General features: G+C 43.4%; 68 protein-coding genes and 2 tRNA genes (1 of these 70 running past the window's edge). 34 read left to right on the forward strand and 36 right to left on the reverse strand.

Annotation, left to right across the window (positions count from 1 at the left end):
* Window positions 1-132: 132 nt before the first annotated feature.
* Window positions 133-1,545 carry a tyrosine-type recombinase/integrase gene (locus AC1XUD_RS16840; RefSeq protein WP_483362201.1) on the reverse strand — a complete coding sequence of 471 codons (1,413 nt, stop codon included), beginning with the start codon at window positions 1,543-1,545 and terminating at the stop codon, window positions 133-135.
* A 136-nt stretch (window positions 1,546-1,681) separates the two neighbouring features.
* Between AC1XUD_RS16840 and AC1XUD_RS16845 the strand changes: the two genes are divergently transcribed.
* The 8 genes from AC1XUD_RS16845 to AC1XUD_RS16880 all read left to right on the forward strand — a co-directional run bounded on the left by AC1XUD_RS16845 (window position 1,682) and on the right by AC1XUD_RS16880 (window position 9,524).
* Window positions 1,682-1,758, forward strand: a tRNA-Met gene (locus AC1XUD_RS16845).
* A gap of 359 nt (window positions 1,759-2,117) precedes the next feature.
* A complete protein-coding gene (locus tag AC1XUD_RS16850; protein ID WP_483362202.1) occupies window positions 2,118-2,591 on the forward strand; it encodes a hypothetical protein in 474 nt (157 codons plus the stop codon).
* A gap of 54 nt (window positions 2,592-2,645) precedes the next feature.
* The gene (locus AC1XUD_RS16855; RefSeq protein ID WP_483362203.1) at window positions 2,646-3,137 is read left to right on the forward strand and encodes a type IV toxin-antitoxin system AbiEi family antitoxin; all 492 of its coding nucleotides are present in this window, start codon (window positions 2,646-2,648) and stop codon (window positions 3,135-3,137) included.
* Window positions 3,138-3,253: 116 nt separating this feature from the next.
* Complete coding sequence (locus tag AC1XUD_RS16860; protein WP_483362204.1) at window positions 3,254-3,685, forward strand: hypothetical protein; 432 nt, start codon at window positions 3,254-3,256, stop codon at window positions 3,683-3,685.
* Between the two features lie 722 nt (window positions 3,686-4,407).
* A complete protein-coding gene (locus tag AC1XUD_RS16865) occupies window positions 4,408-5,082 on the forward strand; it encodes a response regulator transcription factor (RefSeq protein ID WP_483362205.1) in 675 nt (224 codons plus the stop codon).
* On the forward strand, window positions 5,079-6,350 hold the full coding sequence (locus AC1XUD_RS16870) for a sensor histidine kinase (RefSeq protein ID WP_483362206.1): 1,272 nt from the start codon (window positions 5,079-5,081) through the stop codon (window positions 6,348-6,350). The genes AC1XUD_RS16865 and AC1XUD_RS16870 overlap by 4 nt, the downstream gene beginning before the upstream one ends.
* 60 nt (window positions 6,351-6,410) lie before the next feature.
* Window positions 6,411-8,819: a TonB-dependent receptor gene (locus tag AC1XUD_RS16875; RefSeq protein WP_483362207.1), complete on the forward strand. Its 2,409-nt coding sequence runs from the start codon at window positions 6,411-6,413 to the stop codon at window positions 8,817-8,819.
* A 312-nt stretch (window positions 8,820-9,131) separates the two neighbouring features.
* Window positions 9,132-9,524: a phosphatase PAP2 family protein gene (locus AC1XUD_RS16880; protein WP_483362208.1), complete on the forward strand. Its 393-nt coding sequence runs from the start codon at window positions 9,132-9,134 to the stop codon at window positions 9,522-9,524.
* Here AC1XUD_RS16880 and AC1XUD_RS16885 read toward each other — a convergent pair.
* The 3 genes from AC1XUD_RS16885 to AC1XUD_RS16895 all read right to left on the reverse strand — a co-directional run bounded on the left by AC1XUD_RS16885 (window position 9,518) and on the right by AC1XUD_RS16895 (window position 10,850).
* Window positions 9,518-9,952 (reverse strand): hypothetical protein, encoded by a 435-nt coding sequence (locus AC1XUD_RS16885; RefSeq protein ID WP_483362209.1) that lies wholly within the window; start codon window positions 9,950-9,952, stop codon window positions 9,518-9,520. The two genes, AC1XUD_RS16880 and AC1XUD_RS16885, sit on opposite strands and share 7 nt — an antisense overlap.
* Before the next feature lie 307 nt (window positions 9,953-10,259).
* Window positions 10,260-10,646 carry a helix-turn-helix domain-containing protein gene (locus AC1XUD_RS16890; RefSeq protein ID WP_483362210.1) on the reverse strand — a complete coding sequence of 129 codons (387 nt, stop codon included), beginning with the start codon at window positions 10,644-10,646 and terminating at the stop codon, window positions 10,260-10,262.
* 39 nt (window positions 10,647-10,685) lie between these two features.
* The gene (locus AC1XUD_RS16895) at window positions 10,686-10,850 is read right to left on the reverse strand and encodes a type II toxin-antitoxin system HigB family toxin (RefSeq protein WP_483362211.1); all 165 of its coding nucleotides are present in this window, start codon (window positions 10,848-10,850) and stop codon (window positions 10,686-10,688) included.
* Window positions 10,851-11,429: 579 nt separating this feature from the next.
* On the opposite strand from AC1XUD_RS16895, the gene AC1XUD_RS16900 reads away from it, so the two are divergent.
* Window positions 11,430-11,729, forward strand: a complete 300-nt coding sequence (locus AC1XUD_RS16900) for an ArsR/SmtB family transcription factor (protein ID WP_483362212.1) — start codon at window positions 11,430-11,432, stop codon at window positions 11,727-11,729.
* 17 nt (window positions 11,730-11,746) lie between these two features.
* A complete protein-coding gene (locus AC1XUD_RS16905; protein ID WP_483362213.1) occupies window positions 11,747-12,853 on the forward strand; it encodes an NADH:flavin oxidoreductase in 1,107 nt (368 codons plus the stop codon).
* 144 nt (window positions 12,854-12,997) lie between these two features.
* Here AC1XUD_RS16905 and AC1XUD_RS16910 read toward each other — a convergent pair whose 3' ends face one another.
* A complete protein-coding gene (locus AC1XUD_RS16910) occupies window positions 12,998-14,191 on the reverse strand; it encodes a glucuronyl esterase domain-containing protein (protein ID WP_483362214.1) in 1,194 nt (397 codons plus the stop codon).
* A 72-nt stretch (window positions 14,192-14,263) separates the two neighbouring features.
* Complete coding sequence (locus AC1XUD_RS16915; protein WP_483362215.1) at window positions 14,264-14,740, reverse strand: ankyrin repeat domain-containing protein; 477 nt, start codon at window positions 14,738-14,740, stop codon at window positions 14,264-14,266.
* Between the two features lie 195 nt (window positions 14,741-14,935).
* Here AC1XUD_RS16915 and AC1XUD_RS16920 point away from each other — a divergent pair, with 195 nt between their 5' ends.
* The 3 genes from AC1XUD_RS16920 to AC1XUD_RS16930 all read left to right on the forward strand — a co-directional run bounded on the left by AC1XUD_RS16920 (window position 14,936) and on the right by AC1XUD_RS16930 (window position 18,604).
* Window positions 14,936-16,504: a glycoside hydrolase family 43 protein gene (locus AC1XUD_RS16920; RefSeq protein WP_483362216.1), complete on the forward strand. Its 1,569-nt coding sequence runs from the start codon at window positions 14,936-14,938 to the stop codon at window positions 16,502-16,504.
* Window positions 16,505-17,129: 625 nt separating this feature from the next.
* Window positions 17,130-17,879, forward strand: a complete 750-nt coding sequence (gene cmoA / locus AC1XUD_RS16925) for a carboxy-S-adenosyl-L-methionine synthase CmoA (protein ID WP_483362217.1) — start codon at window positions 17,130-17,132, stop codon at window positions 17,877-17,879.
* A gap of 80 nt (window positions 17,880-17,959) precedes the next feature.
* Entirely contained in the window at window positions 17,960-18,604 is a 645-nt protein-coding gene (locus AC1XUD_RS16930) for a methyltransferase family protein (protein ID WP_483362218.1), read from the forward strand.
* Between the two features lie 68 nt (window positions 18,605-18,672).
* Here the strand turns inward: AC1XUD_RS16930 and AC1XUD_RS16935 are convergent, their stop codons facing one another.
* Entirely contained in the window at window positions 18,673-20,076 is a 1,404-nt protein-coding gene (locus tag AC1XUD_RS16935) for a sulfatase family protein (RefSeq protein WP_483362219.1), read from the reverse strand.
* A gap of 1,095 nt (window positions 20,077-21,171) precedes the next feature.
* Between AC1XUD_RS16935 and AC1XUD_RS16940 the strand changes: the two genes are divergently transcribed.
* The 5 genes from AC1XUD_RS16940 (at window position 21,172) to AC1XUD_RS16960 (ending at window position 49,108) form a co-directional block, all read left to right on the forward strand.
* The gene (locus AC1XUD_RS16940; RefSeq protein WP_483362220.1) at window positions 21,172-40,557 is read left to right on the forward strand and encodes a putative Ig domain-containing protein; all 19,386 of its coding nucleotides are present in this window, start codon (window positions 21,172-21,174) and stop codon (window positions 40,555-40,557) included.
* Between the two features lie 196 nt (window positions 40,558-40,753).
* Window positions 40,754-42,316 (forward strand): carboxylesterase/lipase family protein, encoded by a 1,563-nt coding sequence (locus AC1XUD_RS16945; RefSeq protein WP_483362221.1) that lies wholly within the window; start codon window positions 40,754-40,756, stop codon window positions 42,314-42,316.
* Window positions 42,317-43,101: 785 nt separating this feature from the next.
* A complete protein-coding gene (locus AC1XUD_RS16950) occupies window positions 43,102-43,425 on the forward strand; it encodes a DUF6660 family protein (RefSeq protein ID WP_483362222.1) in 324 nt (107 codons plus the stop codon).
* An 87-nt stretch (window positions 43,426-43,512) separates the two neighbouring features.
* Window positions 43,513-47,892: a CusA/CzcA family heavy metal efflux RND transporter gene (locus tag AC1XUD_RS16955; protein WP_483362223.1), complete on the forward strand. Its 4,380-nt coding sequence runs from the start codon at window positions 43,513-43,515 to the stop codon at window positions 47,890-47,892.
* 46 nt (window positions 47,893-47,938) lie between these two features.
* A complete protein-coding gene (locus AC1XUD_RS16960; RefSeq protein WP_483362224.1) occupies window positions 47,939-49,108 on the forward strand; it encodes an efflux RND transporter periplasmic adaptor subunit in 1,170 nt (389 codons plus the stop codon).
* A gap of 115 nt (window positions 49,109-49,223) precedes the next feature.
* On the opposite strand, the gene AC1XUD_RS16965 is transcribed toward AC1XUD_RS16960, so the two are convergent.
* Window positions 49,224-49,967, reverse strand: coding sequence for a PIG-L deacetylase family protein (locus AC1XUD_RS16965; RefSeq protein ID WP_483362225.1), 744 nt, complete (start codon window positions 49,965-49,967; stop codon window positions 49,224-49,226).
* Between the two features lie 638 nt (window positions 49,968-50,605).
* Between AC1XUD_RS16965 and AC1XUD_RS16970 the strand changes: the two genes are divergently transcribed.
* Complete coding sequence (locus AC1XUD_RS16970) at window positions 50,606-50,989, forward strand: hypothetical protein (protein ID WP_483362226.1); 384 nt, start codon at window positions 50,606-50,608, stop codon at window positions 50,987-50,989.
* A gap of 84 nt (window positions 50,990-51,073) precedes the next feature.
* Window positions 51,074-51,442, forward strand: coding sequence for a hypothetical protein (locus tag AC1XUD_RS16975; protein ID WP_483362227.1), 369 nt, complete (start codon window positions 51,074-51,076; stop codon window positions 51,440-51,442).
* A 142-nt stretch (window positions 51,443-51,584) separates the two neighbouring features.
* Here the strand turns inward: AC1XUD_RS16975 and AC1XUD_RS16980 are convergent, their stop codons facing one another.
* Window positions 51,585-52,160, reverse strand: a complete 576-nt coding sequence (locus AC1XUD_RS16980) for a Crp/Fnr family transcriptional regulator (RefSeq protein WP_483362228.1) — start codon at window positions 52,158-52,160, stop codon at window positions 51,585-51,587.
* Window positions 52,161-52,390: 230 nt separating this feature from the next.
* Complete coding sequence (locus tag AC1XUD_RS16985; protein WP_483362229.1) at window positions 52,391-52,762, reverse strand: hypothetical protein; 372 nt, start codon at window positions 52,760-52,762, stop codon at window positions 52,391-52,393.
* 575 nt (window positions 52,763-53,337) lie between these two features.
* Here AC1XUD_RS16985 and AC1XUD_RS16990 point away from each other — a divergent pair.
* Window positions 53,338-54,768, forward strand: coding sequence for an RNA polymerase sigma factor (locus AC1XUD_RS16990; protein WP_483362230.1), 1,431 nt, complete (start codon window positions 53,338-53,340; stop codon window positions 54,766-54,768).
* 58 nt (window positions 54,769-54,826) lie between these two features.
* Here the strand turns inward: AC1XUD_RS16990 and katG are convergent, their stop codons facing one another.
* From katG to AC1XUD_RS17005, 3 genes are all read right to left on the reverse strand, one after another.
* On the reverse strand, window positions 54,827-57,088 hold the full coding sequence (katG, locus tag AC1XUD_RS16995) for a catalase/peroxidase HPI (protein WP_483362231.1): 2,262 nt from the start codon (window positions 57,086-57,088) through the stop codon (window positions 54,827-54,829).
* Between the two features lie 1,766 nt (window positions 57,089-58,854).
* On the reverse strand, window positions 58,855-60,138 hold the full coding sequence (locus AC1XUD_RS17000) for an aminotransferase class V-fold PLP-dependent enzyme (RefSeq protein ID WP_483362232.1): 1,284 nt from the start codon (window positions 60,136-60,138) through the stop codon (window positions 58,855-58,857).
* 147 nt (window positions 60,139-60,285) lie between these two features.
* Window positions 60,286-61,035 (reverse strand): M23 family metallopeptidase, encoded by a 750-nt coding sequence (locus tag AC1XUD_RS17005; protein WP_483362233.1) that lies wholly within the window; start codon window positions 61,033-61,035, stop codon window positions 60,286-60,288.
* A gap of 161 nt (window positions 61,036-61,196) precedes the next feature.
* Here AC1XUD_RS17005 and AC1XUD_RS17010 point away from each other — a divergent pair, with 161 nt between their 5' ends.
* The 3 genes from AC1XUD_RS17010 to AC1XUD_RS17020 all read left to right on the forward strand — a co-directional run bounded on the left by AC1XUD_RS17010 (window position 61,197) and on the right by AC1XUD_RS17020 (window position 65,149).
* Window positions 61,197-62,168 (forward strand): aldo/keto reductase, encoded by a 972-nt coding sequence (locus tag AC1XUD_RS17010; protein WP_483362234.1) that lies wholly within the window; start codon window positions 61,197-61,199, stop codon window positions 62,166-62,168.
* A gap of 257 nt (window positions 62,169-62,425) precedes the next feature.
* Window positions 62,426-64,690, forward strand: a complete 2,265-nt coding sequence (locus AC1XUD_RS17015) for a TonB-dependent receptor (RefSeq protein WP_483362235.1) — start codon at window positions 62,426-62,428, stop codon at window positions 64,688-64,690.
* A 150-nt stretch (window positions 64,691-64,840) separates the two neighbouring features.
* Window positions 64,841-65,149, forward strand: coding sequence for an isoamylase early set domain-containing protein (locus AC1XUD_RS17020; protein WP_483362236.1), 309 nt, complete (start codon window positions 64,841-64,843; stop codon window positions 65,147-65,149).
* A gap of 125 nt (window positions 65,150-65,274) precedes the next feature.
* Here the strand turns inward: AC1XUD_RS17020 and AC1XUD_RS17025 are convergent, their stop codons facing one another.
* The 3 genes from AC1XUD_RS17025 to AC1XUD_RS17035 form a co-directional block, all read right to left on the reverse strand.
* Window positions 65,275-66,198, reverse strand: a complete 924-nt coding sequence (locus AC1XUD_RS17025; RefSeq protein ID WP_483362237.1) for a hydroxypyruvate isomerase family protein — start codon at window positions 66,196-66,198, stop codon at window positions 65,275-65,277.
* A 75-nt stretch (window positions 66,199-66,273) separates the two neighbouring features.
* Entirely contained in the window at window positions 66,274-68,979 is a 2,706-nt protein-coding gene (locus tag AC1XUD_RS17030) for a PVC-type heme-binding CxxCH protein (RefSeq protein ID WP_483362238.1), read from the reverse strand.
* A 333-nt stretch (window positions 68,980-69,312) separates the two neighbouring features.
* Window positions 69,313-72,387, reverse strand: a complete 3,075-nt coding sequence (locus AC1XUD_RS17035; protein WP_483362239.1) for a PVC-type heme-binding CxxCH protein — start codon at window positions 72,385-72,387, stop codon at window positions 69,313-69,315.
* A gap of 94 nt (window positions 72,388-72,481) precedes the next feature.
* Here AC1XUD_RS17035 and AC1XUD_RS17040 point away from each other — a divergent pair, with 94 nt between their 5' ends.
* From AC1XUD_RS17040 to AC1XUD_RS17050, 3 genes are all read left to right on the forward strand, one after another.
* Window positions 72,482-73,072, forward strand: a complete 591-nt coding sequence (locus AC1XUD_RS17040; RefSeq protein ID WP_483362240.1) for a hypothetical protein — start codon at window positions 72,482-72,484, stop codon at window positions 73,070-73,072.
* A gap of 585 nt (window positions 73,073-73,657) precedes the next feature.
* Window positions 73,658-74,584, forward strand: a complete 927-nt coding sequence (locus AC1XUD_RS17045) for an alpha/beta hydrolase (protein ID WP_483362241.1) — start codon at window positions 73,658-73,660, stop codon at window positions 74,582-74,584.
* Window positions 74,585-74,787: 203 nt separating this feature from the next.
* The gene (locus AC1XUD_RS17050) at window positions 74,788-75,924 is read left to right on the forward strand and encodes a glycosyltransferase family 87 protein (protein WP_483362242.1); all 1,137 of its coding nucleotides are present in this window, start codon (window positions 74,788-74,790) and stop codon (window positions 75,922-75,924) included.
* Window positions 75,925-75,970: 46 nt separating this feature from the next.
* Here the strand turns inward: AC1XUD_RS17050 and AC1XUD_RS17055 are convergent, their stop codons facing one another.
* The 6 genes from AC1XUD_RS17055 to AC1XUD_RS17080 all read right to left on the reverse strand — a co-directional run bounded on the left by AC1XUD_RS17055 (window position 75,971) and on the right by AC1XUD_RS17080 (window position 80,670).
* Window positions 75,971-76,393 carry a hypothetical protein gene (locus tag AC1XUD_RS17055; protein WP_483362243.1) on the reverse strand — a complete coding sequence of 141 codons (423 nt, stop codon included), beginning with the start codon at window positions 76,391-76,393 and terminating at the stop codon, window positions 75,971-75,973.
* A 103-nt stretch (window positions 76,394-76,496) separates the two neighbouring features.
* The gene (moaA, locus tag AC1XUD_RS17060; protein WP_483362244.1) at window positions 76,497-77,489 is read right to left on the reverse strand and encodes a GTP 3',8-cyclase MoaA; all 993 of its coding nucleotides are present in this window, start codon (window positions 77,487-77,489) and stop codon (window positions 76,497-76,499) included.
* Window positions 77,490-77,644: 155 nt separating this feature from the next.
* Window positions 77,645-78,550 carry a bifunctional molybdenum cofactor biosynthesis protein MoaC/MoaB gene (moaCB, locus tag AC1XUD_RS17065; RefSeq protein WP_483362245.1) on the reverse strand — a complete coding sequence of 302 codons (906 nt, stop codon included), beginning with the start codon at window positions 78,548-78,550 and terminating at the stop codon, window positions 77,645-77,647.
* A gap of 168 nt (window positions 78,551-78,718) precedes the next feature.
* Window positions 78,719-79,171, reverse strand: a complete 453-nt coding sequence (locus AC1XUD_RS17070) for a molybdenum cofactor biosynthesis protein MoaE (protein ID WP_483362246.1) — start codon at window positions 79,169-79,171, stop codon at window positions 78,719-78,721.
* Window positions 79,172-79,206: 35 nt separating this feature from the next.
* Window positions 79,207-79,446 carry a MoaD/ThiS family protein gene (locus AC1XUD_RS17075; protein WP_483362247.1) on the reverse strand — a complete coding sequence of 80 codons (240 nt, stop codon included), beginning with the start codon at window positions 79,444-79,446 and terminating at the stop codon, window positions 79,207-79,209.
* A 36-nt stretch (window positions 79,447-79,482) separates the two neighbouring features.
* Entirely contained in the window at window positions 79,483-80,670 is a 1,188-nt protein-coding gene (locus AC1XUD_RS17080) for a molybdopterin molybdotransferase MoeA (RefSeq protein ID WP_483362248.1), read from the reverse strand.
* Between the two features lie 464 nt (window positions 80,671-81,134).
* Between AC1XUD_RS17080 and AC1XUD_RS17085 the strand changes: the two genes are divergently transcribed.
* Both AC1XUD_RS17085 and AC1XUD_RS17090 read left to right on the forward strand, forming a co-directional pair.
* Entirely contained in the window at window positions 81,135-81,917 is a 783-nt protein-coding gene (locus AC1XUD_RS17085; protein ID WP_483362249.1) for a lytic transglycosylase domain-containing protein, read from the forward strand.
* Window positions 81,918-82,044: 127 nt separating this feature from the next.
* On the forward strand, window positions 82,045-82,491 hold the full coding sequence (locus AC1XUD_RS17090; protein WP_483362250.1) for a peptidylprolyl isomerase: 447 nt from the start codon (window positions 82,045-82,047) through the stop codon (window positions 82,489-82,491).
* Window positions 82,492-82,647: 156 nt separating this feature from the next.
* Here the strand turns inward: AC1XUD_RS17090 and AC1XUD_RS17095 are convergent, their stop codons facing one another.
* The 3 genes from AC1XUD_RS17095 to purH all read right to left on the reverse strand — a co-directional run bounded on the left by AC1XUD_RS17095 (window position 82,648) and on the right by purH (window position 86,977).
* Window positions 82,648-84,279 carry a sodium:solute symporter family transporter gene (locus AC1XUD_RS17095; protein WP_483362251.1) on the reverse strand — a complete coding sequence of 544 codons (1,632 nt, stop codon included), beginning with the start codon at window positions 84,277-84,279 and terminating at the stop codon, window positions 82,648-82,650.
* A 154-nt stretch (window positions 84,280-84,433) separates the two neighbouring features.
* Complete coding sequence (locus AC1XUD_RS17100) at window positions 84,434-85,309, reverse strand: hypothetical protein (RefSeq protein ID WP_483362252.1); 876 nt, start codon at window positions 85,307-85,309, stop codon at window positions 84,434-84,436.
* A gap of 141 nt (window positions 85,310-85,450) precedes the next feature.
* On the reverse strand, window positions 85,451-86,977 hold the full coding sequence (purH, locus tag AC1XUD_RS17105) for a bifunctional phosphoribosylaminoimidazolecarboxamide formyltransferase/IMP cyclohydrolase (RefSeq protein ID WP_483362253.1): 1,527 nt from the start codon (window positions 86,975-86,977) through the stop codon (window positions 85,451-85,453).
* A 282-nt stretch (window positions 86,978-87,259) separates the two neighbouring features.
* On the opposite strand from purH, the gene AC1XUD_RS17110 reads away from it, so the two are divergent.
* On the forward strand, window positions 87,260-88,048 hold the full coding sequence (locus AC1XUD_RS17110) for an SDR family oxidoreductase (protein WP_483362254.1): 789 nt from the start codon (window positions 87,260-87,262) through the stop codon (window positions 88,046-88,048).
* 87 nt (window positions 88,049-88,135) lie between these two features.
* On the opposite strand, the gene AC1XUD_RS17115 is transcribed toward AC1XUD_RS17110, so the two are convergent.
* The gene (locus tag AC1XUD_RS17115) at window positions 88,136-90,526 is read right to left on the reverse strand and encodes an ABC transporter permease (RefSeq protein WP_483362255.1); all 2,391 of its coding nucleotides are present in this window, start codon (window positions 90,524-90,526) and stop codon (window positions 88,136-88,138) included.
* Window positions 90,527-90,797: 271 nt separating this feature from the next.
* On the opposite strand from AC1XUD_RS17115, the gene AC1XUD_RS17120 reads away from it, so the two are divergent.
* Window positions 90,798-92,093, forward strand: coding sequence for a hypothetical protein (locus AC1XUD_RS17120; protein ID WP_483362256.1), 1,296 nt, complete (start codon window positions 90,798-90,800; stop codon window positions 92,091-92,093).
* Between the two features lie 8 nt (window positions 92,094-92,101).
* Here the strand turns inward: AC1XUD_RS17120 and AC1XUD_RS17125 are convergent, their stop codons facing one another.
* The 5 genes from AC1XUD_RS17125 to AC1XUD_RS17145 all read right to left on the reverse strand — a co-directional run bounded on the left by AC1XUD_RS17125 (window position 92,102) and on the right by AC1XUD_RS17145 (window position 104,046).
* Window positions 92,102-95,458, reverse strand: a complete 3,357-nt coding sequence (locus AC1XUD_RS17125) for a VCBS repeat-containing protein (RefSeq protein ID WP_483362257.1) — start codon at window positions 95,456-95,458, stop codon at window positions 92,102-92,104.
* 38 nt (window positions 95,459-95,496) lie between these two features.
* Window positions 95,497-98,829: a VCBS repeat-containing protein gene (locus tag AC1XUD_RS17130; protein WP_483362258.1), complete on the reverse strand. Its 3,333-nt coding sequence runs from the start codon at window positions 98,827-98,829 to the stop codon at window positions 95,497-95,499.
* A gap of 15 nt (window positions 98,830-98,844) precedes the next feature.
* The gene (locus AC1XUD_RS17135; protein ID WP_483362259.1) at window positions 98,845-99,429 is read right to left on the reverse strand and encodes a hypothetical protein; all 585 of its coding nucleotides are present in this window, start codon (window positions 99,427-99,429) and stop codon (window positions 98,845-98,847) included.
* 73 nt (window positions 99,430-99,502) lie between these two features.
* A complete protein-coding gene (locus AC1XUD_RS17140; RefSeq protein WP_483362260.1) occupies window positions 99,503-100,993 on the reverse strand; it encodes a RagB/SusD family nutrient uptake outer membrane protein in 1,491 nt (496 codons plus the stop codon).
* Window positions 100,994-101,010: 17 nt separating this feature from the next.
* Window positions 101,011-104,046, reverse strand: coding sequence for a SusC/RagA family TonB-linked outer membrane protein (locus AC1XUD_RS17145; protein WP_483362261.1), 3,036 nt, complete (start codon window positions 104,044-104,046; stop codon window positions 101,011-101,013).
* A 449-nt stretch (window positions 104,047-104,495) separates the two neighbouring features.
* On the opposite strand from AC1XUD_RS17145, the gene AC1XUD_RS17150 reads away from it, so the two are divergent.
* Window positions 104,496-107,477 carry an FAD-binding and (Fe-S)-binding domain-containing protein gene (locus AC1XUD_RS17150; RefSeq protein WP_483362262.1) on the forward strand — a complete coding sequence of 994 codons (2,982 nt, stop codon included), beginning with the start codon at window positions 104,496-104,498 and terminating at the stop codon, window positions 107,475-107,477.
* A 94-nt stretch (window positions 107,478-107,571) separates the two neighbouring features.
* Here the strand turns inward: AC1XUD_RS17150 and AC1XUD_RS17155 are convergent, their stop codons facing one another.
* The 5 genes from AC1XUD_RS17155 to AC1XUD_RS17175 all read right to left on the reverse strand — a co-directional run bounded on the left by AC1XUD_RS17155 (window position 107,572) and on the right by AC1XUD_RS17175 (window position 113,711).
* Window positions 107,572-108,819, reverse strand: a complete 1,248-nt coding sequence (locus AC1XUD_RS17155; protein WP_483362263.1) for an MFS transporter — start codon at window positions 108,817-108,819, stop codon at window positions 107,572-107,574.
* Window positions 108,820-108,889: 70 nt separating this feature from the next.
* Complete coding sequence (gene arfB / locus AC1XUD_RS17160) at window positions 108,890-109,297, reverse strand: alternative ribosome rescue aminoacyl-tRNA hydrolase ArfB (RefSeq protein WP_483362264.1); 408 nt, start codon at window positions 109,295-109,297, stop codon at window positions 108,890-108,892.
* A gap of 168 nt (window positions 109,298-109,465) precedes the next feature.
* Window positions 109,466-110,761, reverse strand: coding sequence for an adenylosuccinate synthase (locus tag AC1XUD_RS17165; protein ID WP_483362265.1), 1,296 nt, complete (start codon window positions 110,759-110,761; stop codon window positions 109,466-109,468).
* 52 nt (window positions 110,762-110,813) lie between these two features.
* Window positions 110,814-111,317 carry a Fur family transcriptional regulator gene (locus tag AC1XUD_RS17170; protein ID WP_483362266.1) on the reverse strand — a complete coding sequence of 168 codons (504 nt, stop codon included), beginning with the start codon at window positions 111,315-111,317 and terminating at the stop codon, window positions 110,814-110,816.
* Window positions 111,318-111,425: 108 nt separating this feature from the next.
* Window positions 111,426-113,711, reverse strand: coding sequence for a RelA/SpoT family protein (locus AC1XUD_RS17175; RefSeq protein WP_483362267.1), 2,286 nt, complete (start codon window positions 113,709-113,711; stop codon window positions 111,426-111,428).
* A gap of 166 nt (window positions 113,712-113,877) precedes the next feature.
* Between AC1XUD_RS17175 and AC1XUD_RS17180 the strand changes: the two genes are divergently transcribed.
* Window positions 113,878-113,959: transfer RNA gene (locus AC1XUD_RS17180), tRNA-Leu, on the forward strand.
* A gap of 163 nt (window positions 113,960-114,122) precedes the next feature.
* A protein-coding gene (gene tig, locus AC1XUD_RS17185; RefSeq protein ID WP_483362268.1) for a trigger factor crosses the window boundary here: on the forward strand, window positions 114,123-115,343 show its 5' portion. 129 nt of this gene lie beyond the right edge of the window; only the first 1,221 of its 1,350 coding nucleotides appear in the window; its start codon is at window positions 114,123-114,125; the stop codon falls past the right edge of the window.

The raw sequence follows: 115,343 nt of genomic DNA on the forward strand, positions 1-115,343 counted from the left end.
CTTATCTCATTAACCCGAAAGTTGAAGTTTTGTATAAAACTCAAATATTCTTTGAAGTGCTCCATACATTAACATTTGAAATCAGAACTGTTAATATATAAAATCACACAAGTAACTCAAAGTCAATTACCACTAAAACAGTGCGCTCAGATATTTTTTTGTTTTTTCATCGTCAAAGCTACCCAGATAGTTTTCGGTGGTTGCTATCGAAGTGTGTCCGAGCGATTGGCTTATAAAAGCAAGGGGAGCCTCGGACTGAAGTAGAATAGTTGCAAATGAATGCCTGGCGCTGTAAGTATTTACGTTGCCTGCAATCTCAATTTTTTTAGCAATTGCATTCATATACTGGTTGGTTATTTTAATGACTTGCGCGATAATTATTCTTTCCCTTAATGGCGTAATCCCATCTTCTAAAAAAGGAAATACGTAATTTTTGCCCTTGCGATCATCGCCCGCCCAGTGCTCAATAATTGCCAATGTCTCCGGAAATAGTGTTACTTTAATACGTATCTGGTTACTTTTCCTGCTCCTTGATGTCTTCTGACGAACAAACGTTAGTTTATCGGATTCGATGTCTTCCCATTTCAGGCGACAGATATCATTCATGTTCATACCATTGCATAAATACGAAAATACCCATAAGTCCCGGCTTCTCTGCTCCAACCCAGGGTCGCATTGATAGTCCATGATTTTCAAAACTTCATCCTTGCTCAGAGCTTTTTTGGTGTTAGTTCCGGCAGGTATGGTATATCGGTTTTTCGTAAATGGGTACAGTTCGCGCTTTACAATTCCGCTTTCAATGGCATCATTATATACTGACCGAATATGCCGTCCGTAGATTCCTACGGTTGTCAAAGAAGCGGGTGACGACTTGCCTTTTTTACTTTTAGGAGCTTTGCCATTTTTAAGCATCCACTTTTCATACATCATCAGTAATTCTGGCGTCAGATGTTCGAACTTAATCACCAGATCTTCTGCAGAAACAGCTCTGCCTTTCGGAGCGATGAAGTTCAGGTATTCATGTCGCTGTTTGCTTGTAAACGATTCCAAAAAGCGATGAAGTGATGCTGCTGCTGAAAGATAACTTGTGGCATTCCCAATCCGCCCCTGCCCTGTCATTTGTTCTGCTTTCAATTTGAGTGCTGCAATCACATTATTCTTATCCTTATGATCTGCCACCGGTTTGGCTTCCTGCCCAAACACACTTACTTCGTAAGCAAAGAGTTCAAAACTAAAATCGTCTCCGAGTGAATTAACGATAGACTTGGCCCGGGCAAGAAACCCTTCGACTTCCTTACCTGTATAATCTTCCTCGTAAAAGCTGCCGTAAAGCATGTTCCATAATCTTCTCCTGGAATCATTTTTTACGTGTCCGGGAATACCCGCCCTATGCTTTTTCAGGAACGCCCATTCTTCATTTAGAACTTTAATTCCGGTAGTGAAAAGTCTTTGTTTTCCATCAAAGGAAACCAGCCATTTTACAATCCCCTCTCCCTCTTTTGAGGCGCGTTTATCAAGGAATAAATTTACTGTTACAATGCCCATGATTGATCGTCATTTGGTAGTGGTTGCAATAAACTTGCAATACAAATTTAAAAAACTATCGAAAGAATCGCAAAATAAAAGCACAAAAAAATTTACTAACTATCTGATAAACAGATTATTGAGAAATTAACAAAAAGTAGAAAAGCTGTAAAAAATGCCATTTTTACGTGACTCATAATCAGTAGGTGCCTGGTTCGATTCCAGGTGGGCCCACTTGAAAATAAAAAGACTTAGCATGTTTTGCTAGGTCTTTTTTCTTTTAGGTGCAGTACAAATTTGCTGATTGGCATAGTGACAATGAAGTCTGTTCCCAACTTTCATTTCATGAGTTTTTTTATAGCTCATGAATACAAGCCACCCGGATGATTGATGGATCTATTATCCAGGCATCACCCCACCAATCTCTTCCAATTATCTGTTGATAATATTTATCTCCAGGATTTCACTGAGCTTCGGCATTATTCGATATTGAACTTTATTCTAAAATTTAAGACATGCAAATTTTTAAATTTGTCAATTGCTCATTATTTTTTATTGTTCACTGAACTCGAACAGATAAATAAAATGAACAAATGATTCTTACAGAAAATGAAATTGTCGAAAATGCGCTAAGAAACTTAGAAGCGAATAACGGTATCGCTGGTTATTGGTTGTCTCAGGATAATTCTTACGATGATGGGATTGATGGTAAGACAAAAATAACGATAGGAGAAACCACAGTTATTTTTAGCACCGAGGTAAAACGCGAGTTTCGTGAATACCATCTAGATAAATTACTTCGTCAAGCTGAATTAAACAAGCCGTTTATGCTTGTTGCCGATAAAATATATCCAGCGCAGAAGCAGCGTCTGCGCGAGAACGGAATTGCCTATCTAGATACTGCGGGAAATATCTATATCTCCAACGACAATCTACTACTTTGGCTGGATGGTCAAAAGCCGGTAAATCTTGACGTTGAAAAAAAAACGAACCGAGCCTTCACTAAGGCTGGTCTTAAAGTAGTTTATGCTTTCTTACAAAACCCTGAGGCCGTAAATTTTACATAGCGGGAGATTGCTAGTTATGCAAAGGTGGCGCTGGGAACAATAAATGAAGCCATATTGGCTCTAAAGGAAACCGGGCATATTTTAGAAGTCAATAAAAACCGCATGATCCTAAGTAACAAGAAAGAACTACTTGAGAACTGGATCATAGGGTATAGAAATATTTTAAAACCTTCCCTACTGTTAGGAACTTACCATTTCGGTGGAAGCAAACTGTGGGACCAGCTGGAATTACCTGCAACAGCTGTTTGGGGGGGGGAGCCGGCAGGCAACCTTGAAACCGGGCACCCGAATTCCGAACACTGGACCATTTATACTGCCCAAGCCAAACTTGAGTTAGTAAAAACGTTAAAGCTGGCTCCGCGGTCTGATGGAAACCTAAAAGTTTATAACAAGTTTTGGATGGACACCACAATATACATGAACAATCGTGCGACTCCTGAATTGATCACTTACGCTGACCTGATGATTACAGGCGATGCAAGATGTATTGAGACTGCAAATATTATTTATGACAAAAAGCTAACCCGGATATTCGATCAGCCATGAAGCATGCAGAATTAAAGAATGTCTTCGATACGGTGGAGAAAACTTTTTCTAAACTTTCCATTGACTACTACTTAATTGGTGCCTTAGCCAGGTAGATATGGTATGAAAGAGCTAGTATGAAATTCAGAACAACCCGTGATGTGGATTATGCCATCCTGGTAGGCAGTTATCAAGAATATGAAACTGTTAAGCAATATCTGATCAATAACGAAAACTATGTACCAGCCCGGGAAAACGCATTTGTATTAATCTCGCCAGACGGACTTCAGGTTGACCTACTTCCATTCGGAGAAATCGAATCTCAGGGCAGTGTAAAGATTGAAGGGACTGGTATGACCACAATTCAGATAAGCGGAATGAAAGAAGTTTACGAAAATGGCACAGAGGTTGTCAGCTTTGAAACGGGAAATTCCTTCAACGCAGCCACATTAATCGGAATCGTTCTTCTGAAACTTATAGCCTACGATGAAAGACCTGAAAGAAGGCAGAAAGACGCCACAGATATTGGTAATATCCTTGTAAACTTTTTTCCTCTGCATCAGATTTAATATACTCCAATCGTCTAGACATGTTTCGAGAACAAGAGCGTACACTTGAAAATATATCAGCAATCGTGCTGGGCAGGGAAATCAAAAAGGATTATCTCATCTAATGCAAACCTGATCGACCGATTGAACAGAATTTTGAATGACCATATAAATTCTGGGGAAAAAAATATTTTCACTCAATTGATTACCAAAGAAACCGGAAAAGAAATTGATTTAATAATCGAATACCTTCGGGATATTCTCTGGGGCTTTGAAAATCCATCACAACCTATTGACTAGCATCATGGCAGCACAATTCTCCGGAATATCAAGCCCGAATCAGGATGCTATTGAAAATAATGTTCTAAGATTGAATATCTATGATCATATTAACCAGGTGATGGAGGGATATCTTATCCGCTGACATGCTTTCCTGGAACCTGATCCATTAGCTAGTTATACTTACTATGCCAGCCACTTCCATGATAGAAAATTTTCCCGATAACGGTACATATCTGCAGTGTTAATTTAAAAAATTTCGGGTATATATTTCCTTTATAAATAAGCGTTATCGTCATCAAGCCAATTGCAATATCTAAAGCATTCCCATCCATCCCAAAACCTACGATTAATTTAGGCGAAAAATTTCATAGATGAATCTACTGCTCGATGATTTCAACTACTTGACTGTCGAGGAGAGTCACTTCTAAAAGAATTCCAAATCATTGCGGTAAATTACGTGTATGAAAATCCTAATCATCGAAGACGAATCCGAACTTGCCGCCGACATAGGTGCCTATTTATCCGCGCAGGATTACTTGTGCGAATATGCCAGCACCTGGCCACAGGCAAGGGAAAAAGTCGAATTGTACCGTTATGAATGCATATTGTTAGATTTAATGCTGCCTGGTGGGGACGGACTGGATATTCTCAACATCCTTAAAGACCAGGGACAGCAGGATGGAGTGATCATAATTTCTGCCAAAAACGACTACGAAAATAAAATCAGGGGTTTACATGCGGGAGCCGACGATTATCTGGCTAAGCCTTTTCATCTGCCCGAGCTCGCAGCCCGTATTTATTCGGTGATCCGGCGCAGAAGTTTCGGCAATCAGAACAATGTGGTGCAAAATGAGCTAAAAGTGGATCTGTCGTCCAGGGTTGTAACGGTCAACGGAGCGTTGGTTTCTTTAACACGTAAGGAGCTTGATCTGCTGCTATTTTTTATTGGAAACAAAAACCGTGTCATCGGAAAAAGTGCATTGGCCGAACATTTGTCGGGCGACATTGCCGATATGTTCGATAATCATGATTTTGTTTATGCGCATGTTAAAAACCTGAAAAAGAAGCTTAGCGAGGCAGGTTACGGAAATTATCTTAAAACGATCTACGCAACGGGTTACAAATGGGAAGGATGAAAAAACTTCTCGATCAAAGCCTTCGACCACTTGTGATCTACACGATGGTTGTGCTGGTAGTCAGCATCCCCGTCTTTTTTCTAATCATTAACTGGATATGGGAAAATGAATTGGACAAACACCATTATGCAATTCGCGAAAAACTTGAAAAAAGACTCACCAATCTGGATCTTGCCGACAGCGCCGTGAGTGATATGATCGGTGTGCTTGACAAAATACAACCCGGATTTTCTTTCAACGAGGCCGTAACGCCAAGTCCGGACAGTACTTATACGCTGATCCGTTTCGATACTTTCATGAACGACCGTGAGCAGTTTCGTTGTTTGACGACCGATATCCGCGTGAATGGAACACTCTTCCGGGTTCTGATCGAAACCAATATGGAAGAAATCGATGAAACGATCCTGGCAATTGCAGCGGTCACAATTTTCTTCTTTATTCTGCTGCTGGCCGGCTTTGTTTACCTAAACCGAAGAACCTCTCTGCGTGTTTGGCGGCCATTCTATGAAACGCTGACCCGTCTGCAGGCATTCAGGCTCGAAGGTGGCAAACCGTCGTCATTACCTGTTTCACAAGTGACTGAATTCGCTGACCTGAATCAAAGTCTTGACCGGCTCATGGAAGCAAGTCTGGCCTCATACAAACAACAAAAGGAATTTACTGAAAATGCCTCCCATGAGTTGCAAACCCCATTGGCGATTGTCAAATCCAAGCTAGACCTGCTGCTGCAAAGCCGCTCGCTCGACCATTCGCAAATGCAGATCCTCGACGATGCCTATCAAGCGATTAACCGCGTCACAAGAATTAACAAAAACTTACTGCTGCTGGCAAAAATTGAACACGCCCAGTTTGACAAGCAGCATAACATTGCTGTACGGGATTTATTGATTGAGCTAACCACGCAATTTGCCGACCGACTCGAAAGTAGTGGAATTCAATATACCGAGCAGGTGGGGGAAATAATTGTCAAGTCCAACCCAATGCTGCTGGAAATCCTGCTTACAAACCTATTTGTAAATGCCATGCGCTATACCCCGGAGGAAGGTGACGTTTCAGTGCACGCGAACGATCGCGAATTAACTTTTTCAAATACCGGCTCCTCTCCTCTTCGTGAGCAAAATCTTTTCCGGCGCTTCGCACAGGCGTCTTCAGAGCATGCTGGTAGCGGCCTGGGCCTTGCCATTTCCCATGAGATATGTATACGCTACGGCTGGCAAATCCGGTATCATTTTGACAGTGGTTTGCATCATTTTACCATTTACTTCTGAAATTCTAAATTTCTTCCAAAACAATCCAGACTTTCACCGTCAGATCAAAAACGAATCTGAATGGCTTCCAAAAAATCATTAATTCTGCTCGCATTGGTAGCGGTGCTGCACAGCGCACAGGCGCAGGTTAGCAAGGTCACAATATCGGGACAGGTAGCCTCTCTGCCTAAAAAGGAAATGCTTCCTTTCGTCAATGTAATCTTGAAAACTGAAAAAGATACAGCCTTCGTGACTGGCACGATCACAGCTGCTGATGGGAGGTTTACATTAACTGACGTAATTCCAGGCAATTACCGGCTGGAATGTGGTTTTCTGGGCTTTCAAACACTTAACTCAACTGTAACAGTTGGTGCATTAAGTGCATTTCTTGACCTTGGTTTACTCGAAATGAAGGAAGACGCACGGGTTTTGCGGGAGGTAACCGTCACCGCAGCCCAGACAGACGGGGTGGATGCCCGCCTTGACCGGAAAGTTTTCGATATCGTTAAAAACATCAGCCAAAATGGCGGGTCTGTTCTGCAAGCGCTCAAAAACCTGCCTGGTGTTACGGCTGGTGAAGACGGCAAGGTAATGCTGCGTGGAAGCGACAAGGTCGCTGTGCTTGTAGATGGTCGGCAGACTGCATTAACAGGTTTTGGAAGTCAGACAAGTCTTGATAATATCCCTGCATCAGCGATTGAAAGGATCGAGATCATTAATAATCCTTCTGCTCGGTATGATGCCAATGGCAATGCAGGCATCATCAACATCATTTACAAAAAAAACAAACAGGAAGGCTTCAATAGCAAGATCAGCATGACCACAGGACTGGGTGCTTTGTGGGTACGAAAAGAAAATTTTCCGGGCATCCGCCCTCAGTCCCGCAATACGCTGAAACTAAACCCTTCGGTAGCCCTGAATTACAAAAAAGAGAAATTCAACATCTTCTTCCAAGGCGACTACCTGCACACACCCACACTCAACAAGAACGAATTTACAGACCGTTACTATGATTCGGGCGATACAATCCGGCAGCAATTAAAACGCAACCGCAACACCAATGTGGTAACATCTAAGGCGGGTGTTGACTGGAACTGGAACCAGCAAAATTCATTGTCGGTTTCTGCGCTCTTTAGCAGCGAGAAGATCCTGGACCGGGGAGACCAGCCTTTTTTTAATGCCGATCTATCGCAGCGACGCCGCTTATGGCAGTTTTTAGAAGATGAATTAAAAACTACCGTGACTGCGACTGCTTCCTACCAGCATAAATATCAACAGCCGGGGCGCCTTCTGAATATCGGCTTTAACTATACATTCCACCGGGAGGATGAGAAGTATTTTTTTACCAACATCATGCCCGATTTTACTGGCAAGGATGCCTTCAAACTGCTTTCGGATGAGAATGTCTTCGACTTGAATGCAGACTACATCAGGCCCTTGCGGTATGGCCGTTTTGAAAGTGGGTTGAAGTTGCGAAGACGATTTATTCCAACCAATATGCAGTTCTTCCCGGGCATTAATTCCCCCATAGACAGTCTTGCAGGTGGCTGGGCGGACTATAAGGAAACCATCCCCGCACTCTACGGTAATTACGTATTTGAAAACCGTAAATTCGAGTTGGAAGCGGGTCTGCGGGTAGAATATATCAACTTGCGCTACACCGTCAATCCCACGCATCCAACCTATAAAAGCGATGGTTATTCTTATGCCAAACCTTTCCCAAATGTGCGCTTGGCTTACAAGTTCGATGCACAAAATAAAATTTCGCTTTTTTATAACCGTCGGGTTGACCGGCCCAATGAGGTCGACATCCGTATTTTCCCCAAATATGACGACGCCGAAATCATCAAGATCGGCAACCCTGCGTTGAAACCGCAATTTACTAGCTCATTGGAGGCAGGCTACAAAACCAGCTGGAGCAGCGGTTCGGTCTATGCAGCAGCATATCACAAACGAATCAATAGCACCATTACGCGAATCGGAACCACACTGCCTGGCTCTACATTGATTTACAATATCTTTCAAAATGCAGGCAAGAGCTACAATACCGGTGGCGAGCTGGTCTGGCAACAGGACTTAGCCCCATGGTTTTCGCTGAATGTGAATGGTAACCTGTATCGCAACAGCATTGATGCATTTTCAGTGGAAAACCTGTATCCGGCACGCACAATTTTCTACGCACGTAAACAAAAACTTACATCCGGTAGTGCGAAAGTCAATGCTTTGTTAAAAGAAAAGAAGACCGAGTTGCAGATTGCAATCATTTACCAGGCACCCGACATAGTCCCGCAGGGCCGAACAGGTTACCGGTTCTCTGTTGATGCGGGCGTTAAACGCCAGCTGCGTAAAGGCGAGCTGTTTGTAAATGCGACGGATCTTTTCGGAACGCTCGTGGTTCGCAAAACAGTTTACGGCGACGGATTTCATTACACCAGCCGCGATTATTACGAGACCCAGCTAATCCGGGCTGGTTACAGTTTTAAATTTTGACCATGATCAATTTATGCCATCACTGATGATGCGTGCATTAATAATCATTCTCGTATTTTCGAGCTTGACAGCCGCTTCGCCTGTGGTACCCGGCGACACGTTACCAGCTCGTAAACCCATCACACTACTGGCATTTACCCACCTGCTTCGCTGATTATCGGTGGTTTGCTATCAACCGGACATTCAGACGGAGTTATTAGAAGTGAAGTGGTAGAAGAGCGTAACCACCTCATTCCCCGTTTTCACACTAGAATCGATGACTATCTTCAATTTTCGCCTTTGGTAGTCGCCTGCGGCCTTGATGCCTTTGGCGTGCATTCTAAAATAAATATCATTAACCGCACTGTGATCATTATTAAAGGAGAGGCAATGGCGCTGACCACTGTAACCCTTTTGAAATCCGCCACCCACACGCTTCGGCCTGATGGCAGCAGCTACAATTCGTTCCCGTCCGGCCATACCACGCAGGCCTTTGCAGCAGCCACTTTTTTGAATGAAGAATATAAAGACCGCTACTCATGGATGCCCTACGCTTCCTTTACATTGGCTTCATCTGTAGGGCTTCTGCGCGTAGCCAATAATCGGCATTACATCAGCGATGTGCTGGTTGGTGCGGGTATTGGCTATTTAACAATGAAAGTGGCCTACTGGACGCATGAGTACAAATGGGGCACGGCAGAGCGCAGACAACAGCTGGGTTATTGATTTGCTTTGGAAGCGGCGTTCAAGCGGACTTCCAATTGTCTGAGATTCTCTTGCTTTTGAGTATCAAGTTTATCCTGACAATATGGGGTGCAAAACTGGTGCGAACGTAATAGCTTTGCGGATCCGGCCAGCCAACTGGCAGTAGGAATATCCGTTTTCAATCTATGGCTGGTTTCTTCCAGCATTAACGCATCGTTACCAGCAAATTCCGATTTCCCAAAATGATACAAGTCCGCGTCGCAGACGATCGATTCCAATAGATTAGTAGGCTTTTGTGGTAGCGTTGTGGCCAGAATGCACCCGATGACGCTCTCTATGAGATTAGCGGTAATAAACAAAGGAGGAGAAAAGGAAGTTTGGGTAAACTGTTTCTCCGATTCAACAGCACGATGGGAGACAGAGCCAGTTGAAGTGGACGATGTTGGCAATTGTTATTTCAGCTTCAAAGTAAACCTCAAGTCCTTAAAATCTTATGATTTTATAGTAAATGGTCAAGGATAAAACTTTATCAAAAGGTTCCGCGATAAAATTTTGACATCTACGATGCCATTAGGTCTTTCTTATAAAACGTCCTGTTTCCTGAGATCTGCGCCCGCCATGACCTAACTGCCTTAAACGGTTCAAAAAGTGTATCAATTTATTGTCGCACCAATCAATGTCCCATTTTCAACCGCGCGCCTGAGTTAAAGAGAAACTATTCCGGCCAGTTTGGTTAGTGTATCCATGGCCGATTAGCTATACTACCTGCGGCATTTTCTCATTTATAAAGATTTCCAAGGGTAATCCTAAGTGCCTATGAAGGTTATGAATCTGCTGCAAGGTAAAGTACCGCTTCCGATTAAGTATTTCAGACACTCTCGACTTGGGTCCTATGAATTGCTCCAAATCTTTATTTTTCCAGCCATTTTCTTCCATCAAATATTTAATTGCGTCAATCGGATCCGGATAAGGAATATCATTGTGCGTTTGTTCATAAGCATGTACTAAAGTGCTTATAACATCCAGCTCATCGTCCAATTCAGAGTAAGGGGTCGGATTCAAAATAAGTAATTCATCGATGCGCTTAAGGGCATTTTGATAGTCTAATGCCGTTTTTATGGGGGTTACGGTTACTGTACTCATTGATTACTTAGATTTGAGTTGTTTGAACAATAATATGATTTATACGGTATAAGCATCAATCTTATCATATTCGGCATGTGTACCAATCCACCTGATATAAACTATTTGCCGGTGCACCAGGACGACGGTAATGATTCGATACTTATTCCCTTTGATATCAAATATTACTCTGTTGTTTCCAATAATATCCACTGAATTAGCCACTTGCTACAGTATAAAGATACTGTGATGTGTTTGTCAATTACTGTCCAAGGGATTTGCACTGAGCTAGCACTTCCTTTTTTATTCCTACCAATAGCATCTTAAGCAAGCCCTTGGAAGCAGCTAACTAGTCTTACCTACAAAGCAGGTTATTACCATAATAGAAACTATTCCGGCTAGATGAAAATTAACAGAAAATCCCCAGAAAACAGTGCATAGCTACCTGCCAAGGAAGTTGAAATATTCGAAATCTTCCGCCTCAGTATTTTTTGACTTTCTGATATGAAGTTGCTATAATAGAAAGCTTTAAGATATCAACATTTAACACATTTTAACCACTTGTATTTGAATCCGCTCATCGTGTAATTGAAATCAAATAGTCTCGAGGCACTTTGAACAACTCGTTAAATTCCCGCTTGATCACACGCACGGTAGTCGAACCGTAAGTATGAGAAAGAATTCAACCTGCTGCATATATTACGCCAAACAGGAGTCTTTCAAAAAATTTCCACCCCACCCAAGAACCATTTCCGCTCCATCTCAGTTAATATACATATCGAGAAAAACCGATATGTCGATATTATGGATCATCTGGAAATATTTAAAGCGCTTTCTAATAAAACCAGACTGGAAATTCTGAACTGGCTGAAAGAACCGGAAACCAACTTCCCGGGTCAAGAAGTTTATGGCTTTGAGCATGGGGTCTGCGTTGGGCAGATTCAGCAAAAGGCTGGACTCACACAGTCAACAGTATCAGAATATCTATCAATCCTTCAACGCGCGGGGCTTGTGAAGTCTACCCGTGTCGGTCAGTGGACCTATTATGTGCGCAACGAAGCGGCATTTGAGGCACTGAGCAAGCTTATACATTCAGAAATTTAGTTCAAAACAATTCAATCATGCAAACAGACACTCTTTTCAGACCTTTCAATCTGAAATCACTAAATATGAAGAACCGTATCGTGATGGCACCGATGACGCGTTCTTTTTCACCACAAGGCATACCTACAGATGATGTTGCAGCATATTACGCAAAACGTGCAGAAGGCGAAGTCGGTCTTATCCTTTCAGAAGGCACGGTAATCGATCGCGTTTCATCATCTAATGACCCTAATATCCCTCATTTTTATGGAGATCAGGCTTTGGCCGGCTGGCAAAATGTAATTAATGAGGTGCACAATGCAGGTGGAAAAATGGGTCCGCAGATATGGCATATGGGTGTGATGGATAACCACCGCTCAGGCTGGGTTCCTTCTCAACCGTTTGAGGGTCCGTCGGGAATGGGAAGGCCCGGTATTACAAATGGTGTTGCCATGACTGATAACGATATTGCTGATACCATATCGGCTTTCGGACGCGCGGCGGCTGATGCCCAGCGACTGGGTTTTGATACTTTAGAATTACACGGAGCGCATGGATATCTCATCGACCAGTTTTTCTGGGAAGAGACCAATAAGCGTTCTGATATATATGGAGGAAAAACGCTTGCCGAGCGTAGCCGTTTCGGTATCGAGGTGGTGAAAGAAGTGCGCAAGCAGGTTGGTGAGGACTTTGCAGTGATTCTGCGTTTGTCTCAGTTTAAGCCTTCAGCATATGACAACAAATTAGTAAAAAGCCCACAGGAAATGGAGGCATGGCTGAACCCTTTGGCGGATGCTGGAGTCGATATTTTCCATTGTTCACAACGCCGTTTTTGGGAACCTGAGTTTGAAGGTTCCGATCTCAATTTCGCGGGTTGGGCTAAAAAGGTAACCGGAAAAGCAACTATTACTGTAGGATCAATCGGTTTGACGGGAGAATTCCTGGCCGCATTTGCAGGCGAGAGCTCTAAACCAAGTTCATTGGACGAACTCGTTAGACGTCTTGACCGTGGCGACTTTGACCTGGTTGCTGTCGGCAGACCATTACTCGCCGATCCTTCATGGACCAAAAAAATCCGGGAAGAGCGTGTAAATGAACTGAAAGGTTTTAGCGTCGAAGCCCTTGGTCAGTTGGTAATGGAATAGGGCGAGTCGCTGTTCCTTGAATTAAGGTTCGCAATATTTCACCCCACCATCTGATTCCAAAATGAAACAGGTTGGTGGGGTTTTTAACTTTTAAGTCTAAATTTTGGATATCCTCAACGGTTCAGGATGCAAATAGCATAACGTTCACTTGGTCTTGTAGTACACATCCGAAAATTTGACAAACTGCTCCCAATCGTAAAACGTCAGATCGTGAATACCAGTGCGATTGTGATATCCCAGCGGCGGCCGGGTGATCGGACTGTCCAGCGCGGGCGGTATAGCAGGTAAGCCCGACGGCTCTTTGTAAAGTGCAAAGACAGGTTCGGCGCTTTTCATTGCCAGAAAGGTTCCGGTCGGATCGGCCCAGAGGTCTTTGGAGGCGTTGGTAGCATATACCGGACGCGGGGCCACAAGAGCGATCAACATGTGCTGATCCACAGGAAGCGCCTGTTCATTATCGTTATATTTTTTATAGTTGTCGGCAAACCAATGCGGAAACGCCGTATTGATTATCGTAACGGTTTCCCCAAAATTCCGTTTGGAAAGCGCGGCGCCGGTGTTGCCCGAGCAATTGGTGAAGCACATGGCAAAACGCTGATCCTGTGCTGCCGCCCAGAGTGCTGCCTTCCCGCATCTGGAATGGCCGACCACGGCCACTTTTTTGGGATCGATATCTTTGTCGGTCAATAAATAATCCATTACCCGGCTCGCAGCCCACGCCCACGCTCCTACCGCTTTCATCCCATTGCCTGCTTTTGCGAGTTCGGGATACAGGCGCAACACACCATCCTGATATGAGTCTTTGTTATCCGGTGCTGCATCACTATAATGAAATGCGGCAATTGCATAACCACTTTCAATTACCTCTTCTGCTGGCCAGAAACCGCTAATCGTATCGCGAGATGCGGCCGTGTTTCTTCTGCTTCGGTTATTGATCAGAACAAAAGCAGGAACGGGCCCTTTCCGTTTGTTGGGAACAAACATGGTCAGGCTGATTTTTAACGATTTGGTTTTCTCGGTGACTATTATTTCAACTTTCCTGAGCGTAGCTTTTCCGCCCATCGCTGCAGTGTCCTCATCAGTGATATAATAGCTTATTTTGTCATAACTGATAGGCATTTTACCATACACGTGCTCTTCAAATAAACCCAGAACTTCTGGTCTGCGGCTCTTTTCCCATTCTCTGGCTGTACGGATCTTTTTACCCTCCTGCGTTTTTAGAGGATCAGGTAATGTATATGAACCTGCTTTGCTTTCATCGTAGTTTTGCGCCAGTACGCTTTGAAAACCACTCCATATTAATAGTAGGGAAACGAGTATACGTGTTATTGCCTTCATGCATTGGTTTTTAAGATTGGTTGTCTCCCAAAGTAAAGTTAGTATATGGTGCAGGGCGCGTTGGGTTGCTTTCTAGACCAGCTTATTTTCGATCAATCCCACAATCTCCTTCCGGTTTTTTGATCTGGCAAAATCGAGGGCCGATTTCCCATCGTTCGAAAGCAATGTTAAATCCGCATTGGCCGCCAATAGCAGCTTGACAATTTCGATATTATCCTGCCAAATGGCATCGTGTAAAGCTGTGTAACCATTATAAGGTCCTTGCTTATTAATATCAATATGATGGTCAATCAGGAGTTTGGCCGCTCCTGTTCGTCCGGCATACGCGGCTGCGTGAAGTGCCGTAGCTTTCATACCCGGATCAACGGCTTTGACATCAGCACCTGCCTCTAACAGCAATTTCACAATCTGGTCGTAACCTTTATATGCAGCAATAACCAGTGGAGCGTCACGGTTTGCATCCAATTCGTCCACATCCGCGCCATCCCCAATGAGCTGCCCGACCAGCGAGACATTATTTTTATTGATGGCATTCATGAGAGCTGTCATAACTAGTTCTGAATTTTAGGTGAATGAACAATTGAACATTAAGTCCCGACGGAATTCGATGTTATATCATTTTTTGGCAGATTTGCCTGAGGCACAAATTACTACAAAAGCAATTCAGGCCAAATAGTGGTGTTTGGTTTCCTATATTAAAAATTTATCCCTTTCTTCGCCAGCTCGATCAAATCCATAAATAGCATGAAAATCCTAGCTGCTCTCTTTTCCTTTTTGATAATACTAACCGGAAATATCTTAGCCCAAAAACCAAATCCAGGACCGGTTGTTACTTATAAAAATCCGGTGATAGCAGGCGATTTTGCTGATCCGTCGGTAATTCGTGTAGGCGATACCTATTATGCAGCAGGAACTTCATCGGAATGGGGACCGGCTTATCCTATATATAGCTCTAAAAATCTGGTCGACTGGGACTATGTGGGGCCGGTTTTCGATGAATTGCCGGATTGGACCATGGGCAGCTTTTGGGCGCCTGAACTGTTTTTCCGAAACGGCACCTTCTTCGTTTATTATACCGCCCGCCGGAAATCCGACAAGCAGTCATTTATTGGAGTTGCCTCAACTAAAGATCTAAAAAAGGGTTTCAAAGACCATGGCGTTATTATTGAATGGACAAAGGAAGCAATCGACGCTTTTGTTGTTGAAGACAAAGGAAAATTGTTCATCACCTGGAAAGCATATGGCCTGGATAAAGGCAAAAGCATCGAGCTTTTAGGTGCAGAACTTGCGCCGGATGGACTGAAGGTGATTGGTAAGGAATTCAGTTTGATCAAAGCAGATCCTAACAACTGGGAGGCCGGTGGCGCGGAAGGCCAGGCGATTTTCAAGAGAGGAAATTACTGGTATATGCTATACTCCGGCAATGCCTGCTGTGGCGACAAGTGTGACTACCAGGTTGGATTTGCAAGAGCAGAAAAACTACAGGGACCATGGACAAAATATTCCGGAAATCCGGTTCTCTTTGGGGATGATACCTGGAAATGTCCGGGCCACGGAACGGTAGTAGTAACGCCAGACAACCGATATTTCTATTTGCATCACGCTTACAATGGCGTCGACTTTACATTTGGCGGCCGACAAGGGGTTTTAAGCGAACTCGTGTGGGACGAAGCGACCAAATGGCCGTCGTTTCGATATGGAAAGACAACTCCGGCTCAGGCAGAAGCGCCGATGGGCATAAATGCCGTCTCAAACTCAAATTTTCTGATCCATTTTGATGCAGATACATCTAAAGCCCCCTGGGTTTTTGATGTAAGTTTTTCAAAACCAGTATTTGCAGTTGAAAAGGGAGCACTTCGGATTGAGAATAACAACCTTTCCAAAACAGGAAATTTTCTCGGCCTGACTGTAAAAAAAGGCAACTACACCTTGACTACCGAGATCATGACGAAAGATAGTTTAGCCCAAAACATCGTAGTTTATGGAGATGCCAATAACGCAATCGGATATGGAATTCGTAAAAACAACATCGAATTTTGGCAGGTTCGAGACGGAGCATATCAGCTAATAAAAACGCAGGAAATTCCGGAGAGCTTTAAAAATATCGAATTAAAATTACGCAGTCGGTATGGCCGCTTTTATGAGTTCAGCTGGGATTTAAAGGGGCAGAAAGTTGACTCTCCCAATCGTACCGTTGAGATAGAAGCAGCATGGTTGCCACGTTGGGACAGGGCTCCAAGGGTGGGTATTAACGTTTCCGGAGAGAAGCCTGGAAAGGGAGAGGTTATAGCTGTCCAGATGAAGTATGAGTAACATTTACCTTGTTTCCAGGGTTATATCCCCGCGGAAAGTATTCCTCTCTGTAGTAATGCGACCCCCTAATGGTGGTCGATACTATAGGGAACTAACATTATTATAGCCCCGACGATAACAATACTTTCACTATATTCCACACTGTACCGAGTCGTTGCAATATGGATACTAATATGGCCTACGACTCCAACCTCATTTAATAAACTACCACTCCCGATTTCGGCACATCTGTTAGTGCTTTCACACCTTCCCCCAATCTGGCCCAGAAATATCACAGAATTCAAAGATAACCCCTTAAACCACAACTGATAAACCTCCTCAATGAGGCAGAAATCTGAAAGGTTGCCCTCCAATACCAAGCTTCTGACCACAATTTCAGGAAACCTGCATCCGACACACAATTTTATTTTAAAAATACACCTCTTAACATTTCCTTAATTTTAAAAATCTAGGGATATTCAGAATAAATAATAATTTCGGCTTCGCCGCAACACTTCATAACCAACGGACGAACAGTATTATCAAGCAGGTTTCATTCCATTTGTTCCGCTAATTTCTACACTCGTACGATTTTAGTATTGTATTGAAATCCTAACCGACAACAACTCACTTAATTCGACGCAGGATGATTAACTCAACAGTGAAAGACCATGATGTCGTCTTCAAAGACGAAATCAAAAAAGTTTCCGACTTCAAATTTGGCACGACTGTCGTCAATGTCTTCGATGACATGGTAAGCCGATCCGTCCCATTCTATAATGAGACTCAGAGAATGATTGGTGAACTTGCTGCCGACCATGCCGTGGAAGGAAGCTTTGTTTACGACCTGGGATGCTCTACAGGCACCACGTTGATCGAATTGGACAAACTTATCTCTTCCGATATCCGCTTTATAGGCATTGACGAATCGCCGGAAATGCTTGATAAATGTGCTGTTAAATTGGAGGAAGCCGGCTTTAAAAGACCTTACGATCTGGTGGCCGGTGATTTACATCAGCCCTTGCCGATCAATAATGCTTCGGTGGTCATTCTCTGTCTGACACTTCAGTTTGTCCGTCCGTTATTTCGCGAAAGGTTGTTGAAAAATATCTACAATGGATTAAATCCTGGTGGAGTTTTGATTCTGGTGGAGAAAGTATTGGCAGAAGGTGCCGTCTTCAACCGCGATTTTATTAAATATTATTACAATTATAAGAGGCGCAACAATTACAGCGAAATGGAGATATCGCAGAAGAGGGAAGCTTTGGAGAATGTGCTGATTCCTTACAAGCTGTCCGAAAACCTGCTTTTACTTAAAGAAACAGGTTTTGCAGATTGTGAAACATTTTTTAAATGGTACAACTTTTCCGGAATTATAGCCTACAAAAAATCATGATATCCATTGGTAATTTCTTTTTTAAATACAGAAACGTATTATTCATATTTCTGTATCTCCTCCCCTTTTTACCTTCCCCAATGCTATTTTCAGACGAGTATTTCGGCGAGAAGTATTATCTGTATCCCATTATTATTGGATTAGCGATCACATTTTCAGGAGAGATCATCAGAGGAATGACCATCGGATTAGCATATATTATCAGGGGTGGTCGCGACAAGAAGGTGTATGCTGAGAAGCTCGTCACTGAGGGCATATTCAATCACTGCCGTAATCCATTATATGTCGGCAATATCCTGATGCTTTTCGGAATTGGGATTTTGGCTAATTCTCTGATTTTTACAGCCATAGTCATGCCGATTTTTCTCTTTATCTATCAGGCCATAGTCCTGGCGGAAGAGAACTTTCTGCGTAACAAGTTTGGCACCCAGTTTGATGCCTATTCCAAAAGGGTAAGTCGTTGGCTTATTAATTTCAGCGGGTTGTCGTCCACTTTTGGGGGTATGACTTTCAATGGAAAACGTTGGTTACTGAAGGAATATAACACGCTTATGGTTTGGCTTGTCGGCATTACTGCTATCCTATTATATAAGTACCCTCAGATCATCCCGGACGAGCAGGAGAGAATGAAAGCTTTTCTTATCATTCTAGTATTTCTGGGTTTGATATATGGTTATGTTCGGTATCTGAAAAAATCGGGAAAGATGACGGACTCGCTGGCATAGTTTCAGATATCATATAGTACGTTATATATCTATTGGCGCGATGAACGAATTCTTTCATCGCGCCAATCTTATTTTACAGCCGATTTCAACTCCACATATCTTTTCCGGGAAGAATTCAACACTTCTTTATATTGTTCGTCCGATGCGACATTATGCTTTTCGTCCGGATCTTTTACCAAATCAAAAAGCTCCTCGTAGTCGTGCTCGATATATTTCATATACTTCCTTTTATAACCTACTACCCCTTCCACTTTCGGTATTCCCGGACTGCCCATAAAGGTGTGCTCATAGAAGAAATCCGCTCTTTTTGGTCCTTTCACTTTGCCACTCGCAACAGTCGCTAAATCGGTGCCCTGCATAGTCCTGGGAACAGAAACATCAGACAATCCAAGTATAGTAGGGGCTATATCAATATTCAGGACCATATCATTCACTTTTTTACCCGCATCAGTTTTCTTCCTCGGATCGAATAGGATCAGTGGGACGCGGATAGATTCCTGGTGCCCGTACCATTTGTCAGCCAGGCCATATTCTCCCAGATAAAAACCGTTGTCGCCCATGAATATGATGACGGTATTATCGTCAAGCCCCTTTACTTTTAGTGCTGCCTTTAACTTGCCAACGACTTCATCCACGCCACTGATAAGCCGATAATAATTCCGGACGCTCTCTTGGTACATGCTGTTATTTTCATATCGTTGATGCCAGCGCATTCTCCCAAAATTTTTCTCAGTTCTAAAAAAATCAGGAAATGCATTCCAGTACTTTGGATCCATTTTTTCTGTTTCCGGAATAGAATCCGACTTATACATTGACATAAACCGGGGTTGCGGAATAAACTGGCGGGGATCCTCATCCTGAACGTGTGGTGCCTTGAAGCTTACAGATAAGCAAAAAGGTTTATCACGATCGGCCGTTTCTAAAAACGCCTGGATATCGTTATTCACCTTGTCGGTATGGTGCAAATAATTACCTTTTTGATCTTTCAGCTCATAATCAGGCTGCGATTTGTCGGAACAAGACCAGAAATCGAAGAGTGCGGACGGTTGATTTTTGGGCTCACCTACTCCAAATTTGCCGATGAAGCCGATTCGGTACCCCGCTTTTTTTAAAAGCATAGGGTAAGTCTGACTGAATGCTTCTGCTGTAAAACTTGTCGAGAAGTCCGCGATCTTGTGCCTTGACATATATTGCCCACTCAAAACACTCGCCCGACTAACGCAACAGATCGAAGTAGTGACGTATGCTTGCTTAAACAGGATACCGCTATTGGCCAGCTGATCGAGATTGGGAGTTTTGATGATCGGATTACCCATGACGCCCAACGCATTAACCCGATGATCATCCGTTAAAAGGTAAATGATATTAGGCTTTTTAACTTTTTGCGCAACCTGGCCAGCATTCCTGATTTGGGCTGCCGATATAGCAATCACTGCCGTGCAAAGCGTAATAATAAAATAGAGCTTATACATTTCGCGAGGTTTAAAATAAATCATATGCGTCTTTAAGTTCATTTATGAGGTCGATTTCCGCAATTCCATTTAGTTGGACACTGGAAAATGAGCACGAGGGCACGAAACTTTGTCTCCAATACCCGCCTGTAAGCTACATAAAGTACAGTAATACTTTTAATTAATACTATTCACTGATAATCAGACATTTAAGTATAGTTTTTAAAAATCCCCTTTTTTTAGGGCTTTTCTTGGTTTCAGACAACCCTGGAGCACTTTATCAGCATCGAATTCACCTCAAAATATGTCGCATGAAGTCGTTCGACAAACGTATATCAATACACGTTCAAAATCCACGAATTTATGCGTATCTACTTCCATATTATTCACGACACGGAATATTACAATTTCGCATAATTATAGAACCACTTCTACATATATATAGTAGGTAATTGTTGAAAAGAGTATTTTGCCAAGATACCACTAAAGACGAGTCCGGTTACTTTTACGAATTCCTCCGATTACTTATACATTTTATTTACCATTATATTTACGAATATACACAAGAAATATAAATGTTCTTCTATTTGAAATTACGAACTATTTGCTCAAAAATACCTAAAACACAATTTTTTGAGAAATTTTCATTCATTTCCTTGTTTAGCTCAACTAGATTATTTTATATTCGACCACACTTTATTGTGTATCGGCGCACACACTTTAAACCTGTTAACAAATTCTACAAAATCGTTTACTTACCCGTAGAATTTCACCGCACCGACTTTTTTCTTGATTACGTATAGTTTGCTTTTTGTAGTTTGTTGCTAAATAAAGTTCTAAATGAGTACTAAAAATTAAATAAGAAAAAGTATGGATCAACATTTCCAATCCTGAATTAATCTCTGCTATCCTGAATACCACAAATGGTGTTGAGGGTAGATATTGCCTGATAACCAACCCTGTAGTTTAATACCTACTTGAACAGATTGTTTTTCCGGCGTCATGAATCTTTAATAGATAATGGGTTTTTGAAGCTAACGCTCACCCCATCAAGTGGCAATGGAATATCTTGAATACTAGTAGCTGAATTTCAAACCTCCTCTTAAATACATCGTTATGAAAAAAGGTTCACCCTTTATTCACAACCTCGTGCGTTTTTACACGCGAGTTTGGCATTTAATTATTCTAATCGGCCTGCTGGTCAGCGTGCAAACCTCAGCACTCAACACAGTCCGAGAGTCCGATCTACTTCACCGGTCTTCGTCAGAAACCGGATTACGTAAACCCAACCCTAATCTGAACCCACTATTAACGTCAGTAGGGAAAGATCTTTTTACTCAACGTCGTGGGAATAATGCGGGAAGTAACCTCAATTCCATCCCTAATGGAATTGAGGTGAAACCCTCATTGTTCACTGCATCAGTTTCAAAGGGGAAAGCCGACATGAGTAAGGGTATTGCACCAGCATTATCTCCAGTCGACCTCACCCCTATTCAAATTAACTTTCAGGATGCCGCTACGACGCCTCCGGCTGGTTGGCTGAGAGATTTTGGTCAAGCTTATGGACCAAGATCTTCTGCAAACCAGGGAAGCAATAAAGAGTACGGATGGCGCAGACGCTCGACCGGAGCTCCAATTGATCTTTCTGTTGGTGGCACAGCTCCAGGTAATGGACGCAAACGCGCAGCACCAGCAGATGTTTTGTTGGCTACACTGATGCACATGCAAGCCAACAATGTAAGTGGAACATTCAACGGAACGCCGATTGAGGGGTATTGGGAAATTAAAGTTCCAAACGGTGTTTACGATGTAACAGTATCAGCGGGCGACGGAAATGTTGGAACAGACCCGGAAAGCCACACCATCAATGTTGAAGGAGTTAACGCGATATCAGCTTTTGTTCCCTCCGGCGCCGCAGGTGCCTCAACTCGTTTTAAGTCAGGTACCGCTCGCGCAACGGTAACAGATGGATTTCTTACGATCAATGCCGACGGGGGTGTTAATACCAAAATCAATTCTGCCCTGATTCAACCTGTTAACCAGGCTCCCGTAATAGCCAACACGATCGCAGCTCAAACTGCAACGGCAAATACATTATTTACACTCAACGTTAGTAATACTTTCGCAGACCCGGACGGGGATGCACTTACGCTTTCAGCTTCACTAGCTGACGGAAGTGCATTACCCGGCTGGCTGGTTTTCACTCCAGGCACTAAATCATTCAGTGGTACGCCGTCAGACGCAGCAAGTTTAAGTATCAAAGTTACCGCTTCAGATTCTCAAGCAGCTGTTGATGCAATTTTTACCTTGACAGTAAATGCGGCTCCAGGCACAAACCACGCACCGACTATTGCAAATGCCGTCGGAGCTCAAACTGCTACAGCAGGAACTGCATATAGCCTTGACTTAACAAATACCTTCGCTGACCAGGATGCTGCTGATGTGCTGACACTTTCTGCCACACTTGCAGATGGAAGTGCATTGCCAGCTTGGTTATCATTCGATCCGGCCACTAAGATTTTAAGTGGTACGCCGTCAGACGCAGCAAGTTTAAGTATCAAAGTTACCGCTTCAGATTCTCAAGCAGCTGTTGATGCAATTTTTACCTTGACAGTAAATGCGGCTCCAGGCACAAACCACGCACCGACTATTGCAAATGCCGTCGGAGCTCAGACTGCTACCGCAGGAACTGCATATAGCCTTGACTTAACAAATACCTTCGCCGATCAGGATGCGGCTGATGTGCTGACACTTTCTGCTTCACTTGCAGATGGAGGTGCGTTGCCTGTTTGGTTATCATTCGATCCGGCCACTAAGATTTTAAGTGGTACGCCGTCAGACGCAGCAAGTTTAAGTATCAAAGTTACCGCTTCAGATTCTCAAGCAGCTGTTGATGCAATTTTTACCTTGACAGTAAATGCGGCTCCAGGCTCAAACCACGCACCGACTATTGCAAATGCCGTCGGAGCTCAGACTGCTACCGCAGGAACTGCATATAGCCTTGACTTAACAAATACCTTTGCTGACCAGGATGCTGCTGATGTGCTGACACTTTCTGCCACACTTGCAGATGGAAGTGCATTGCCAGCTTGGTTATCATTCGATCCGGCTACTAAGATTTTAAGTGGTACGCCGTCAGACGCAGCAAGCTTAAGTATCAAAGTTACCGCTTCAGATTCTCAAGCAGCTGTTGATGCAATTTTTACCTTGACAGTAAATGCGGCTCCAGGCACAAACCACGCACCGACTATTGCAAATGCTGTCGCAGCTCAGACTGCTACCGCAGGAACTGCATATAGCCTTGACTTAACAAATACCTTTGCTGACCAGGATGCTGCTGATGTGCTGACACTTTCTGCCACACTTGCAGATGGAAGTGCGTTGCCAGTTTGGTTATCATTCAATCCTGCCACTAAGATTTTAAGTGGTACGCCTTCAGACGCGGCAAGTTTGAGTATCAAAGTTACCGCCTCAGATTCCCAGGCAGCTGTTGATGCAATTTTTGCCTTAACAGTTAATGCGGCTCCAGGCTCAAACCACGCACCGACTATTGCAAATGCCGTCGGAGCTCAGACTGCTACCGCAGGAACTGCATATAGCCTTGACTTAACAAATACCTTCGCTGATCAGGATGCTGGCGATGTGCTGACTCTTTCTGCTTCACTTGCAGATGGAGGTGCTTTGCCAGTTTGGTTATCATTCAATCCTGCCACTAAGATTTTAAGTGGTACTCCGTCAGACGCGGCAAGTTTGAGTATCAAAGTTACCGCCTCAGATTCCCAGGCAGCTGTTGATGCAATTTTCTCACTGACTGTCAATCCGGCTCCGGTTGCAGGTTGCAGCCCTATCAGTACATTGCCTTGTAACCAGGTCAACGTCACATTACCATTCGCCTTGAATTTCGATGGAAATCAGGGAGGTATTATGGCGCAGGGAGGATTAGGAACAGGTTTCACGATGGTGGATGCTCCCTCTGGATCGCGGGCGTCTAACGACGGTACAGCTTCTTCGCCTGTTACTGGCTATGAAGTATCTAAGCTTACTATCAACTCAGGTATTTTACAAGTTAGAGCCAATAAGGGTATTGCATATCTTGCAAACAACAATCAGATCAACGCATTGGGAGCTGGTGTTGCAAATGCACACGGTAAGCTTGTCTATGAAACTACCATTGTAAACCCTGTTTCTGCTGCAAGTTCAGGCCAGGCTGGTTTATGGGTTGGTTTGAATGATAAGACATTTATCAAACTCGCTTTCGTGAACAACACGATCGAAATGCGGAAAGAGGTAAATAATGCAACCGTCGAAACCGCAGCATCCAATAACCCTGACCACCGGGTTACAGGAGCGTTATCGAATATAACCAATTCAAATCTTCGACTTAGACTTGTTCTGGATCTTATCAATAACAAAGTTGAAGGTTTTTACTCAACCAACGGAACAACATATACTAATGTAGGCTTGACCTATATCACTCCGGCAAACCCATTTTCAATTGATATAGCCAATATGGGTTTGGCTGGACAAACTGTATATGGTGGTATTTACGCTACATATCGTAACGCAAGCACCGATCCGAACCTTACTTACAACTTCGACGAATTCTCGATCAAACAACATGACTTCCCTGTCGTAACAGCTCCATTCCGTCTTAATGCTGGTGGTGGCGATCGTACAGTAAACGGAGCTTTGTTTAGCGGAGATGCTGCTTACGCACTGATCCCGGGTGAAACCAACAATACGACGACTACCATAACAGGCGCAGGTTCGGTTCCTGAACTTTATTATGAAAGACGTTTCGGAACATATCTTGGTTATTACCTTCCTATTGCAAACGGATTTTATACCGTTAAACTGCATATGGTGGAAAATAACAATTCCGCAGCCGTTGGCTCCCGTGTGTTTGGTGTGAAAATCGAAGGAGCTCCTGTCTTGACAAATTACGATCTGTTTGTTGACGGAGGAAACAAAAACAAGGTTGTTATCCAGAAAAGCTTCAATACCCAGGTAACCGATGGCGTACTGAATATTGACTTCGCAGCAACAGTTGAGAAAGCAATGATCAATGCAATTGAAATCCTGCCAGTTGGAAACCAGACACCAGTCGTAGCTAACGCTATTCCTGACCAGACGGCAACTACCAATGTTGCATACAGCCTGGCTATTCCTGCTAACACATTTACCGATCCTGAAGGCACGGCGTTGACTTTGACAGCTTCCCTTGCAAACGGTGATCCTCTACCAGCTGGATTGACCTTCGCATCCAATACGCTGCAAGGAACGCTTACTGCACCAGCAGTATATACTATTAAAGTTACTGCCAGCGATGGACAGGCCACTATAAGTGATGAATTCACACTGACAGTGAGCGATGCTGTTAATCAGGCTCCGACAGTTGCCAACGCAATTGCCGACAAAACTGTAACTATCAATACGGTTTTCGATTTTGTTGTTCCGGAAAATACTTTCGCTGACGGAGACAACGATCCACTTACGATCACTGCAGCGCTTGCAGATGGAAGTGCCCTTCCTGTTTGGTTGGAATATGACGCCGCTACTAAAACTTTCCACGGCACTCCGACTGCTATTGGAGAATATACTGTCAGATTAACAGCAAACGATGGTGAAGCAACAGTGTTTGAGGATTTCAAAATTACTGTTGGCAATGTTCCTGTTAACCAGGGGCCAACGCTTGCACAAGCTATTCCTGCTCAATCTGCAACTGTTAGTCTCGCCTTCAACTATACAGTTCCAGCAGCAACATTTGCAGATGCTGAAAATGATCCGTTGACTTTCGCTGCAACTTTGGCGGACGGAAGTGCACTACCAAGCTGGCTGGCATTTAACGCTGCTACCAGAGTATTCAGCGGAACTCCTGATGCAGCAGGCACTTTATCTCTGAAAGTAACAGCCAGTGATGCTACTAACTCTGTCGACGCGGTATTCGCATTGACAATAAACGCTGCTCCGTTGGTTTGTACTCCTATCAGTACGCTTCCTTGCGAGCAAATAAATGTATCGCTTCCATTCACACTCAACTTTGATGGAACTCAAGGCGGCATTCTTGCTCAGGGTGGTTTGGGAACAGGGTTCACGATGGTTGATGCACCTTCGGGAGCAAGAGCTGCAAACGATGGTTCTCCTTCTTCGGCAGTAACAGGCTATGAAGTTTCGAAACTTGCGATTGCCGGTGGCCGACTGAATATCACAGCCAACCAGGGAATTGCGTTCCAGGCAAACAACAACCAGCTGAATGCGTTGGGTGCCGGAGTAGCTAATGCGCACGGAAAATTGATATATGAGACTACCATCGTAAACCCCATCAGCGCAACGAACGCTCAACAAGGCGGATTATGGGTTGGTTTGAATGACAAAACATTCATCAAACTTTCTGTAACCAACAATACAGTTGAGTTGAGAAAAGAAACGGCAGATGCTAGCTCAACAGTTAATACTACTGCAAACCCTAATCAGAGAGTAACAGGCGTACTCTCCAATGTTAACACACAGACATTCCGTTTGAGAATTGTTCTTGACCTTATCAACAATAAGGTTGAAGGATACTATTCTACAAATGGTACGACATATACGAATGTTGGTCTGAATTACAATACGCCTGCCAATCCATTCTCAATAGATATAGCGGATATGGCCCTGGGTGGACAAACCATCTACGGAGGTATATACGCTACTTATCGTCAGGGAGTTTCGGGTATCACTTATTCGTTCGATGACTTCTCTATCAAGCAACACGACTTCCCTGTTGTAACTGCTCCTTTCCGTCTTAATGCCGGTGGTGGAGATCGTACAGTGAATGGAGCCTTGTTTAGCGCAGATGCAACCTATGCACTGATCCCTGGCGAAACTAACAATACCAGCAATGTTATTACCGGCGCAGGTTCGGTTCCGGAGCTTTATTATGAAAGACGTTTCGGAACATATCTTGGATATTATCTGCCAATCGCAAACGGTTTCTATACCGTTAATCTGCACATGGTGGAAAACACTGCAACCGCTGCCGGTTCTCGTGTTTTTGATGTCAAAATTGAGAACAGCACAGTTCTTGATAATTTAGATCTTTTTGTGGATGGCGGAAACGCGAACAAAAAGGTAATCATCAAAACCTTTAATACGAATGTAACTGATGGTGTTTTGAATATCGATTTTGCTGCCTCGGCTGATAAGGCCATGATCAACGCAATTGAGATATTGCCAGCAGCAAATCAGGCGCCGATCGTTGCTAACCCAATTGGAACGCAAACAGCGACGGTCGGTAACGCCTACACTTTCGTAGTTCCTGTTGGAACGTTCACGGATCCGGAAGGCGCGCCGCTTACAATAACAGCAACTCAGGAAAATGACAGTGCACTTCCGGAAGGAATCACTTTTGATCCTAATACTACTACCTTCAATGGTACGCCGACTGTTGCAGGCAACTATTCTATTAAGTTAATCGCCTCAGATGGAACTGCTTCGACGCCTGCAATTTTCTTACTCAATATCAAAGCGCAGAATTCGTCGCCGGTAGCTGTTACAGACCCGGAAAATCAAGTTGTCACGGCTGGTCAGGCTTTCTCATTCATGACCGGTTCATTCTCTGACCCGGACGCTGGCGACGTGCTGGCATATGCTGCCACACTGGAAAATGGCGATGTACTACCAGCATGGTTGTCATTTAACACATCGAACATGACATTTAGCGGTTCTGCTCCAACAACACTTGGTGTCATAACTGTTAAACTGACTGCGACTGATATTGACCTTGCCTTTGTAAGCAAAACTTTCACAGTGACAATTGAAGCGGCGCCGACGGTAACCCCTTGTCTGCCTATCAGTTCATTACCTTGTGAAAGCATCACAGTCCAACTTCCATATGCGATCACTTTTGATGGCAGCGAAGGTGGTTTGCTAGACAAAAACAACCTCGGAACTGGTTTCACCATGGCGCTTGCTCCTTCGGCGGCGCGAGTAGCTGAAGATGGTACTGCCACTTCTGCCGTAACAGGCTTCGAACCTTCCAAGTTGACCGTAACCGGTGGAAGATTAAGCATCGTTACTAACAGAGGTATATCGTTTGTAGCTAACAATAACCAGCTGAACACGCTCGGCGTTGGAACTGCTGCGAGCGGCAAATTGATTCTTGAAACAACGATCGTCAATCCATATAGCGGATCAGGTTCTGAACAGGGTGGTTTGTGGTTCGGATTAAGCGACAGAACGTTTATCAAACTGGCCGTTTCTGCGAACAAAGTGGAAATGCGTAAAGAGCTAAATGATGTCTCTTCCACTGCCACAACTGACAACACTAACCCTGACCAAAGATTAACTGGTACCATAACCGGACTTAACAATCAGACTGTAAGGCTTCGTTTGGTTATCAACAATGTTACTAACAAAGCTGAAGGTTTCTATTCCACCGACGGTGTTAACTATGTGAACGTTGGTGCAGCATATACGTTGCCATCAAATCCTGCAGCGATCGATATAACGAATATGGCTTTGGCTGGCCAAACTGCATATGCTGGTATTTATACTACGCAAAGAACGTCGCCTACAGCAAGAACTTACAACTTTGAAAACTTCTCGCTGGTACGGGAAGAAGTATCGACAAAAACACTTGCCTTCGCTCCAAATTCATTGGATTTCACAGCGATTCAAGGTCAGGCTGTAACGGCTAAAACAACTACATTGACTGCAAGCGAAGGTGCTCCTACCGTAACTTTCACTAGCTCGTCTGCAAGTTGGTTGACCTTACCGGCTGCAACCTTAGGAACTGTAACGTTCGGCGCAGCAAACCTAAGCTCTTCTGTAGCTCCTGGTTTATACGAAGCTACTGTAACTGCTACCGCACCGGGATATGATCCTGCGACATTGATCGTGGCATATACTGTCACAACGGCCGAGGTTGCTGCTCCGATTAAAATCAACTTCCAGGATGCGGCGACCGTACCTCCAGCTGGCTGGTTGAAAGATTATGGCCAACCTTTGGGATTACGCACTGGTACTGACCAAGGTACAAATATGGAATATGGTTGGAAAAGACGCTCAAACGGAGCCCTGCTTGACCTTTCCGTAGGTGGAACCGGCCCTGGTAACGGACGTAAACGCACAGCACCGGCGGATGTATTGCTTGCCACTTTCATGCACATGCAGGCCAATAATGTGAGCGGTACATTCAATGGAACACCAATCGAAGGTTATTGGGAAATCAAAGTACCAAACGGCATATATGATGTCACAGTTTCGGCTGGTGATGGAAACGTAGGTACTGACCCTGAAAGCCATAAATTGAACGTTGAAGGCATCGCTGCTTTCCCTAATTTTGTTCCAACTGGCGCAGCAGGAGCACTTACACGCTTCAAGTCTGGTACAGTTCGTGCAACTGTAACGGATGGATATCTGACGATCAACGCCGACGGCGGTACTAATACCAAGATCAACTCTGCCTTAATTACGCCAATCGACGTAACGCCATTCCTGGTTTGGTCTGCAAGCGAACACAGCCTTGCGGTTGAGAAAGGAACTCCGGAAACTGACTATACCTTCTCACTAGATCTTCAGCACTCAAGCTCGACTCAAAACCTGCCGATCACAATGACTGCAGTATATGGAGCAGGAGCTACTGACTGGTTGGTTTTCGATGCCAATCATAATGGAGATGAGCCTAACGTAACATTCGATTACAGCGCAGCAAAAGATCTTCCTGTGGGTACTTACACTGCAACAGTGACAGCTTCTGCTGCTAACCACAACAGTGCCGGTACGTTAATCAGAGTTACCGTAATTGCTGCTGGTGAAAACCAACCATATGTAATTTCTTCAACGCCGGCAAATGGTGCAACGAACGTAAGTGTAAACCTTGCGAGTATTGCTGCCAACAGCCTTTTCGTTCCCGAGGTTGCTGGCTTTAATGGCGGTGTTGACAATGCAACTTTAACAACCAACTCGGTACAACTATTCAAAATTTCAGGCGGAACAACTTCCCAGATCTCGGGAACTGTTCAAGGTACCGGTGGTGGTGACGCGATCAGCTTCACGCCAACTTATGCACTTGAACCGAATACTACCTACCGATTCAATATATCAAATCAGGTGAAGTCGCACAGTGGTGCTGCTTTCCTTCCATACGAAGCGACGTTCACAACTGGTAACAATACAGTTGGAACACCAAATCCTGTTGCAGCTGAATTTGCTCCGAAAGTTGTGATTCCTTCAACCGTTGGTAAAAAATATACCAGCATATTGTTCGGGCCGGATGATAAATTCTACGCCCTCCGACTGGATGGTGTGATCGAACGTTTCGATGTAGACCACACAACTGGTATGCTTTCTTCGCCGGTTGAAATCAAAACTTTGACTACAAAATATGGTCTGAGATCATCGGTTGGTCTAACTTTCGACCCGGCTTCGACACCAACAAACCTGATCGCTTATATCTCTCACTGTAGTGCCGGATTGAGCAATGCTCCTGAGTTTGACGGAAACATTTCCAGACTTTCAGGTCCGGATCTTGAAACTGAACAGTTGATATTGACAAAACTACCTCGTTCAAAAGCAGATCACCTTGTAAACAGTATCGCTTTCGGCCCGGATGGTGCAATGTATTTCAACCAGGGAAGTTTGAGCTCAATGGGTCTATACGATGGTACATGGCAACGTGACGAAAGTTTGCTTGCTGCGACGGTACTGAGACTCGATTTTGCAAAAATGGCTGGTATTCAATTGCCGCTTGACGTTCGGACTACCAGCAACCAGGCATTGATTAATGCAGCGCCAAGCAACGACTTCCGCATGTCGGACGGTACCTACAACCCATATGCAACTACATCACCTTTGACAATATATGCTTCAGGTGTTCGTAACGCATTCGACTTGGTATGGCACAGCAACGGACAGCTCTATGTACCCGCAAATGGTTCCGCTGCCGGAGGTAACTCTCCTGCATCAGTAGCTGGTACAAGACGTCCGGAAGGCTCTGTTTATGCAGGCCCTTCTGTTATCTCAACTTCGTCTATCAAGGTTCAAAATGACTGGCTGTTCCGTGTTAACCCACTTAAACCAGTTGGATATTTTGGACACCCAAATCCATTGAGAGGACAGTATGTTGCCAACAGAGGGTATCTGGACAACCCTAAATACCCGACAACTCAAGGTGCTGATATCAGCTACCGCGGAGCAGCATACAATTTCGAATTGAACAAATCACCAAACGGTGTAATTGAATACAAGAGTAATGCATTCAACGGCGCGATGAAGGGCAGGATTCTGGTTTGCCGGTTTAGTGGTGGTAGTGATATCATCGTTCTTGAACCAGGTACACTGCTTCCGGATCCTAGCGTAAATACTGCCGAAAGTGACGACCATATATATGACATCATCGGTGCACAAACAGGTTCAGGAACAGATGGCGTAACCGGACTTTCAGGATTTACCAATCCATTGGATATCGCGGAAGACGTTCAGAACGGTAACCTTTACATTGTTGAGTATAACTGGAACAATATCAGTGGTAAGACAGCACAGATTGTGATGCTGAAAGCCTCTACCCCGTCAACGGTAGCTGGAATTGCAACTGTTACTCCTGAAAAAGTAATCGACAATGATGTCATAGGAGGTGCTGCCGGTAAAAACCATACAATTACTTTGGCTAATACAGGAAATGCGCCATTGACTGTAACAGGTATCGCACTGAGCGGAACGGATGCAAATCAATTCCAATTACTCGGAGCGCCAAATCCAAGTGTTGCCACTCCGACTACTATTGCCAAAGGAAGCGCGATCACTTTCAACGTGGCGTTCAACCCTACCACAGTTGGTGTTAAAAAGGCGAATCTTACGATCACAAGTGTTAATAACGCTGCGAAAGTAGTACCTCTAAGCGGACTTGGTACAGTCGGTCAATCTGGAACAAACGAGCCTTCGTTGCAACTTGTTCTGGACACTTACGATATTAAAGTGAACGTGGGTGACGACAATAAGAATACAAATATCATCCACAGCACAAATTTTGCTGCTCCTTTGCTTGGTGACGAAGTTTCGATTCAGAAATTCCAGCGTGCTACCGACGGCGAAGTAATTATTGAACCGCTTTCAGTATTCGGACCAACCGATGCAGGTGGTATTGTTACCGCGTTCGGATGGTATACTTCCGGAAATGCCAATGCCAAAAATGAACTGTTCACGGTTGCAAACAGCAATTTCCAAACAGTTGACGTTCAAGTAAACGGCTCATTGGATTTTGACCCGGGTCTGGATTCATTCGGATTCTATTCCCGCTGGCCATTCTTTGCAAACCGCCATTTATATAGCGAAGATGCCCTGAATACATTCTCAGGTGCTATACCTCACCATGTAAGGGTGTATCCTCTGAAAAATGCAGACGGATCGTTGGTTGAAAACGCTTATGTTATCGCAACGGAAGAAAATACAAGTGGGTATGACTATCAGGATATCGCAGTTATCGTACGTAATGTTAAACCAGTCGTTCCGGTTCTTACAAAAGACCTCACACTGTCAAACAATACGCTTAATTTCAGCTATACTCCTGGGGTAGTAACTCCTCCTCAGGCAGTAACCTTGTCAGCCAACATTGGCACTCCTGCCATCACTTTGACAAAAACAGGAACCAGCCCATGGTTGACACTTCCTGCGGCAGTTGTAGGAACGCTTTCATTCGAAGTCGACGGGTCAGCATTGGCTCCGGGAACTTACACTGAAACAGTGACTGCTTCGGCTGATACTTACACCAGTGTAGCGCTTACGATTTCATTAACTGTCAACCCTGCCGGTTCGGGAGCAATCCTCACGGCTAGTAATCAGGAGCTTATTTTCGATGCTCTTAAAAACACAACTGTCTCGAAACGATTAACGGTAACCAATACCGGTATCGCACCGCTTACAATTGAGTCGGTGTCACTTGGAGGAAACAATCCAGGCAAGTTTACGGTATCAATACTATCGGTTGAAGGCGAGCCAGTTGGAAATGTAATTGGACCAGATGAAATGAAATCACTTCAAGTGACATTTACGCCTGGTAACAATGTTAATACTTATGACGCAGTTGTAACGATCAATAGCAACGCCGCGAATGCAAACACATTGAATGTGAACTTGTTCGCGATGTCATTGAACGGCTATGAAGGAGCCAACGAGCCTCCTCTGCAAACGGTAGTTAATACTTTGGGTTATGGTATCAATGTAGGCTGGACAACGCTTGCCGACGGAACTGCCGCAACCATGAAGGGTGATGAAGTTCCGGTTCAACTTTTTGAAAGAGCAAACGCAGGTCCGGTATTGATTAGTCCGGTAGCGAGATACTCGCCGAATCAGGAATTGCCATTTGGTTTCTACACTGTTAACAATAACACGCCACAGACCAATCCTGTTGGAACGTTGTCAGGTATATTCGGACAACATAATACACTGTTCCCGCAAATTGTGGCAGGTACTAACCAGTTCAATCCAGGCCTTGCAGCTTTCGGTATTTATGTGGTTGGACTTGAAAGTCGTCTTTCTTATACTCAGGATGCCTTGAACACCGCCGGCCCTACCTTGCACGCTGTGAGAACTTACCCGATGAAGGATAGGAACGGAATTGCGGTTCCTAACAGTTATCTGGTATGTTTTGAAGACGCATCGAATGGTGATTATCAGGATTACATGTTTGTATTGAGCAATGTGGAACCTGCAGGAACACGTAAAACTTTGAGTTTCAGCGCTCCGAATATTGATTGGAACGCGCCTGTGAACGGAAACGTAGTTGCCAAAAGTATCACGCTTAGTGCTGCTAATGGTACGCCGTCGTCTATAACTTTGAAAAAATCGGCCAGCAATACGTGGGCGGTTCTACCGAGCACACCTGCAATAGGTTCTATATCTATCGGAGTCAACACGCTTGGTCTGTCAGCAGGGACTTACACAGATACGCTTTTTGCACAAGCACCAGGTTTCCTTGATGGATATACTATCATGAACCTGAGACTCACAGATGTCGGCGCGAACGCGATGAGAGTTAACTTCCAGTTGACGACAACAACCACCCCTGCAGGATATTTGGCGGATGTTGGTTTGGCATACACTGACGCAAGAGGCTATGGCTGGATCAATCCAACTACCAAAGCTCCTAAGGACCACACTGCAAGTATGCGTGAACGTACTTCTGCTACTGTAGAAACCAGACTTAGAACATTTGCCCTTATGCAATCGACCGCTAGTCCGCAAACGCCGGGCAACTGGGAGATTAAGGTAAGCCCGGGACAATACAATGTCACTGTGGGAGTAGGAGATATTGGATTTACAGATAGTAATCACAGTATCAACGTTGAAGGTGTTTCATTGATATCGAATTTCACGCCGACAGCACAGGAACTCACCAGAGTAGCAACAACTACGGTTATGGTGACCGACGGAAAATTAACGATTGATCCGATAGGTGGTAGCAATACTAAAATTTGCTTTGTAATTGTTGATCCTGCAACGGCAGATACCGATTTCAGTCCACCGGTTGCAACTGTACAGCTAAACGGAACGCTTCAATCGCCGGGAGTTTATCTTAACCAGGTAACCGCGACGATCTCTGCGACGGATTTGGGTGGATCTAATGTTGCCCAGGTGCTTTACAGCTTTAACGATGGGCCTTTCGAAACCTATTTCTCGCCATTACTGATTAATACTGCCGGATCTTATTCCTTCCGTGCAAAAGCGATTGATGGAAATGCAAATGAGACCATCACCAGTCCGGTAACGTTCAGTGTGGTAAAACCAGCTCTTAGCAACGCTAATATTTTGGTGGAAAACCTGGACAAATATCCATCAAACAATCAGCTCACGTTCTCGCTTATACAGGAACCATGGAGAAGAGAAGATGATGGTACTGGGAATCCAACACCATATAACCGTAACCACAACATAGTTAAAGCAAAGATCACCAATAAAGGAACGGGTGCATTGGTAATCAATAATCTGACACTTTCTAACCCAACGGGATGGAAAATAGCACAGATCAATAATGTTGATTATGACCCTGCAACAGCCGCTCCAATTACAATCGCTCCTAACGGATCGATTCAGGTGAGCGTCCAATTCATTGCTCAATTTGCATCGGGACGTGTTAGAGTTCTTCATGACACGCTGAGTATCAACTCAAATGACGATGCCACACCGAAGAAGAAAATCGTATTGTCCGGATTATGGCAATCGGCTGGAGAAGGTGGAAACGAGCCTCGTGCTCAGGAGATTATCGGTGCGTTTGGGTTCAAATCCAACACTGGCTTTAATTCTTCTGATGGTACCAATACAGGTAATAGTCTGATTCTCAATACAGATGAGATCCTTTCTTCATTCTTCCTGAGAGCGGATGCAACTAAACCGGTAACAGTATATCAAATGGGTGCATATCACGGATGTTGCGCCGCAGTTGAAAGCTTCCAGTACTATACCAAAGGGTCGAGCACTATTTCAACGCTGTTCCAACACCACCCTCTGGACGGCCAGTCTTTGCTGCCACTTAAAAACAGCACAACGGCCGCAATCGCTGAAGGTTCATGGAGCCCGGCTGTCAACACTGCATTCGGATTCAAAGTAGCAGGTCAGTTCTCTGATCGTACCCGTAATTCAGAAGGCAAGATAGGTTTGCGCGTTTGGAAGGCAATTGATGCTAACGGAAGTATTATTCCAAACTCTTATATCATTGGACAGGATTACATTGGTAACCCGGGCGTGACCAACTATGACTACCAGGATAACGTTTACTTCGTATCAAATGTAAAACCTGAAACTGGTTCTTCGAACTTCTCTGAGCTGGCAGCGACGCCATCAGCTCCTGACTTCGGAGCACAACAGATCGGATCGACGAATACGATGACTGTAACGTTGAAAAACCTTGGACAGACCTACGCAAACGGTAGCAGTGACCCTGCTATTACAATAGGTAACCTGTCTATTTCAGGCGCGAACGCCAACGAGTTTGCAATTTCTGCTCCGGCGGCTACTGTGCTTGCGATTCAAGAATCAACTACGGTAACTGTTACTTTCAAACCGAATAGCCAGGGCATCAAAAACGCCGCGTTGTTTGTTAACTATAATAGTGGACCATCTCCTTTGAGAATTCCATTGTATGGAATTGCCAATACAAGCTGCAACGTCATCTCTGTCGTAAAACGAATCAAATCGGGATCCAACGCAGCTGTGACAGTTAACGGCAAAACATGGGAAGCCGACCAAAGCTACCGTCAGGGCTCAGTACAACTTGACGCTCCGGCTGTAACTCCGATCGGTGGAACTGACGATGATGTATTGTATCAATCTTACCTTTCAGCGGCAACGGATCTGGCTGAAACCAGATATCTGATTCCGGTTGCGAATGGCAGCTACAAAGTGAGAATGCACTTTATAGAAAACTTCTTCCAGGTTGCAGGATCACGCGTGTTTAGCGTAAACATGGAGAATCAGGTGGTATTGCCAAACTTCGATATATTTAAAGAAGTGGGTTATAAAAATGCAGTGGTGAAAGACTTTGATGTGATCATCACCGACGGCAAACTGGATGTTAAATTCAATCCGATAGCCAACCGCGTTGCAATTGCTGCTTTGGAAATTTTCGCCAATACCCAGAATGCCGGAACGATTGCTCTCAATCAGCAGTCAGTGCTCGGTGCAGAATGTGGGGTATCAAACGGTAGTATCACGTTGGGCGTTACGAATTCAAGTGTCGGTTCGTATCTGTACAAAGTTGGCCAGTTCGGAGCCTATCAGTCTTCGCCGACAATAAGTAATCTGGCTGCCGGATCGTATATATTCTATGTGAAGGAAAACATTACAAACGGTTGTGAAACCTCAGCAGGATTCACAATACCGCAACGTAACAACATGGACTTTACTGTTACCTCACCAGTGTTGGATTGTGCTGCCTCATTCGGATCAGCTACCGTAAGTAATATAACTGGTGGAACAAATAATTATTCAGTTGTATGGGGAACGAATCCGGTTCAAACCAGCATGACTGCTACTGTTGTTCCAATCGGAACTTTCAACGTAACGGTAAACGATGCTTCCGGATGTAGTCTTACAAAACAAGTAACCATCGCTCGTGAAGCTTCTTGTCCTCCACCAGCAATCCGTATCAACTCAGGAGGTACTCAATTGATAGCTTCGGGAGACAGATACTTTAGTGCTGATCAATACTTCGGAGGAACAGACCGTACAGGAGCCCTGGATCCGGTACAGGATATTCAGAATACTACGGATGATGCGTTATATATAACGGAGCGTTCTGCGGCAGCATTCAACTACAATATCCCAGTTACAAATGGTACAATGAATGTTATCCTGCACTTTGCCGAGACCTACTTCGGTGTACCAGGAAAACCAGCAGGTGTTCGTAAGTTCCATGTGAATATTGAAGGAGTTCGTAAGTTGACTAACTACGATATCGCAACCAAAGCACTAGGAGCATTAAAACCAATTGCTGAAACATTCCCGATTACTGTTACAGACGGATTCCTTAATATCGACTTCCTGTCTGGCTCTAACAATATTCCGAAAATATCGGCCATTGAGGTTATTCCTTTGACAGCTACACCTAACTCTGCGCCGGTTCTTGCAGCCATAGGCAACAAGTCAAGCAAAGCAGGGCAGGTACTGACTTTCACAGCTACTGCAACAGATGCTGATGCGAGTCAAACGAAAACGTTCTCATTGACAGGCGCTCCGGCGGGTGCGTCAATCGATCCTACAACCGGTGTGTTCTCTTGGACGCCATTGACATCCGGAGTCTACACAGTAACAGTTGTGGTAACTGACAATGGCTCACCTGCACTGAACGATACGGAACAGATTACTATCACAGTAGCTGAAAACGTAGCTCCGGTTCTGGCGGCCATTGGCAACAAAACGGTAATAGCAGGACAAGCATTAACCTTTACAGCCACAGCTACTGACGACGCGACGCAAACCAAGACGTTCTCACTGACAGGTGCCCCGGTTGGTGCCTCAATCACAACGGCGGGTGTCTTCACATGGACCCCGACAACAGAAGGAACCTACACGGTAACGGTTGTAGTAACTGATAACGGAACACCGCCTTTGGCTGCACAGGAACAGATTACCATAACTGTTAACCCGGCTCCTGTCTCAGACGGAGGAATCAGAATCAACGCAGGTGGTGCAGCTTACTTGTCTGCTGCAAACAAACAGTTCATTGCCGACGCATACTTCGGTGGAACAAACCGGACCACGTCGATTGCTGCGGTTGATATCCAGAATACAACAGACGACGCACTATACTTGTCTGAACGTTCTTCGGCAGCATTTAACTACGCGATACCGGTAACGAACGGTGCATATAATGTAATCCTCCATTTTGCAGAAACATATTGGGGTGTTGCAGCGGGAAGCGGTGCTGGAACAGGAAAACGGAAATTCAACGTCGATATCGAAGGTGTTCGCAAGTTGACCAACTACGACATATTTGTAGCTGCTACTGGTGGATTGAAAGCAATCACTCAGACCTTCCCGATCACAGTAACTGACGGAACGATGAATATCGTGTTCTCAACGGGAACTGCCGATTTGCCGAAAATCTCAGCAATCGAAGTTATTCCTCAGGTTGCACCAGCTAACCAGGCACCGGTACTCGCAGCAATAGGAAGCAAAGCAGGAACAGTTGGTCAGGCACTGACATTCACCGCAACTGCGACGGATCCTGACGCGGGTCAAACCAAAACATTCTCATTGACAGGTGCTCCTGCGGGTGCAACCATCAATCCGACAACAGGTTTATTTAGCTGGACGCCAGATGCGACCGGAACTTTCACCGCAACAGTAGTGGTGACTGACAACGGCTCCCCTGCCCTGACGGATTCTGAGCAGATTACATTTACGATATCCGCTCCGGCTAACGTAGCACCGGTGCTGGCAGCAATAGGAAGTAAAAATGCGACAGTTGGAACACAGTTGGCATTCACTGCCACAGCAACAGACGCGAACGCAGGTCAGACGCAAACGTTCACGCTGACAGGTGCTCCGGCAGGTGCAGCTATCACATCAGCGGGCGCATTTACCTGGACGCCAACAGCAGCCGGTACATTCGCTGCAACAGTAGTTGTAACAGATAACGGATCACCTGCACTTTCTGCACAGGAAACGGTCACTATCACTGTAACTGATCCTGTGGCGGCTAGTGGTATCAGAATCAACGCTGGAGGTGCTGCTTTCGCAGCATCAGGTGGCCGACAGTTCATTGCCGATACATACTTCGGAGGAACAAACCGTACCACGTCGATTGCCGCAGTGAATATCGATAATACAACCGACGACGCGCTTTACTTGTCTGAACGTTCATCTGCTGCCTTCAACTATGCGATTCCTGTAACAAACGGATCGATGACGGTAGTACTGCACTTTGCAGAAACCTATTGGGGAGTTGCAGCAGGAAGCGGTTCAGGTACAGGAAGACGGAAGTTCAACGTGGATATAGAAGGTGCACGCAAGTTGACCAACTATGATATCTTCGTAGCAGCTGGTGGTGGTTTGAGAGCAATCACTCAGAGCTTCCCGATCACTGTTGCCGATGGAACGCTAAACATTGTGTTCTCACAAGGAACCGCAGATCTACCAAAAATCTCTGCGATCGAAGTGATACCTGATGTAGTTATTCCACCAGTTGACCCAACTACCTTGACGCTTGCTCCGGTGGCCGATGCGTTGGTAAGAAACGGAACATACTCGACTGTTAACTATGGTAACGAAACAACTTTGTTCACCAAGTTCGCAACCAGCGACGGGTTCTCGCGGAGCACATATATGAAGTTTGCATTAGGAACTGCAACCAACATTACCTCTGCCAAACTAAGGATCTATGGTAATAACATCGAAAGCGCGATCGCGACGCCGGTAGTAGCATACGCTGTGGATAACGATACCTGGACAGAAACAGGGGTCACTTGGGCAAATGGCCCGACCAGCGCAGCAGCTGCACTCGGCACCGTTAATGTCAACAACGTACAGCAATACTACGAAATTGATGTTACCGCATATGCTCAGGCTCAGGCCGCCGGTGATAAAACGATGAGCTTGCAGTTGAAACAGCCAACTCAGGTGAACCGCAGCCTTATCTTCAACAGTAAGGAAAACGCCGCGAATCCTCCGCAACTTGTAATTGTGACAGGAAGTGCCGGTGCCAGAACAAGCCACGAGGAACTGGCTGAAGTAGTTAAGGGAGAAGAATCGTTGATCGAAGTAGAGTACGAGAAATCGAGCGTCTACCCGAATCCGATCAGAAACCAACGCTTCATGCTGGAATTATCCAAGAAACATTCTTCAGACGTTGCACTCAAACTGATCAGCCCAAGTGGTAGAACATTTGACCTGAACGTTCCGGGATTGGGCGATGGCGGCAAAAAAGAAGTAGACGTCTCAAGACATTCATTAACCCCGGGGGTATACCTGCTGAAAGTTCACTCAATAGCAGCCACCGAGGTGATAAAGTTACTAGTAATGGAGTAGTTTGAATAAGACTAGTATTCCTTAGTCCTCTCAGCACATGCGTGGGAGGACTTTTCTTGTTTATAGGGGACGGGCTTTGCCTTTTCAATATATCCTACCCATCCGAATTCAATTTTATAAAATATCTCGCGTCACCTTCAAGTAAACTATTCGCTCCACCCGCCTTTTGCTCAAAAGACAAGACCACTTTTGAGTTATGAAAAAACAACTGACACTTGCGCTGTTACTGACTATATCAGCCTTTACGGCAATAGCTCAGAAAAGCTCAGGGATTACTCCCGCAGCTGTCAAGATTGAAAATGGTATCATTTCGGGTATATCCGGAACCGACCCCAATATCAAAGTATTCAAAGGAATTCCTTTCGCCGCCCCACCGGTTGGGGATTTGCGATGGAAGGGGCCTCAGCCTGCAGCGAACTGGACAGGAATTAAAAAATGCGACACCTTCGGACCAAGTCCTATGCAAAATCCCCCTGTACCATTTGGGGTATACTCCAGCGAATTTCTGATTCCGGCCGAGCCAATCAGCGAAGATTGTTTGTATCTAAACATATGGACAAAGGCAAAGTCCACATCCGAAAAGCGCCCTGTTATCATATACATTTATGGAGGAGGATTTGTTAGCGGGGGCGGATCATGTCCTATCTATGATGGAGAAGCGATGGCAGAGAAAGGGATTGTTTTCGTGACAATTAATTACAGAGTCGGGGCTTTCGGTTTCTTCGCCCATCCCGAACTAACGAAAGAATCTCCATATCATGCGTCAGGAAACTACGCCATATTGGATCAGATTGCAGCATTGAAATGGGTTAAGAAAAACATTGCAGCTTTTGGAGGGGACCCAGATAATGTCACAATAGCCGGGCAGTCGGCGGGTGCCATAAGTGTGAACGCATTATCCGCCAGCCCTCTTGCCAAAGGATATTTTCATAAGATAATAGCAGAAAGTGGTGCATCCGTTGTGAAAGGTCGGTTTGGCGGGACGGAGAAATTGGAAAGTGCTGAGCAGAGAGGCATCACGCAGGCCAGAAACGCTGGAGCCCTAAACCTGACTGATCTACGAAAGTTACCCGCTGCGGATATATTAAAAACATTCAAAGGTGTTGGCTCGGTGATCGTCGATGGATATGTATTGACCAGTTCAATCCCAGACATTTTCGCCGCCGGTCTGAATGCCGATGTTCCTTTGTTAACAGGTTGGAACGCCACCGAAGCCAGTCCATCCACTACCATAACGACGTTCGACAAGTATCAGGAAAGTCTTATCAATGAATATGGCAACGATGCCCCGTTCGTCCTGAAATCATATCCGGCAACAACTGATGCGGACGTGGCAAAAGCCACGCAAGAGCTCGCTCGGGACAAAGGATTTGGTATTCAGAATTATTCATGGGCGAGAATTCAAAGTGAAAAAGGTAAATCAAAAGCATATCTTTATTTCTTTGAAAGACAGGTACCAGCAACCGGAGATTTGAAAAAATACGGCGCCTTTCATTCCGGCGAAATCACATATGCCTACGATAATCATAAAATGTTCCACCGGCCCTGGGAATTTGCAGATTATGAATTGGCAACGCTAATGTCGTCCTACTGGGTCAACTTTGCTACCAAAGGTGATCCGAACGGCGGTCAACTTCCGAAGTGGACACCGTTCAATAAGGATCAGGGAAATGTGATGGACTTCAACGTAAAATCCTCGATGATTAAACATCCTTCTTACGAAGCGCTAGAGTTTTTTTATGGAAGGGCTGTGAAGTAAAAACCACCTTCCCTCAACATATCGGATAATTGGAAAAGCCACTTAAGACAATTTTCAGGCATTCAAGGGTGCCAGACCAACTATGCATTTCTTCGGGTCCTAATCCAGTCAACTACCATTACGGCCGTTAAAAAGACACCTCCGCCTAACAGGACTCTGCCGCTGCTCCAATTCTGATTTATAAACAGGCTACCCAAAACAAGCAGCCCAAGAGCGGCAGCGAAGATTGTGATTCTGATTAAAGTGGAATAGATTTTCATTAAGTGATTGAAATTTATATAAAGACTTATAATCAATCTTATATGAGATGAATACGAGCAATATTTTGGTCAAACAGCCACTAAATCTGCGGATTGGCAACTTTCTACGAATATTGGAAATAGGTTCAACACATTTACCTTATATCACCCTTTCAGGGTTATACCTGCGCAGAAAATGTTTACATCTATAATAATATTACCACTTCGTGGTTGTTGACAGTCCAGGGAACTGACTTTATCAAAGCTAAATGTTTCAAAGAAGAAACGAACGACGGGAGGATCTTAGGAAGTCCAAAGGACTGATATTATTATAGCTAAATATGCTGAACAGAAATCCAGAACCGCGAAGTGGCGACATGACCTTTTCCCGAATCCACCATATTAGATTCCCCGAAGTATCTTGTGGTCACTTTTGACATTATATTGATGTTCTAAAAAAAATTCACCTCAATACGGCTTTCAAGAAAACGCTCCTCCCCCCTTCTTGCCTACCTGTTGCATATATTTTTCACATACCTTTACCATATGATGCGATTTGCTCTGATCATATTGGCTTTTTACACCGTTGCGCTTTCCTGCATTCCCTGTCAGGACGAAACGCCGGACGCTGTATATGGTGAATCGGTTTCAATTATCAGAACCGCTCCAATTGATCAAAATGCAACACATGCAGATTTGTGTTCCCCTTTTTGTATATGCAGCTGTTGCGCAGGAATTACGCTTCAAGAGGAAGTGGCCTGCCTTCCCCTCAAGGCTAGTGTCGTGATCTTCGAAGAACAGAATTTTACTTATACCACCAATTCCGACGGCGGAAATCTGTCGTCAATCTGGCAGCCGCCCCGTGCTTAGCATACCTGTATTTCTTAGTTTGGCTTAATACCGTCGCATTCGCGTAACGGCCATTATGCCCGTACATACACGTAAGCTAAAATTCCAATGTTAGATAAAATCATTCGTTTTTCAATTCAAAACAAACTGATTGTCGGAATACTCACGGCTGCGCTGATCATTTGCGGAGGTTATTCGCTCACGCGCCTTCCCATCGACGCCCTGCCAGATATTACCAATAACCAGGTTCAGATTATCACGTCAAGTCCTTCGCTGGCGGCGCAAGAAGTAGAACGCCTCGTCACCTTTCCGGTCGAAACTGCGATGGCAACGATTCCTAATGTCACCGAAATCAGGTCCATCTCCAGATTTGGCTTGTCGGTTATCACTATCGTCTTTAAAGAAAATATTGACGTATACTGGGCGCGGCAGCAGGTTTCGGAACGCCTGAAAACCGCTGGCGAGCAAATTCCGAAGGGTGTAGGATTTCCGGATCTGGCTCCGGTCACGACTGGTTTGGGGGAGATATACCAATATATACTCCATACCAAAAAAGGTTACGAGACCAAATATTCACCGATGGAATTGCGGAGTATCCAGGACTGGATCGTACGCCGGCAACTTTTGGGAACGGAAGGCGTGGCAGATGTCAGCAGTTTCGGAGGTTATCTGAAACAATATGAAATAGCCATTGATCCTTTCAAATTGCGCAGTTTTCAGATATCCATGAGCGATATTTTCTTGGCGCTCGAGAAAAACAACCAGAACACCGGCGGCGCATATATTGACAAAAAACCGAATGCTTATTTCATCCGGAGTGAGGGTTTGATCGGTAATCTCGACGATATAGGAAAAGTACAGGTGACAGAAACGCCGGAAGGCTTGCCGGTATTGATCAGGGATCTGGCAAAAGTCCGATATGGTCACGCTGTCAGATATGGAGCTATGACGCGTAATGACGAAGGGGAAGTTGTAGGCGGACTGGTGCTTATGCTCAAAGGTGCGAACTCGTCAGAGGTGATCGAAACGGTGAAAGAGCGTATTGAGCAAATACGCAAAACCTTGCCGGAAGGCGTTGTGATCGAACCGTTTCTGGATCGTACCAAACTGGTAAATAATGCCATCGGAACCGTCTCTAAAAACCTTGTCGAGGGTGCCTTGATTGTCATTTTCGTATTGGTCCTGATGCTCGGAAATTTGAGAGCCGGACTTGTGGTGGCGTCGGTTATCCCGTTAGCGATGTTATTTGCTGTTAGTATGATGAACCTTTTCGGTGTGTCCGGAAACCTGATGAGCCTCGGTGCTATCGACTTTGGCCTGATCGTCGACGGCGCAGTGATTATTGTCGAGGCAACGCTACATCACATATCGGGTAAAAAATATGCGCATCGATTATCACAAATCGAAATGGATCAAGAGGTATATGAATCCGCCTCAAAAATTCGGAATTCAGCAGCTTTCGGGGAAATCATTATCCTCATCGTTTACCTACCCATTCTCGCACTTGTAGGCATAGAGGGAAAAATGTTTCGCCCGATGGCGCAGACCGTAAGCTTTTCGATTTTGGGTGCTTTTATTCTTTCTCTGACTTATGTACCTATGGTTTCGGCCCTTTTTCTGAGCAAGAAAAATGATCATAAAATCAATATCTCTGACCGGATTACGGCTTTTTTCCATCGCATATATAAGCCCGTACTCACTTTTGCTCTGGGTCAAAGAATGATGGTTATATCTACTTCACTCCTGCTTTTTGCAGCGAGTATATACATGTTCCTGCAAATGGGAGGCGAATTTATTCCGCAATTGGATGAAGGAGATTTTGCTGTCGAAACGAGGGTTTTGGCCGGGAGTTCACTGTCCGAGACGATAGATGCGGTTCAAAAAGGGGCGAAATTACTTAACCATGAATTCCCGGATGAAGTGGTGGAAGTGGTCGGAAAGATTGGGTCATCCGAAATTCCGACAGACCCGATGCCCGTTGAAGCTGCGGATATGATGGTGATTTTGAGAGAAAAGTCAGCCTGGAAAAAGGCGAAAAACCGTGATGAACTGGCTGAGAAGATGCACGCTGCCCTGGACGAAGCAATCCCAGGCGTTACGTTCGGATTTCAGCAACCTATTCAAATGCGTTTTAACGAACTGATGACAGGCGTCAAACAGGATGTGGCCATCAAAATTTTTGGGGAAGACATGGAAACCCTGGCCACTCAGGCGAATAAAATAGGCAAACTGGTGCGTGAAGTTCACGGAGCCGAAGATGTATATGTAGAGGAAATCAGTGGCCTGCCGCAGATCGTCGTCGATTTTGATAGGGAAAAACTGGCGCGATTCGGTGTTAATATTGAGGATGCAAACAAAACCATTAATACCGCTTTTGCGGGAAGCTCGGCTGGTCTGGTATATGAAGGGGAAAAACGATTCGATTTGGTCGTAAGATTGGACCAGCAAAGCAGACAAGCACTGGACGATGTGCGTAAGTTGTTCATCACCACAAATCACGGGCAACAGATTCCATTGGAGCAGGTCGCTAATATTAGTATTAAAACAGGCGCAAATCAAATTCAGCGGGAAGATGCAAAGCGACGAATTACGGTGGCGTTCAACGTTCGGGGAAGAGATGTGGAAGGTATAGTAGAGGAAATTCAATCCAAAATCGATAATAAGATCAAACTGCCCACCGGATACTACGTAACTTACGGCGGACAGTTTCAAAATCTCCAGGAGGCAAGTAAACGTCTGAGTATTGCTGTTCCCGTTGCATTATTACTAATTTTCATATTACTCTTTTTCACATTCCATTCTCTGAAACAGAGTCTTCTCATTCTGACTGCCATTCCACTTTCTGCCATTGGTGGCGTAGTCGCCCTTTGGATGCGGGATATGCCGTTCAGTATATCGGCTGGAATTGGTTTTATAGCGTTATTTGGAGTGGCTGTTTTGAATGGAATTGTGCTCATTGCCGAATTTAATTTCCTGAGAACAGGAGGCGAAACCGATTTAAGAAAGGTCATTTTTCAAGGCACGGAAACAAGGCTGCGTCCCGTTTTGATGACGGCCTTAGTTGCATCGCTGGGTTTTTTGCCGATGGCCTTATCCACAAGTTCGGGAGCAGAAGTGCAGCGGCCGCTCGCTACTGTCGTAATCGGAGGGTTGGTGTCCGCGACTTTGTTAACGCTTCTTGTTTTGCCGGTTCTGTATCTGATATTCGAACGAGTTAAAGTTCTTCCAGTCAAAACATTATCCGTCTCTTTATTGATCATATGTTCAATACTATCGAGCCCGGATATACACGCTCAGAACAGCACGATCCGGAAAGTAGAATTGAATCAGGCCATTGAAGAGGCTTTTACCAAGAACCTGGAAATGAAATCAGGAGTATATCAGATCGACTACCAAAAGTCGCTTCTGAAGACCGCAAACGATATGCCTAAAACGGATTTATCGTGGATGGGTGGACAATACAACAGCCAAAAATTTGATAATCAGTTTACTGTATCCCAAAGTCTGCATCATCCCAAAGTAATATCGAGACGAAAAGATCTATTGTCTGAACAGGTAAATGGCGTTCAGGCCAAGCTCGAAGTTTCTAAGGCTGAGCTGGCAAGGGAAGTGAAAATCATATATTACGGCCTCTTGCTGACGAATGAAAAACGGGATCTGTTGTTGCAGGAAAGTAGCCGGATCGAGCGCTTTGTAAAAGCAGCCCAGCTGAAATATCAAACCGGCGAGGCTAATCAGCTCGAACTTTCGGTGGCACAAAGTGAGCAGGGAGATATAGCCATGCGGATTGTTCAGAATCAATCAGAACGTTTGAATCTTCAAAAGCAACTTCAAACATTGATTTATAGCCCGGATATCGTCGAACCGCAAGCCGATACACTTACGAAGCGAAGTCTTGCGGGTATATCATTAGATACGAGTGCTATTGTTGGAAATCCATACCTGCATTACTTGCGACAACAAATATTGATAGAACAAAAGTCAACTGCGGCGCAGCGCACAGCACTTTTACCGGGCTTTAGCATAGGCTATTTCAACCAGTCGCTGATTGGGCCGCAACTGGTCAATGGCAGCGAGGTATATTATAATGCCGGCAAAAGGTTTCAGGGATTTCAAGTCGGGGTGTCTATTCCGATTTTCAACGGAGCGGCCAAAGCACGTATTCAGGCATCGGAAATCAGCGAAAAATTGGGCGAAAATCAGTGGAAATTAACCAGCCTCCAACTGAATAGCAAACTGCAGCAAGGCATTCAAACGTACCAAAGTGCTGGTCAAAATCTGGATTTATACCAACAGAAAACACTGGTACTGGCAGACGCTATCGGCCACAATGCAACTCGCGCTTACGAGTCAGGGGAAATCGGATACATGGAGTTTTCCCAGGCACTGAACCGCGCATTGCATATCAGATCCACTTATCTGGATCTGCTCGATTCGTATAACCAGTCGGTCATTGAAATTGAGTTTCTGGTTAATAAACAAGATTAACACACATTATATCAATAGCTTAAGTCCATATTTGAAAGATATTCATATGAAAAATATAATAGTGTTCCTGCTTCTTCTCACATCTTTGGTCTCTTGCGATAAAAAGGAAGCAGAGCAGCAAAAACCGACTGAAAGACCACAGGAAGAAGCTGACAATAAAACAGTTGAATTGACGGAAGCCCAATATGAGACGGCGGGCGTCGAGACAGGCACGGCCACCATTCGCAATATCAGCGATGTCGTGACAGCCAACGGGGTGATTGATATACCCCCTCAAAATCTGGTGAGCATTTCCGCTCCCATGGGTGGATTTGTAAGAAAAACGGAGCTGCTGCAAGGTATGAATGTCAAGAAAGGACAGGTGCTGGCCATTATCGAAAACCCCGATTTTATTCAAATGCAGCAGGATTACCTTGAAACGCAAAGCAAGCTGGAATATGCAACGTTGGAACTCAACCGCCAAACGTTGCTCAGCAAAGAGAATATCAACGCACAAAAGGTTTTGCAGCAGGCAACTGCAGAGGCCAATACTCAGAAGGCGCGACTGGCTGGCTTGAAAGAACGACTCAAAACTGCCGGTATTAATCTGAATGTACTTGAAAAAGGGACAATTGTGAACAGTGCACCGATCTTCTCGCCAATCAGCGGTTCGGTTACTACCGTCAATGTGAATCTGGGTAAATATGTGAACCCAACTGACGTCATGTTCGAGATTGTCGATACCGATCACTTACATGTCGAACTATCTGTTTTTGAACAAGACATACCCAAAATCAAACTCGGGCAACTGGTACGTTTTACAGTCAGTAATAATCCTCAAAAAGAAGATCTGGCGAGAGTATATCTCATAAACCAAAAGATCAATGAGGATCGAACGGTTCGCGTTCATTGCCATTTGATGGAGGATGATCACGCTCTTTTGCCCCAAAACTTTGTAAAAGCCATTATCGAAACTGGTGCCAATCCAGTCACCGCCCTACCCGATCAGTCTATTGTTGATTTTGAAGGAAAGTCCTACATTTTCGCGGAACAAAAGCCTTTATCAGGAAACAAAAGTCTGATATTCGAAATCATCGAAGTGACCCGCGGAACTGCCGAAAATGGATACACGGAAGTAAAATTTCCAGCCGAATTTGATAGTAAAAAGGCTCGAATCGTCTTGAAAGGAGCATATGCACTTCTGTCAAAATTAAAAAACGCGGACGAAGAGGATTGAATTCCTGATGAAAAGACGGTCGCTAAAGACTTGCCAAGTTTTGAAAACTTGGTAAGTCTCAACCGCCGCCATGAGCATCTAAAACACCAATCGAAACCTTAGTGGCAAAAGAAAACTAAATTATTGCATTTTTCACATTTATCAACTTTACAAAAGCTTCTGCACCTTTAACACCGATTGACAGCCCCCTGAAATCTTCCATAATACCATGAAATTTGTGGTAAAATGCGTCTGAAATAAACCCCTGACTCGCATGGCAGAAAACTGCCTTGCGCTTCTGCTCCTGCGTATCTGTGATATTCACAAAATCTGTTGGATTGAAATTCTGGGTTTGTGAACCTGTATAAACCTCAAAAAAGTATAGCGGACATTTCTGACCCATCTGCAAATGAGCTTTCTGCGTTAAAAGACTGGCAGCCATATGGTCCTTGTGAGAGTCTACCGGCCAATGGGTAAAAACGATATCAGGATTTTCTGCTTCCAGCAACTTCTGAATCTTGGAATACCACTCATTGTTCACGACCGAATCGCCATCTACCTGCCCCGCAAAAACTGGCTTAGCCTTCAATATTTTACAAGCATTCTTGGCCTCCTGCGTCCGAATAGCCGCTGCATCCTGATGACTTTTCCCCGGAATTCCCGCATTCCCGTTGGTCAGATATATGATCGTCACCTCATGGCCGGCGTTAGCAAATTTGGCAAGCGTCCCGCCACAACCTGTCTCGGGATCGTCAGGATGTCCACCTACGCAAACGACCCTAAGAGGCTTTGTAAAGCGCACACTCCCATCAAAAGCAGAAGTCAATGGTAACGCCCCTAAACCGGCCACCGAACTTGTAAAGAAATTGCGACGATTCATTTTTTATAAATTATGGCTGGGTTGGAGATTCACTAAAAATGTGATGCTAATTAAAACAACACTGGAATAGCCACCACATCTGTATTTTTGAAGCTTCAAACTTTGATGTAGCGACATCAATCAACATAGATTGAATAATAATACAGAGGCTTGCGCCTAAATGGTTTTGATTTATAATTTACAAATGCAAAGCTGCTTAACTCCTTTTCGGTTGGTCCCCCTAGGCGTCAGCAGCTTCGCAGCGTTTAACTTTTCACATTAAACATTTTCAAATTTATGGAAATTTTAAAGAAAATGGCTCAGGTTTTAATCCTAGCCCTGATTTCATCTTTGTTTTTGATTGGATGTCAAAAGGATTATATCCCTGACAAAAACGAAACCTCTACGAATCTCTCCATTGACGAGGCCAATCATTTTTTGACAACAATTTATTACATGAAGCCGAAAATCAACGAACATTGAAAATCCGAAATTGGCCGAAACGTTAAAACCAATTGGATGCATTCAGACAAAACATAGAATATCACACTTCATCAGCAAATACTGTACGCCCGATCGCAAGTAATCCCAAATACAACAATTGATTACTATAGAAATGGGAAGAGAATTGGAGAATTCAGATTTAACCGCTAGTAATCATGTCGTATAATTTAATGGGTAAAAGTGAAATAAATAATTTTCATGAGATTATAAAGGTTATTGAAGAAGACTATAATTTTGAACATCTAGGCCATATCATCCATTATTTAGATAGGTTTGATAAAGATAGAAAAGATGATGATCCAGAGTTGAAAGATGCCCTTTTTACCGTTGTCAAGGAAATCTTAGATAGAGGCATAGCCACACCACTGTATAGCTTCGCCAATATGGCTCCTTTACCCGATCCGACTCCCGAGAATTCTGACGGTACGCTTGAATATCTGGACAAATACTGGGGAAATGACACAGATGAGAATGTGCAAACAAAACGAGATTTTTTATTATTTTTTCAAAAAAAAGTCTTGCCCCCGATTAAATTGTAGACGTGTCACCAAGAGGGATTCTGCGCTTGATTACTATAGAAATAGTAAGCCTATTGGCAAATTCCGATTTACTCGTTAGGAAACATGGCTTATAATATTTTAAACTCTAATGATATCAATAATTTCGAAATGATCATGGAGGTTATTGAAGAAGATCATAATTTTGAACACATAGCTGACATTATTTATTATCTTGATCGGTATGATACTAGTAGAAATATCTATAACCCAGAGCTCAAGGCTGCGGTATTCACAGTAGTAAAGGAAATAGTAGACAGACATATGTTAACACCCATATTTGGTGTTACGAGTTTGACTCCCAAACCAAATTCAATTCCTAGGAACTCAAAAGAAACTTTGGAATATATGGAAGCGAACTGGGGAAGTGACAATGATGAATGTGTGCAAACAAAAAGAAATTATTTGCTATTCTTCGAGAGAAAAAAATCTTAATATCCCATTAAGCAAATACCTCACGACAAAAGCTCGCTCAGTAATGAGTGAGCTTTTGCGGCTTTGGAGCAATAAAAACAGCCTGTCGTCAAAAGGATAGCGCACTAGTCAATTACACATTGACTACTCTGTCTATTTACCATTAAATTCCACGCTGCATATACTCCCTCCTCACACGGGATAAGTGTGTCGGAGTCATTCCCAAATAACTAGCTAAATGTTTCATCTGAACGCGATTTCCTAAAAATGAATGCGTCTCTATAAATTGGACATATCGATCATATGCAGTCAACATTTCCATTCCAAATCTGCGTTTCTCTGTTTTTAATAGACGATCCTGGACATTTTTGAAGGCATACTCCCGAAATTCAGAATGACTTTCTAATAAAGCCCGATATTCTTCATTACTGATTGAATATAACGTTACTGGAGTACATGCCTCGATAAATTCGGGGGAAGGGTTATTGCGAAACAAACATTCAGCTGAATAAACAAGCTGTCCTTCAGCTGCGAACCAGTTTGTCCATTCACTATCCAAATATTTTAGATAACATCGCACGACTCCCTTTTTTACCCAATATACTCGGTTTTGAAATTGCCCGGGCTCCAGAAGGATTTCTCCTTCCATAAAATCTTCATACACAACATTTTGGAAGATATCCGCTGAGACCTCTTCCCTGAGCGGGGAATGAAAAATGTAATCAAATATTGGGAGCATAGCGTGTTCTTTGAAAGTGGAATATTCATATAATTTTCAAAGTTTTTCACACGAACTCTCAATATATACTTTTAATGTAATAGATCGAAATTATTTGAAATTTAAAAAAGACACATATTCTTATACAAGAACATTAACTTCTGTTCTACCACTGAAAACGGGAAATTTGTCGTGCGGAGTGAAAACACCCTGCACGACAAATTTATCATACAACTAAAAAGTGATAATGCTTATGCAAAAAAGCTAGGTCTGCCCAAAAACTCCGGGTGCCAGCTTGAGTCTCTGCGTCTCAAAGCACGTGATATGGTTAACACTTCTTCAAGCCTTGCTTCCGAATCGCTCATCAGATCCTGGCTATATAGATATTCTCCGATAGCCTCCCACTCAAAAGAGTCGGTTTTGTAATCGTAGATACCTACCGGAATTCGGTCACCGTCTGTCATGAGCCTGCTCAAGAGAAGCTGTGCTTCCTCCTGAGACGAGCAGCCGCTGTGGTGATATACTCCTTCAAGCGTGTACAATACCGTATAACGGTTCGGTGAAACTTCCTGACTTACTTCTTTTGACTTATTGTCTTTTACAGATTTCAGTATTTGTATCATAATGATTTTCGTTTTGTGTGCGAATAAGTCGAGAACTCTATTGACCTGGCTTTGTAGTTGCTTGGTCGTAGTCAAAATAGGTATAATTCAATTATCACTTCCGCCCTCACATCTTCTCTATGCCATCTTACCGATGTTTCTCAGTTATATTCGCTAATTCTTGTTTTATTAAAATATTGATAAAAATAAGTAGCGCAAGTTAAATGTAACCACTTTACACTTACACCACATACAAATAAACGTATGTTGTATATCAATAGTTTATGATAGTTCATGTTATTTCGCAATATCATTAAATGTCAAAGCAAGTCATTTAAATAATACAATTTACAATCGATTACTTTCGCGTTAGAACATAAATATTTTTTTAGAAAACTGAGTAACCACAAAAGACCAAATCAGGAATATCAAAATGAAATAGTTATATATTACAATTTCCCACGTACTGTATTATGATCCAACCCATGCTGGTTCATTACGTTTGTTTAAAAGTAAAAACCTTCCTTCATCACATTTTTCCCAACATTAACTGCAACCATTCAGAAAAACAGCATCATTGAAATGTAGATTTCAGTATGGAGAAGGTTTCAAACAGTTTTTGGGAGGTTACTTACAGGCAGAACATTGCCCGGATGATAGGCGTTTGCTGTCGATATACGCAGGATCGCGAGACGGCGGAAGATCTCGCGCATGATGCTTTCCTGATTGCGATTGACAAGGTTTCCAGTTTTGAGAACAGAGGACCTTTCGAAGCCTGGTTGCGGCGTATTGTCGTGAATGTGGCTTTGCAATACCTCCGGAAGCAAAAGAATCAGGAAAAAATACATGGGAATCTTTCAGACCTCGCTACATTCAATGAGCTAATGGAGGAGGTTTCTAGCCATGAAGACAGTAGTTTTTCGGAAGCAGAGCTATTAGAGGCGATTGCCCTTTTACCCGAGCATCATCGACTTGTGTTCAACCTTTATGTGATCGATAATTTTACCCATGCCCAAATAGCCGAGCAGCTCGGTATCAGTGAGGGTACTTCAAAATCGCATTTGGCAAGAGCTCGTAAGAAGATTCGGGAATTGCTCCATCTGCAACTGCGAAAAAATAAAAAGCGCAGAAAGGCATTCTTTTTCCTTCTTACTCCTTATCAGATTTGGGATATAGATACATTGATTTCCAGTAGGTTAAAGGACTTATCAGTAGCCCCTTTGAAAAATCGACCAATCGATAACATTACTTCCGTCAATGGACCTATACCTAAACCCAGATCGCAAATTATTTCACGATTTTATTTAAAGTCAGGAGTTTTAGCCATTACAGGCGTTGTACTGTTAGTTGCCGTTTCAAATTTGCATATCATTTCATTCAAAGAAAGTCAGAATTCGACCATACCAGTGGCACCCAAAGCAACAAAAGTCAGCACTTTGGATGAGAAAATATACGAGGCAGAAAACGGAAATTTATTTTCTGATTCAATATCTGCCACCATTTCAGGAAATCCCATCATAGTTGAAAAAACGAAAAATGATATGGCAATGAAAAATTTCAAAACTTTGGGAGGATTACTGATCGCAGGTCTGGCTTTTGACTCAACTGCTATGCCAAAAGAGCTGCCGGTTTCTACTAAAAACCAGCCGATTACTGCGGTTCAAGTTCCTGAATCAACTCCTGACGTAGAAAGTATTAAGCAGTCCGAAACTGGCAAAGTCAAGCTGCTGACGGGTACATTTTATGCATCAAAACTATTTTGGTCGGAAACCAATAGCAAGTTGTTTCTTCTAGGAGACGATGTAAGAGTAGATCTCAACACCCAGAAATTTAAAGGTAGCGGCAAATTCTCGTTCATTAATCATCTAACCTATGTAATTGTCGATGGTACGCAAATGAAACTGAACGAGACCATCTACCTGGAAAAGAAGAAATATCATCTGAATGAGCTGACAGAATCAGAAGGTTTCAAGAAATATGGCGAGAAAGGAAAATCGGGCGTTATTGAGATTACGATAGCTGAATAGCAGTAAAGGGCGCCTCAAATTTACCGAGACGCCCTTTTACTCTATATCAAACTCATAATCAAGCCAGATCAAACCGATCCAAGTTCATCACTTTGGTCCATGCAGCTGCAAAATCTTTGACGAATTTGTCATGCGCGTCTGCACTTCCGTATACTTCTGCGATCGCTCTCAGTTCGGAGTTCGAACCGAAAACAAGGTCTGCACGAGTGGCCGTCCATTTAGGCTGACCAGTGGAACGGTCGCTTCCCAGATATACTTCTTTGTCATCAGAAAGAGCCTTCCATGAGGTACTCATATCGAGCAGATTAACAAAGAAATCGTTGGTAAGTTGACCCGGTCTCGCCGTGAAAACACCGTGCTTTGAACCATCGAAATTTGTATCCAATGCCCTTAATCCACCTATCAACACCGTCAATTCCGGGGCCGTAAGTGTCAGTAATTGAGCTTTATCAATTAGCAACGCCTCAGTAGGTGCAGTGAATTTGGCTTTCTTATAGTTACGGAAACCATCAGCGAGCGGCTCCAAATGACCTATGGATTCCACATCAGTTTGCTCCTGTATGGCATCCATACGTCCGGGAGTGAAAGGGATCGTGATTGTGTTTCCCGATGCTTTTTCAATCGCAGCATCTCCACCTAATACGATCAAATCCGCGATAGATACTTTTTTAGCACCGCCCTGATTGAATTCTTTTTGAATACCTTCCAAAACATTCAAAACCTTCTGCAACTGCACCGGATTGTTAACTTTCCAATCTTTTTGCGGTGATAAACGAATACGAGACCCATTTGCACCACCACGTTTATCAGAACCGCGGAATGTGCTCGCAGAAGCCCAGGCTGTGGAAACCAGCTCCGATATAGTCAGTCCGGATGCTAATATTTTGGCTTTTAAGTCTGGAACATTAAAATCCTGTAGCAACTCATGATCCACAGCAGGGATTGGGTCCTGCCAAATCAGTACTTCTGCAGGAACATCCGGTCCAAGGTATCGAGCGCGAGGACCCATATCACGGTGTGTTAATTTGAACCAGGCACGCGCAAAAGCGTCTGCAAATGCGTCCGGGTTTTCCAGAAAGTTTCTTGAAATTTTCTCATATATTGGATCAACGCGCAAAGAAAGGTCGGTTGTCAGCATCGTTGGCGCATGCTTTTTGCTGCTGTCAAATGCGTCAGGAATAATCCCCTCAGCGTCCTTGGCAACCCACTGGTGGGCTCCACCCGGACTTTTGGTCAATTCCCATTCAAAGCCAAACAGGTTTTCAAAGAAGTTATTGCTCCACTTGGTAGGGGTTGTAGTCCATATTACCTCCAGACCGCTCGTAATTGCGTCAGGCCCCGCACCGGAGCCAAAGCTATTGCTCCAACCCAGTCCCTGCAATTCCACATCCGCTGCTTCCGGTTCCTTGCCTACATGCTCGGAAGGCGCAGCGCCGTGGGTTTTACCAAAACTATGTCCACCGGCGATCAATGCAACGGTTTCTTCATCGTTCATGGCCATACGACCGAAAGTCACGCGGATGTCATGCGCTGCTGCAACTGGATCAGGATTACCGTCCGGACCTTCCGGGTTAACGTAAATTAGACCCATATGAGCCGCTCCCAGCGGATCTTCAAGTTTTCCGGAATGGATTCTTCCATCGGCATCCTCATCGGTTGAAAGTGTTCCGTTTCCACTTGGTTCACCCGAAGAACCTTTGGCATAGCGATGGTCATTACCCAACCAGGTTGTTTCCGCCCCCCAGTAAACGTCTTCATCCGGCTCCCAAACATCAGGACGGCCGCCAGCAAAACCAAATGTTTTGAAGCCCATGGATTCCAGAGCAATATTACCTGCAAGAATCATCAAATCGGCCCAGGAAAGACTGCGACCATACTTTTGTTTGATCGGCCATAGCAACCGACGCGCTTTGTCCAAACTCACATTATCTGGCCAGCTGTTTAAAGGAGCGAAACGCTGTTGTCCGGCTCCTGCACCTCCCCGGCCGTCACCGACGCGATAAGTACCGGCACTGTGCCATGCCATACGGATAAATAAAGGACCGTAATGTCCAAAATCAGCCGGCCACCAGTCTTGTGAATCTGTCATGAGTGCATGCAGATCTTGCTTCACAGCAGCCAGGTCAAGGCTCTTGAAAGCTTCAGCATAGTTAAAGCCCTCCCCCATCGGATTTGTGAGCGATGAGTGTTGACGAAGTATACTCAACTTTAGTTGGTTCGGCCACCAGTCACGGTTTCTGGTGCCACCTCCTCCAACATTTTGCTGCAATGTGCCATTATGAAACGGGCACTTACTGATGTCATTTGATTCTTTTCCCATTTTATAAGTTCATGTATTAAACCAATACTTGTTTGTATTTCTTTCAGGGCAATAAAGGTATATCATTGATTCTAATAATCAAATTCGATTGTTTCTATGTTTCAATAGTTAAAATCTATATTAACAAAATAGTCAATTCAGTGCTACAATTAACTGTTTGAAGTGCATTGGTTTACAATTTAAAAACTTTCACGCAAACATTGAATAGTACCACCGACACTAATTAAAGGAGGTAAGTTCATATAGGCTAACATCTATTCACATTCTAAATATCTTTTTGTTCTTATATCGCTCGCTGGATTTAAGCTCTGTCACATTTTTAGAAAAAGCAATCTAGTCTTTGGCATACAAGCTTGAGACTGCCATCAAAACGAGACGATGATGTCATCCCTTCGGGATTTATATCCTGTCTTCCTCCTCTCTGCTACAATCATTTCATCCCTTCGGGATTGTCTAATACGATATTACGCTTATCATCTGTGGTTTACCACCTCAGAAAAAAGCCTGAAAGGCTGGCCCTTCGGGATTTATATCCTGTCTTTCTCCTCTCTGTTATATTCATTTCATCCCTTCGGGATTGGCTAAAACGGTATTACGCTTATCTGTCATTTACCACCTCAAAAAAAAGCCTGAAAGGCTGGCCCTTCGGGATTTATATCCTGTCTTTCTCCTCTCTGCTATAATCATTTCATCCCTTCGGGATTTTCCAAAACGATATCACGCTTATCATCTGTCGTTTACCACTTCAGAAAAAAGCCTGAAAGGCTGGCATGATTATAGAAAGTAGAGGGCATCAGAATTCACAAAACCCCGAAGGGGTGATATGAGCAAATTCATCATTAGCCATTTGGACACGATTATTTCAAAATAAAATCAGGTTATAAGCCTTCTTAGCTCTGTCACATTTTTAGAAAAAGCAATCTAGTTTTAGGTATACAAGCGTGACACTGCCATCAAAACGAGACGATGATGTCATCCCTTCGGGATTTATATCCGGTCTTTCTCCTCGCTGCTATAATCATTTTATCCCTTCGGGATTGCCTAAAACGGTATTACGCTTATTTGTCATTTACCACCTCAGAAAAAAGCCTGAAAGGCTGGCATTATTATAGAAAATAGAGGCCGTCAGAATTTACGAAACCCCGAAGGGGTGATATGAGCAAATTCATCATTAGCCATTTGGACACGATTATTTCAAAATAAAATCAGGCTATAACCCTTCTTGGCTCTGTCACATTTTTAGAAAAAGCAATCTAGTTTTAGGCATACAAGCTTGACACTGCCATCAAAATGAGACGATGATGTCATCCCTTCGGGATTTATATCCTGTCTCCCTCCTCTCTGCTATAATCATTTCATCCCTTCGGGATTATCTAATATGGTATTACGATTCATTTGCCATCTACCATTATAAAAAGAAAAGACCGGCATTGGTGTCGGAAATACTACAATCATTTCATCCCTTCGGGATTGTCCAAAACGGTATTACGCTTATCTGTCCTTTACCACCTCAGAAAAAAGCCTGAAAGGCTGGCATGATTATAGAAAATAGAGGGCGTCAGAATTCACAAAACCCCGAAGGGGTGATAAGATCCTATTATCAAGAACAATTTGGACACGATTATTTCAAAATAAAATCAGGTTATAAGCCTTATTACATAAAACCTTGAAAGATCATAAAAACGAAAGCTCGCAAAGAGGTCAACTTATTCCCCTTAGCGAGCTTTGCTCTAACTTTTTTACTTTAAGTACGACCCAAAAAACCTTTATACCTTCTTGGCAATCTTGTCTAACGCATCTACAAACCGATCAAGATCACTTATTTTGGTATATACGTGAGGTGTCACGCGTACACACTGGATTTTTTCGTAGCTAATCCCAACAGTATGGATTTTGAAATCATTGAACAGTTTGCTGTCCAGCTCAGTCGGCTTCAGACCATCAATACTCACCCCGGCGATAGCACAAGAATATTCAGGTTTTAATGAAGTATGAATTTTCACCCCAGGGATCTGTAACGCCTTTTCTGCCCAGTATTTTTTGAGATAGTGAATCCGCTCCTGCTTACGTTTTGTGCCGATTCCTTCCTGAAAATTAACCGCCTCACCAATGGCCTGTTCAATACAAAAACTTCGGGTACCCAAGGTTTCGAATTTCCGGATATCTGCACTTGTTGGTTCGTGATTACAAACCAGGGGCCATATTTTAGCTATTTTATCTTTCTTCACCCACATCATTCCACTTCCGACAGGCGCACTCAAAAACTTGTGCAAACTCGTTCCGAAGTAATCACATTCCAGATCAGGAATTTTGAAATCCAGCAAAGCAAATGAATGAGCACCATCCACAATCACTTCGATACCTCTCTTATGCGCCATTTGACTGATCTTCTTCACCGGCATAATCTGCCCCACCCAGTTGATTATATGGGTAATATGGATGATTTTAGTATTCGGCGTAATCGCATCTTCATATGCTTTTACGATCGTCTCGTCGTTTTCGATTGGGAAATCGAAAGAGAGCTGTTTGTAAACAATACCATCACGCAGCTGTCTTTGTTTCCACGCATTCATCATATTCGGATAGTCTTGCTTCGTGCCGATTACCTCGTCACCTTTCTGCAAAGGCAACCCGAAAATGATTGTATTCAATGCTTCCGTAGCATTTCTGTTGATTGCAATTTCTTCAGGATCACAGCCACCCAAAGTTGCCAAACGTTGCCTCAAAGGCTCCCTTCCCTTATCTATAATCCGCCACATGTAATAAGAAGGCCCCTGAGCGGCCTCCTTGTTATACTTATCCAGCGCCTGCTGAACTGCCAGTGGCGATGGAGACACGCCCCCGTTGTTCAGGATCAGAATTTCGCTTTTGCTGGCAGTATATGCATCCTGAATCACCGACCAATAGTCTTCATTGTTACCGCCCGGCGTCCAAAGCTTTTCAGCGGACTCAAGTTCGGCGGCATGTATTTGATTATAGAGGCTCTCGGCCCCAAATGCGCCAATGCCAATAGCGGCACTTTTTTTGAAAAACGATCGACGACTGCTCATAGTTAAGTGTTTATAGAATAGTAATTGAGTGATTTAATATCAAAAAACCAAATAATCAACCCTTGACAATATCTGTCCACAAATGACCAAACCTAACACCCTCCGACCACTTCCTGCAAAAGAATGACGACTCATGACCCTCGACCTTCACTGCTTAATCGTCGCACTCAGCAGCCATTCATATGTATCCTGTGGTTCAGGAAGTCCATCTTCTCCTATTTTCAGACTCATCAAATGGAGGTGTGTCGGTGACCTCGGTTTAGAGGCGTTGAAACCCGATCTTCCCATCTCGGCGATTTTGTCCCCTGCTTTCACCCACTGGCCCGGATGCGCATATATTAAACTATTATGGGCATAATAAAATAATGTTTCCAGGCAAGGATCATATATCCATATCCAATTTCCACCGCGTAACTCACTGTCGTACTGCCAGTTAACCTCCGTAGCAAGTACTATACCCGACGTAAAGGCGAGGACGTCGACAGGCTGCCAGGTTCTGTCATCCAGCTCATCCCTGTTTTTATCCCGAACAAAAATATCCTGGGCCGGGTGGCTGCCTCTCACTTCCATATCAAAAAGATCGAAACCATCTGGTTTATACCCTTTTCCACGTCCGCCAATTGACTCGCGAGGGGTATATCCGTAGACAGGAAATACGAAATGAGTGGAATCAATTGCGGCACAGGAATCTTTGGGTAAGAGCGTTTTCAAATCTCTCATATTTTCCTGAAATGCCCGTGCTGCACTATCCGGCGAAATCAGACTATATCGTATGTTATCCTGAATTTTCTCAAAAACGGAGCAGTAGTGAAGCAATTTCAAAGAAGGGACGGGCTCATATGTCCAACCCGATATGAGCACAATCAACATAATCCCTGCAGTTCTTTTCACGCTCATCCACACTAACTGTTTCTTATACAACAACTTAACCAAATTATTTATGAATCACTAATTTATTTAAACTACCGAACTAAGGTAATATATCCAAACAAAGTATTTTCGTGTAATTATAAATGTTTTCTTAAATCCTTTTTAATACACATAAAACAATCACAATAATGCAATACCGACGTTTTGGGCGTACCAATTGGAATGTAAGTGAGTTAGGATACGGAATGTGGGGACTGGCCGGATGGAGCGGTTCTGACAGAAAAGAAACAGACGACTCGCTGGACTTGGCGGTGGAATCAGGCGCGAACTTTTTTGATACTGCCTGGGGATATGGCGAAGGGTTGAGTGAGCAGATTCTCGGGGACCTGATCCGCAGAAATCCGGATAAAAAGATATATGCAGCAACGAAAATTCCCCCGAAAAACCGTCAGTGGCCTTCACTTGCAGGTTCAAGTCTGGATGACGTTTTTCCAGCAGATTACATCGTTGAATATACCGAGAAGAGCCTTCAGAATTTGCGCGTAGAACAGATTGATCTACTGCAATTTCACGTTTGGGAGGATGCCTGGGCAGAACGCGACGAATGGAAAGAGGCAATTCAGAAATTGACGAAAGAAGGAAAAGTGGAGCGTTGGGGAATTAGTGTAAATCGCTGGGAACCGGATAATTCACTTCAAACCATCAAAACGGGGTTGATTGATGCCGTTCAGGTGATCTATAATATTTTCGATCAGGCGCCGGAAGACAACCTTTTCCCGCTTTGCCGTGAACTGGACGTTGCAGTTATAGCGCGCGTACCGTTCGACGAAGGTACATTAACGGGAACTTTCACATTGGATACCAAATTCCCGGCCGACGACTGGCGATCCACTTATTTTGTACCGGAAAACTTGAAGTCGAGCGTTGAACATGCAGAAGCTTTGAGAGCCGATATCCCGGCCGGAATGACGATGCCTGAGCTGGCTTTACGATTTATTCTTAATAACCCAGACGTTCATACAACCATTCCAGGCATGCGTAAACTTCCACACGTTCGTGCTAATATAGCGACCAGCGATGGCGTTCGTTTGAGCACAAGTTTGGCGGAAAAATTAAAAAACCACCGTTGGGATCGTACACCGACAGAATGGTCGCAATAGTATTTTGACTTTAATTATATAGAGTGCCGTTATCAAATTCTTGCCCGCTGTGTTTTTCATGGCGGGTTTTTTATTTCTACAAATACTTACATATCAAAATGTTATAAAAATAATCTATACAGATTGCAATGTATATGTTAGGCTACCTAATTCCATTTATTCAATAAGCCTGAAAATATATTTTATATTATTGATTATTTTTTTAGATTTGTCTAAATTTAAATTGCAGCCTATATGAACACTATTTTCAGCGCACTATGAAACAACTCATACTATACACACTTTTACTTTTATCAATCCAAGTTTCCGGACAGTATCAGCTTTCGGGGAAAGTGACACTGGAGGCTGGCAACGAGCCGGCTTTCGGTGCCTCTGTCTACATTGAGCAATTGGGCCTCGGGACTACTGCCGACACCGCAGGATTTTACAGTGTAAAGAATATCCCCAAAGGAGTATATACCCTGAAGATCAGATACATTGCCTCTCCAACCATCACCGAAAGAAATACGCTGATTGACAAAAACATAAATAAAAATTTCGTCATCAAATCTGGGGAAAATGCATTGGAGGAAGTAGTGGTGACGGGTACGATGAAGGAAGTTTCGAAACTGGACAGCCCTGTTCCTGTCGATATTATCACAGCAAAATTTATATATAAAAACCCTGTACCCAGCATATTTGACGGACTCAGCTACGTAAATGGAGTTAGGCCCCAGCTCAATTGCAATGTCTGTAATACAGGTGATATCCACATCAATGGACTGGAAGGCCCATATACAATGGTATTGATCGACGGTATGCCGATGGTCAGCGGATTGTCAACTGTATATGGTCTTTCAGGTATACCGAATAGTCTCATTGACCGTGTTGAGATTGTGAAAGGCCCTGCGTCTACACTATATGGTTCAGAGGCGGTGGGTGGATTGATCAATATTATTACCAAAAGTCCATCGAAGGCTCCCAGGATATCAGCAGATGCATTCAGCACCACCTGGCAGGACTACAATTTGGACCTGGGTGTAAAATTCACTGCGGGCGGAAAGGCGAATGCGCTGGTTGGCGTCAATTATTTCAATTATCAAAATCCAAAGGACAACAACCATGACGGCTTCACAGACCTTACTTTACAGAAAAGGATTTCGATATTCAATAAGTGGTCGTTTGACAGAAGGGATAAAAAACAGGCAACGATCGCAGCAAGGTATTATTATGAGAATCGCTGGGGAGGAGAAATGAACTGGAACAAGTCATATCGTGGTGGAAGTGAGGTGTATGGCGAAAGTATTTACACCAAACGATTTGAAGTTTTGGGGAATTATGAATTGCCCGTTGCCGAAAAACTATTGTTTCAGTACTCTTTCAGCAGCCATGATCAGAATTCGGTTTACGGAGCAGTGCCGTTTATCGCCGATCAAAAAATTGTGTTTGCGCAATTGCTTTGGGATAAGATCGTCAAGAATCACAGTTTGCTGATAGGATCGCCTTTCAGGTATACTTTTTACAACGATAACACGACAGCAACAAGGTATACTGACGGCAAGGATCGGCCGGATAACATTTTTTTGCCGGGCCTGTTTGTTCAGGACGAAATATCGATCAACAGCAATCACAAATTGTTGGTGGGCATGCGATATGACTACAATAGCCGCCACGGAAGCATATTCACTCCGCGGCTCGCTTACAAAGTCAAGCTGAATCAAACTGATGTGATCAGACTTAATTTCGGGCGTGGATTCAGAATTGTAAACCTGTTTACCGAAGACCACGCGGCTTTGACCGGATCGAGGCAGGTGATATTAAAAGAGGAACTCAAACCAGAGCAGAGCTGGAATGCTAACCTCAATTTTGTCAAGAAAATCGTAATCGGAAATTCATTTCTGGGCTTGGACGCATCGGCTTTTTACACCTATTTCACCAACCGCATCCTGCCTGACTACGACACTAATCCTAACCAGATTATATACGACAACCTGAATGGGTATGCCGTTTCAAAAGGAATATCATTAAATATTGATGTAAATTTCCCTTTCCCACTCAAAATATTTGCAGGTGGTACGTTAATGGACAACTTTCAGCATGAAGATGGCAAAAGCTTCCGTCCTGTTCTGACCGAGAAAGTCACAGCGGTGTGGAGTATATCATATGAAATCGCCAAAGCGGGTTTTTCTTTCGACTATACAGGAAATTTGTATGGCCCGATGCGCCTTCCTCTGCTAAGCGAAACCGATCCAAGAGCGGCAACTTCGCCAGTTTGGTCGCTGCAGAATATTCAGATGACGAAGAAATTTCGGAATGGTTTAGAGATATACGGCGGCATTAAAAATCTTCTGAATTTCACCCCACCAGCCAATTCCATCGCCCGTTCCAATGACCCGTTTGATAAAAATGTGAAGTTTGATAACAATGGTCAAGTGCTGGCCACTCCGGATAATCCTTACCGTTTAACCTTCGATCCATCCTATGTTTTTGCCCCGAATCAAGGTATCAGAGGCTTTGCAGGATTACGATATACATTGCAGTAAAAACCTCCTTTTCTTGTCAAAAACGGTATTTTTAAAACCAAACTATATAACTATTCGAAGTTCATTAAAATTTATAATGTTGATTTTCATTGCATTGTATCAGGACTGATTGTATATTTGTCGCATCAACTTAATAACACTACGATAAAAATGGCATTAACTAAAACATTCGTAAAAAGTAAGTCCTTATATAAGGTTACTTTTTCTGTACCTGCTGAGGCGGCTACGGAATCAAAGAAAATTGTTCTTCTTGGAGAGTTCAACGGCTGGGATCCAAGTGAGGCTATCGTCTTGAAAAAGCAGAAAGATGGCTCATTTAAAGCAAACGTTGAACTTGCTGCAGGCGAATACCAATTCCGTTATCTTTTGGACGACGAGAAATGGGTAAACGACTCAGAAGCTGACAAATACGTTCCAGCTGGCGTGGATTATGCAGAGAATTCGGTAGTGGTTCTTTAATAGCTGTTAGCTGTTAGCTGTTAGCTGTTAGCTGTTAGCTGTTACTACAAAAATTGGCCGGGTAGATTGTTTTACCCGGCCAATTTTTGTTTCTATCCGTTTTTTATAGCTAAAAGCTAACAGCTCTATATCGAAAAGCTATCACTCTCTACATATGCTTTAATCAGTGCTTCTTCGCCTTCTTTGCCTTGTTTTGAGTTTCCGTGTTCCATACCCATGATGAAGCTTTTTCCTTCCTTTTTGCTTCTGTCGTAGATATACTTGAAGATGTTTTTATAGTTGATCTCCCCAGTAGTAGGCTCTTTTCTGCCTGGTTCGTCTCCAATCTGGAAGTAGTCAATCTCACTCCATGTTTTTTCGATATTGTATATCAATCTGCCCTCATTTTTCTGCATATGATAGATATCGTATAATATCTTGCATGACTTGCTGTTCACACCACGGCAGATCTCATATGTCTGATCGGAAGTTCTCAGGAACAAATTCGGGGAATCGCTCAGTGGTTCAAGTACCATCACCAATCCGTGCGGCTCCAGAATCTCCGCACCGCGACGCAATGCATCAATAACATGACCGGTCTGAACTCCTATTGGTAAATTTCTTTCAAAATCACCAGGCACGACGGTCATCCACTTTGCGTTTACACGCTTTGCAACTTCGACCGCCTTTTTGCAACCATTTAAAAATATATCAATATTTTCTTTTTTGCCCGCTGCTAATGTATTGGCACCGTTTCCACCTTTATCCACCACAAAAACGCCCATTTCCATTCCAAGGCGAGTCATTTCTTTAGCAATTTTTTCCTGCTCCTCAACCGGTCTGCCCATCATGCCGTTGTCTTCGATGGCCATAAAGCCATTGTCAGCCATAAATTTCAGCTGATCAATCACATCTTTCCCCGCAGAATTGGTAAACATTCCGAAGTGAGAAGCATATTTCAACTTGAAGTTGTTTTTGGCCAAAGGTCCTTTTGAAGCAAAAGCTTCATTGGCTGCCATGGCAACACCCGCTAGTCCAAGTGAAGATTTTACAAAATTTCTACGAAGCATATTTTCAATCATGTTATAGTTTCCGGGAATTAAAGAAACTCCCGGCCGATATATACCTGAAATGAAATATAAAACTTATTGCAAAACGTCCTTTTTACGCCTTTTTCTAACTTTTTTCTTCGAATCATCAACCATCGGAGCCGCTTCGGCTTGCACTTCCACAGGCTTAGGCATATAAGGCTCGAGTGCTGCTACGATTTCATTTCTTGAAGCACCTCTCATGCCTTCCAAAGCAGCCTTGAGCATATCCTCGCTCAATGCGTTTTGCTCCAGCAACTTCACAACAGCTTCCTCTCCAGGCCAGCTTGCGCCAAGATATCGCACGGCGTCTTCTCTTACACCGGGATTTTGAGAATTGTCAAGTGCTACTGAACGCAATATGTGAACTGATTCGGGTGTGCCCGCAGTTTTGATTGAGGCGAGTAACGCGGACTTTTGGGTATTATTTAACAAAGGAACCTTTTCTGTAAGATAGCTGACGCCTGCCTGATCAAGCAATAACGCTCCTGCATCCCGACCAACGATCTCACTTGATTTGGATATGGCCAGCTGAAATAATCGGTTAATCTCCGACGGAGGCGCGTAACGGGTTACGAGATCAATATAGTCTTCCGTTCCATACGTTTCATCCAGCAATTTGTTGAGCACCGTCAAACCTTGCTGCGAGTTGCTAACATAAGATTTATCCAAATGTAATAGTGCCAGTTTTGACACCTCAATCCGGTCTGACGACTTCACTTTTGTCACATTAATCAACGCCTGTGACTTTTCATATCCCGCATTGAAAAAATCAAATGCTCTAAAGTATCGCAATCTGCTTTTGAAATTTACAAGAGTGTCCGCCGCGAGTTCCTCAAGATATGGGATGGCCTTTCTCGTACGCGCAAGCCAAATGACATCACTACCGCCCGGAACCTTTGTCGGCTTAGGTCCATTTTTCTCGATCCATGCTGGGAAAAGACGTTCCCATTGTCCGAATGCGCCAATACTCAACGCCTCCACGGACCATATATCACCGCCTTTATATTGCTTAGCTAGCTGCAACCAAACGTCCAGGGCCTCAAAGGTATGATTACGATAAATGGCCAAAGCCGCTTCCCTCCTAACCTGCGGATTCGGATCAGCTGCCAAACGTTTGATATATTCAATCGGATCGCTGTTTCGTTGTCTTACGGCCCGAAGCGTGGTAATTCGCAAGTTTGGATTAAGCTCTCGGAAACCGATATCCAGGTTTCTGCTATTAAATCCTTCTATTCTGTTCAACACCCATAAAGCTCTGGCGCGTTGTTTAGGATTTGCTGACACATTGCGAAACAATTCTTCGAGCATCGGCTCTGCATTCCAACCATGTTTTACGCAGGCATTCCAGGCCAGATATCTTTGAGACAAATTGGGACTTTGGAGTGCTTTGACGGCCTCTTCGGGTTTTGTTAAATCGAAAACAGGAATTGTATAGGGAGTATTAGGTGGCGCGATTCGGAATATCCGGCCACGTCCACGATCTTTCATTTTGCTGGAACCTATCACGGGATCATACCAGTCGGACACGATCAGCGAGCCATCAGGTGCGACACAAACGTCTGTCGGGCGAAACCATTTATCGCGTTTTCCTTCTAAAATCGGAAGGATACCAGTTGATTTATATCCCGCCCCCTCGTTGACAACCGGATACGCCCGCAAAGAATTATGGCCCGCATCTGCAACTATCACCTGATCCCAAAAGGGTCTGGGCAAAAGCTCACCTTCGTACACAGTAGTACCCATTGGAAAGCCGGAACCGGTTTGCAACAAGTTGGGAACAACTCCCGGGTCATTCTGATGCCAGTGTCTTCTGGGGATTTCATCTTCCAAGTTGGTACGATTGATACGCCAGCTATTGGCATTCATTTCGTCTATATACCCAAAATTTCCGTTTTCCATTACATATGAAACCCGGTCACCTTCATTCCCTGGCTCTTCCTGATCAGCAGCCCACATCGTTCCGTAGCTATCGACAGCTACCTCAAAGGAGTTATGGAAATTCTCCGCCATAATCTCGACTTTTCTGAATTCCTGGTCGCAACGGAAGACAACTCCCTGGCGATATTGACGAAAATCAATCGGTCTTTCATATTTGTCTAAAAGCGGGCGATCCTGGCCGTCGACCAGTTGCCGTCCTGCGTTTCCAAAATTGAAGTAAAAATTTCCGTCAGGACCAAAAACAAATGAGTGAACTCCTGCATCGCTTTGTGTTCCGCCGATATCTTTAAAAAGAATTTCCTTTTTATCAGCAACATCATCACCGTTGGTATCTGTAAAAAGCCAGACATATGGACTTTGAGATACAATGGCTTTGTTGCCCATCACCCAAATTCCTAACGGCGCATTCAATTCTCTTCCCTGATAAAAAACCTTGGTAACATCAGAGATTCCGTCGCCGTTTTTGTCCTCCATGATCACAATCCGGTCTCCCAACCCCAATTCCGATTTGCCGTTGACGGCCGGCCGGTAATTGTACGATTCCAGCGCCCACACCCTCCCTCTGTGATCGACATCCATATTGATTGGATTAATCACATCAGGCTCAGAGCCGAAGAGGCGGGCTTCCAAACCCGGTGCCACGTCCAATCCAAAGACCTCATTCGCGGGCGACCTTTTCTGAGATTCAGAAAAGGAGGAATACAGACTGTCAACATTGAGAATTTTTAAGGAATCAACCGACTGCGCAAGACCAACAACACCTGAAAGAAGGCAAAAAACAAAGATTGGCGAGAAAACTCTATTGAAAAAAGAAAGTGTCAAAATGAAATACTCTATATTAGAAAACTCAAAACTCCTCAAAATTAGTCAGTTCCGAGAACATAGAGAAGCTAAAATTTAATTAATGCGGTGGTTGGCAATCTGCAGGTGTACTTCTGATAAGTGTATTGTCAGTCAAGAGTTGTCAAGAAATGGTCGGGGACGCCCAGTCCGAGACTCGAAGTCATTGGTTGCTCGAATAGCACCTAAGTGCCGTCAAAAGCCATATGCCAAACTAATTTATTCGATTCCGGATTTGATAAGTCTTAAAATAAAACCGGGTATACCAATCTTAAAACTGATTGATATACCCGGAATATACCTTTTAATTACATTCTATTTCTTTTTCAAACTGCCCAAATACTCAACGAGGTTTACAAGTTCTTCGGTAGACATCGCATCCTGCAAGCCAGCCGGCATCATTGAATCAGTTAGCTCCTTCATGGACTTTACTTGCGACATTTTATATTCCTGAACTGAACCACCGGGGAATTTCATGATCAAATCGGTTTCGGTTTTGCTTGCAACAATACCTGTGACAGACGAGCCATCTTTGAAATTTACCTCCCAGCCTTCGTATCCAAAACTGATACCAGCACTCGGCGTGAATATAGCTGCATATTGACCTTCTTTTGGAAGTTTGCTCCCGATCTCTGATAATTTAGGACCAAAATCCATACCCTGACCGTTTACCTGGTGACAAACGGTGCAGTACATTGCGAATATTTCCTTGCCCTTGACAGCATTTCCTTTCATCGTCAGCAATTCTTTTAACTCAGGATGTTTTTTGGTCGAAGCCGTTGCTCCGTTCAGGTAGGTGGCGGCTTCGGTTTTTACTGCCTTTCGCCATGCACCTGCCAAACCCTGAACTGCAGCCGTTTTCACATCTCCTGTAAACTTCCCTTCCTTCAACAAAATCAACACGCGGTCTTCACCCTTCATCGTCCCGCCCATCGACTTGGCTGCCAACGCCCGAAGTTCGGTTGGATATTTGGCATCCAAAGCAGCCATTTCCAACATGGCCAGCGACTCGGTACTACCTGCACCTTTGATTGATAACACGGCCGCTTTTGCTTTCTCCTGATCCTTATCGTTGATCGCAGTCCACAACAACGACGAGCCGCGCTGTTTCAAAAGTTGTTGTCCTGCCGCGCCGCTAAACTGGTTCCCGGCCAAAGCCAAATCCAATAACCGGTTATTTTCCGAAGAAATCTCATATCTCGCTACCAATTCCATATACTGGCGCGTACCATATGTAGCATCCATCAGTTTTTTTACTTCAGCCATTGCTTCCGGGCTGCTTTTCACAAAGGAAGGATCTAAATGTTTGAGTACCAATTCATTTACTTTGGTCTGATCCGCTGTGTTGCCTTTCATCATTGCCAGCAAGGCTTTCGATTTTTCCTGAGCATATGGATTAAAGTCGAAGGCCCTGAAATATCTTAACCGACTTTTCAGATCAACGCTTGGATCTGATGCCAGGGATGCCAATAATGGGATCGACTCTTCTCCTCTGGACCTCCAAACTATATCTTTTCCAGCTTGGTTCGCCACCGGGTTTCCGCCGGTTTTTGTCATCCAAGCCTTGAAACAAGCATCCCATTGTCCATCAGCACCAATACCCAGCGCTTCGAGATACCAGCGATCTTTTCCATCATATTGACTGGCAAGCTGCGCCCATAATTCAGGGGTTTCAGGTGATTTATTCCAATGCAAAAGAACCGCGCACTCTCTGCGAACCTGTGGGTCCGAATCGTTTACCAATTGTTTAATAGAACCAATTACCAGACTTGGTTGAGACTCGGAAGAAGCTCTCAATGCCGCGATGCGGATATCTGCATTATTATCTTTCAATCCCTGATCGATGTATTTTTTACCAGAGGCGCGTTTCGACAAAAGCCAAAGCACCCGTGCCCGCATCCTTGGATTTGCATTTTTGTCGTTGAAAAGTTTCGCCAAATCAGCAGTTGCGGCATCGCCCATTTTTGATAGCGACGTCCAGGCAAGATATCTTACAGAAAGATTCGGACTTTGTAATGCTTCCACCGCACCCGAAGCAGTTCCAAAATTTGCCTTTGGAACCCGATATGGCGTATTTGCCGGAGCAATTCTATATAACCTGCCCCTCGCCTGATCACCTGCCTGGTGGCCTCCAACGCCGGGATCATACCAGTCCGATACGATTAATGAACCGTCCGGAGCCACGCAAACATCGGAAGGTCTGAACCATTGATCACGTTTCCCTTCCACTATATTGGCAATTGTTGCAGTATATCCTGCTCCTGCTTTTGTAGTCGGATATGCTCTTACAACGTTCGGACCTGCATCACAGTGGATCATCTGATCCCAATATATTTTTGGTAAAAGTCTTCCCTCATACACCACCATACCCGTCGGTGACCCTGCGCCGGTTTGTAATAGATTCGGAATCACCCCCGGATCGTTCAAATGCCAGTGTCTGAAAGGAATAGAATCTTCCATATTGGTCCGGCTCGCGCGCCAGCCTGCTCCAGTCATTTCATCAGTATATCCGTAATTACCATATGGCATTACGTAGTTGATTCTCACGCCCTTGTTACCATCGTCGTCATTATCAGACTGCCACATCGTTCCGTAACTGTCCACGGCAACTTCGTAGTTATTTCTGAAATTATTGCCCAAAACCTCCAGATTCGTAAAATCAGGATCGCAACGGAATACCATTCCCTGTTTCAACTTCTTGAAGTCAATTGCTTTACCATCTTTTCCAACCACAGGATTTCCTTTGCCATCAAGGAGATGGCCACCCTCGTTACCAAAGTTAAAATAGAGCTTTCCGTCTGGCCCGAAAACAAAAGAGTGCATCCCGTGGTCATGCTGCTCTCCGCCTATCCCCTCAAAGATCACTTCTTTCTTGTCTGCTTTTCCGTCGCCATTTGAATCGGTGAATTGCCACACATATGGACTTTGAGAAACGATAACCTTGTTGCCCATAACCCATATACCCAAAGGTGAGTTGATTTCAGGCCCTTGATAGAATACTGTGGATTTATCCGATTTGCCATCCCCGTTCGTATCTTCCAGAATAAGAATTCGATCCCCTTTGGCATGGGTTGGATTGCCATTAATTCCGGGACGATAGTTATACGCCTCACAGACCCAAACACGTCCCAGATGGTCGACGTCGATATTGGTCGGGTTTACCAGCGTCGGTTCAGCGGCAAACAAACTTGCTTCCAAACCCTCCGCCACGTTGAGACCGGCGACGGCATATTTAGGAGAACGTTTTTGAGCATCAGTAAGCTGGCTGTACAAACTGTCGAGTTCTGAACTGACAATCGTACTCGGATTTGTTCTTTGGTAACTGGCCAGCAAAAGACCCGAGGACACCATCAGCGAAAGTGAGCCCCAAATTAAATTCTTTCTAGTCATGGTATGGTAAATACTTGCAGGATGTTCCTCTTAACTGCACAGAAGTTTCTTATTTTTATACACAATAAGCCGTTACACCTTATCAAATACTACTATGAAACAGATATTTTTTATGACCGCAGGGGTACTTATGTCGCTTGCAGGTTATGCTCAGTCTATAACTCCTACCCCCGATATTCAGATCAAAACCGCCGTTCTTGCTGCCCCGGAAGATAAAAGAGAAGGAGCAAAAGTGTATGGATTTGGCGCTGATGGCAATTTTGTCGTCCTGAGAAGTGGCTCCAATGATATTGTATGCATAGCAGATGACCTAAAAAAGGAAGGAATTAACGTTTCTTGTTATCATGCAAGTCTTGAACCATTTATGGAAAAAGGCAGGCAGCTGGCAAAAGAAGGAAAGAACCCAAAAGAAATATTTGATATTCGTGAAAAGGAAGTAAAAGCCGGTACTTTGAAAATGCCTGAAAAGCCGGCGACGCTATTTGCACTATCAGGCACGGACGAAAATTATGATATTCAAACCGGAGCCTTAAAAGATGGTTATCTGCGCTATGTGGTATATATCCCTTACGCAACCTCCGAAAGTACAGGCTTGCCGCTGAAACCGGACGTACCGGGTATGCCATGGATTATGGATCCGGGAACTCACAGAGCACATATAATGATCAATCCGGCGAAAAAGTAACGATGGCGGTAAGCTATAGGAGTGGCTCTGGCTGAAAGCGATTTGAAATCGCAGCGTCGAACCGTCGGTTTCGAATGGTTCAGCGTTTGAAACGCGAAGGTTGGGCAAGTATACTTTTTGAGGTTTATTGATATTAAAACGCGTTAAAAACGCTGCACTATGCAACTTCGATTACAAATCGAAGTTAGCGGGCGGCTGAAAGCGATTTGAAATCGCAGCGTCGAACCGTCGGTTTCGAATGGTTTAGCGTTTGAAACGCGAAGGTTGGCGCAGGTGTACTTTTTTAGGTTTATTGATATTAAAACGCGTTAAAAACGCTGTACTATGTAACTTCGATTACAAATCGAAGTTAGCGGGCGGCGGCTGAAACCGATTTAAATCGCAGCGGCGAACCGTCGGTTTCGAATGCTTCAGCGTTTGAAACGCGAAGGTTGGGCAAGTATACTTTTTTAGGTTTATTGTTATTAAAACGCGTTAAAAACGCTGCACTACGCAACTTCGATTGCAAATCGAAGTTAGCACGAAAGGCGAAGTTCTCCAGGTAGTTTTTGTGCTCGGAGGTCTTTTCTTTAAAAACTAAAACGTATGAAAATAGCCCGCTATCTTTTTGCAACTGCATTCATTATCCTCTCGAAACAAACATTAATGGCTCAGGTGGAAACCATTCAACTTTGGCCAAAAGGTCAAATTCCAAACTATGTTGAAAATACAATTCAGGAGAAGTCCGAAACCGGAGCTGATGGGATCCTGAGAATAAGTGGAGTGACGATCCCGTCGATGGATACCTATATCGTCCCAAAAGAAAAAGCTTCGGGAGCTGCGGTTTTGATATGCCCTGGAGGTGGTTACGGAATTTTGGCAGCTTCGCACGAAGGTAGTGATTTAGCCAAATGGTTTAATGAAAGAGGTATATCTGCTTTTGTTTTAAAATACCGCCTTCCCAATCCCAAAGGCATGACACACCAGCACGAAGTACCCCTTATGGACGCTATGCAGGCGATGAAACTGATCAGGGAAAGTGCTTCGAAATGGAATATCAATACAGATAAAATTGGAGTAATGGGCTTTTCTGCCGGCGGACACCTTGCTGCCACTCTATCAACTCATTATAATATGGGCCCAAAAGCGAGTGAATCATCCAAACCCAACTTTTCGATATTACTGTATCCTGTGATCTCTTTTATGTCGGATATAGCGCACGGCGGCTCGCGTGACAATCTTTTGGGTGCTGAAAAAAGCGATGAGTTGATTAAATATTATTCCAACGAACTTCAGGTGAGCGACAAAACTCCACCTGCATTTCTGGTGCATAGCATGAATGATGGTGGTGTTCCGATCGAAAACAGTTTCCGATATGCAATGGCATTGAACAAGTTAAAAATACCAGCCGAATTGCACGCATATCCACTCGGCGGCCATGGTTATGGACTAAGGACAGAGGGTAAAGGCTCACTGGCTGGCTGGCCGTTGGCTATGGAAGGTTGGCTGAAAGCGATGGGATATACCAAATAGTTCAACTTAGGAAATGATATCAACACCAGCTCGGACTAACCGCCTCAGTTTTTTTTGTAAATCAACTTTTGGAGCGAGGAGTTTAATAACTTGATTTTCAGCAAATTCGTGCAGAATTTAGTATTTTGAGGGTAAATCACCTCAAAGCTAAAATTTTGTTTCAAAAACTGATCAACCGACTCGCCACCCGACAGGCTCTTTTAATGATATTCATATTTCTGGCCGTCTTCGCAAGTTTTCAGTCATATTACAGATCACACAAAACCTTCACACCCGGCGGCAAGCTTTATACCAGCTACAACAACTACGTCATCTTCAAACAATCCCACTTTCATCTCGTTGAAAATAAGGACCTGTATCAATACTTTCCTAAAGAACAGGCGGACTTATACAAATACAGTCCTTTCTTTGCATTGATTTTTGGCTTACTGGCCAGGTTGCCTGATCTGGCGGGCTTAACGCTTTGGAACCTGCTTAACGTTTTGGTTCTCTTCCAGGCCATTTATTTTCTTCCAAGAGGCGATCTCAGGACAAAAGGTTTTATACTTCTGGCCGTCACATATGAGATGTTAACTTCCATTCAGAACGAACAAAGCAATGCGTTGTTGACAGGCCTGATTATCTTCGGTTTTTGTTTTTTGGAAAGAGGAAAGTATTGGCTGGCCACACTTTGTATTATGCTCTCAGTCTTTATAAAGCTATTCGGAATTGTTGCCTTTGCTCTCTTTTTGCTTTACCCTAACAAACTTAAGCTCGCATATACCTCTGCCGCCTGGTGTTGTGTCCTGCTCTTCCTCCCACTCATTGCCGTTGACTTCTCGCAACTCGTATTTCTATATGAAAGCTGGGGAAGGTTACTCGAAGACGACCATTCCATTTCGGATGGCTTTTCGGTCATGGGTTGGCTGAAAAGCTGGTTCGGACTGAACATCAATAAACCCTTGGTGGCTTTTTTCGGCGTGGTCTTATTCTGTCTGACTCTAATCCGGCAAAAGTTTTACCATCAATATGAGTTCAGAATTTTACTTCTGGCTTCTGTATTGATCTGGGTGGTGATATTTAATCACCGTGCAGAATCGCCTACTTTTATTGTTGCGTTGACGGGAATTTCGATATGGTATTTTTCATTGTATCCTTCCAGAATCAATCTGGTGTTATTTGTCCTGGCGTTTATTTTCACGGGACTTGCCGCAACAGATGTCTTTCCTGGATACGTGCGAGAGGAATGGTTTAAGCCATATGTGGTTAAGGCGGTACCATGCATACTGATTTGGGGAAGAATCTTTTATCAGATGATATCAGGCGAGTTGACTCCGAGGCCTGAACCGACAAATAGGTAAAACGACGTTACGGTCACCGAGGCAATGATCCGTAACGTCGTTTATTTCAATTTACTTGTGCAATTGTGGTCGGCTCTATTTCAATGATCTTGTTTGTTCTCACTTCCACATTCTTTGTTACCTTTTCGTCATCGTTTGATATCTCCAGAGTATAATCCCCATCACCCAATTCCTCGAAATTGAGTTTTCTGCCATATTTTTCATAGCTTCTATTGACATATTCTTTGTACAGAACATGACCTTGGCTGTCCAGCAATACCACATTTAATTTCTCTCCTCTTTCCTTCTCCATCAGCAGGTTCATTGACATCGTATTTCTGATCTGGTACATGCCAACTGCGAAAGTGGTGCAACGATTATTTTTGCATTCTTTTTTGGGTCCAACGATCATGGCATCTGCAGGGGCAAGGAAGGATACGGAGGCGGTAAGCAACATTCCGGAGATTGAGTTTTTCAATAACTTTTTCATAGCTAAACTGGCTTGGGTGAAATATTAATTTCACCAATGAAGCTTTCGAAAGCCCGAATGTTGCATGAAAAGGATGAGTGGTTAGAAGAAATGATAGAAGGTATTACCCCCCTATAGCGATCATTTTTCGATTGCTTTCATACTCGATTTTGGCATTCTTGTCAGAGAATTGCGCATGACCGCCGTACATCGCATGCTTCTTTTCAAAATGACTATAGATAAGTGGAACGATATCTTCGCCCCGACGTAATGGAGTAAGCAAATCTACCTCAGAGGTATCAAAAAGGCAGTTTTTCAGCTTTCCGTCCGCGGTAAGCCGTATCCGGTTACAACCAGAGCAGAAGGGATGCGTAACTGTACCAATAATTCCAAAAGTCCCTCTCGCACCTTTTACCTGAAAACGGTGGGCGGTATCCTCGAACTCGCCGGGAAGGCGATCATATTCAAATTCAGAGGAGACACTGGCAAGAAGTTCGTCGTAAGAAACAATCTTGCTCAACTCCCATTGATTGCCGTTGAAAGGCATAAACTCTATAAAACGAACATGCAGATTCGGCTCATCACACGTCAACTTAACAAATTTATTAACCTCATTCTCATTCAAACCCTTCATCACCACCACGTTCAACTTCACCACAAACCCCTGTCCTAGTAAAAGCTCGATATTGGAAAGCGTCTTTTCAAAATGGTCCCGTTTTGTAATCGTTTTGAATTTCTGCGGGCTTAATGTATCCAGACTTACATTCAAAGACTTTACACCTGCGGCCTTTAACTGAGCAATATATTGGTCAATGAATACTGCGTTGGTGGTGAGGGTAAGTGCGGTTGGTAACTTTTCTAAACGAGTGAGTATATCTCCAAAATCTTTCCTCACAAGCGGTTCACCTCCCGTGAGCCTGATTTTGTTGACACCCATTTTGACAAAAGTGCGGGCAAGGAAATCGATTTCGTCGGCCTGCATCAGGAACTGAGAAGGCATGAACTGCATATCTTCCTGCGGCATACAATAGCTACAACGGAGGTTGCACTTATCTGTCAGCGATATCCGCAGATAAGTGTGAATTCTTCCAAATGTATCTTTGATCAATGCCGACATAATATGCTTTTCATATTCTGAATTTCCTTTGTCACGAAGACACTAAGTTCAATATTGCAATAAGTTCAGCAAACACTGTTGAATTTTACAACTGGATTAACTGGCGTCCCTTACAATCTCACGATAAAACCTGACCGCGAAACTTATCGAAGCCCTTAGTGCCTCTCCCCTTCCAAAACCGAAAATATATGTAAAACATGTGGAAACAAAGCATCCATATACTCTGAAACTCCTTTGGTACTACCCGGCATGGCTATTACCAATGTGTCACCAATAAGCCCGGCTACAGAACGTGACAACATAGATAAAGGTGTTCTTTCCTGACCATATTGACGCGCCGCCTCACCTATTCCCGGAATTCCCCTGTCCAATATTTCACTCACTGCTTCCGGTGTAACATCACGACGCGACAAACCCGTTCCACCTGTAATCAAAATCATTTGATATCCGGCATCGCATAATCCCAGAATTTTCTCCTGAATTATATTTTTCTCGTCAGGGATAATGCTGTACTCACCGGTTTTTACAGATAATCCGTCCAGCTTTTCGATGATCTTTTTACCCGATCTATCCTCTCCCTTTCCGTTGAAAATTGAGTCAGAACAAACAATAACTGCAGTTTTTAATTCAGAAGGTACAGGTTTCCGGTCGCTTTTACCGCCACGTTTTTCCAGCAATTTGATGTTGGATATCTCCACTCCTTTGTCAATCGGTTTCAGCATATCGTACATAGTCAGTGCGACAACGGATGCGCCGTGCATGGCTTCTACCTCCACGCCAGTCTTGTATATAGTCTTGACAGTGAGATAGATATAAATCTCCAATCCTTCTATATTATATTCAATTCCGGTATATTCAATGGGTATCGGATGACAATCGGGTAATAGATCCGGTGTCTTCTTTACCGCCAGAAAACCAGCCGCCTTAGCCATTTCAAATACATCCCCTTTTGGCACCTTCTTATCCTTAATGGCCTCAATCGTTTCCGGGCGACTAACTAAAACTCTGGCCTGAGCCGTTGCAATTCTTAGTGTATTTGATTTATGTGTTATGTCAACCATTTGTAGGTGTTAGCTTTTAGCGGTTAGCTATCAGTTTCCGAGGTATTAAGAATTGATCGCTGTGTTGAAACTCAATACCTCAGCTGTAATTTTGTAACCGGGCAACTTTATCTTTTTTAGTTTCCTTATGTCTACGTATCAGAATAAGCTTGAGCTTAAAAGGCAAGCCTACTTCACATTCTCCTTCCAAACATACTCTCCCTTCGCACCAACAAGTTCTTTTCCGAAAATCGGGACTTTGGTTTTGATCTCTTCGACAATATATTCAGAAGCCTCAAAGGCTGCTCGTCTATGAGCTGATGATACAAAGACAAACAGGCTGATCTCACCCGTCGGCACAATGCCCAGGCTATGATATAGATGCATACATATCAGATCAAATTTTGCAAAAGTGGCTTCTCTGATTTCATGAAAAGCCTGCTCCGCCATTTCCTCATATGCAGAATATTCAATTCCTGTCACGACGCCACCTTCTTTTTCATCAGCGCGTATTTGTCCCAGAAAAATGGCATGAGCCCCTACATTCGTCTTCGATTGATGGGACGCAATTGAATCAGCTACAAATTGAGGGCTGATCGCACCTGATACAAAAACCTTCTTCTTTTTATGTCCGCTACTCATATATAACTTCGAGTTTCATTAGTTGAACCGCGCCGTTAACCGCCTGCAAAAGGCGGCAGGAGCGCAACATCCGCAGACGTTGGCACTTCGGCAAGACCATCTGTAATTCGCTGGTTAACAGCCAGTTTAAATTTTTTCTCTTTTAATCCGGGATATTTTTCGAACAATATTTTTCTAACATCGTCTGTATTTTTGCCATCACCCCATTCCAGCTGTTCATTGGATTTACCAGCGATCTCTGCAAGCACCCCAAAATACAAAATCTTGATAGTCATAATATTAAATATGTTTTTCGAAAATATCGAGCCAACTTATGGCAGTAAATGAATTTCGACCAAATCTCCTTTTCGAACTTTAGACTGCGTTACTGGCAGGTATATCAACGCATTGGCGATCGCGAATGAACGCAACGCGAATGACTCCTGACCCACCAATGTTTTTGCCTCATTCATGTCCGCATATCCCCGCACAAACTCATCCCTTTCCCCGTCAAAAGCATAATCGTTACTCAACGGTAAACGGAAAGAAGGCAAAAACAAATCCTTTCTTCCGTACATTTTTCGGATTGCAGGTATCACATACTCGTAGAAGCAAACCAGTGACGACGCCGGATTTCCAGGCAATGCGAAAAACAATTTGCCTTCTTTCATTCCAAAAAAAAGAGGTTTTCCAGGTTTTTGCCTCACTTTATAAAAAATGGTCTCGACTTCCGTTTCACTCATCGCTCTCTCCACATAGTCGTAATCTCCGACCGAAATCCCCCCGGACGACAAAATGATATCCGCCTCAAGCGCCAGTTCTATTAACTTTGCCTTCACTCCCTCCAACGTATCTTCCGCATATCCAATTTTCACTACGTCTATTCCTTCCTTGCCAAGAGCTGTTTTTAAGGCAATCGAATTCGATTCGTAGACTTGACCTTTCAAAAGAGCCGTTTGGTCGCGAACCAGTTCGTCACCGGTAATTAAAATGGCAACCTTTGGTTTTTGATATACCTCTACTTCTGTTATTCCAAATCCGGCAATGTACCCCGCAACGCTTGGAGTGATCAACGTCCCGGCCTGAACAGCGACCTCTCCTTTATGAATTTGGTGACCAACTTCACGAACATTTTTTCCAACAGAAACAGGGTATTCCAGAATTTTTATTTGATCTCCCTTCTTTTCCGTATTCTCCTGCATAATGACGGCGGTCGCTCCATCCGGCACTGCGGCCCCGGTAAAAATCCTTATCGCTTCTCCCGTTGACAAAGTCAGCGAGTCGCTCACGCCAGCTTTGGATTCGCCCACGATCTTTAACACCGTACCTTTTTCCAGCATATCGTTATGCTGGATGGCATAACCATCCATCGAGGATTGCCTGAATGACGGAAGAGATATCGGTGCCAAAATATCAGTTGCCAACACATAACCTGCCGCCGACTCCAGCTTCGTTTTACTGGACGACAGAGGCTGGACTGACTGTTCAATTTTGGTCTTCGCCAAAGAGACTGTAATCATACAAAAACGTGCATTTTACCTATTGCAAGTTACAACTAATCATGACAAGGCGAGAGGAGAAAACAACAAATGTCACTGAAAATACGTAGTAGTTTGACAGAATAATACATAATATCTTTGACAAAAATTGGTTAACTATCTGATAATCAGATCATAATAATATTTGACCTTTTTGATTTATCAGAATATTCATATTTAAGATCCAATTTTCAGGTTCCGAAAAGTACTAAAAGCGCCAACGAAAATTCTACTCACTTTGCGTATTCGCCAATTATCCCCTTAAAAAGCTGAAAATCACAAAATCAAGTCATCTAAAATTAATCCTAATTACAAATTCAACAAATACCTAATAATCAACATTTTATGGTTTAATGAAACATTATTAGTTCTAATGTCGTTATCTTTGCCACTGGGATGACTGAAAATATGTCATTGTAAACTATGTTTCACCAAATAAGAACTGCATGATAAGAATACTCTTTATCACCTTTGCTGTAGCGATGGTAGGTAACTATACCTTACGCGGCACCAAGGTCGAAAAGAAGGAATTGACGCCTAAAAATCATATCAATTCGGATCTTCTCGAGATTGACTTCTGTGGCGAAGCATTCCCTGTAAGGGAACTTCGTATTGCAAAAAGATATCAAAACACGATCAGAAATTACGATAATCCGACATTTCGTAAGCTGATGACAAGGACTGAAAAAAGAATGCGAATCATTGAACCCATTCTTAAAAAGTACGGAGTACCAGCCGATTTTAAATATATTCCCGTAATAGAAAGTGCCATGAGCGACGAGGTAAAGTCGAACAAAGGCGCGGGAGGCTACTGGCAGTTCATGCCAGCAACAGCCAGAGCTCTTGGACTGGTAGTGAATGATGTGACCGATGAACGTAAACATCTTGTAAAATCAACCCACGCAGCGGCCAGATACCTTCAAAGACTGCACCGTCAGTTAGGATCATGGACGTTAGTCGCGGCGGCTTACAACGCCGGCCCTCAGCATATTAAGAATAAAATTTCTGCCCAGAATGAAAATGACTATTTCGGATTAAGGCTTAATCCCGAAACGAATAAGTATCTGTACAAACTGGTGGCAGTTAAAGAGTGGTTTTCAAACCCTGAACGCAGTCGTGAATGGGGAAGTGGCAATATCGTTGAACGATTGGCCAAAATCGACCTCGACAAGAAAAATGCGATCAAAGCTTTGGCGAAAGTTTCGGACAAACAACCACGAGATTCTTAAAAAGCAAAATCAATATTCATTATATAGTTAAGAAAGGGAAACATATTGCTTTTCTTTGCTGTTCAATATCCATAGCTTCGGTTATGGATATTGTTTTTTTTAATATACCTCAATACAATATAGGAAAATGACAAAAGCAGAAATGATCACGGACAAAGGAACCATGCTAATCGAATTTTACGATGATGATGCTCCGATCGCGGTGAAAAACTTTGTGGACCTTTCGAAAAAAGGATTTTATGATGGTTTGATATTCCATCGCGTAATTCCTGATTTCATGATCCAGGGTGGAGATCCTACGGGAACTGGCCGTGGGGGTCCTGGTTACAAAATTAAATGCGAGCTGAACGGCGTAAAACAATATCACGATCGTGGTGTATTGTCGATGGCTCACGCAGGTCGTGATACTGGTGGTTCTCAATTCTTTATCTGCCATAGCCGTAACAACACCGCTCACCTTGACCGTAACCATACTTGTTTTGGTAAAGTGATTGAAGGCGTAGATACTGTCGATTTGATCCGTCAGGGCGACAAAATCCAGAAGATTACGATCATTGAGGAGGAAGTGGCTTAAAGACCATTGATTAAGGCAATTTTAACGGCCGGGAGTTTTCGAACATCCGGCCGTTTGTTGTTTCCGCCTATGTAAACATCACTTTTAAAGATAAAAGGCCGGAAGTTTCACCTTCCAGCCTTTTACAACTCTCGAATGTTGAGGTTGAGCCTTTTCCTACCAGAAAAAGCTGTATAGAAATATTATAATCAGAATTACGATGGTCGCACCAATGGCAAAGGCTTTATCGACCTTGAACATTTTGACGTCAATTTCCAACCCTTTGTTTTCGTCAGGCAGCACCAAGCCCAAAACAAACATCACTGAAATACAAATCAGGAATACCCAGCCCATTCTGTCAAGAAACGGCACTTGAGTCCAGTCGGTAATGAATGAGAACGGTGGCCAGTTGTTGTGCATGCCCAAAGCAATGATAAATCCACCCACGATTGCAAAAAACGCACCTGCTGAATTTGTTCTTTTCCAGAAGAAGCCCATGATAAAGGCTGAGAATACCCCAGGAGATACCAAACCGGTCATTTCCTGAATAAACTGGAACCCACCTTTTTTGTCAATACCCATATAAGGAGAAATGACGATGGCAAGCAGCATGGAAACAACGATTACAATCCGTCCGATTTTCACTAATTGTTCCTCAGACTTGTTTTTGCCGAAATACTCCTTGAATATATCTAATGTAAAAATCGTAGAAATTGAATTGGCTTTACCAGCTAAGGAAGCCACAACCGCTGCTGTCAACGCAGCAAATGAAAGTCCTTTCAGACCCACTGGCAACAGACCCAGTAAAACAGGATATGCTTTGTCTGCAACTATCTCTCCATTTTCCGTCAATTCATTGACAAACAGACCCTTACTATACAATGCATATGCAGCAATACCAGGGATTACAACCAAAGCCGGCATTAACAGTTTAAGAGAGGCCGCAAAAAGTAATCCTTTTCTGGCGGTCGGCAAATCCGCACCAAGTGCACGTTGGGTAATATATTGATTACAACCCCAGTAGTTCAAATTTACAATCCACATCCCCCCGAACAGAACTGTCAGACCAGGAAGCTGAGAATAGAAGGTACTCCCCTTGCTGAAAATCATATGGAAGTGATCATCATGATTTGCCCTCATCTGATGGAAGCCATCCAGCATACCATTAAAAGTAATCATGGATTCTCCGGCCACCAGGTTAAGCGCCAGATATGAGGTTGCCAAACCACCTACTATAAGAAAGAAAACCTGAATAACGTCTGTAAACCCAATAACCTTCATACCGCCAATCGTAATAATGATTGCGAAAATGGCCAAAGCCCACATACAAAACCAAAAATTAAGCCCTGAAATACCCGATACCGCTAACGCTCCCAAATACAAGATGGAAGTGAGGTTTACCATGATATACAATCCAAGCCAGAATACTGCCATAATCAAACTTACCTGCTTGTTGTAGCGCTGGGTAAGGAATTGCGGCATGGTCCAGATCTTGTTTTTAAGGTAGATCGGCATGAAGAACATAGCCACAATAATCAGCGTCGCCGCGGCCATCCATTCATATGTAGAAATCGCCAAACCCATGGAGAAGCCATTACCCGACATACCGATAAACTGTTCTGCTGAAATATTGGAGGCGATCAGTGAAGCACCGATGGCCCACCAGGTCAATGAACCTTCTGCAAGGAAAAAGTCCTTAGTTGATTCGACGTTTGATTTCTTTCGTTGATAAATCCAGTAGCCATAGCCGGACACCATAATGAAGTAAAAGAAGAAAACTACATAATCCAGAGTTTGTAATTGTTGCATTTCAGAAGGTATAAGAGTATAATGGATACATACATTGAGGTTCAATCCGAAAGGTACATTAATTTCAGAAAATAGTGCAAGTGATAATATTGTACAATGCACCAATACCACAAAATTTAATACTCAAAGTAACAATCAGCAATTAAAATACTCCCTAATGCTTATTTTCCCTCTCATTTTTAATATGAAACGGGTTGAGAGGCAGCAATGCGTTGGTCGAGTCGCCAATTTCCGAAATACCCTTTCCATATGCCCGTGAAAATGTGGCGCCACCTTTCATATCAGTCAAAAAGGTCTGAAAACCCTTCCTGCCTGAACGCGCAAGCCAATAGGAAACTTCCATACCTGAACTCATATACGCATACATGACATCGCGGTCGGTACCAGTAAAAAAGCCTTTGAACGATTCTATATTCTCCAAACGCAGCATTCTTCCTTCTCTTCGGGCATAGTATCGCCATTCATTTCGATAACTGATATACCTCTCAACCGGATTCTCGGCAGCAACAAAGCGTTTGTCCAGCATCAGCGCGAGGCCCTCATTAAACCATTGCGGAATCTGAATCAGTGTTTTCCACCAACCTAGCTGCGCCAAGAGCTCGACATGGCTCATTTCATGACTCACCACATCCACATTCAATGCCTGACTACTAACGATCACATATGAATTCCCCCAGGGCGTACCCAGGCTACAGCCCGCTCCTTCGGTGCTGTTACAGTACTTTCTATATTGCTCATTGTTCGAGCAAACAATTATAATCGGCTGCGACTGATGACCGTTATAGAATGAATCAATTCGGGCTATTGCTGCCCGAACTACATCTTGAGACTGTTTGTAAGTTTTAGGCTTGAGATTGGCACTAACGAAGATATTTGGCTGAATCTTCTTAAAATCCGAAAGTCCAATGGTTTCGCAGTAAAAAACCTGGGGATATAGAAATGAAACGCTGATAAATAGGACCGCGAAACCGACTGCCAGAAATTTGACTGTTTGGGCAATTTTCCCCTCTATGTTACTGGCCGTATTCAACTGATAAAAAATTTCCCTGAACCACGAATTTGATAAAACTTTTAGTCGTTACCAAAAACGTTGTACAGGGAGGGAGCTATTAGCTTTTAGCTATTAGTTCTAGCGCGACCAATGGGCTTACTGAGAACCTATATGCTTTTATTAGTGTTTGAAATGTCTTACACCGGTTGTTACCATGGCAACTCCGTTTGCGTTGCAGTATTCTGTTGAATCCTTGTCTCTAATCGATCCTCCTGGTTGAACAACAGCGGTGATACCTGCCAGATGTGCAATTTCGACACAGTCAGCAAATGGGAAGAATGCGTCGGATGCCATAACCGCGCCGTTCAGATCAAATCCAAATGCCTTTGCTTTCTCAATCGCCTGACGAAGGGCGTCTACACGAGAGGTTTGACCCGTCCCGCTCGCAAGCAACTGGTTTTCTTTCGCCAATACAATCGTGTTTGATTTGGTATGCTTGCAAACTTTCAATGCAAACTCCAACGCCTTTACTTCGTCGGCGGTCGGTGCTTTTTCGGTTACCGTTGTGAATTGACCAGCAGTTTCCGTCGCCAGATCTTTATCCTGAACCAGCACGCCGTTCAATATAGTCTTGAACATAATTCCCGGAAGAGCCACCGGATTCCGTTTCAATAATATTCTGTTTTTCTTGGATTTCAACAACGCCAAAGCATCATCCTCATATGCAGGCGCGATCAGAATTTCCATGAACAATTTATTCAATTCCTCTGCCGTTGCCAGATCGACTTTTGTGTTTGTAATTACCACGCCGCCGAATGCAGAAACAGGGTCGCAGGCCAGTGCGTTGTCATATGCAGCTTTTGCAGTATCTGCGGTCGCGATTCCGCAAGCATTGGTATGCTTAATAATTGCGAATGTTGGATTACCTCCTTCGAATTCGTCGATCAGGTTTACACAAGCATCAACGTCAACGAGGTTATTATATGATAACTCCTTACCATGCAACTTGTCAAAAATAGCTTCCAGATCTCCAAAGTAAGTTGCGCTTTGATGTGGGTTTTCTCCATAACGCAAAGTTTGTGAAGGCAAGCTGGTGAAACCATATAAAGCCGGATCCTGACGCGATACGAAGAAGCTGTTGATGGCACCATCGTAGTGAGACGAAACCGCAAAAGCTTGTCCAGCATACGCACGACGATCTTCCAGATCCGTTGCGCCTTCTTTGGCCGCCAGTAAATCAACTACAGCCGAATACTGGCTGCGGGAAGAAACGATCAAAGTATCTTTAAAATTCTTCGCAGTTGCTCTGATCAGGGAAATTCCGCCGATGTCAATTTTTTCTATAATATCTTCCTCAGAAGCTCCGGAAGCAACCGTTTCTTCGAATGGATATAGATCAACAACTACCATGTCAATAGCAGGAATGTTATACTGCTCCGCCTGAGCAACATCACCTTCATCATCACGACGGAACAAAATACCTCCCATAATAGCCGGGTGAAGGGTTTTCACTCGTCCTCCAAAAATGGAAGGATAACCTGTAAGTTCCTCAGCAGCAATCACGGGTACTCCCAGATTTTCAATAAAGGTTTGTGTTCCTCCTGTTGAATAAATCTTCACATCGTTTTGATGTAATAGCCGTACCAGTGGTTCAAGTCCGTCCTTATAATACACAGAAATAAGCACGGATTGGATTTTTTTTGACATGGTAAAAATTGTATGATAATTTGTTTTTGAGGATATTGACATTTTCTGAGCTCCTAAGAACGCCTAATTGCCTCATATCCTTGAAATAAGTCGCAAAGATAAGGGAAAAGGAGGAAGGGAAAAAGGGAGTATGGAGAAAAGGGAGGAGGCACGAAAGGAAAGGAGGATGAAGGAAGGGGACGAAAGGGAACCAGATCCGAGCAACCCATTCGCTCATTCACTCACTCTTTCATTACCCCTGCTCATTCAAAATCAAAAAGGTTATCTTAAAAGCTTTAAAATATGAATTTAAGTTTAAGCGGAAAAACCGCTTTAGTGTGTGGAAGCACGCAGGGTATAGGAAAAGCAGCTGCTATTGAATTGGCACTTTTAGGCGCGAACGTAACGCTGGTGGCTAGAAACGAGGAAACGCTTCGTCAAACGGTAGATGAACTGGATGCTACTCAAGGTCAGCTCCACAGATATTTTGTTGCCGATTTTTCAGTGCCCGATGCTGTCCAAAAAGCAATTGACGAGTATCTCCGACTATGTCCGGACGTTCATATTCTTGTAAACAATACAGGCGGGCCGGCTGGCGGACCGATCATTGATGCAGATCCTGAGCAGTTCCTGAATGCATTCCAGATGCATATTATAAACTATCAGATACTGGCCAAAGCGGTTGTACCTTCTATGAAAAAGGCCGGATACGGACGAATTGTAAATATTGTGAGTACATCGGTGAAGCAGCCCATCGTTGGACTTGGAGTATCCAATACTATCCGGGGAGCTACGGCCAGCTGGGCAAAAACGCTGGCACTTGAACTGGGTCAATATGGCATAACCACCAACAACATCCTTCCGGGTTTCACAAAAACGGCCCGCCTCGAAAAAATCTTCGAAATGCGCAGTCAGGAACAAGGCAAAACGCCGCAGGAAATCTCGACAATTCTGGAATCATCCATCCCGACGAAACGGTTTGTAGAAGCTGAAGAGGTCGGAGCGGCTGTAGCCTTTCTGTGCTCACCTGTTGCAGGAAGTATTAATGGGGTTAGCCTAGCTGTGGATGGAGGAAAAACCGAGAGTTTGTGAAAGACTTGGAGGATGCGTTCTCTATTTCGTTAATAGGTAAAAAATAAAAGTATTAGGTAGAGCGGCATAGCGAAATTGTTCCCAATGTCACTCTACACTAATACTCTCCACCGGATTTATCAACGCGGCTCTCACCACTTTAACACTTACAGTCAATAGTGTAATAAGCATTATTGCCAACCCTCCTGTCGGCAGGATCCACCATTTGAGGCTGATATGGTAAGCAAAATTATTTAGCCAGTTGTTCATCATATACCAGGCTAATGGTGCTGCTATGACAAAACCAATAAAAACGAGCAGTACGAACTCTCGACCAAATAGCAAAATAATGCTGTCAACTCCCGCGCCCAACACCTTTCTGATGCCGATTTCTTTCCGTTTTTGAGTTACCATAAAAGAGATCATTCCGTATAGCCCCAGACAACAAATCAGAATGGCCACTACTGAAAATGTCCGTATTAACGTCGTAAGCTGTTGTTCCTTTTCATAAAACCGGTCGATCTGTTCGTCGACAAACTGATAATTAAATACCTCGTTGGGATATACCTTTTGCCACGCCGATTGGATATTGCCCAATGATGAATGGAGACTTTTTGTACTCAATTTGACCGCCACTTCTTTGTACAACTTGGGATGAGAGAAAATGGCACAAGGCTCGACTACTTCCTGCAATGACTTTAAATGGAAGCTTTTTACGACTCCAACGATCTCCCCTTTTAAACCAGTATTCCCATCCTCTAACTGCCTTCCTAATATTGCCTCTGGATTTCGGACGCCCACTTTTTTCATAAATTCTTCATTCACAACAAATTCTACCACCGAATCCCTGGCCATACAACTTCTTCCTGCCAGCAATTTCATCTTATAGGTTTCAATATAGTCTTCATCCCCAAAACGATCCCGGATCATGAATTTCTCCCATTCCCTATGGTTATCAAACCTTACAGAGCCCCCATAACCCATCGATGAAGTCGGTGCTTCGTATTGAAATGCGACAGATTTTACGTCAGTATATTGCAGCAATTCATTTTTCAACGCCTGTTTTGAGTTAGGATCGGCGTCAGTTTTGGGAAGCGACAAGGTTATCACAGAATTTTGATCGAATCCCAGATTTGCATTTTGGAAAAACCGGAGTTGCATCATCAGAACCAATGTATTGATGAGCAGTATCTGCGCGATCGCTAACTGAATGGTAATTAATGGCCGCCGCATGCCAATCCCGCCTTTCAACAGCAGTCCCGATTTGTTTTTCAAAGCTGTAATTGGGCTAAAACCGGAAACAATAACCGCAGGATAAAATCCAGCCATCAATATGACGACACACAACGTCAGTATCCAAAATAGCAGTAACTCCCAACGAAATAATAAACCGACGTGAAATGCCTGGGTATGCGTCCAGTTATTCAAAACAGGCAATAATGTGATTGTCAAAACGAATGCAACGAGTGCCGAAAAAAATGCCAGCAAAGCTGTTTCATTCATAAACTGCCAGAATAATTGCTTTTGAGAACTACCTAAGACCTTCCTCACGCCAATCTCCTTTGAACGTTTCAAAGCTTGGGCCGTTGCCATATTAATGAAATTTATACAGGCAATCAAAAGCAGAAAACATCCTACCCCGGCCAGAATCCACAAAATGGACCGACGTATTTTACCATCATATTTTTCATCAAAATGGACGTCGGCGAGCGGCTGAAGTTTGTGATCATAGTATTTGGCAACATCTCCGTAATACTTCTTTCCATTGACCTTGATCTGTTTTTCTGTTCCAATCATCTGCCCCGGATCAGACAATTTAACAAAAGTGGCATTTTTGGAGCTGAGCCAATTATAGTTATCCATTTCATAGGAAGGATCAATCTTTTTTAACGTCGGGAGAGATATATAGATATCAAAATTAAAATCCGTTGGGCGCTCCTCATTTTTAAGAACTTCGGCAACTTTGAGGTCATGCGCGTTATTCAGTCTTAAAATCATACCTGTCGCATCGGTAGTCCCAAAATATTTTTCCGCCACCTTCTGCCTGATCACGACTGTATTAGGTTCAGTCATAATATCCTTAACTGCCCCCTCGAAAACAAACATATCCATGAAGCCTTGATCCGCGAATACTACATTTTCTTTTTCAATGAACCTTTTAACACTACCCCTATTTCCTGACGAAAAAGTGGCATCTGGCAATTTTCTGATCGATCCGGCTTTTTCAATTCCCGAATAATCGTGAGCCAAAGACACAGCCAGGGGCAATGAAGAATCTGTTCCATATTCGGTACCTTCATCCAAAAGCAAATTCAGAACCACCCTATATACGCGTTGAGCATCAGCATGATGCCTGTCGGTTTTCCAGTGGAACTGTAGAAAAAGAAATATCAGGATAGCGCCAGTCATACCCATACTTAAACCCATGATATTCAATAGGGTATAAGTTTTGTTGATCTTCAGATTCCGGAGCGCTATTGTAAAGTAATTTTTTAGCATGACAGTGACCGATAATATTACTGAAAGCCAATTTAAGGATATGAATTTGCAGTTTTACTACCATGCAACGCTGACAGACGTGGTTTTAACATGATTTAACATGCTGGTATCTAACGGATAAAATTTCGAAAGTAGAATTCGGCATGTTGGCACTCTTCCGAACCACAAGGACAAAGTCTATTCTCTCATGCAACGATTAATCATAAGTTGAATTTGTCAGGACAAGTATTAAACCCTAAATTGTAATATCACAAATTCGTTGACTCAACGTATGCGAAAATTCTTTACGCTTGCCTTCCTTTTCTGCCTTAATATCTCCGCAATTGCTCAAAAAGATTCTCTATTCCTGATCGGGGAAGCCACCCCTCATGTTGGCAACATCGACATAAGGTATAAGAAAGAAAGTGTAAAGCTTTCGATAGAAAAAAAGCACAGCATATTCAGTTTCGCTGATATCTCAACCTTGAAGTTGGCGGACGGAAGTTATTATGTGACACGGCAGGTAGGTACACAACGGCAGCTGCTCTTATACGTTGTGAAAGGGTATTATAATTTGTTTTATCACGAGAAATCTGACGTGTTTTACTTGGAAACACAGGATACTCTTAAAGCAATTTCCAAGCCACACCTTCTACGAGTACTGCCATTGTTATTTATCCAAAAAATTCTTGATGATTTCTACAAAACAGAAAACATTAATCCAACTTACACATTAAAATATCTGACTAAACTAACCGTGTTTGCGAATCAATCGGCTAGCTATCAACCAATTGTATTCAATCAGAATATTGCAAAATTTAAGGCAACCGTCGCAATTGGCCCATATGCCGGAATCGCATTTAATCAAATTTACTTTGCGCTGTTAAACCTGGAACAAAAAACACCATATGATCGACAGACTGACACTGATAAAGTTAAAAGCAATTCTATTTTGTGGGGTATTCAAAGCAAAGTCAAAATTCTACCAAAATGGGATATTGAATTGAATATTTTAACCAATAAGATATCCAATGATCATGTATTTACCTCCTACCCCTTGTATTACGAGGTCATCGGAAGTGCTAAGATTTTAATGCCTGAGAAGTTTGACCCGACGATTAAGCTCACACGATTCGCCTTTAACACTATCCAGACAGAGGGGAATGCAATTTATTCCCTCAGAAAGCCATCGTCTCGCTGGATTCCTTTTTTACTGGCAGGAGTAAGCGTGCAGGTAATGACGAGAAACGAATTAACCCTGGCTGCCAGATTCTATAACGACGCCTCGACGGAGTCGTATATTTATAGGACGTTTAGTGTGAAAAAAAATTCTTTTATGTTTGCATTTAACGGAGGTATCGGAACAAAATATAACCTTGCATCAAAGCTGTCGATGAATTTTTCACTCAAATACTCAATTGGACACTATCCAAAAATATTGGGATTCGGCCGGGTTACAGGTGAAGTGAATAATACTCCCGTTGCCAGCAGCACATTTGGCCAGTTTAGCGCTCCGTATGAAATCAACAGTTATGACCAGTTTTACAGAGCTTTTATACTCGGAGTATCAGTATTATACAAACTGTAACAATCCACTCACTTATCGACCTTTTTAATCACAACCAGCTTATCATCATTCCGTGCAGCAATAATAGCCTTCGCTCCTTTGATCGAAATGTCTTCCAGTTTTCTTACCTGCCCACGAACTTGTAATCCTTTTATAGTCGTTGGGACAAAATTACAATTGCCTTTATTGATCAGGATTGTGCCATAGTCAGCGTCATACCTTCCCATTTGAATGTTGCAATTGTAGAAATTGCCCATTAATAGAATATCCGGCAAGTTATCCCCGTTGGCGTCAATAGTCCGGGCAGCATAATATGGAGTCCATTGGGCTTTATATGGCAAGGCCTGTGCCGTGAAGTTCCCTTTGCCGTCGTTCACTAAAATGGCATTTGCGAAATAATCCGCAGACAATATCTGAGCCTCCTTCAGTTTCTCTTCACCCACCAGATCCCCAAGATTCGCCTTAGCGAAATCAGCGGAGTATATATACTTTTTCCGGATGACAGGAAGTTGCTTCTCCATCTCCAGCTTGGTCGGAAACAACGCCTCAGTGCCATTGAGGTAGTAGGTCAATATTGGTTCCTGTCGTCCGTTGCCGTCAAAATCATTGATATACATCCTCACAGGTTGATCTGATGAGGCAGTAAAGCGGTTGTTTAAACCCAGGTTTCCAGCGAGGATGTCAATATCACCATCGCCATCGAAATCGTATGGAAGCGTGAAATTCCACAAACCTTTACGGGATGTAAGCATCTTTTTCTCAAAAGACTTTTTATTATTGATCATAGCACACACCCCGCCCCATTCCAGCGCCAATATCAAGTCCTGATCCCCGTCCTTATCAAGATCTACCCATTTCGCATCCTTCACATATCCTATGGTGTTCAATTCTTTCGAAAATTGAGCGGTAACATCCTTAAATCTGCCGGTTCCATCATTGGCCAGCAAATATGACCGTGGCACCTCGCCGTAATTCAAAGGAACACCCCGTCCACCAATGAATAGATCAATGATGCCATCGCCCGTAAAGTCATATGGAACGACAACTGAGGCCGTCATATAAATATTGGTGAAGGCGTCCTCCTTTGGTTTAAGATTGCCTTTACCATCGTTCAGGTAAATTCTCGGCCGCTGATATTCTGAGTTGCGGGCATATTCGTTTCCTCCCGTGGCAACTATCAGATCCAGATGCGTATCCTTATTAACATCCAGCCAATGCGCGTCAATTTCCTCATAGGTACTGTCCCGAACCAGATAAGGCTGCACGCTTTCCTGGAAAGTCCCTTTTGCTGTCTGAAGAAAAAGATGGTTTCTATTTTTCTTCGATGACCCTACAAATACATCCTCCAACCCGTCGTGATTGATATCCGCTATGGCTAACGCAGGCCCCTCCGCCGTCATTTCAAATGGGATAAGCGAATTCCTGTCAAACTCGACAAAGTTATTCTCAATATGCTTTACGTCCAGTCCAACTTTCACTGCGATATCTTCAAAAGAATATATATCATTTTTCGCCCGCGCTTCATTAAATTCCGCATAGTTGAAAATTGGCAACGCATCCATATATGCAACAGCTATCGAATCGCGGATTTCCCTTGATTTGATAGTAGTATATCTGTCGTCCGGCCAAATAATAATCATTGAATCAACTTCCGACCTTTTCCCGAAACCAATATTCAATGGCACCTCCATACTGGACTGGAAACCTCGAACCGGAAACTTCTCATAGCTTTGAACCCCGCCTTTCTTAAAAACCAGACATTTTGCCCCTATCGCGTTTAAGTTTCCCTTTTTTCCACGTAAGTACACCCGCGCATAATCCGCTTTAACTGGCTTGGCATTGGATAGATTTTCGTAGACAAAAGCCTTATCGTTGATATTGTTGGCAACTATGTCCAAATCGCCATCATTATCCAGGTCAGCATATAGAGCCCCGTTGGAAAAGGATTTTCTGTCATTTTTAATCACCTTTTCAAGATCATTGAATCTCAGTTCGCCGGAATTGGAATAAAATTTATTGAGCAGTTTGATTTCCGGCAGCTTGTCCTCCAAAGACTTGTCACTTTCGCTGAATGTTTTGTTTTTAATCTTTTCCTGAATCACCTCGTCCGACACAAATTTGATATAATCCGTATCGTTCATTCGTTTCGGAATACCGTTTGAAATGAACAAATCCTTGGCCCCATCATTGTCAAAATCCATAAAAAGCGGGGACCACGACCAATCCGTCGCATGAACTCCCGAGTACATTCCAATTTCACTGAAAGTACCATTACCATTGTTGTATTGGAGATTATTCCTCGCAAACTGATAATTGTAACCCTGACGGATTTTATACCGGAAAATACTGTACATATCCTCCCCTTCGGATTGTTTAAGAATCCCATAATCAGACGGAAGCATATCTAGTGATATTATCTCGGGGAATATATTGTTATCCAGATCACCAATATCAACTCCCATGGAGAACTGACTGGTGTGCATCATCGAAGAGTCTATCTCATCTTTAAAAACACCATTTTTTTGGTTGATATATAAATAGTCATTTTCGTGAAAGTCGTTACCAACGTACATGTCAGGAAAACCATCGAAGTTGATATCACCTACTCCCACTCCCAACCCATAACCAATAACTGTGCTGCGGATTCCCGAAGATCTCGTTACCTCGACGAACTTTCCATTATCGTTCCGGAATAATTTATCGCCGGCAAGCGGATGATATGTACCTTCAAACTGAGCCCTGGCACCGAAAGTACCATTTTGATGTACGGTATGATTGAGCTGAAACATATCGAGATCGCCATCTTTGTCATAATCAAAAAAGGCCGCCTGAGTTCCAAAAACTACCAAGTCAAGTCCATATTCCGCCGATTTCTCTTCATATACCGGAACTCCTTCGCTCGTGATTTCTTTACAAACAAATAGCAGGTTATGACCTTTGATTTTCTCAAATTCACCAACTTGGCTGACATATATATCCAGCATGCCGTCCTGATTGATATCAACAATCGACACACCGTTTGACCACGCCTTCCCACCTTTGAAATTAGATTTTTCGGTAACGTCTTCGAACTTCATCCCTGTCTTATTGAGATAAATTCTGTTCGGTTCCTGATTCGCTATAAAACACAGATCCACAAGTCCGTCGTTATTAAAATCGCCAGCACCTACCCCCCCGCCGTTATAGAAGTACATATAGTTAAATATGTTAAAATCGTCGGTTGATTTGAGTGTATTGGAAAATTCAATTCCCGTTCTTTCGGAAGTCAGCAGGTCAAAAGCGTAGTCTTTGTTCTCAGTATCCTTTTTGCAGGAACCTAGCCCGGCGAGAAGAAGTCCGAGAAATAGTCCTATTGATATCTTACTTATGAATTGCGAATCAGACATTTGATGATTGCCAACGATGGGCGTTTCTTGAAATCCGGTTATTTTAATTTGGTATTCACTTTAAAAAAAACCGGGGCAGCATTATTTACAAGGTTGATCAGATACGGAGCGCCATGAATGCTAATCGAGCTAATTTGCTTAAGCTCTCCATCAAGTGCATATCCACTTTGTATACTTGATAATACGTCAAAATTGAAATTGCCCTTGTTGATCAGCACGTTTCCGCGACATGCGTCCAAAGCTCCCAGCTGCGGAATAAAATGTGTAAAGTTTCCTCCAACAATTAAGTCAAGACGACCGTCATTATTGAGGTCCCTTATTTCAATGGCGTTCAGGCATGAAACCTGAGCCAGATATGGTAGTTCTTTTATTTCAAACTGACCTTTGCCATTGTTTATTGCAACAGCCGATTTTTCATAATTAACCGTTTTCTCTAATGCTTTCTCCAACAGATTACCAGGAAAAAGCTCCTGAACCGACTTCTTAGCATATTCCGAATGTTTTAAATTCTCTTTCTTTAAAAAAGGAAACTGTGTTGTAAGCTCTCTTTTCAGCAAAACGGGAACATCTCGTGAGTCAACCGTTTTTGACATTACTTTTTCGATTGTACCGTTTTTATTAAAATCGTTGATCCAGATTTTCAGTGGTTCATTTGCCGAAGCATTGAGTGCAAAATTTTCACCTATATTCCCCAGCACCAAATCCATGTCGCCGTCACCATCCAGATCAGCATATTTCAAACATCCCCAAAAGCCCGAAAATGATTCCAAACCACTCTTTACCTCGAGGAATTTTCCCTTTGCATATTTAAAAATAACCGGAGCCATCCAGTCACCCACGATGATTAACTCCTTCATCTTATCTCCGTCGATATCAACCCATGAGGCGTCGCGGACCATCCCGAGTTTCGTCAGTTTTGGAATTAAAATCTTACCAACTTCTTTGAAAGACCCCTTTCCATCGTTTTCGTAGAGATAACTTTTGGGGTTAGATCCATACTCGCCAGGAACGCTTCTGCTACCTACGAAGAGATCCATATCCCCGTCTCCATCATAGTCATGTGGTGCAATGGTAGACGTATTCATGCCATTTGGCGGCATAGCACGTATGTTAATGGTAAAATTCCCTTTACCGTCATTCAGATATAACCTTGTCGGGAGGTCCATATTGGAAGGCTTGCTTTCATTACCACCACTTCCAACAACTAGATCCAGATCGCCATCTCCATCACAATCGAAAAAATCCGCCGCGGTATCTTCGAACTCCTTTAAATCCGAAAACGCTTTCTGAACGGATTTCACAAATGAAGTACCTTTCTGAATATACAATTGTCCACCCTGGCCTTTCGCGCCGCATATATAAATATCGTCCAGCTTATCACCGTTTACATCGCCAATTGCTGCTTTCGGACCTTCTCGTGACAGTAGCATTGGAATATTTCGTTCCAGATAATAGTCTTCATATTTATTCTCCGTGTGTTTGTCAAAAACGGTTTCCGGAGCCAGACTTAAGAAAGTACGCGGTATGCTAATAGGTTTTTGCACTACATCCTTTGCATCTTTCATTTCAAAAGAGTGCGTTGTATCCACTGCCACATTGAATTTTTTCGTCAATTTAAGATTCGGCCAATTCACTGTAATTGAGTCTATTTTATTGGCCTTCCCCAATCCTATCGTGATCGGATACTCTGTGCTGGATTGAAAACCTCGTGATGGGTTAAGTTGTCGCGTCAATATTTGGCATCCTGAGAATACAGTCACTTTGGCTCCGATGGCAAAAGTGTTCTTGCCTTCGCCTTTGAGCTTAATTTTGATAAAATGATTCTTCTCCTTTTTTAAGGTAAAGTTGTTTCTATAAACAAAGCATTCCTGATTAACATTATTGACTACGAGATCAAGGTCGCCATCATTATCAAGATCAGCATATGCTGCACCGTTTGAAAACGACTTCTTATCAAAACCGAACTCGTCTGCTTTTTCCTTAAATACCAATGCCCCCTCATTGTGAAAGAAATTATTGGCAATAGGATTTGAAGGCATTTTATTTACTATTTCCTGCATGCTCTTTTTTTCACCGGATAATACCATATCCTGAGTCACCTCGTTAGCAAAAAAATCTATAAAGTCCTGATCAAGAATATCATGATAAATCCCGTTACTGACGTAAATATCCGTCTTGGTATCATTATCGGCATCGAAAAGTAATGCGCCCCAGCTCCAGTCTGTTGCGGCAACGCCCGCATAATTGGAAATCTCGCTAAAAGTCCCATCCTGATTGTTATACTGGAGGCTATTTTGCATATACTGATTGTAAAAACCCTTTTCCTTTTTCAGGTTAAAAAGAAAGTGGTTCTCAAAAGAAGTAGTCGTTTTATATCGATACTGATCACGGGGAAGCATATCGGTTACAAATAACTCGGGAAAACCATCGTTATTAATATCTGCCATATCCGCGCCCATTGAGGCAAGGCTCGTATGATTTAATCTCTTTTCCAGTTCTTCGGAAAAAGTGCCATCGCGTTTATTGATATACAGATAGTCACGCTCATAAAAGTCATTTGAAACGTAAATGTCCGGATATTGGTCGCCATCAATATCTCCAACCGTCACACCGAGGCCGAATCCGATCAGACTACCATATATGCCTGACGATTCACTGACATCTACGAACTTTCCATTATCATTTCGAAGTAATTTATCTCCACCACCTTTCAAAAAATCCTTTACAGGCCAATCCTTAGCCCTCAAATCTCGGTTGTTAGCATAGTTGAGGGTATTGACTGGTATGAAACTATTGTTCAGTATATAAGCGTCCAGATCGCCATCCAGGTCATAATCGAAAAACGCTGCATGTGTTGTATAACCAGTCTCAGCCAGGCCATATTTGGCGGCCGATTCGGTAAATGTTAAATCTCCATTATTGATATAGAGCGAATTGCCCTCCTTTTTGACAAATTTTTGATACCCGGCATTGCAGACATATAAATCCAGCAACCCGTCGGAATTGATATCCACCATCACAACACCCGTACTCCACTTGGAGGGTTCTCCAACTCCGGCTTTTTGAGTGATATCCTCGAACTTCCAGTTGCCTTTGTTCAGATACAACTTGTTGTCACCCATGTTGGCGGTGAAATATATATCTGGTAATCCATCGTTGTTGATATCGCCTATCGAAACACCTCCCCCATTGTAGAAATTACGGTAATTGAAAATATTGAAATCCTCTGTATTCGCGACTTTGTTTTCAAAATCGATGCCGGTCTCTCCCGAATCCATCTCTTCGAACAAACTCTCTGACTTGTCTTTATGGGAACATGACAACGAAAATATTGAGAAGACAATGGCTCCAATCACACAACCTAATTTCATATATCTTTCTACCATTTATTCCTTTTGAGATGCAAAGACCTGCTTTTCGCTTATTCCGGCCATTGTGATTTGAGGTTTTTTACAAACAATCAATCCTTTAACTTTCAAGTATTTATCAGGTTGCTGAAAATCACTGTATTTTCCGGCTAATCCATTAATTTCAAAAACCATTTTGTCGGGTGAAAATTCTGTTGCGGTAACCTCCCCTTCAATCATCATATACCCTTCCCCGATCATTTTTTCAGCATCTATCAGTTTTCCTATTTTTATGTTGCCCGCCGAAGGATCATCATTTTTAACTTTCGAAGAAATGGGTGACTTCTGAAACCACTTATCCCCTCCAAAGCTCACAATCGTTCTATCTCCGCTTCGACTCGACAATGTTAGATTAAAAATGTCTTTTGAAATATATGCTTCTGCCAGAAAAATCTCCTTATCCCTGTAAAACTCTTTACCATCAATATCGAATGATACGATAGCTTCTTTCTCTCCTAATATCCCGAAATTTTCTTCGACCTTTTTATCGCTACGACTTGTGCAGCTCCCCCACACAATAAAAGCCGTAAAGATTAAAAAGCAAACGCATTTGTTCATTTTCACAAGTGACTTATTTGACAAAATAAAGGTGCTCGAAAATTTCGAGCACCTTCACTTCAAAGCTAAGAATTAAAAATCAATAACCTGGATTCTGAGTCAGATTGGCATTTGAAACCAAGGCTGCAGAAGGAATTGGATACAAAACGGTGTAAGGATCTTTTTTAGAGGCTCCCTCGCCTGAAAGGAATTTACCAAAACGAATCTCGGTTGTTCTTTTTCCACCCTCCCAGTAAAGCTCACGACCTATTTCTTCAAACATGGTATCCTCTGTCAGCGAAGCAAGCGCAGATGCTCCGCGAGCCTTCCGCAATGCATTGGTTTGCGTTAAAGCCCCTGCCGCATCGCCGCCTCTAAACAGCGCCTCTGCTTTCATAAGAAATGCCTCAGAATATCGCATCAAAAGATATTTCCCCGCGTTAGCCGGGTGGTACTTAATTACCCGAATCCCTTTATCAGTAGCTGCACCTGCCAAAGGAACATCACGCGTAAAAGAAAGTGGCTTCAGGGTACGGGTATCAATTACAGCTTTTCCATTGTCATCAAACTGCGGCCCAATTAGAAACCCTAAACCAATTCCTGAATATTGAGAACCATCCTGTTTTCCAGGCTCTCCAATTCTCATATCTTCTTGTTCGAAAGTATCGTAAAAATCAGCCAACGTAGCAAACCCATTCCAGCCAGATGGATTTTGCCCATAGTGCAATGTCATCATCCAACGGTTCTGAGCAGTTCCTTCAGTCACGTTAAAAATAGGCTCTGTCTTCGCACTTGCGGAAAACGCTGAAAAATAGTTAGATTCCAAAGCATATCCGTCTTGTGTTATCGCATCGACGTAAGCAACAACTTTGTCCATATCAGCCTTATCGAATGTATATGGGCCAGCGGGATCCTGACTTTTATAAACTGCTTTGTTGAGATACAGTTTTGCAAGTAGAAAGTTTGCCGCAGCTTTACTCGCAGTACCATTCAAAACTGATGGTCCTTTCGTTTCAAGATTTGGCAATGCTTCTTCCAGATCCTTCACAATAAAATCGAAAGCTTCAGACCGGGTAAGTATTGTAGGCAAATCGTCAACTCCCTGATCTACAGTTCTGACAGGGGCGACTCCCCAATAGTCCATCACGTGAAAGGTATTCAGAGCTCTTAGAAATTGAGCTTCTGCTTTTTGCTGTGGCGATGGCGAAGATGCTATTATTTCCGTAGCTCTGTAAGCTCTTTGGTTTAATGCATTCCATGCGCTTAGAATATACGAGTGAGATGCATCCCATGTATGCGCATCCAACGTACGCCAAACCCCGTTGTCACCCCAGTCAACACCGCGGGTTGGCGGAATCATCTCAGCAGAAACATGCTCTCCCAGAGCGTAAATACCAGCCTGATCAGAGTATGTGGACAAGTCTTTATATGCCGAAGATAGAGCCTCAGGAACATTTACAGGTACAAACTCTCCGCTCTCTGACTTACTAACCAGCGAATCCTTCTCCTCAGTCACAAGGTCGGTGCATGCCGACATAAATGATACGCATGCACTTAATATTAATAATCTATATATCTTATTACTTTTCATTTTCTCTGCTTTTTTAATTAGAATGATACACTCGCTCCAATCGTCCAGGTACGTGCACGCGGGTACGCCGTATAATCAATTCCAAATGACGGAATATCATTCAACGATTTGTTAGTGCTTACCTCAGGATCCTGACCAGAATACTTCGTAAATGTCAACAAATTTTGACCAGCAATAAAAACTCTCGCATTTGACAGAACTTTGCTTCCTTTAAGCGGAACCCTGTAAGCTAACTGCAAGTTTTGAAGTCGAACAAAATCGCCTTTTTCCAAAAAGCGTGTAGACACATCTGGTGCATTCAGTGCCCCCTCTCCATTTCCAATCACATTCTTTGTCACGTTTCTTCCGTTCGCAAATGATCCCTGGGTGAAGAACGCATTTGCCGTGTTAGAATAAAGATAGTTACCAAACACGCCGTTAAAGAAAATACTTAAGTCGAAGTTACCGTACTTGAATGTGTTTGTTAAGCCAGAAGTTAATTTTGGCAAAGGACTTTTCCCATTAAGAAACTGTTGAAAGTCTCCGTTTGGATATATGGAATTACCGTTGTCATCAAATCCTCCGAACTCGCGCAGGAAATATGCGAATAAAGGTTGACCCGCAGCGAGACGTTGAGCAAAAGCACCGGACAAGCCTTGTCCATTGATTTCACCTGTATCATACGTACCCACAAGATCCTTTACCATATTCTTATTGTAGGAAATGTTGAACAGCACCTCCCACGTAAATTTCTTACCATCGACAACCGCAGCGTTCAAAGAAAGTTCTACACCTCTGTTTTGAACATCCGTATCCAAATTTTTATACACGAAAGGATTTGGAGCAGGCTGTGCCGAAACTACTTTGAAAAGTAAGTCTTTTGTGTTTTTCGAATAAACATCCAATGAACCTCCTAATCTTCCTTTAAGGAAAGAGAAGTCAAGACCGAAGTTGAAAGCTGCAGTAGATTCCCATTTCAGGTTAGGGTTGTTAAACGCAACGGCAGACAAGCCACCACCGGTAATACCATCTCCTGTATTGTTGATAACGTAGTCGCCATATCTGTCTCTTCTATCATACACATTATGAGGAATGGCCTGATTACCTGTAATACCGTAACCGATCCGAACCGCCAGATCGTTGAAGAAATCCTTGGAAACAAATTCCTCTTCCACCAATTTCCATTTGAAAGCACCAGAAGGGAAGTAACCATACTTATTGTTTCCTCCGAATTTCGAAGAACCGTCAACTCTCAACGTACCAGTAAACAGGTATTTATTGCTAAAACCCAAATTTACACGACCAAAGTACGACTGTAATTCATCTTTAACATAGCTGGAGTTTTGAACAACAGAACCAACGCTTGTCAGATTGGTAGCATCTTTTGGCACTGCAGTACCTGCTGATCCAAGGTTGTTAATCATTAAATCAAGGTCCGAAGTTCTAAACTTTGCAGCTGCTACATTTTTGCTAGCTGTTTCGAAGCTCTGATACGAGTACCCTAAAAGCGCATTCAAAGATACGTTTCCAAACTCCTTATCGTAGGTAAAGTAGTTTTCCCACAATTGATTATCTGTCTGAACATCTCTAATATATACCCTTCCTATTTTCTCGTTTTCTTTTACACCGCCAATCCCAGCAACAACCAAGTCTCTCGAGTATGCCTGTTGTCTGGTTGACATTGACTTATCAAAACCGAGCACAGTTTTAAACTTAAATCCTTTCAGAATCTCAAATTCTGCATTTATATTTCCTAGCGCACGAAGAGAATTCGTTCTATCCTTTGACAGTTTTACGAATGCCATCGGATTCGGCTCAGTCGTTGTTACCTGGTTATAGCTACCGTCCGCATTATAGACGGCACGGGTCGGATTTGCCTTTAAGATATTACCTAACAAATCACCCTCAAAACCAATATTTTCAGAAATCGGAACACCGGCATCCTGATTGTTAGCGAAGTTCAAACTGCTACCAATCGAAAGTTTGTCCTTAATGAATTTCTTCATCCCTGTAAATCCAACGCTATATCTTTTTATACCAGAAGTAAGAACGATACCCTGCTGATTTAAATATCCCAACGAAAATCTGTAGTTTCCTGATGCATCGCCACCACCGTAAGAAAGATTATGTTGCTGCGTAGTTGCCGTCCTGAATAACTCGTCTTGCCAGTCAGTTTTTGCACCTTGATCCTGGCCTCCAGCGGCAACATATTCCGAAGCGCTTAACAAATCATATTTCTTGGTAATGTTGCTTACTCCAAAAGAATAACCATAATCAAGTGTACCCTTACCTTTTCCTCTTTTAGTAGTAATAAGAACTACTCCATTTGCTCCTCTCGAACCGTAAATCGCAGTAGCTGAAGCATCTTTTAATATATCCATGCTTGCGATATCGTCCGGATTCAAAAAGTTCAAAGGGTTCTTAGCAGGTTGACGACCAACTCCTTGATTATCCCCACCGCCTGATGTATTGTCTCCACTTAAAGGAACACCATCCACTACAAACAGCGGGTTGTTACCTCCAAGTACCGAAGACGTTCCGCGGATACGGACGTTGATCCCCCCCCCGGGCTCACCACTGGACTGAGTTATTTGAACACCCGCAATACGACCCTGCATCAATTGTTCAGGAGATACGATTACACCTTTTTGAAAGTCTTTGCTACCAAGGGCAGATACCGCACCTGTGGCGTCTTTCTTCTTAACAGTTCCATATCCAACGACAACTACTTCCTCTAAGGCTTTCACGTCCTCGGAAAGAACCACGTCTATAACAGACTTGTTACCCACGCTTACCTCCTTAGGTTCATAACCGATTGAGCTGAATGTAAGCGTTGAGTTTGCAGGAACTACAATCTGATATTTTCCATCAATATCCGTGTTTGTTCCTTTTGTTGTTCCTTTTTGAGTAACTGTGACGCCGGGAAGTGCGCCGGTTTTTAAGTCCTTAACAGTACCTGATACCGTTACGTCCTGAGCCTGGACACTCATCGCAAAACTCGTCATTGTCAGGACAATCATCGACAGGACAAATTGCTGAAACCGACGAGTTGAGACCCTTTCATTCCATTTCATTGCGCACGGGTCGTGAGCTCGATTTAACAACAAGGAAAAATTCATCATAGGTTAGATTAATTTAAATTATTATAGGTTTCCTGTACAATCTTAACATTTCCCTATTAGACACGGCGTACTGAAAAAGTAACAACGCGGTTCATATTTTTACTAATTCAGAGAAATTATTTGAATATAACTGCAACAGTATAACAAAAGAATATAATAAATCCAAATAATACAACTGAAGTTACCGATATCACACCATTTTAATCCTATAAAATCAGGATATTTTTTAACCCTACGTTTAAGTACAATTCCTATATCAATTAAGTACAAGATATTCGGCCGGTTACATCTTTTAGGCTTTTGTCTAACTATGACGGAGAGCTGCTTCTCATCAATTTATCCATGCACAAAACCGGACAAGTGTGTAACTTTGCGGCAGTTTGTCATTGCTTATTTATATTATGATACCCCCAATTGCTGTCGATAATACGATTCTCCGGGATCTGGCGAATACCATTGAAGGTGATTTATTCTTAGACGATACGATAAGAACGCTATATGCAACCGATGCTTCGGCATACCGTGAGATGCCTCTCGCAGTGGCGATTCCTAGGACTGAGGCCGATATCAAAAAACTGATCGCCTTTGCTGACCAAAATAAAGTTTCGATCATTCCAAGAACTGCCGGGACGTCGCTCGCAGGTCAGGTGGTCGGCAACGGAATTGTCGTGGATGTTTCAAAAAACTTCACAAAAATCCTTGAGATCAATGCCGAAGAAAGGTGGGTTCGTGTCCAGCCTGGCGTCATTAGAGATGAACTAAATATGGCATTAAAACCATATGGGCTGTATTTCGGGCCGGAAACGTCGACAGCAAACCGGGCGATGATTGGTGGTATGGTCGGAAATAATTCCTGCGGTTCGAATAGTGTGGTTTATGGTAGCACGAGAGAGCATACGCTGGAGGTAAAGGCAATTTTGGCTGATGGATCGGACGTGGAGTTCAAATCTTTACCAACATCAAATTATCGTGAAATTGTTAGCCTTGCAAATAGCAAAAACGGGAGTGCGTCTTTGCTCGACAAAATATATAAAGAAACAGACAAGATCTTATCCTCGGAAAGCAATCAGACCGAGATTCGAAAAAACTTCCCTAAACCGAGTATTAGCCGCCGAAATACCGGCTACGCACTGGATATGCTGCTGCAAACGGACCCATATACGTTTGACACAGTTTCCGGTGTTTCGACACCGTTTAACATGTGTAGCCTGATTGCAGGTTCGGAGGGTACCCTTTGCTTTTTAACCGAAATCAAATTAAATCTTATCCCGCTTCCTCCCAAAACACAGGGACTTGTTTGTATCCATTGCAACTCGATCGACGAGGCGCTGCGGGCAACGATTCTTACATTGAAATACAATCCTCTAGCCGTTGAATTGATAGATAACTACGTTCTGGAATGTGCGATGGCCAATTCGGAGCAAAAGAAAAATGCATTTTTTGTTGTCAATCAACCAGACGGATCATTTCCGGCTATTTTAGTAGTCGATCTTTCAAGAGAAACAACCGAAGAAGTGGAAGCGGTTTCTGCCGATATGATATCGGAGCTTAAAGAGGCAGGCATGGGTTTTCACTACCCGCTGCTTTTTGGAGATGATACTAAGAAAATATGGGCTTTGAGAAAAGCCGGGTTGGGCCTCTTGGGAAATATCCCGGGCGATGAAAAGGCAGTCGCAGTGATTGAAGACACTGCTGTCGATGTATATGATCAACCTGATTATATCCGGGATTTTAATGTAATTCTAGCGAAGCACGGCATGTCTGCAGTTCACTACGCGCATGCAGGAACCGGTGAAATACATTTGCGCCCGATTATAAACCTGAAAACCAGCGAAGGCCACCGCCAGTTCAGAATGATTGCGGAAGAAATCGCTGACCTTGTGAAGAAATATGACGGATCGCTTTCCGGAGAACATGGGGATGGTCGTTTGCGTGGCGAGTTTATTCCTAAAATGGTGGGTCCCCATAACTACCAGTTGTTCAAGGATATCAAGAAAGCATGGGATCCGAAAAATATTTTTAACCCTGGAAAAATCGTGGATACCGCACCTATGGACACTTTCCTGCGGTATGAGCCCGATCATAAAACACCCGAGTTTAAAACTTATTTCCGGTTTAAGGATCAGAACATTCTTCAACACGCCGAGCAGTGTAATGGCTCCGGAGATTGTCGCAAAACGCAGTTAAGCGGGGGTACCATGTGCCCAAGTTTCATGGCTACACGGAATGAAAAAGATACTACACGCGCCAGAGCGAACATTCTGCGTGAAATGCTGACAAACTCACCTAAAGAAAACCGGTTTGATAACCAGTCGATTAAGGAGGTATATGACCTGTGTCTGGCTTGTAAAGGCTGTAAAGGCGAATGCCCATCGAATGTGGATGTCGCGAAACTCAAAATGGAATTTTTGCAACAATATCATGACGTGCATGGTGTTCCGTTAAGATCATGGCTTGTTGGAAATTTCTCCAAAATGACGGGTATTGCCAGCTATGTTCCCTGGGCTTATAACCTGATTTATAAAAATGCACCTTTGCGCAAAATTGCCAACCGTATCGTCGGATTCCACCCGGAACGTACAATGCCGCTTTTGCACAATACCACGTTACTTAAATGGTGGAAAAGCAGAGCTGGCAATAACAAAGCAATAAAAGGAAAGGTATATCTCTTTTGTGATGAGTTCTCTAATTTCAATGATGTTGAAATTGGAAAGAAAACGATATTAAGTCTCGAAAAACTGGGATATGAAGTAGTTATCCCAGAACACGGCCCTTCAGGCAGACCACAACTATCAAAAGGCTTATTGAAGGATGCGAAAAAACTGGCTGAAAATAACATCAGATTGCTGAGGGATATCATCTCGCATGATACTCCGCTGATCGGAATCGAACCATCGGCAATATTGACATTCCGCGATGAATACCCCGATTTGGTGGATGAGTCATTGGTTGAAGATGCTAAGAAACTGGCCTTAAATGCATTGCAATTCGACGAGTTTATTGCTCGGGAAATAGAATTGAAAAGAATATCAAAAGACCAGTTTACAAAGGAGAAAAAACTGATCAAGTTGCACGGTCACTGCCAGCAGAAGGCGATTTCCAGCATGATTCCTACCAAAAAAATGCTGTCGTTGCCGGAAAACTATACCGTTCAATTAATTCCTTCAGGTTGCTGCGGAATGGCTGGCTCATTTGGTTATGAGGTCGAACACTACGATTTGTCCATGCAAATTGGCGAATTAGTGCTTTTCCCTGCTGTTCGTCAGCAACCGGAAGAAGTAATTATCGCCGCGCCGGGCACCAGTTGCCGCCACCAAATCCACGACGGAACAGGCCGGGAAGCGAAACATCCAGCGGAAATTATTTTTGAAGCATTGATATGAAAAGGATGAAAGGGAGAAGGGACGAGGGAGGAAAGGGCTAAAGGGTCAAATGGTTGACCGATTTTCCCTTTCTTCCATCTTCCCCTTCCTCCGATCAAGCCTCTTCAAAATCCAGCTCCCTGCCGTAGGTTTCGTCTAATTTCCAGAGAGATAATAAAGCGAGGCTGAAGCATATTACGCCGACTGTCGCTCCTGCCTGCAAAACACCCATGTCTGATTTTAAATATTGATATAATGGCAAGGTTAACAATACGGTGGCGCGCACATTATTCGCGACCGAGGTAGTGACTGTGGCTCGCAAGTCTGTTCCAAACTGCTCTGAGGTTGTGGTCAAAAACATAGCGATATAGCCGATCGAAAGTCCCAAAAATGCGTAACATCCATATAGTTGACCTGCGGTTTGAATCCCCCCAGAAAGTAATATAATGGTTCCTGACAACGTCATGATGATCATAATAAAAATGGCTTTCCTCCTCGACTTCAATATCTGGCTTAATATCCCACTGAAAAAATCGCCCACTACTACTCCTATATAGGTATATAAAACACAGTTGCCCGCCTGCACTTCTTCGCCAATCCCCAACGCCTTGGCTACTTCATTTCCAAAAGTCGCATATATGCCGATTACAAGATAGGTAGGCAGACCGATTCCCATACATTTCAGATACTTTATAAATCGGGATCGCTTGGTAAAAAGCGTCCACCATTGGGCGCGCTCTGCTCCTTTTCTTTTCAAACTTGCACCAAAAAGAACAGACTCTAAAACATTGATTCTCAACAATAAAAGAAGAATCCCCATTCCACCTCCTATAAAATAAGCCATCCGCCAATCAGTAAGTTTTACAGCGAAGAAGGCGGCGATAGCGCCCATCAATCCTACGCTCGCGACGACTGACGCTCCATATCCTCGCAACTTTGCCGGTAATATTTCCGAAATCAGGGTGATTCCTGCGCCCAGTTCCCCAGCTAATCCGAAACCTGCAACAAACCGGAGCAGTGCATACAGATCGACATTTTGAGTAAAACCACAAGCAATGTTAGCCAGCGAATAAGTTAATATGGAGCCAAAAAGTACAGACTTGCGACCGAGTTTATCCCCCAATATTCCCCATAAAAAACCTCCTAAGAGCAGTCCAGCCTGTTGCCAGTTATATACTTTTGAACCGACGGAAGATATCTGTTCTTCCGAAAGTCCCAGTTCGTGTAAACTCGGAACACGCACTATATTAAAGAGAAGCAAATCATATACGTCAACGAAATACCCTAACGCTGCTACGATAACAGGAAGAGATATGACTGAACTAAGGCTAGATTTGTTTAGGGAAGGTGTATCTTGGAGCATTTATGGCTGTTAGCGTCTATGTGTTAACATTTAGTTTTAAAAATTGGAATGGGCAATAGCAATGTCATAATTATTCTGAAAGCGGTTTTCGGCGCAGTGATTTTACTTTGGAGTCGCGTTGTTTTTGCTTTATTCTTTCAAGCTTGCTTGCCAGCGTCGGTTTGGTTGGTTTCCTCTTCTTTTCTACCTCAAATGCCCGCTTTAAAATTGTTTTGAACTTCTCAAGAACCTTGTCTTTGTTCCCAAGTTGGGAACGTTCCGTCTGATGTACTAAAATCAATACATTTTCTTTGGTCAATTTACTCGCCAGTTTTGAATAAAGAATATGTTTTTGCTCCTCCGATAATACCTGGGAATTGGGGATATCGAATCTCAATTCGACTTTCGTTTCCACCTTATTCACATTTTGACCTCCGCTTCCACCACTTCTGGAAGTTTGAAAGGCTATTTCTGGGAGCAACAATTCCGGGTTGAACATTTTTAGCTGTTACCTTTAAGCGATTAGGTCTTAGTGCTTTGGGATTGGACAAAGTTTACAAAAACTCATGCATACCCTGCGTGAGCCTTTGCGCCCTCTGCGTTTGAAATCTACAAAAAAAGACCTGCCGCGATTTGATCGGGCAGGTCTTAAATATCATTTATTTGATCAGTTTAACAAAGTCGTTGCTTCGCGGCTGATCAGTGCTTCTCTGTCAGGTCCTGTTGAAACGTAAGTGATCGGCAGGTTCAATTCTTCTTCGAGGAATTTCACATATGCCAATAGTTCCGCAGGAATCGCATCGAAATCATGAATACCATCCAATGACTGTTTCCAACCAGCAAACTCTTTGTATACAGGTTCAACTGACTCATCACAAAGATCATATGGTAAATTATTTGTCAAAGTTCCGTCTGGCAAACGATATGCTGTACAAACCTTGATCGAATCGAAAATAGTCAAAACGTCTACTTTCATCATGATCAGCTGGGTTACGCCATTAATCATGATCGCGTATTTCAATGCAGGTAAGTCAAGCCATCCGCAACGACGTGAGCGTCCGGTTGTTGCGCCGAATTCACGGCCTTCCTGTCTGATTTTCTCACCAATTTCGTCGTTCAATTCGGTTGGGAAAGGACCACTTCCAACTCGTGTACAATATGCTTTGAATATCCCGAATACTTCACCGATTTGCTTTGGAGCAACTCCCAAACCTGTGCAGGCACCAGCCGCCATCGTTGTTGAGCTCGTAACAAAAGGGTATGAGCCGAAATCGATATCAAGCAAAGATCCTTGCGCTCCTTCCGCTAAAACAGTCTTACCAGCAGTCAACGCGTCGTTCACCATATATTCGCTATCCACCAAAGTGAATTGCTTCAGGAATTCAACCGCATCGAAGAATTTAGCTTCCATTTCTGATAGAACAGAAGCATGGTCAAACTGATAGAAGTCAAGAATAACTTTATGGCTATCCACCAGCTTCTTATACTTGGCAGCAAAATTCGGAGACAAAACGTCACCAACTCTCAGACCAAGTCTTGCAGTTTTATCCTGATAAGTTGGTCCGATTCCTCTTAGAGTCGAACCAATTTTAGAATCTCCTTTTGATTTTTCATATGCCGCATCCAGCAATGCATGCGTTGGCAATATCAATGACGCCTTCTTTGAAACAAAAAGATTGCTTACCAAATCCAGATTATACTTGGCAAGACCTTCAATCTCACGTTTAAATACAACCGGATCAAGTACTACACCATTTCCAATGATGTTAAGAATATCACTTCTGAATATACCTGAGGGGATTTGATGCAGAACATGCTTATTTCCATCAAATTCCAGAGTATGACCAGCATTCGGCCCACCCTGAAAACGAGCCACAACTTCATAGCGCGGCGCAAGAACATCTACAATTTTTCCTTTACCTTCATCTCCCCACTGGAGACCCAGCAATATGTCAACTTTCATTCAATAATTGGTTACTAAAAACAATTTTACCAGTTCATACTATACAGAAAACCTAGTCTCCATGTGCCGCAGAAGCAGTTTCTTTGGCTAACTCGTTTCTGTTTTGACAATTCTCTTTTGTACAGTTTCCATAAAAAATAAGCGAGTGGTGCATTACACTGAAATTGAGCATCTCACCAACCATATTTTGAATAGACTGTATCCGTGGATCACAGAACTCCATCACCTTGTGACAATCTGTACAGATCAAGTGATCGTGTTGCTTGCTGCCGTATGACTTTTCAAACTGCGCGAGGTTTTTACCAAACTGGTGTTTGGTCACCAAATCGCAGTCTACCAAAACATCCAGAGTATTATAAACAGTGGCGCGGCTCACACGATATTTCTTATTTTTCATGCTGATATACAACTCATCCACATCAAAATGATCTTCACGATTGTATATCTCTTCCAATATCGCAAAACGTTCCGGGGTTTTGCGAAGACCTTTATTTTCCAGATAAGCCGTAAGTATTTTCTTTGCGGCCTCGAAATTCGGTTTGCTTGCTTGTGGCATAGTATCTCAAAATATCACGCAAAATTACGTGGTTTTAGTTAAAACAACGTCTCTTCTATCACTTAATTATCAAAATCATAACAGGATACAGCCGTAATCGTTCAAAACTCAGGATGAGGCCTGTAAGTTGGTGTCAAATCGTTGCACCTTATAAACACCTTCCACTTCGTCAAGCTTGCTGATCAGAATATCAAGGTGCTTTGTATCCTGAACGTATAGCTTGATATCTCCGTTAAATACACCGTCTTTTGTATCAATTGTCAACCCGCGCATGTTGATATGCAGCTCGTTAGATATAATCCGGGTCACATCGTTAACCAAACCAACGCGGTCAGTTCCCGATATATATAAACCTGCAAGGAATGCTTCCTTCTTGCTGGATTCCCATTTTGCCTTGATGATACGATTGCCATGTTTCGACATGAGTTCGGCGGCGTTCGGGCAGGTAGTCCGGTGAATTTTGATGCCTTCATTGATCGTAACAAAACCAAAAACGTCGTCACCTGCGATGGGGTTACAACAAGGCGCCAGCTTGTAATCTATTTTATCCATATCGTCGCCGATCAGCAATGTATCGCTGTCTGCGCGGTCGCCATGGATATTCTTAAGTATCTTGGTAAATGTTTTCGCATCGGAAACAGCCCCGGTCTGATTATGCGAAACATTTTCCTGTTTTCTCTCTTTTGCCTCCTTTTCTCTTTTGAATCGTTTTAACTCATCCAGCTGAATATATTGCTTGCCGATTCTGTAAAAGAAGTCCGTAGGAGTTTTGCAATCAAAAAACGCGCGTAATTGGTTGACGACCTCGGCAGTCATATCAATACCCAGAATCTTTAACTTCTTCTCCACCATCTGACGCCCATCCGTTTCATACCGGCGGTTGTCTTCCTTAAGAAAATCCTTAATTCTTGCCCTCGCTTTAGACGTAACAACGATCCTCAGCCAGTCTTCATTAGGTTTTTGTTTGCCGGAAGTAATGATTTCAACCTGATCACCATTGCTCAATACGTAGCTGATCGGCACCAATATCCCACCAACTTTGGCAGCCATACAGTGCGCGCCCACTTCGGAGTGGATATCAAAGGCAAAATCCAGAGCAGTCGAACCACTCTGCAATACTTTCAGCTCTCCTTTTGGCGTAAAAACAAAAACTTCTTCATTGAAAAGATTGCTTCTGAATTCGTCCAGAAACTCTATCGCCGCTGTTTTATCTCCAAAACCATTTTCCAGCGTTTCGCGTACCTGATTGATCCAAAGCTCTATATTACCTTTTACTTTGGTGTCATTTCCTTTGTACTTCCAGTGCGCAGCATATCCTTTCTCCGCAATCTCGTCCATGCGCGAGGTCCTGATCTGAACTTCCACCCACTGACCGCTTTTGCTCATCACTGTCGAGTGAAGCGACTGATATCCGTTCGCACGAGGAGTACTTAAAAAGTCTTTAAGACGGTCCGGGTTTGGCTTGTAATGGTCTGTTACAATCGAATATGCCTGCCAGCAAATCGCTTTTTCACGGTCGACTTCCGAAGAGGATTCCAACACGATCCGAATTGCAAAAAGGTCATATATTTCTTCGAAAGGCTTATTCTGTTTTCTCATTTTATTCCAGATGGAATAAATTGATTTCGGTCTGCCCTTTATAATAAAATTAAGGCCCGCGGTTTCAAGATCCTGAGCAATCGGATCCATAAACTTGGCTATAAACCGATCCCGCGTTCCTTTCGTTTCACGCAATTTCCGGGCAATAGCACGATATTCCTGGGGCTCTGTATATTTCAGGTAAAGCTCTTCCAGCTCCGACTTGATCGTATATAAACCTAAGCGGTGGGCAAGCGGAGCATATATGAAGATGGTTTCAGATGCAATTTTCAATTGCTTATCGCGTGGCATGCTATCCAGCGTCCGCATGTTATGCAGCCTGTCTGCAAGCTTGACCAGAATTACCCTTACGTCGTCCGATAACGTGAGCAGCATTTTCCGGAAATTCTCCGCTTGCTGAGAAGATCCATATTCAAATCTGCCGGAAATCTTGGTAAGCCCATCGATAATCTTGGCAACCTTCTTGCCAAATAAACCTTCAATTTGTTCGATTGATGTGTCAGTATCCTCAACAACATCGTGAAGTAAAGCTGCGACAATTCCCGTTGTACCAAGGCCAATCTCCTCCACAACAATCTGAGCAACGGCCAACGGATGGTATATATAAGGCTCTCCGGATCGCCGACGCATATCCTTATGAGCTTCTACAGAGGTATAAAACGCCTTTTTGATCAATTTGGCATCGTTCCCTTTTAAATACGGCTTCGCAGTTCGCAACAGCCTTCTGTACTTTTTTAGGATATCCTTGCGCTCCTGTTCCAGATCAATGGTGAGCGTATCCACGAGTTGCTCCACTTATAAAAGTAATTGGTATACTGTTCCAAAATAACAAATTTTGACGACATTATTCAACATTGATTTATTAAATGATAAAATTTTCCAAAAAGATTTGGATGTTTAAAAAAAAGGGTTCACCTTTGCACTCCCAATTCAACAATCGCTGTTGAAAAAGTTGGTAAAAGCGGGCGTGGCGGAACTGGTAGACGTGCTAGACTTAGGATCTAGTGCCGCAAGGCGTGGGGGTTCGATTCCCTCCGCCCGTACGATGAAATAAGGGAATGTGGGGGCGTCAGATTTATGTCTGGAAATTTTTTACCAGATATACTGCTCCGGTAAACCCGTTAAAAGCCCTCAGGACTTCGTTTTGAGGGCTTTTTTATTTTCATTTTATTTTTGGACTTTTTATAAATATCATACAAGTATCACATGGAAGTTCTGTTAGACAAAAATTCATCCACGATAGCATCGCTTAAAATCACGCTGGGCAAAGAAGATTACCAGCCAAACGTGGATAAAACCATTAAGGATTATTCGAAACGCGTGAATTTGAAAGGATTTCGCCCTGGAAAAGTCCCGACGCATGTGATACAGCGCATGTACGGTAAAAGTATTCTGGTGGACGAAGTAAACAACGTTCTTAGCAAAACAGTAAGCAACTATATCAGAGAAAATAAACTGCAAGTAGTTGGAGATCCTATCCCTGATCGTGAAAAAGCCGAACAGGTTAACTGGGACAAGCCAGGTGACTTCGAATTCTCTTATGAACTTGGTCTTGCGAGCGACTTCGACGTTAACTTCGGTCAATTGCCAGCTATCAAGCGTTACTCCATCAATGTTGACGACGCCGAACTGACCAAAACGATCGACAGCCTTAAAGAAAGATTTGCAGAAAGCACTCATCCTGAGGTTAGCGAACCGGGAGATATGATCTTCGGTGAGTTGAGCCAGGCTTCTACTGAATTTACTACTAAAACTGCTGTTCCTACTAAGCAAGTAAAGGAAGATTCAGTAAGCAAATTCGTCGGCGTTAAGAAAGACGACACCATAACTTTTGATATTCAGAATACATTTGCTGACGAAGCTGCAATCGCGCATATCACTGGCAAAAAGAAAGAGGACGTAGCGTCACTTTCTGGCGAATATACATTGGTAGTTTCTGATATCACTCGTTCAGCACCTGCCGAACTAAATCAGGATCTTTTTGACAAAGTTTTAGGACCTGGAGTTGTTGAAAACGAAGAGCAGTTCAACGAAAAAGTACTTGAGATTATCAAAGGCAACTACGAGCGCGAAACTGAGGCACTTCTAAGACGCGATATTGAATTGGCTCTGCTTGACCAAATCGCGATTGACGTTCCTGAAGACTTCCTGAAAAATTGGCTGGAGCGTACAAACGAAGGCAAATTTACTCGTGAGCAAATCGAGGAGCAATTCGAAGATTTCAAAAAATCGTTGAAACTGAGCCTTATCAAAAATAAAATTGCTGAGACTGAAAATGTAAAAGTTGAATACCCTGAAATCCTTGCGTTTACACGCGAGATGGTAAAAGGTCAATTCGGAATTTACGGCGATGACGACAGCATGAAAGAAACTATCGACCGTGTTGCTCAAGGATATCTTGCTGACAAAGAGCGCGATAACTATACA

This window comes from Dyadobacter sp. HNCC25DJ184 (assembly GCF_056895215.1).

Coding starts and splice junctions, on each gene's coding strand:
- AC1XUD_RS16840 (WP_483362201.1), bottom strand. CDS start 1,545: ATGGGCATTGTAACAGTAAATTTATTCCTTGATAAACGCGCCTCAAAA.
- AC1XUD_RS16850 (WP_483362202.1), top strand. CDS start 2,118: ATGATTCTTACAGAAAATGAAATTGTCGAAAATGCGCTAAGAAACTTA.
- AC1XUD_RS16860 (WP_483362204.1), top strand. CDS start 3,254: ATGAAATTCAGAACAACCCGTGATGTGGATTATGCCATCCTGGTAGGC.
- AC1XUD_RS16865 (WP_483362205.1), top strand. CDS start 4,408: ATGAAAATCCTAATCATCGAAGACGAATCCGAACTTGCCGCCGACATA.
- AC1XUD_RS16870 (WP_483362206.1), top strand. CDS start 5,079: ATGAAAAAACTTCTCGATCAAAGCCTTCGACCACTTGTGATCTACACG.
- AC1XUD_RS16875 (WP_483362207.1), top strand. CDS start 6,411: ATGGCTTCCAAAAAATCATTAATTCTGCTCGCATTGGTAGCGGTGCTG.
- AC1XUD_RS16890 (WP_483362210.1), bottom strand. CDS start 10,646: ATGAGTACAGTAACCGTAACCCCCATAAAAACGGCATTAGACTATCAA.
- AC1XUD_RS16900 (WP_483362212.1), top strand. CDS start 11,430: ATGGATCATCTGGAAATATTTAAAGCGCTTTCTAATAAAACCAGACTG.
- AC1XUD_RS16905 (WP_483362213.1), top strand. CDS start 11,747: ATGCAAACAGACACTCTTTTCAGACCTTTCAATCTGAAATCACTAAAT.
- AC1XUD_RS16910 (WP_483362214.1), bottom strand. CDS start 14,191: ATGAAGGCAATAACACGTATACTCGTTTCCCTACTATTAATATGGAGT.
- AC1XUD_RS16915 (WP_483362215.1), bottom strand. CDS start 14,740: ATGACAGCTCTCATGAATGCCATCAATAAAAATAATGTCTCGCTGGTC.
- AC1XUD_RS16920 (WP_483362216.1), top strand. CDS start 14,936: ATGAAAATCCTAGCTGCTCTCTTTTCCTTTTTGATAATACTAACCGGA.
- cmoA (WP_483362217.1), top strand. CDS start 17,130: ATGATTAACTCAACAGTGAAAGACCATGATGTCGTCTTCAAAGACGAA.
- AC1XUD_RS16930 (WP_483362218.1), top strand. CDS start 17,960: ATGCTATTTTCAGACGAGTATTTCGGCGAGAAGTATTATCTGTATCCC.
- AC1XUD_RS16935 (WP_483362219.1), bottom strand. CDS start 20,076: ATGTATAAGCTCTATTTTATTATTACGCTTTGCACGGCAGTGATTGCT.
- AC1XUD_RS16940 (WP_483362220.1), top strand. CDS start 21,172: ATGAAAAAAGGTTCACCCTTTATTCACAACCTCGTGCGTTTTTACACG.
- AC1XUD_RS16945 (WP_483362221.1), top strand. CDS start 40,754: ATGAAAAAACAACTGACACTTGCGCTGTTACTGACTATATCAGCCTTT.
- AC1XUD_RS16950 (WP_483362222.1), top strand. CDS start 43,102: ATGATGCGATTTGCTCTGATCATATTGGCTTTTTACACCGTTGCGCTT.
- AC1XUD_RS16955 (WP_483362223.1), top strand. CDS start 43,513: ATGTTAGATAAAATCATTCGTTTTTCAATTCAAAACAAACTGATTGTC.
- AC1XUD_RS16960 (WP_483362224.1), top strand. CDS start 47,939: ATGAAAAATATAATAGTGTTCCTGCTTCTTCTCACATCTTTGGTCTCT.
- AC1XUD_RS16965 (WP_483362225.1), bottom strand. CDS start 49,967: ATGAATCGTCGCAATTTCTTTACAAGTTCGGTGGCCGGTTTAGGGGCG.
- AC1XUD_RS16970 (WP_483362226.1), top strand. CDS start 50,606: ATGTCGTATAATTTAATGGGTAAAAGTGAAATAAATAATTTTCATGAG.
- AC1XUD_RS16975 (WP_483362227.1), top strand. CDS start 51,074: ATGGCTTATAATATTTTAAACTCTAATGATATCAATAATTTCGAAATG.
- AC1XUD_RS16980 (WP_483362228.1), bottom strand. CDS start 52,160: ATGCTCCCAATATTTGATTACATTTTTCATTCCCCGCTCAGGGAAGAG.
- AC1XUD_RS16985 (WP_483362229.1), bottom strand. CDS start 52,762: ATGATACAAATACTGAAATCTGTAAAAGACAATAAGTCAAAAGAAGTA.
- AC1XUD_RS16990 (WP_483362230.1), top strand. CDS start 53,338: ATGGAGAAGGTTTCAAACAGTTTTTGGGAGGTTACTTACAGGCAGAAC.
- katG (WP_483362231.1), bottom strand. CDS start 57,088: ATGGGAAAAGAATCAAATGACATCAGTAAGTGCCCGTTTCATAATGGC.
- AC1XUD_RS17000 (WP_483362232.1), bottom strand. CDS start 60,138: ATGAGCAGTCGTCGATCGTTTTTCAAAAAAAGTGCCGCTATTGGCATT.
- AC1XUD_RS17005 (WP_483362233.1), bottom strand. CDS start 61,035: ATGAGCGTGAAAAGAACTGCAGGGATTATGTTGATTGTGCTCATATCG.
- AC1XUD_RS17010 (WP_483362234.1), top strand. CDS start 61,197: ATGCAATACCGACGTTTTGGGCGTACCAATTGGAATGTAAGTGAGTTA.
- AC1XUD_RS17015 (WP_483362235.1), top strand. CDS start 62,426: ATGAAACAACTCATACTATACACACTTTTACTTTTATCAATCCAAGTT.
- AC1XUD_RS17020 (WP_483362236.1), top strand. CDS start 64,841: ATGGCATTAACTAAAACATTCGTAAAAAGTAAGTCCTTATATAAGGTT.
- AC1XUD_RS17025 (WP_483362237.1), bottom strand. CDS start 66,198: ATGCTTCGTAGAAATTTTGTAAAATCTTCACTTGGACTAGCGGGTGTT.
- AC1XUD_RS17035 (WP_483362239.1), bottom strand. CDS start 72,387: ATGACTAGAAAGAATTTAATTTGGGGCTCACTTTCGCTGATGGTGTCC.
- AC1XUD_RS17040 (WP_483362240.1), top strand. CDS start 72,482: ATGAAACAGATATTTTTTATGACCGCAGGGGTACTTATGTCGCTTGCA.
- AC1XUD_RS17045 (WP_483362241.1), top strand. CDS start 73,658: ATGAAAATAGCCCGCTATCTTTTTGCAACTGCATTCATTATCCTCTCG.
- AC1XUD_RS17050 (WP_483362242.1), top strand. CDS start 74,788: ATGATATTCATATTTCTGGCCGTCTTCGCAAGTTTTCAGTCATATTAC.
- AC1XUD_RS17055 (WP_483362243.1), bottom strand. CDS start 76,393: ATGAAAAAGTTATTGAAAAACTCAATCTCCGGAATGTTGCTTACCGCC.
- moaA (WP_483362244.1), bottom strand. CDS start 77,489: ATGTCGGCATTGATCAAAGATACATTTGGAAGAATTCACACTTATCTG.
- moaCB (WP_483362245.1), bottom strand. CDS start 78,550: ATGGTTGACATAACACATAAATCAAATACACTAAGAATTGCAACGGCT.
- AC1XUD_RS17070 (WP_483362246.1), bottom strand. CDS start 79,171: ATGAGTAGCGGACATAAAAAGAAGAAGGTTTTTGTATCAGGTGCGATC.
- AC1XUD_RS17075 (WP_483362247.1), bottom strand. CDS start 79,446: ATGACTATCAAGATTTTGTATTTTGGGGTGCTTGCAGAGATCGCTGGT.
- AC1XUD_RS17080 (WP_483362248.1), bottom strand. CDS start 80,670: ATGATTACAGTCTCTTTGGCGAAGACCAAAATTGAACAGTCAGTCCAG.
- AC1XUD_RS17085 (WP_483362249.1), top strand. CDS start 81,135: ATGATAAGAATACTCTTTATCACCTTTGCTGTAGCGATGGTAGGTAAC.
- AC1XUD_RS17090 (WP_483362250.1), top strand. CDS start 82,045: ATGACAAAAGCAGAAATGATCACGGACAAAGGAACCATGCTAATCGAA.
- AC1XUD_RS17095 (WP_483362251.1), bottom strand. CDS start 84,279: ATGCAACAATTACAAACTCTGGATTATGTAGTTTTCTTCTTTTACTTC.
- purH (WP_483362253.1), bottom strand. CDS start 86,977: ATGTCAAAAAAAATCCAATCCGTGCTTATTTCTGTGTATTATAAGGAC.
- AC1XUD_RS17110 (WP_483362254.1), top strand. CDS start 87,260: ATGAATTTAAGTTTAAGCGGAAAAACCGCTTTAGTGTGTGGAAGCACG.
- AC1XUD_RS17115 (WP_483362255.1), bottom strand. CDS start 90,526: ATGCTAAAAAATTACTTTACAATAGCGCTCCGGAATCTGAAGATCAAC.
- AC1XUD_RS17120 (WP_483362256.1), top strand. CDS start 90,798: ATGCGAAAATTCTTTACGCTTGCCTTCCTTTTCTGCCTTAATATCTCC.
- AC1XUD_RS17125 (WP_483362257.1), bottom strand. CDS start 95,458: ATGTCTGATTCGCAATTCATAAGTAAGATATCAATAGGACTATTTCTC.
- AC1XUD_RS17130 (WP_483362258.1), bottom strand. CDS start 98,829: ATGAAATTAGGTTGTGTGATTGGAGCCATTGTCTTCTCAATATTTTCG.
- AC1XUD_RS17140 (WP_483362260.1), bottom strand. CDS start 100,993: ATGAAAAGTAATAAGATATATAGATTATTAATATTAAGTGCATGCGTA.
- AC1XUD_RS17145 (WP_483362261.1), bottom strand. CDS start 104,046: ATGAAATGGAATGAAAGGGTCTCAACTCGTCGGTTTCAGCAATTTGTC.
- AC1XUD_RS17150 (WP_483362262.1), top strand. CDS start 104,496: ATGATACCCCCAATTGCTGTCGATAATACGATTCTCCGGGATCTGGCG.
- AC1XUD_RS17155 (WP_483362263.1), bottom strand. CDS start 108,819: ATGCTCCAAGATACACCTTCCCTAAACAAATCTAGCCTTAGTTCAGTC.
- arfB (WP_483362264.1), bottom strand. CDS start 109,297: ATGTTCAACCCGGAATTGTTGCTCCCAGAAATAGCCTTTCAAACTTCC.
- AC1XUD_RS17165 (WP_483362265.1), bottom strand. CDS start 110,761: ATGAAAGTTGACATATTGCTGGGTCTCCAGTGGGGAGATGAAGGTAAA.
- AC1XUD_RS17170 (WP_483362266.1), bottom strand. CDS start 111,317: ATGCCACAAGCAAGCAAACCGAATTTCGAGGCCGCAAAGAAAATACTT.